The sequence below is a fragment of the Sorangium sp. So ce834 genome, assembly GCF_051521425.1.
In the GTDB taxonomy this organism is placed as follows: domain Bacteria; phylum Myxococcota_A; class Polyangia; order Polyangiales; family Polyangiaceae; genus Sorangium; species Sorangium cellulosum_D.
In genome coordinates this window covers 4,772,058-4,887,400 of record NZ_CP150351.1, presented here as the reverse complement: position 1 = coordinate 4,887,400, position 115,343 = coordinate 4,772,058, and the positions used below count along the sequence as shown (strand labels likewise).

Below are 115,343 nucleotides of genomic sequence, written 5' to 3'. Positions count from 1 at the left end.
GGCCAGCGGCCAGGAGGCAAGCGAGCGCGCAGGCCGCGCCGCGGGCGCGCGGCGCCCCGGCCTCGCGGCGTCGCGCCGCGCTCCTGTCGCGATCCTTCGCGGCGGCGGGCCCCAGCCTGCGGGACCCGGCCCCGAGGCCGCCGGGACATCGGTCAGCCATCGGGGGCGAGCATGGACCGCGAAACGGGCGGCGGCGAGCAGAAAGGGACGATCCGTTCACGCGGCGCCGGGTCGGCGGTCCGCAGGGAAGGACGGTGGCGGCGCGGCGCTCTCCTCGTGACGCGCGCGGCGCGTCCTGCGCTAGCCTGCGGCGCGATGAAGCGCGCCTTCAGCGTCGATGAGCTCAAGCAGACCGCGCCCCGCCTCGCCGTGGAGCGCCGCGCCGTGCGCTTCCAGGACGTCGACGCGGCCGGGATCGTCTTCTACCCGCGGGTCCTCGAATACTTCAGCGACGCGTACATGATCGCGCTGAGGGAGCGGGGGATCGATCTGCCCGCCCTCATCGCCGGCGGCGCGCTCAAGCTGCCGCTGGTCCACGCCGAGGCCGACTACCTGCTGCCGCTCCGGTTCGGCGACGCGATCGAGGTCGAGGTGCTCGCCCCGAAGCTCGGCGACACCTCGTTCACCGTGGGCTACCGCGTGACGACCGCGGGCGGGGTCGCCGCCGTCGGGCAGACGGTGCACGTGTGCATCGACGGCGCGCGCTTCGTCCCGTGCCCGCTCCCGGACGATCTGCGCCGCGCGCTCGGGTGACCACGGCGAGCGCGGCTGCCGGCGCCGCGCGCCCTCGCTACCGCGCCGGGAAGGGCGCGAGCGTGGCCGCGAGCTGCGCCGCCGCGCCGAGGCGATCGAGCTTGCCGGCCGCGGTCAGCGGGAGCGCCGCGACGGCGCAGAGGCGCCGCGGGCGCTTGTGCGGGGCGAGCCGCGCCGCGACGACGGCCGCGAGGTCGTCGAGCAGCGCGGGCGAGAGCGCGGCGCCGCCCGGCGCGGCCTGGTCGGGGACGATCGCCGCCGCGACGACGTGGCCCCACCGCTCGTCCGGCACGCCGAACACCACCGCGCCCGCGACGCCGGCGCAGGACGCGAGGACCTGCTCCACCTCGGCGGGGTAGACGTTCTCGCCGCCGGTCACGATGAGGTCGCTCCGGCGCGCGGCGACGTGCAGCCGCCCGGCGGCGTCGAGCGCGCCGAGGTCGCCGGTGCCGAACCACCCGTCGCCGTCGACCAGGAGCTCCGGCGGGCGCCCCGGGCCGCGGTAGTAGCCGCGGAACAGCACCGGGCCGCGGATCTCGATGCGGCCGACGCCGTCGCCGCCGGCGCCCTCGACGCGCAGCTCGACGCCGGCGATCGGCGCGCCGGAGCCCGGCTCGCAGGCGCGCGGATCGCGCGGGCGCTGCACGGTGACCTGCGAGCACGCCTCGGTGAGGCCGTAGGTGGTGAGCGCCGGGACCCCGCGGCGCGCGCACTCGTCGAGCGCCCGCTCCGGAGCGCCCGCGCCGCCGACGAGCACCGCGCGCAGCCGGGCGAGGACGTTGTCGCGATCGGCCTCGAGGAGCGCGAGCAGCATCGTCGGCACCACGGAGAGCAGCGTCGCGCGGTCGCGGACGATCGAGGTGAGCACCGACGCGGGGTCGAAGCGGGGCGCGAGGATGACGGCGCGCCGCGCGAGCAGGCAGCGCGTCACGATCGAGAGGCCGCCGACGTGGCAGAGCGGCAGGCAGAGCAGCCAGCGATCGTCGTCGCGCACGCCGAGGTTGGCCGCGCTCCCCGCGGCGGCGGCGAGGAACGCGCGGCGCGGCAGCACCGCGCCCTTGGGGCGCCCCGTGGTGCCCGAGGTGTAGACGATCGCGAGATCGCCGGAGGGGTCCGGCGGCAGGACGCCGGCGGCGCGCGGCCCGCGATCGCGGAGCGCGGCGAGCTCCGGCCCGGCGTCGCGGAGCAGCGCGGCGAGCGCGGGCTCGCGCAGCACGAGGTCGGGGCGCGCGTCGTCGACGAGGACGCTCGCCTCGCCGTCCGTGAGCCGCGGGTGGATCGGGACGATGACGGCGCCGAGCGCGAGCAGCGCGTGGAGGACCACGACGGTCCCGATCGCGTTCGGGGCGACGAGCGCCACGCGAGCGCCCTGCCCTACCCCGGCGCGGGCGAGCCGGGAGCACACGGCCGCGACCGCGGGCGCGAGGTCGCCGAAGCGGAGGGCGCCGCCGGGGCCGACGCCGAGATCGGGGACGTCGATCTCGCGCGGCGCGTCCGCCTCGGAGCCGCCGTGGACGAGCGCCGTCCGCGCGGCGACCGCGGGGTCGCGCGCGACCTCGAGGAGGCTCAGGCCGTCCATGGTCCGACGCCGAGCCCCGGCCGATCGCTGGCCGCGACCCGCCCGCCCTCGCGGAGCTGCGGGATCCGGATCGCGGGCCACGCCGCGAGGCCCGCGTGCGCGTCGAGGCCGCACGCGAGCGGCGGGCGCGGCAGCGCGAGCGCGAGCTCGCACGCGGCCGCGAGCGCGACGGGGCCGTCGAAGAGGTGCGTCACCACGGCGCCGAGGCCGCGCTCCTGCGCCCTCCGGCCGAGTTCGTGCGCGCGCAGGAGGCCGAGCATCGCCGGCTTCAGGATGAACGCGGCGCAGCCCTCCGCCTCGAGCAGGCGCTCCGGCATGCCCGGGGCGGCGAGCGACTCGTCGGCCGCCCACGGGACCGCTTGCGCGCCGAGGCGGTGGAGGAGCTCCGGCGCGACCGGCTGCTCCACGAAGCGGGGCTCGAGCGGCGCGAGGAGGGCGAGCCGGCGGGGCGCGTCCTCGAGCGACCAGGCCGCGTTCGCGTCGAGCCGGAGCTCGATCGACGGGTGCTCCCGCCGCAGGGCGCGCAGCGCCTCGAGATCGCGGGCGAACCCCTCGTCTCCGCGCGAGCGGAGCTTCACCTTGATCGCGCGGACGCCGCGCGCGACGAGCGCGCGAGCGCTCCCCAGCATCTCCGGCAGGGCGGCCGACGTCGCGAGCAGCCCGTTCACCTGGACCTCGGCGCGCCGGTGGCCGCCGAGGCACGCCGACGCCGGCAGCCCGAGGCGCTGACCGACCAGGTCGAGCAGCGCCGTCTCCAGGGCGAAGCGCGCCGCCGGCACGCCGCGGAGCCGCGACGACAGCGGCTCGAGCGCGCGCAGGATCGCGGGCGCCGCGGTCGACGTCGCCGCGTCCCCGCCCGGCAGGCCGATCGCGCCGAGCGCCCCGGGCAGCTCGGCGAGCGCGCGCTCGTCGTCGTCGGCCGTATCGGGCGAGAAGCCGGGGAGCGGCGTGGCCTCGCCCAGGCCGACGCGCCCCTCGTCGTCGGTGAGCGACAGCACGAGGCCCCGGCGCGCGCCTTCGAGGGCCCGTGGCGCAAGGCTGGCGGCGGCGACGCGCATCACCCATGCAGCTGGGCCGCGAGGCCCAGCGAGAAGAGCAGCGAGTAGGCGAGCAGCAGCTTCGCCGTCCCGGCGAGGCAATCGTTGAGCGGCCGGCCGTCGGTGGTCGCCAGCACCCGGAGCAGGCGCACGGCGCGCGGGAACGTGGCGAAGACGAGGAGCGTCCACCGCCGGCCCTCGCCGACGGCGAGGGCGACCGGCACCGCGTAGGCGACCGCGAGGAGCATCGCGTACTCGAGGACGCCCGCCCTGCGGCCGAAGCGGACGGCGAGCGTGCGCTTGCCGGCGACGACGTCCGTGTCGCGATCGCGGACGTTGTTGACGACGAGCACGGCGGTGGCGATGGCGCCGACCGGCACGGCGGCCGCCCACGCGAGCGGCGGCACCGAGCCGAGCTGGACGAACGCCGTCCCGCAGACGGCGACGAGGCCGAAGAACACGAACACGAAGACGTCGCCGAGGCCGTGGTAGCCGAGCGGGTACGGGCCCCCGGTGTACGCGATCCCGGAGAGGATCGAGGCGACGCCGATCGCGACGATGGGCCACCCGCCCACGAGCGCGAGGTGCACCCCGAACGGCAACGCGAGGGCGATCGTGACGAGCAGCCCGACGCGCACCTGGCGCGGCGTGAGCAGCCCGGCCTGCACCGCGCGGGTGGGGCCGAGCCGCTCGTGCGTGTCGGCGCCCTTCTCGTGATCGAAGACGTCGTTCGCGAAGTTCGTGGCGATCTGGATCAGCATCGCGCCCGCGAGCGCCGAGAGCGCCGGGCCGATCCGCATGCCGCCGAGCGCGTAGGCGACCGCCGTCCCGACCATCACCGGCGCGAGCGCCGCGGTGAGGGTCGCCGGCCGGCACGCGAGGAGCCACGCCCGGAACGACCCGGGGCGCACGCCGTCCGCGGTCGCCGCGCCGGCCGCCTGCGAGGCCGCCGCCGCGCTCACGCTCCCCTCCCCTGCTCGACGGCGCCGCGCGCGCCGCGCGCGCCCGCCGTGGCGCGATCGCGCGAGCGCGGCGCGCTGTCCTCGCCGGGCGCCTCGCTCGCGCAAGGCTCGGGTGCGGGGCTTCTGTTCGCGTTGATCTGGCTCATGACCGTGGATCCCTCTCGGCAAGCTCGGGGTTCTCGGCGCGCGCGCCGCTCACGAAGGCTCGAGATCGGCCGCCGCCCCTTCCGCCGCCGGCGCGCTGCTCAGGGCGGCGACCTCGCGGCGGACGTCGGACCAGAGCCGCGCGACGCGGGCGGCGCCGTCGTGAGGCGGCACCACCGCCTCGATCAGCGTCGCGCCGGGCCGCTGGTGCGCGGCGGCGAGGGCGGCGGCGAGCCCGCTCGCGGTGCCGGCGCGCTCGTACGCGAGCCCGAACATCGCCGCCGCGGGCGCAAAGTCGAGGTGCTGCGGCATGGTGAAGCACCGATCGAGCAGCGCGGCGCCGCGCCTGGCGACGGGGAGGTGCTCGAAGATGCGGCCGCCGTCGTTCTGGACCACCACGACGACGAGGGGCGCGCCGCCGTCGCCCGCTGCCCGCGCGGCGAGGAGCAGCCCGGTCAGGTCGTGCAGCAGGCTGAGATCCCCGAGCAGCAGCGTGACCGGCGCGTCCGCGACGGCGCGGGCGCCGGCCGCCCCCGACACGAGGCCGTCGATCCCGCTCGCCCCGCGCTGGTGCAGGACGCGCAGCGCGCGCGCCGACGGCGGGCAGTAGGTGTCGAGATCGCGCACCGGCATGCTGTTGCCGATCGCGAGCAGCGAGCCCTCCGGGCACGCGCTCGCCACCGCCCGGGCGACCGCGCCCTCCGTGAGCTCGTCCCCGGCGCACGCGCGCGCCGCCTGCGCCGCCGCGGCCTCGCCGGCGCGCGCGAACGTCGCGGCCCAGCCCCGCCGCCCGCGCCCGAGGTCCAGCGCCGCCCCGGCGAGGCGCGCCGCGAGCGCCTCGCACACGTCCGCGGGCTCGGCCATGACGAGGGCGGCCGCGGCGCTCGTCGGATCGTTCCAGCCGTGCGCGGCCACCACGAACCGGCGGCAGCCCGCGTGCTCGGCGATGTAGGTCGCGTACCCGGACGATGTCGGCGGGGCGCCGAGCTCGAGGATGAGGTCGGGCGCGTTCGCCGCGCGGAACTCGGGCGCGCGGAGGAACGCGTCGAACGAGGCGGGCATCACGACCCCCTCGGCGAGGCCGCCGAAGTAGATCTGGCTCGTGCCCTCGGCGAGCACCGGGAACCCGGTCGCCCGCGACAGCGCGAGCACCGCGCGGCGCGCGCGGGCGTCGTCCTCGCGGCTCGGGGCGGGGCCGCACACGATGAGCCCCCGCTCGGCGCGCGCGCACCGCGCCGCGATCTCCTCGATCGCGCGCGCGTCGACCCCGGCGCGCGCCGGCACGACCCGCGGCCCGGCGCGGCGCATCAGCGCCTCCCACTCGGCCTGCCACGGCTCGGGCCCGGCCACGTCGACCGGCTCGAGCGGCTTGCGGAAGCGCGCGTTGATGTGGACCGGGCCAGGCGTCGGGGCGAGCGCGCGCAGGGCCGCCTGCGCCGCGATGCGCGCCACGGCGCGCAGCGCGAGCGGCGACGGATCCGGCAGCCCGAGCTCGGCGAAGTGGCGCACGTGATCCCCGAAGAGCTTCATCTGATCGATGGTCTGCGAGGCCGCCGCGTCGGCGAGCTCCCACGGGCGGTCGGCCGTGATCGCGATGAGCGGCGTGAAGCTGTGGTGCGCCTCGATGATCGCCGGCAGCGCGTGGGCGCCGGCCGTGCCCGAGGTGCAGACGAAGGCGCTGGGCCGGCCGGTGACGCGCGCCTGCCCCAGCGCGAAGAACGCCGCGGCGCGCTCGTCGACGACGCTGTGGCAGCGCACCTCCTCGCTCTCCGTCGCCGCGATCGCGAGCGGCGTGGAGCGCGATCCCGGGCAGAGGACCACGTCGCGCACCCCGGCCTGCGAGAGCGCGCGGACGAACAGCTGCGCCCAGGCCGAGTGGAGGTTCGAGCCGCTCATCACCGCCTCCGCAGGCCCGCGCGCGCGCGCACCTCAGGCCCCCTCGGGCGTCGCGACGAACAGGCACACGACGCCCATCGTCAGCGGCTCCACGCGCAGCACGCGCAGCCCCGCGCCCCGCATCAGCTCCGCGAACTCGTCCGGCGGCGGGAACCTCGCGATCGAGTCCTGCAGGTACCGGTACTCCTCCCGCCCGGAGATCGCGCCGCCCACGTACGGCACGACCGTGTGGATGTGGAAGCGCGCGAGCTTGCTCATGATCCCACCGCGCGGCTCGCTGAGCTCCAGGATCGCGATGCGCCCGCCGGGCCGCGTGACGCGCGCCATCTCGCGGAGCGCCCGGGCGCGGTCCGGGACGTTGCGGATCCCGAACGCCATCGAGATGGCGTCCAGGCTCGCGTCGCCGAACCGCAGCTGCTCTGCGTCGCCGACCTCGAGCTCGACCCGCCCGGCGAGCCCCGCGGCCTCCACCTTCCGGCGGCCCACGCCGAGCATCCCCTGCGACGGATCGATCCCGACGACCTTCACGTCGTGTGTCCGCGCGATCTCAATCGCGAGATCCGCGGTTCCGGTCGCCAGGTCGAGCACCGTCGCGCCGGGCGCGAGCTCGAGCGAGTGCACCGCGCGCCGCCGCCAGCCCTGGTCGAGCCCCAGCGAGATGATCCGGTTCAAGAGATCGTACCGCTCGGCGATCCCGTCGAACATCTCGCCGGTGCCGAACCGGCGCCCGCCGCGCGGCGCCTCGCCCTGATCCGTATGGCTCATGTCCCGCCCTCCGCCTGCTGCACCGTGCGCTGCGCCTCGGCCCGCTCGGGCGCGAACCGCTTGCCGTCGCCGGGCGGCGGCGCGACCGCCTCGCCGCCCCCCGGCGCCGTGACCGCGAGCGCGCGCTTCCGCTCGTGGAGCCGCATGTGGCCCCGCTGGATGCCCTCGCTCGCCAGCGCGCGCAGGGCCGCGAAGTTCGAGGCGAGCCCGACGGAGGCCAGCACCACGGCGAGCTCGCGCGCGCTCTTCGCGCCCACGAGCTGCAGCGCGGCGCGCACGCCGGCGTGCACCTCGGTCGAACCGCCCACCGTCCCGACGGCGAGCGGCAGCTCCGCGCGGCCCACGAGCCCGCCCGGGACGCGCTCCCACGTGCTGATCGGCCGGTACCGGCCGCTCATCGACGCGTACGCGTGCGCGCCCGCCTCGATCGCCCGGAAGTCCTGCCCGAGCGCGACCGCGGCCGCGTCGAGCCCGTTCATGAAGCCCTTGTTGTGGGTCGCCGCCCGGTACGGATCGAGCTCCGCGAAGCGGCTCGCCCGCGCGATGCCGCTCGCCACGTCCGCGCCGCCGAGCGCGTCGTCGGCGACGGTGGCCGTCACCCGCACGAGGCGGCGGACGGTCAGGTTCGACAAGATCCGGAGGCCGATCGTCCCGCCCGCGATGCGCTGCACGAGCGGCGCCACCGCCTCGGCCACGGTGTCGACCAGGTTGGCGCCCATGGCGTCGCCGACCTCGACGTAGAGGTGCACCACGAGCACGCCGAGCTCCGCCGACAGCACGCGCACCTCGAGGTCGCGGCAGCCGCCGCCGCGCGCCACCATCCTCGGGATCGCCGCGTCGCCGGCGGCGAGCAGGCTCGCGCGCGCCGCCTCCAGCCGGCCCGCGGCCTCCTCCGGGTCGGGCACGTCGTCGAGCTGGACCTGCGCGGTCATGATCGGCGGGTCCGCCTCGCCGGAGAAGCCGCCCGACAGGCGGACCATGCGCGCCGCGTTCGACGCCGCGGCGATGACGCTCGGCTCCTCCACCGCCATCGGCACCAGCACGTCCCGCTGGTTCACGCGGAAGTTCAGCGCGAGGCCCAGCGGGAGCGCGTGCGTCGCGATGACGTTCTCGCACATCCGGTCGGCCACCGCCGTCGGCAGCCCGCCCCCGCTCGCGAGGTGCGCGAGCGCGTCCTCGTCGAGCAGCCCGAGCGCCTGGATCGCGCGGAGCCGGTCCTCCAGGCACCGCTTGTAGAACCCGCTGATCCGGCTGGACACGTTCTGGCTCATCGGCTGCCTCCGCGCGCCGCGCGCGCTCGCGGGAGCGGCGCGCGCCCTCCGCGTTGCATCGGGAAATCCGCCATCGCCGCTCACCGCCTCCGCCGGGGCGTCGACATCGCGACCCCCTCCAGCGCCGCCTTCGCCGGGCTGTCCGGGAGCGGCTCGATGCTCCGCACCGCGTCCCCGCAGAGCCGGGACGCGAGCTCCAGACAGTCGTCCACGACCCGCTTCTCGACCATGATCTGCGCGATGCGCCGGCTGAGCTCCGGCGGGGCCGCCGCCTCCTCCGACGCGCAGTGCGCCTCGAGGGCGGGCGTGAGCTCGCGCTCGCGCTCCATCGCGAGGAGCAGCGGGTACGTCATCTTGCCCTCGCGCAGATCCGTGAGCAGCGCCTTGCCGGTCGTCTCCGGATCGCCCGCGAAGTCGAGCACGTCGTCGACGAGCTGGAACGCGACCCCGAGGCTCGTGCCGAAGCCCTCGAGGGCCTTGCAGAGCGGCTCGCTCACGCCGCCCGCGCGCGCGCCGGCGAACATCGCCCAGCGGAACAGCGAGGCCGTCTTGCCGTCGACGATCTGGAAGTACTCGCTCGTGCTCGTGCGCACGCGGCCGCGCGACGCGAGCTGGAGCGCCTCGGCGACGACCATCTCCTTGACCACCTGGAGCACCCGCTCGAGCACGTCGGGCATGCCCACCGCCTGGATCTTGCAGAGCGCGTCGAGCAGGAGGTAGTCGCCGCCGAAGATCGAGGCGGCGTTGCCGTAGATGACGCGCGCCGCGTCGGCGCCGCGCCGGCGGTCGCCGAGATCGACGACGTCGTCGTGGAGCAGCGTCGCGTTGTGGACGAGCTCGACCGCCACCGCGAAGGTCCGCGCCGCCTCGTTGAAGCCGCCGCCGATGTGGGCGGCCAGCGCGACGCAGATCGGCCGCAGCCGCTTGCCGCTCAGCCCGAGCAGGTGCCGCGCGCTCTGGTGCGCCGGCGTCTCGCCGTCCAGCCCGACCTTCGCGAGCTCGCGCTCCACGTCCGCGAGGTCCCCGTCGAGCAGGCGCCTGAGCTCCGCGAGGCGCGCGGCGAGCACGTCGAGCCCACGCCCAGCGCACATGCCTCCGAGGCTCGAGACGACATCGCTCCGCTGGACCGTCCCAGTAAACGTTGTTGTCGCAGTCATCCCATCTCCACCTGGAAGCACGAGCGCCCGCGCTCCCCGCACCGCGCGGGGCCCACGTGGCGTGCGAGCCCTCCGAAATCACGCGCCCGCTAGGCGCCTCGCCGGGACCGAACGGCCCGGATGGGGAACCGGACCAGGTCCCCGAACCGCGAAAAATCGACGGTCCTGCTCTTGATGAACCCGTCGAGCGCCGTCTGCGCGACGATCACGAACGAGAGGAGCCGCTCCACCCGGTCGAGGCTGAACCGGGTGGCGTCGGTGGGCGGCAGGCTCTCGAGCAACGCCGAGGCGCGCTCGAGGCGTTCCCTCACGGAGTCGGCGATGAGCCGCTCGCGCTCGGCGAACACTTTGGAAATCATCTTCCAGAAGTCCGTCTCGGCCTCGAAGAACTCCTTCCGCTCTCCCGGTTTCCATACCCTTCGTACTACACCCCACCTCTGCAATTCTGTCAGCGACATACTCATCGCGCCGGACGAAACTTGCAGCCGTTCGCCGATCTCCGCGGCGGACAGGGCGCCGCCGGCGATGAACAGGACGGTCCAGATCCGCCCGAGCACGCGGCGGAAGCCCCAGTGCTCGATGACGTCGCCGATCGCTTCCGCCGCGAGCAGCTCTGCCTGGCGCTGGATGTCGTTGGGAGGGCTCATGAAAGTTTCAAAATTCTTTGAAGGAACTGTGTGGGCCAACCTGCGGCGGCGTCAAGACATTCCCGACCGTCCTCGGCACAGAACGGACGAGCCCGGCCGCGCGGCGGCGTGCTCGACGCCGCTCCAGACCTCGCGATGCGTGTGGGGGATGGGGGAACCGCTCGGGGGCGGTCGGCAGGTCGCGGCGCGGTCGCTGTCCGCGCGCTAGCTCACGCCTGCATCCGGGCCACGAGATCCCGGTTCTGCCGGAGCAGCGCCTCAGGGACGCGCGCGCCGAACGACTCCAGGAACGCCTCGCGATCGCGCGCCTCCTCCAGCCACGCGTCGCGGTCGATCGCGAAGAGCTCGCGCATCGCCTCCTCGGTCAGGTCGAGGCCGCTCGTGTCGAGCTCGCCGTCGGCAGGCATGATCCCGACCGGCGTCTCGCGCCCCTGCGCCTTCCCGTTCACGCGCGCGTGGATCCAGCGGAGGACGCGGAGGTTCTCCCCGAAGCCGGGCCAGAGGAACTTGCCCGACGCGCCCTGCCGGAACCAGTTCACGTGGAAGACCTTCGGGAACCCCGGGCGCCCGTGGCCGAGCTCGACCCAGTGCCGGAAGTAATCGCCCATGTTGTATCCGCAGAACGGGCGCATCGCCATCGGGTCGCGGCGGACGACCCCGACCTGGCCCGTGGCCGCGGCGGTCGTCTCCGAGGCCATCGTCGCGCCCAGGTAGACCCCGTGCGCCCAGTCGCGCGCCTCGCAGACGAGCGGCGCGAGCCGCGCGCGCCGGCCGCCGAAGACGATGGCCGAGATCGGCACGCCCGCCGCGGCGTCGAACGCCGGCGAGATGGACGGGCACTGGCGGGCCGGCGACGTGAACCGGCTGTTCGGGTGCGCCGCCGGCTCCTTGCTGTCCGGCGTCCACCGGCGGCCCCTCCAGTCGGTGAGCACCGGCGGCGCCGGGCCGTCGAAGCCCTCCCACCACGGCGTCCCGTCCGGCGTGAGCGCCACGTTCGTGAAGATCGAGTTCCGGGCCAGCGTCGCCAGGGCGTTCGGGTTCGTCCTCGAGCTCGTCCCGGGCGCCACGCCGAAGAAGCCGGCCTCGGGGTTGATCGCCCACAGCCGGCCGTCGGGGCCGATCCGGAGCCAGGCGATGTCGTCGCCGACCGTCCACACCTTCCAGCCCTTCTGCGACGCCGGCGGCACGAGCATGGCGAGGTTCGTCTTCCCGCACGCGCTCGGGAACGCCGCGCAGATGTACGTCACCCGGCCCTCGGGGTCCTCCAGGCCGAGGATGAGCATGTGCTCCGCGAACCAGCCCTCGTCGCGCGCCATCGTGCTCGCGATGCGCAGCGCGAAGCACTTCTTCCCGAGCAGCGCGTTGCCGCCGTACCCGGAGCCGATGCTCCAGATGAGCCGCTCCGCGGGGAAGTGGCACACGAACCGGCGCTCCGGGCTCAGGTCGCCGAGCGAGTGCAGCCCGCGGCAGTAGTCCTCGGAGCCGCCGAGCGCCTCGAGCGCGACCCGGCCCATCCGGGTCATGATCCTCATGTTGGCGACCACGTACGGACTGTCGGTGATCTCGACTCCAACCTTCGCCGACGGCGACCCCACGGGGCCCATCAGGTACGGAACGACGAACATCGTCCGCCCCTTCATCGCCCCGTCGAACAGCCGCCCGACCCGCTGCGATGCCTCCTCGGACGACATCCAGTTGTTCGTCGGGCCCGTATCCTCTCTATCCCGCGTGCAGATGAACGTGAGGTGCTCAGTCCGGGCGACGTCGGTCGGGTCGCTCCGGTGAAGATAGCAGTTGGGGTACTTCTCCTCGTTGAGCGCGATGAGCGTGCCGTCGCTCAGCATCCCCTGGATCAGCGTCCGGTTCTCCGACTCGGAGCCGTCGCATACGACGACGCGATCGGGCCGCGTCTGGCGCGCGACCTCGTCCACCCACGCTGAAAGATTCCGGTTTTGCATACAGCTCGGAGCCTAGCCCGAGCGAGATGCCCCGCCAAGGGACAGTGCCGCTGTAGTATTGCAACGAATCTGGACGATCTGGCGGATTGCAAGTGAATCAGCAACCGGCCGGCGTGGCCCGCCGCTCGCGCTCAGTTCGCGCGAGGCGAAGGCAGGGACGTTCGGCTATGCTGGAGACGTGCAGCGTGTCGTCGACCTCCCTGAGCGGGGCAGACTGATCGTCGCCACCGACTTTCAGGGCAATGTCGCGGATTTCGAGCGGATCGCCGAGATCTTCGAGCAGGTGGCGGCCGGCCCTGACGGCGCGGTGCTCGTCATTACGGGCGACCTGGTCCATGGACCCGAGCTCGACGAGGGTGAATGGCCCGACTACCTGGGTTCATTCTACCGAGGCGATTCCGTGACCTTGTTGAAAAAGGCGCGAAGCCTCGCGGATCGGCACCCGGGCAGGGTCCATTACCTCCTCGGCAACCACGAGCACGCGCACGTGGGGGGCCCGGTGGTGGCGAAGTTCTTTCCAGACGAGGCCCAGCGGCTCGAGGAGCTCCTCGGTCCGGAGGACACGCTGGCGATGCGGAGCTGGTTCCGCGGATGGCCGTTCGTCGCCGTCGCGCGCGCGGCCCGGCTGGTCATGCTCCACGCCGCGCCGCACGCCCGCATCCAGAGCCGCGAGGACCTGGACCGGCTCCCGCTCGACGGGTTCCTCGACGTGCCGCTGTCGGAGATGAGCCTGCAGGGGACGCTCGGCGCGCTGCTCTGGGCGCGGAGCACCTCGAGCGAGCGCGCCCACGCCTTTCTGCGCGCGCTCGACCCGGACGCTCGCGTGGCGGTCTTCGGGCACGACGTCGCGCGCTCCGGGTACGCGATCGAGCGCGAGCCGATGCTCTGCCTGTCGACGAGCTTCGGCTGCTACGACGGCGACAAGCTCTACCTGGAGTGGGATCTCGCCGAGCCCGCGGAGAGCGCGACCGACGTCGCGTGGCGCGGGCTCCGGTCGCTGTACCCCGAGGCGCCGCGCGTCCACAGCGACCCCTGAGCGCCCCGGCGAGGACGCCGCGGCGGCAGGCGACGCCGCCGCCGCGGCGACGGTCAGGCCGCGGGGCCTGGGGCGACCTGAGCAGGCGGGGCGGGAGGCTTCGGCGTGGCGTTCGCGTGGCGGCGGTCCGCGAGGATGCCGACCAGCGCGAGGATCAGCAGCACGAGCTGCGCTCCCAGCGTCTCGACGGTCGGGAAGATGCCGAGGGCGGGCACGCTGCCGAAGGGCAGCGCGTGGACAGGCAGCTTGCCGGCCATCTGGAGCGCGGCCACGCCCTGCCCGGCGAAGATGACCGCGAGCGCGTAGAGGAGGTAGCTGGAGATGCGGAAGAAGACCTGCGGGGGCGCGAACCTGCCGGCGCGCGTGTACGCCGCGACCAGCGCGACGAGCACCACCGCGCCGACCACGGCGCCCGCGACGGCCGCGCTCGCGGACGCGTTCGAGGCGAGCAGGGCCTGGTAGAAGAGCACCGTCTCGAACGCCTCGCGGTACGCGGCGAGCAGCGAGACGCCGAAGAGCGAGAGCGCCGCGCGCCGCGGCGAGATCTGCTGCTTCAGGAACCTCATCCAGCGGGCGACCTCGCGCTTCGCGAGGAGCGAGTAGCTCACGTAAAAGAGCACCGCCGTCGCGAGCAGCGCCGTCACCCCCTCGATGAGCTCGCGCTGCGCCCCGGAGATCGCGACGAGGCGGGCCGAGGCGATCCACGTGAGGAGCCCGAGCCCGATCGCGGTGATCCAGCCGAGGTGCACGAAGCGCCGCTTGTCCGCGAGCCCCGCCTGGGCGGCGAGGCCGAGGAGCGCGGCGATGAGGAGCGCGGCCTCGACCCCCTCGCGCAGGATGATGCCCGCGCTCGAGAGGGCCGTCGACGCGAAGCCCTTCGGCGCCGACGCGGGCGACAGGAGCGACTCGGCGCGGCCGACGTCGCGCAGCAGCGCGTCCATCGCGGCGCCCAGCTCGGCGGGGGACGCGCCCCGCTCGAGGTGGCCGCGGAGCTCCATGCTGCGGGCCTCGAGCGCCGCGGCGAGCGAGGCGTCGGCGGCGCGGAGCGGGGCCTCGATCGGCTCGATCCCCTCGAGGTAGGCGTCGATGAGGTGCCCGCGGGCCGCGTCGCGCTCGCCACGCGCGATCGCCTGCCGCGCGCGCTCGATCTTCACGCGCACGAGGCCCAGCGGGGAGCGGGCGGCGCGATCCTCGTACGGCGCGCGGAGCCGCAGATCCGCGAGCACCGCGGCCTCGGCGTCGGCCGGGACGCCGGCGCCGCGGAGCTCGTCGCGCAGATCGGCGTCCGTGCGCGCCGAGAGCTCGGCGAGCGTGAAGGCCGGCGCGACGCCCTCCGGCGCCGGCGCGACGCCCGCGTGGCGCAGGCCCGTCACGAAGAAGGCGAGATCCCAGCGGTCGGCGTCGGAGAGGAAGTTGAACGGGACCATCGCCGTCCCGTCGACGCCGAACCGGACCGTGCTCACGACGCGGTACGGGGCGATCGCCTCGCCACGCTCGGGGTCGTGGAAGTTCACGGGGCGCGGCGTGAACGTGGCCGCGCGGGCGGTGTCGGCGCGCCCGGTCTCGCCGTGGCACGTCGCGCAGTGCTCCAGGTAGAGGCTCTTGCCGCGCGCCGCGTTCGGCGCGGCGCGCGGCGCCTCCTCGATCTGGAAGGCGCCGACGAGCTCGGCGCGCAGCCCGGCGATCAGGGCGACGACGTCCGAAGGCGGCGCCTTCCGATCGAGCAGCTCGCGGAGCTTCGCGATGCGCGCCGCGAGATCGAACTCGCGCCCGGCCGGGAGCGACGGCTGGATGCGCGCCGCGATCTTGGCGCCGTCCGCGGCGAGGGACAGCTGCTCGGCGTACTCGTCGGGCACCGTGACGACCCCGTTCGCGACGGAGCCGCCGTAGTCGGCGCCGATGTAGCCGAGGATGTGCACGAGCCGCTGCGCCTCGACCTCGGGCGGATCGCCCTGATCCGCGCGGGCGAGCGGCGCGCGCAGCAGCACGGCAGCCAGGCACAGGACGGCGAGCGTCCACCGGCCGCGCGTGAACTTGATAGTCATATTCAGAAAAATACCGCGGCCTGTGCGGCGGGATCAAGGCGCAGGCGGGGCCGATGGGATCGAGCCGAGACGAGCGTCCGTCGGCGGCGGAGCTAGCGGCCGAGCTCCTCGACCAGGGCGGCGACGCCGGCGTCGATCTCGGCGTCGGTGAGGTACGGCGCCGGGCCGATGCGGACCACGTCGCGGCGCGCGTCGACGAGCACACCCCGGGCGCGGAGGCGCTGCACGACGTCGCCCGCCCGAGCGGCGCGGACCGCGACGAAGCCGCCGCGCCGCTCGGGCTCGCGCGGCGAGACGACGTCGCCGCCGCGGCCCGCGGCGTCGAGGTGGCCGAGGATGCGCCCGGTCTGCCGCAGCGAGATCGCGCGCAGCCGCGGGACGGTGAGGCCGAAGCGATCCCAGTGCTCGAGCACGGCGGCGGCGCGGTAGAGCGCGCACGGGTCGAACGTGGAGCCCGCGAAGCGCGCGCCCCCCGGCGCGTACCCGACGCCGCCGCCGCCCGCGAGCGCGCCGAAGTCGGCGAACCAGCCGGTGAAGGCCGGGCGCAGCGCGCAGCCGCGCGGGACGCGCATCCAGCAGAGCCCCTCGCCCATCGCCGCGTACTTGTAGCCGCCCGCGACCGCGAAGACGTGAGGCGCCGCGCTCCCCCACGCGATCGGCACGACGTTGAAGGCGTGGTAGGCGTCCACGAGCGGCACGGCGCCGATCTCGGACGCGCGCGCGACGATCTCGTCGAGGCGCGGCACCACCGTGGCGCTCTCGAAGAGCACGGCCGAGATCGCGAGCATCGAAGTGCCCGGCAAGAGCGCGGCGAGCAGCCGATCGGCGAGCGAACGGCGCGGCTCGACGCTCACCCACGCGACGTCGACGCCGTCCTCGCCGAGGCGCGCGAGCTGGCGCCGGAGCGAGTGGAACTCGCCGTCGGTGGTGACGATCCGCGGACGATCGCGCCGAGGGAGCGACGAGATCAGCCGGTAGACGAGCTCGTGCGTGTTCTGGCCGAAGGCGATGTCGTCGCCGCGATCGAAGCCCATCCGCTCCAGGATCGCCGCCCCGACCGCCGCGCGCTTCGGGAGCACCGCGTCGTCCCACTTGTCGTCGACGAGCCGCGCGGCGTCGTCGAAGCACGCGCCGAGCGCGTCGCGCGCCACGTCGGGCCACGCCTGATGGGAGTGGCCCGTGAGCAGGACGCGCGGCGCCGCGCCCTCGGCGGGCGCGAGGAAGCGCGAGTACGCCGCGCGGAGCGCGCCGAGATCGAACGAGAAGCCCTGCTGTTCCACGTCTCCCTGCATTCCAGCTCTTCGGTGCGGCACCCGCGCGACGGACGCGCAGGGCGGCGGGCTCCGCGCGCGGTCCCGCTTAACCCACTTCGAGGTTCACATCCACCGGTTCGATCCGCGTCGTCCCGCGCGCAGGTGGCGCCGAGCGCGCCCGTTGCGTCCTCGGCGAGCGCGCAGCGCGGGCCGGGCGCGCTGTCGCGCCCGCCAGCGGCCCAGGCGGCCGGGCCCGAGAGGCCGCGGGCCGCCCGCGCGTCGCGCGACGACGGCGAGGGCGCGTCGGCCTCGTCCACAACGTGGTCACCCCGGGCGGCGCAGCGGAAAGCGCGGCGAGGGCGCGCCCCCGGCCGGTCCGATCATCGTAGGGGGAGGTGGCTCAACCGGAGCCGGCGGAGCGCACGCGCTCCGGATCGAGGTGGGAGGTTCCATGACGCGCGAGGATTGCGGCGGCGTGGGAGGGGGGCCGGCGCGCCGTCGCGCTAGACTGCGCCACCTGTCGATGCGACCGCGCGCGGAATACCTCGAAGGGCTCGTCGATCTCACGTCCCACGACGACCCGAACGTCCGGCGCGCGCTCTTCCGGCAGACGATCGCCTCGCTCGCCCTCGTCGACGCGCTCGACGGCTCGACCCCGCTCGACACCCTCAGCCCGGATGGGCTGCTCCGGAGCGTCCAGACCGCCATGGCCGACGGGCTGCTCGACGATCTGAGCTGGCTCGCGCCGGCCGCCGCGAGCGTGGCGCTCTACGAGATCGCCGGAGCGCTCCCGCTCGGGCCCGAGCGGCGGGAGCTCGGCCGGCGCGTGCTCAACCAGCTCTACGCCGGCAACGCGGCGACGTTCGTCGCCCTCGCCACGCGCATGGCGGCCGGCTCGGCCCGCGGCCTCTCCGGGGCGGGCATCCGCGCCCGCGTGATGCTCTCGCTCTGGCTCCCCGCGGGCACGGACATCCCGGTCGATCCGCTCGCGCTGCTGCTCGCCTCGCGGCGCGAGCTGTCGCGCGACTGGATCGCGGCGCCCTCGACCGGCTCCCTGCCGGAGCGGCGCCTCGCCGCGCGCCTCCTCGAGCGCGCCGCCCGCGAGGCGACCCGCCGGGCCATGCAGGGCGACGACCTCCCGCTCCGGCTCTTCCGCAACGTGAGCGATGGGCGCCGGCGCGATCTCGACCGCAGCGCCGACGGGATCGCGCTCGCGTGGCAGACGCTCCTCGCCGATCGCGAGCCGCTCGTGTGGCGCCACGTCGCCGCGGCGCGCGGCCTGCTCGCGGGGGTGCTGCCCGACTTCGCCGAGGAGGTGCGCGCCCTGCTCGCCCACGATCTCTCCCCCACCGAGTGGCGGCGCGGCGCCGCGTCGCTCGCCGCCAGCGTCGCCGTGGATCCGGACGGCGCGCTCGGCCGCGCCGTCGAGCTCCTCCGCGGCCCGCTGCTCGCGCAGGACCCGGGGATCGCCACGGCGATGGTGTGGGGGCTCCCCGTCGCGGCCGACGCGGAGCCCGAGGCCGCCGACGCGCTGCTCGACGAGATCGCGCGCGCGGCCCCGATGGCGACGGCCGAGGCGATCGTCGAGCTCCGGCGCGACCTGCGCGGCGTGACGAGCCGCGGGGAGCCGTTCGGCGCCCGCGCGGCGGCGCGGTGCGCCCGCGCGCTCGAGGACGCGATCGAGGCGCCGCCCAGCGCGCACGTCCGCGACGACGGCCTCGCGGCGCTCGCGCGCGTCGTCCACCGCGATCTCTCGATGGACGGCGCCGGGGTCGCGCTGCTGCGCGGCGCGCTCGACGGCGCCGTCGCGGCGTTCGTCGAGACCGGGCCGCGCGAGGCGCACGGCCGCGCGCTGGAGGCGTACGCCCTCGCGGCCGAGGTCGTGGGCGCGCTCGAGGAGATCGAGCTCTGCGATCTCGACGACGCGCAGAGCGCCGCGGCGCGCAGGGCCGCGGTGGGGCTCGTGCGCGAGCTCGACGCCGAGCTGCTCGGCTCCGGCCTGCTGAAGGGCCTCCTGCTCCTGAGCCGCCGGCCGAGCGAGGACTCGACCGGCGTCGCCTCGCTGGACGACCTCGACGAGCGGCTGGCGCGGTGGCTGCTCCGCGCCGAGGGGTCCGCCGCGCGGCCCGGCGCGAGCGCGTCGCCGCCGCTGCACGTGACCGTGCACCAGCGCAACCTCCGCGCGCTCATCCACCTGATCGACGGCGAGAGCACCGATTTCGGCGGCGAGCCGGAGCTCAAGGCGCGCGTGCTCTCCCGCTGGACCGGCGCCATCGGCGCGCTGCTCGACCGGCTGCGCGCCGACCGCGGCTCGTCGCTCCGCCGCGCCATCGCCGCGTCCGTCGCCCGCGGCCTCGACGCGCTCGTGCGCGAGGGCGCGGCCGACGCGGCCGACATCTTCCTGCACGCCGCGATGCGCGGCGGCGACCCCGACGATCTCGACGTGCTCGGCCAGGCGAGCATGCACCCGGACGTCGCCCAGCTCCTGCGCGCCTACGCGCGGTTCGCGCGCGGGGGGCGCGAGGGAGGCGCGCGCGCGCCGGACGACGAGGGCGCCGCGGTGTCGCTCCGGTCGACGCGGAAGGGGGCGCTCGACGCGGAGCTCGCCGAGGCCGAGCGCGCGCGCGCGACGCTCGAGCGCATCGCCGCCCTCGACGCGCTCGTCACGGCGCTGCCGGCGGGCGCGTCGCAGCGCACCGAGATCGTGCGCGGCGCGCTCGCCCGCCTCGCGCGCGCGCTCGGGGCGCTGAACGCGGCCCGCGCGCTCAGCGCGCTCACCGCGGCGGGCGCCGGCGACGCGGACGCCTCGCCGCTCAGCGCGCTGGAGGACGCCCTGACGCGCCTCGGGCAGCTGACCGCCGGCGCCCGCCGCCGCTGCGGCGACCACCCGCCCTCCCCGCCCTCCGGCGCGACCGAGCCGCTGCGCCTCGCGATCGAGGTCGCGCTGCAGGAGGAAGCGGACGCGGAGCCGAGCGTCGCCGCGCCCGTCGAGGCGCTCGTCTCGGCTGCGCGCGCGAGCATCCCGGGCGCGCTCGCCGACGTGGTCGCCCTCGTCGTGCCGTGCGTCATGCAGCTCCCGGTGCGGCGGCCGAGCGCGCCGGGCGGCGTCGCCCGGCCCGAGCAGCCGCTGCCCGCGTGGCTGCCGAGCCGCCGCACGCTCGGCGGCTTCTACGTGCACCGCCAGCTCGGCGGCGGCTCGCTGGGCACGGTGTTCGTCGTCACCCGCACCGAGGAGCGGCACGATCCGTCGGCCGAGCGCTTCGCCCTCAAGGTGCCCGAGTACGATCACACGGCGGCCCGGAGCGTCTCGGAGGCCGACTTCCTCCGCCTGTTCCGGGAGGAGGCGGGCGCGCTCCTCTCGCTGCCCGATCACCCGAACCTCGCCCGCTTCGTCACGTTCGACGCGGGCGCCCGCCCGAAGCCGATCCTCGTGATGGAGCTCATCGAGGGCATCCGCTGCGACAAGCTGCTCGACGCGCGGGGCCTCACCTCGCGGAGCGCGGTGGCGCTGCTCGACGGCATCCTCGCCGGGCTGGAGGCCATGCATGCGGTCGGCGTCGGGCACCTCGACATCAAGCCGACCAACGTGATCCTGCGCGGGGGGCGGGAGCCGGTGCTCGTCGACTTCGGCCTGGCTGGCCGCCACATCCGGCCCGGCTGCGCCACCGGCTGCTACGGCGCCCCCGAGATCTGGGGCGTCGTTCCGCCCGGGGCCACCGCGACCCCGCTCACGGCCGACATCTACAGCTTCGGCTGCCTCGCCTACGAGATCCTCACCGGCAAGACGCTGTTCGACGCGCCCACCGAGGTCGCCCTCATCACGGCGCACATCACGCACGACGGGCTGCCCGCGCCGGTCAAGCGCCTCGCCGACGACCCGAGGACCGCCGACATCGCGGCGTTCATGTACGCATGTCTACGACATAACCCGCAGGACCGCGCGACCACATCATCCCTGCGCGAGATGCTGCTCCGCATCACGGGCCAGCTCGCCGACATGAGGTGGCCGCTCGACGACGTGCGGGCTCCGCGGCACGGCGCCGGAGGATCCCGGAAAAATCATACGGGAAATTCCTGACATCTTTTTCCTCCGAATCCTGTGGGCGCAAGGGGGGATTTAGGCAGTAGGCTCTCTCTTGGCGGCGCGTTCGGGGGGGCCGCGTATCACAAGGCCGCCATGGCCCCCGGGTCAGCGCTGCTCGATTCTATCGACGTTCCGGCGCACCCCGGCGGCCAACCTATCTCGAGCGCCTCGGATCGCTGGAGTCGCGCCGCGCGATGCTCTAAGGGCGGCGTCGTTGATCCCCGCGCTGGAACCGCCTCGCGACGAAGCCGAGCTCCGATGCCGGGCGTCCGCGCTCGCCGGCCTGACGCTCGCGGATCTGGCGCGCGCGCTCGGGCGCGCGGTGCCCCGCGGCGGCGTGCGCACGAAAGGGGCCGCCGGCGCGCTCGTCGAGCGCGCGCTCGGCGCGACCGCCGGCTCGACGTCGAGGCCCGATTTTCCTCACCTCGGCATCGAGCTCAAGACGATCCCCGTCGACGGGGCCGGGGCACCGCAGGAGTCGACGTTCGTCTGCTCGATCTCGCTCTCGGACGCCGATCGCGCGGAGTGGGAGACGTCGCGCGCCCGCGCGAAGCTGGCCCACGTGCTCTGGGTGCCGATCGTCGCCGCGCCGGGCGTGCCGAGCGAGGAGCGGCGGCTGGGCGCCCCGCGGCTCTGGCGCCCGACGGAGGCGCAGGAGCGCGTCCTGCGCGCGGACTTCGAGGATCTCATGGGGCTCATCGGCATCGGCGCCGTCGAGGGGCTCACCGCGCACGCGGGGCGCTGGCTCCAGGTGCGACCGAAGGCCGCGAGCGGGCGCGCGAGGACGCTCGCGTTCGGTCGCGACGGCGAGCTGATCGCGGCGCTGCCGCGCGGCTTCTACCTGCGCCCGGGCTTCACCGGCGCCATCCTGAGGGATCCGGCCGCGATGCCGGCGTGATCGTCGCGCGGGCGCGCGTCACTTGCAGGGGATGACCTTCTTGGTGCCGTCCGGCATCGTCGCGAAGCACGTCTCCATCGAGAGATCGTTGTTCACGGTCGAGACGGGGCGCGCCGGCTCGGGATCGCTGGCGGGCGCCGAGTCGGTCGACCCTGTCGTGCGCGGGCGCCCTCGCCCGCCCGCGCTCCCGCGCTGCGCTTTGCCCGGCGCAGCGCTCGCCGCCGCCGTGCTCGCCGCGGGCGGCCCGGCCCCGCCGTCCGCCGCCGCCTCGGTCGCGCTGCCGCCCGCGTCGGCGGCGCCCGCGTCCGCTGCGCCCGCGTCGCTCGCGCTCGCCGCGCTCGCGCCCGCGTCGGCGGCCTCCGGATCGCCCGCGGGGACGACGTTCGGGAGCGCGGCGGCGGTGTCCGTCGGCTGGGGCGACGGCGGCGCCAGATCGACGGGCGCGGCGGTGTCACCCGGCGAAGGCGCGGCCGTCGGGGCGACCGCGTCGCCCGCGCCGATGGCGAGCTGGCTGCGCTGGAAATAGAGCGCGCCCCACGCGCCCACGAGCACGGCGACGGCCCCCACCGCCACGTAGAGCAGCGTGCGCCCGCGGCGCGGGGCCTCGTCCTCCGCCGGGGGCGCAGAGCCGGCGGTGCGCGCCGCCTTGTCGGTCACCGACGGGCCGCCGCTGCTCGTGCGCGAGGCGCGCGACATGGTCCGCGACATCGCCGCCCGCGAGGCCGGCGGGGGCAGATCGAGCTCCGCGGCGTGCTGGCGGAGGATCCCCGCGATGGTCGTGCGCGTGCCCGGCGCGGCGTACGGCGCGAGCGCCTGCACGAACTCCGCGATCGTCTGGTAGCGATCTTCCGGCTCGCGCGCGATCGACTTCTCGATCACCTCGACGAGGCCCTCCGGCACCTCGGGGCGGAGATCATGGAGCGGCTCGGGCGGCGACGTGTAGATCTTCGCGCACAGCTCGGGGAAGCTGTCGGCGACGTACGGCGGCCTGCCGCCGATGATCTCGAAGAGGCACACGCCGAGCGCGTAGATGTCGGTGCGCGGATCGACGCTCTTCGACGATCGCATTTGCTCGGGCGACATGTACAGCGCCGACCCGAGGATCGTGGTCGTCTGCGTGAGGGAGACGTTGCCCGTGTCCCCGGTGAGGATCTTCGAGACGCCGAAGTCGAGCACCTTGATGAGCGGGGCGCCGTCGGGGCGCTTCGTGAGGAACAGGTTCGCCGGCTTCAGATCGCGGTGGACGATCCCGAGCGCATGCGCCTCCGCGAGCGCCTCGCACGCCTGGACGATGTGATCGATGCACTCGCCGATCGCGAGCGTGCCCGCCTCGTGCGCGTGGCCGGCGAGGTCCACGCCGTCGAGGAGCTCCATCACCATGTACGGCTCGCCGCTGTCCAGCGCGGCGACGTCGAGCACGCGCACGACGTGGTGCGTCTGCAGCTTGGCGACCGTGCGCGCCTCGCGCATGAACCGCTCCGCCGCCTCGGTGTACGACATGAACTCCGGGAGCAGGAACTTGATCGCGACGCGCGTATCGAGGTCGAGGTGCAGCGCCTCGACCACGAGCCCCATGCCCCCGCGGCCGATCGTCCGCTCGACGCGGTACTTGCGCGCAATGACGGTGCCAGGCGCGATCGTGTAGACGTTGTCGGCCTTGGGTTCCCCCGCGCCGAGCGGAAACGCAGCCGTCTCCGGGCCGACGGAGTCCTCCCCTTCGGTCGAGTCCGGCTCACCAGAGGAGCGCGCCATCGAGCTAAGGTATACACGTCGCGCTTCTCCGAAGCGATTCCCCTCACGCCGCAGGAATGCAAAGCGTTGCGAAAAAATGCCTCCGACGTGGGATGAGCGCGCGAAAGAGGTGGAAGCGAGCGCGCCTCAGGCCCTGCCTGCGCTCATGACGCACCGCGGGCGCACCGCCCCGACCCCCTCCCCTCGGGCGCGCAGCGCCCGCGGCGAGCGAGCGCGCAGCGCCCGCGGCGAGCGGGCTCCGACGCTCCCTGCCGCTGCCGCGGGGCCGGCGTCGGCCCGCGGTCGCGCCAGGTCGATGGCGGTTGACAACGAGCTCAGCGGGTGCGCGCCGGCGGGGTCCGGGAGCGGCGCATGTTCGCCGTCGAGGAGGTCCGGTGCGGCCCCTCGGTGCCCTGCGCCGGCGTCTGCCGCGTGGCCTTGAGGTTGCCGAGATCGGCCTCGATCTCGACGCCGAGCGCGCGGCAGCGCCGGATGAGGCGCTCCAGATCGACCCCCGCCTCGATCAGCAAGCCCGAGGGGGGCGACGGATCGACGAACATCTCGGCCGCTGGCCTCCGCGTACGGAGCAGCTCGCGGATCTCGGGATCCTCGATCCAGAGGAAGCCGGAGGCGCCGACGAAGCTCGCCTTGCCGATGACGACGCTCGCCTGGATGAGCATGCGCGAGATGGTGTCCGGCAGCGGCGCGACCGCCTCGATGCGCGAGCGCAAGGCGTCGCTGTCGAGCCCCACCGACAGCGCGCGCGCGATCGACGGCGGGGTGAGCAGGAGATCGACCTGGTCGCCGACACGCCCGATCTCGGCGAACGCCGAGAGCCCGAGCACGGCCGAGACCTTGGCGCTCGCGCCGACGCGCAGCGCGTGCGCCTCCACGAACTTGCTCTTGCCGTTGTCCGAGCTCGGCGCCGAGCCCGCGAGCAGCGCCCGCCCGCGCGGCGTGAGCCGGAGCGCCAGATCCGCGCTGGCCACGTCCTCGGCCCCGCCGAGGTCGATGATCCCGAGGGCCGGCAGCGACTCCAGCGCGATCCGCCGCGTGATCTCGGGGACCTCCGGCGCCTCGACCGAGGCGCGCTCGGCCCAACGGCGGACGAGCCGCTCGACCCCGGCGATCCGCTCGTCGGCCGCGAGGTAGCCCTGCAGCGACTGCCACGGCACCCAGCGGCCCTCGCCGAGGTCGTGCAGCGCGTCGAGCACCATCTCGCGGAGCGCGCCGATCGGGCTCGCGTCGCGGTTGTCGGACGCGACCCGGAGCACCTCCCGCTCGGCCCGCGCCTCATCCCACGCGCCGCCGCGGCGCCACGTCGTGAACAGGAGCGGCGTCAGCTCCTGCACCTGGAGCGAGCCAGGCGGCGTGGCCGGCGACGCGGCCGAGGCGTCCCAGAGCCCGACCGCCCGCGACAGCGCGGCGACGAGCGCGACGCTCTCGACGTCCCGCCCGAAGCGCTGCGCCAACCGGACGAGCAGCGACCGCGGCGTCCCGACGCCGGGGCGCACGTCGCTCCCCGGCTCGCGCACGCAGTACGCGAGCGCCAGCGAGAGCATCCCCGGATCCGACGCGAAGCGGGCGCGCCGCGGGGCGTGGTCCTCCTCGAGGACGAACGACCGGATCTGCTCCCGCCGCTTCTCGCGCATCCGGCGGCGATCCGCGCCCACGATGGCGGCCACCTCGGTCGGCACGACGTGGCGGTTCGGGTGGATCGGGATGAGGAAGGCGCGGCGCTCGAGCGCGAAGCCAGCGCCGCGCCGGCTCGCCGTCACCCCGCTCGCGCTGCGGAGGCGCATCGGCTCCCGCTCCAGATCGAGCAGCTCCTGCGTGTCGACCTCGCCGCCGACGGACTCGATCGCCTCGAGCAGGCGGCGCTCGACCGGCGCGAGGCGATCGATCTCCTCGCGGAGCCGGTCCGGATCGCTCAGCGTCTCCCAGGCGACCTCGAGGGACAGCGCGATGGGCGGCGTGGCCGGACGGCCGAGGTAGTGCGTCGCGATCGCGCTCATCGTCTCGAACGGCGCCTGCGCGAGCAGCGCCCGGATCGCCCGCGGGTCCTCGCTCTCCCAGCTCTTCAGCTGGACCAGGAACGCCGCGGGGAGCACGAGCTCGATGCCCTCGTCGGTCTTGCGCGCGTAGACCACGCCGCGCGCGATGAGCGGCTCGAGCCCGGCCGGGAGCGAGGGGACGACGAGCACGCCGCCCGCCTCCGCGATGCGGTGGAGCAGCTCCCGGCTGGCGGTCGGGAGCCGCGACGGATCGCGCACGTCGGGGAGGCCGACCAGCGCTCGAGCCGCCTGAGAGGGCGCGTCGATGCGCTTCGCCGCGTCGATGCGGATCCCCATGCGCGTGATGAGGCCCTTGAGCTCCGACTCCGGGAGGGCGCGGAGGATCGCGTCGAGCCGCCTCGGCGACTCGTCGAGCTCAGCCTCATCACTGCTCGCCATGCCTCCCGATTCGCGTGTCACCCGACCTAGCTCCTCATCTGCAGGATTCCCCCGCCCCGACTGTCGTCCGTTGGTCGTGGTCATGCGTTCGACCTATCTCCCGAAGTTCCGATGACCCACGTTAACCAGCGGAATAGCCAGCCTCCTAACGTACACCAGGATGCTCGTCCAGCTTCAAGAAATCGAGCACTTTCCTCCTCCGTTCACAATTTTCTCCGTTCACAATTTCGTCGCGCGCCTCGGCGGCGTTCTCGTTCGCGCCTCGCTCGCGCATCGTTCGAGCATCGTTCGCGCACGGTTCGCGCATGGTCCGGTTCTCGTTCGCTCGTTCGCAGCGCCGTGCAGCGCCATCGCCGGATTCCGGTGCAGGATTCCTGATGCTCACCGCCGCTTCGCTCTCCGCCTGAGCCGTCTCGAGGTCTTGTGTCGTACGGCGGAGCCGCACGCAATCGCACGACCTCGCACGCACGCGCATGCGCCGGTGCGTTCGCGTGCCGCGTCGCGCGCCGCGGCACGACACGTCTCTACGCTACGCTCGACGTCGACCGCGATATTCCGCGCCGGCGTGCGTGCCCCCCCGCCGCAAAGATTCCGTCGCGCGCCGCGCGCGCGCCATGGTCGCCGGGGGAAACGACCAGGTCGCCCCATCGCCTGCGCCGACCAGGTCGCCCCATCGCCTGCGCCGACCAGGTCGCCTCATCGCCCGCGAGGAACGCTCCCCGACGAGCCGCGCTTGCCTTCCCGTAGGCTCGCGTGGGAACGTCGCGCACCTCCTTGATTTCCCGCCCCTGTCCGATACGCATCATGCTGTGCTCCACGCCGCACGCCCGGAGCGGCGCGGCCTCCCCTCCGCGCACACACCCGCAGCGGGGCGCCATCAGGCAGCTCCTGAGTGACCTGCCGCCCTTCGCGCCCATGGGGTCGCGTGGAGAACCATCGTGATCCTGCGCGACCCCGTCCACGGCCTGATCGAGTTCGAGAGCGGCGAGGCGGCGATCGTCCCGCGCCTGCTCGGCGCCCGCGAGGTGCAGCGGCTGCGACGGATCCGGCAGCTCGGGCTGACCTCGCTGGCGTACCCGGGCGCCGAGCACACCCGCTTCGCGCACGCGCTCGGGGCCGCCCACGTGATGCGCCTCCTGATCGCGAGGTTCCGCCAGATCGACCGCGACCTCCCGTTCTGGCAAAGGGTGACCAGCGATCGCGCGCGCGACGCGATCGCCGCAGCGTTCCTGCACGATCTCGGCCATGGCCCGCTCTCGCACCTCTTCGAGGAAGCCATGCCGGGCGCGCTCCACCATGAGCGCTGGACCGAGCGCATCCTGCTCGACCCGGCCTCGGACGTGCACCAGGTGCTCGTGCGCCAGGATCCGTACCTGCCCCAGCGGGTGGCCGACCTCATCGGCGGGCGACACGAGCTGCCGTACCTCGCCAAAGCGGTGAGCGGGACCTTCGACGTCGATCGCTGCGACTACCTCCTGCGCGACGCGCACGCGACGGGCGTGAGGTACGGCGAGTACGATCTGCCGTGGCTGCTGCGCAGCCTCAGGTTCAGCGACGTCCAGGTGGAGATGCCCGGCGGCGGCGCCGCGTCTGCCCCGCCCGCTCCCGCGCTCGCCATCGACGGGACGAAGGGGATGCGCGCCATCGAGTCGTTCCTCCTCGCCCGCTACTTCATGTTCCAACAGGTCTATTTCCACAAGACCACGCGGAGCGCGGAGTGGATGATCGGCGCCATCCTCCGGCGCGTCGTCGCCCGCCTCGCCGCCGGCGACCGGATCCCCGAGGTCCCCGCCGCCGTCGCGGCGATGGCCGTCGGCGAGATGCCCACGCTGGAGCAGTACCTGGAGCTCGACGATCAGGTCCTGCTCGGGGCCATCCACGCGTGGGAGAACGCGTCCGATCCCGTGCTGTCCGATCTCGCCCGCCGCCTGCGCGCGCGCTCGCTCTTCAAATCGGTCGAGCTGTTCCCCGAGCCCGGCGAGACGCCGGCCGGACGCGACGCGCGGCGCGCGACGGCGCTCTCGACCGTGCGCGAGATCGCGCAGGGCGCCGGGCTCGACCCCGATGTGTACGTCGGCGTCGACGTCGCCGAGGACACGCCCTACGCCGAGGACGAGTCGCTCCTGGTCGTCTACCCGAGAGGACGCCCGCGGCGCCCCGCCGAGGTGTCGTTCTTGCTGGAGCGGCTGCGCAACGAGACGATGACGCGCACCCGGATCCTCTTCGCGCCCGAGCTGCGAGACACGGTGCGGGAGGCGCTGGTACGCTGATGACGACCACGAACAAGGCAGCACGGGGATCCGTCGAGCCCGCGCGGGCGCTCCGCACGGCGCGCGAGCGCCGCGGCGCCGCCAGGGCGCTCGCCGGCGCCGTGGCGCTCGCGGCGCTCGCGGGGGCGTCCACGGCGCGCGCGGACGGCGACGGCGCGGCGCGCGCGGACGGCGACGGCGCGTACGGCCGCCTGGACGGAGACCTCGATCTGCGCGCGGGCGCGGGCGCCTCGTTCGCGAGCGGGGGCCCGGCGCTCTGCGCGCACGGCGCCGCGGCCTACCTCTCGACCGCAGGCCTGTATGCGCATTACACCGACGCCCTCGGCGCGCGGGGCGCGACCGTCGCGCGCTCGATCGCGGGCGGCGTCTTCATTCAACCGCTGTTCCTCGGCCGGTACGCGAGCGACCTCGAGCTCGGCGCGCCGTGGCTCGACCTGCTCATCGACTCGGTCGCGCTCGGCGTGGGCTCGTTCTGGGAGGCGCCGCCCGGAGGCGGGCTCGCGTCGGAGCCCGGGCTCGAGCTCTCGCTGTCGCTCGACGTGCCGCTCCTGGGCCGCGCCACGGGCCCGTTCCTCGGCGTGCGGGGCGCGCTCCGCTGGGGCGGACCGGCGCTCGCGGGCGACGCGAGCCCGCGCGACGAGCAACGGGCGCTCGTGTCGATCGCGCTGAGCTGGCACCACGTCGCCTCGGCGCACATCGTCGACGCCGGCGACCGCGCCCCCGCCCGGGTAGCGGCGAGGCGCAGCGAGGCCGGCGCGGGGGGCCGTTGAGCGCCGCGCTCGACGCGCTGCGCACGGCGCTCGTGTCCGCGTTCCGCGCCGGGCTGGCGGAGCTCGATCCCGCGGGGCTCGTCGAGCGCACGCTCGACGCGGAGGCCGGCGCGCGCCGCGGCCGCGTGGTCGTGATCGCGGCCGGCAAGGCGGCGCTCGGCATGGCCCGGGGCGCGCTCCGCAGCTGGGGAGACGGCATCGCCGGGGGGCTCGCGGTCACCGTCGCGGCGCCGGCGACCTCCGCGCGCGATCGGCACGTCGCGCCGGCCGATCCCGAGGAGGCCGCGCTGCGCCCGCTGCGCGTGATGCGCGCGGCGCACCCGATCCCCGACGCGCGCAGCGTGGAGGCGGCCGAGGCGGCGCTCGCCGCGGCGGCCGCGCTCGGGCCCGGCGATCTCCTGCTGGCGCTCATCTCCGGCGGCGCCTCGGCGCTGCTCGCGGCGCCGCCCGAGGGCGTGTCCCTCGCGGACAAGCAGGCCCTCGTGGCGGCGCTCCTGGAAGGGGGCGCCCCGATCCAGGAGGTCAACCTCGTTCGCCGCCACCTCTCGCGGATCAAGGGTGGGCGGCTCGCCTCGGCGGCGGCGCCGGCGCGCGTGCTGACCCTGCTCCTGAGCGACGTCGTGGGCGGGCTCCCGCACGACATCAGCTCGGGCCCCACCGTCCCGGACCCGACGCGCGTGGAGGACGCGCTCGCCGCGCTCCACCGCCGGGCCCCTCGACTCGCGCGGCTCGCGCCCGCGCTGAGCGAGTCGCTGAAGCCGGCGGACGCGCGCCGCGTGGAGGCGCGCCTGCTCGCCAATCCGGACAGGCTCGCCGAGCGCGTGGCCGCCGCCCTCGCCGACAGCGCGGGGCTGCGCGCGGTCGCCGCCCCGGCCGAGGACGGCGACGCGCGCGCGATCGTCGAGCGCCGCCTCGCGCTCGCGCGCGCGCTCGCCCCGGGCGAAGCGGTCGTGATCCCGTGCGAGCCGACGCTCGCGCTGCCGGCCCGGCGCGGCGCCGGCGGCCGCGCGGGGTGGATCGCGCTCGCGGCCGTGCGCGATCTGCCGCCGGACGTGGCGCTCCTCTGCGCGGCGTCCGACGGCGCCGACGGCAGCTCCGGCGCGGCGGGCGCGGTCGTCGTCCGGCCTGCGGCCGCCGCGATGGACGACCGCGCGATCGACGCGGCGCTCGCGGGCTTCGACGACGCCGCCGCGCACCGGGCCCTCGGTACGCGCGTCGAGACCGGCCCGACAGGCCACAACCTCACCGATCTGCACATCGTCGCGCGCGCGAGCTGATCGTCGGCGCGCACGGCCCGCGACACGCGCGCGAGCCGACGCTGCTGCGCGGACGCGGCTGTGCGCCGTTCCCCCCGCGCGCCGCTCCCGCCGGCGCTCCGCTCCCTCCGGCGCGCCGCTCACCGCGCTGCCCGGCGCGCCGCTCACCGCGCTGCCCGGCGCGCCGCTCACCGCGCTGCCCGGCGCGCCGCTCACCGCGCTACCCGGCGCGCTCCGCTCACCGCGCTGCCCGGCGCGGCCTCACGGCGGCTCGGCGACGGCCGCGGTCGTGTCGCCCATCGCCTCGCGCACCGCGAGGGCGAGCGCGCAGCTGTTCGCCTGCCGCTGCCGCGCCTCGAGCACGCTCCCCTCGACGGACGGCGTTCCGCCGATGAGGTGTCCGCTCGCCTCGCGGCGCACCCGCAGGACCGGCTTGCCGTCCGACAGCCGCCACACCCCGACCCGCGCCATGTGCGGCACCCCGAGCAACGCCTCGGTGCTCGTCGCGCCCTCGGCCGGCTCATCGAGGACGAGGAGGTAGTACTGCGCCCGCGTCAGCAGCTCCGCCGCGAGCGGCACGTCGTCGCGCATCGTGTCCTCGAAGCTCGACTCCAGGAGCCGCAGGCGCAGCTCGGCCGAGGCGTCCTGCGCGTCGCGCACCCACTCGTCGGAGAGGACGTGCATCGTCCGGTAGGCGACGCGCAGGTTGAACGGCTGCGCGGGCCGCGAGCAGCGCTCGGCCTCGTTGCAGTACTCGCCCGCAGGGCAGTCCCGCGTGCGCTTGCACTCCGCGCCCGCCAGCGGGTTCGGGTTCGGCACCCGCAGGAGGCACGCGGTGAACGCGTCGCGCAGCGACTGCTGCGCGTTCTTGCGGACGGCGTCGACGCTCGCCGCCTCGTCCACCCGGAGGCGCAGGTAAATGCCCGCGAGCTCCCGGAAATTCCACGCCTTGAGCGCCTCCCGATCCACCAGCTCGGCGCCCGCGCTCCGCGCCAGATCGAGCGTCCAGCCCTCGACGCGGTCGCGCATCGGGAACCAACGCGGGCCGAGCTCGACGGCGACCGCGCGCTGGCGCGCCATCAGCTTCTGGCGTGCGCTCTCGATCTGCCCCTGGGACCACTTCCAGTGGAGGATCGCCGAGACCGCGAGGACGAGCGCCGTGTAACCCCAGAACTTCCCCCGGGGCCAGCGCATCTTCGAGCGCGCTTCCCGCGCCCTGTAGACCGAAGGCAAGCCGCGTTCGCGGGGCGGCTGTTCAGACGACATACGAGAGGCTCCACGCAGGAGGGACCGGAACGATCACGCGCGCAGGGCGGCCTCCTCCACACGGGCAGCGCGGAGGGGAACGCCGCGCCGAGCGCGCCGCTGTTGCCACCACGTCCGATGGTGACCGGGGCCGCCGGACATCGCCCAGCGCGCCCCTTCCTTCTGTGCTCGATAGGTCAAGAAGCGAGGATCACTGCGACTTCGGGAGCTTGCTGACCATGAAGCTGACGTTCGGGTAACCGGCGAACGCCGCGGTCTGGAACACGCTCTTCACGACCAGCGCGGGCACGTTCTGATCGACCTGGAGGATGCACACGCCCGGGAACGGCTTGTTCGGCTGCACCTGCTTCCACAGCTCGCGCTTGTTCTTGAGCAGGTTGAAGAGCTCGTCGATCTTCTGGAGGCGCCCGAGCTCCTCGATCGCGCGCGTCGACCCGGCCAGGGCGCCGTCGACGAGGATCTGGTTGCCGTTCACCGCCACCATCGGCGCGTCGATGACGTCTTCGACGTTCTCCGCCTTCGGGAGCTTGACGTTCTTGTCGACGGCGATCTCGCCCGACGCCGAGAAGGACATCAGGAGGAAGATCACGGTCACGACGAGGAAGTCGATGAAGCTCACGAGGTTGAGCCCGGCGTTCGGGCTGCGAGCGCCGTGCCCCGACACCTTGTTCCACACGAACCGCAGCGGCACGCCCTTCATCAGCCGGCGGCCCGGTTGATGGATCACGTGAGCGTGGGGGTTCTTGTGGTGATTCGGATTGAACCTATCCATGTGCGCGCTCCTGCCTCAGCGGACCGAGAACGTCATGTTGAACACGGGGACCTGCTTGTTCCCATCCGGCAGCCTCATCTCGCGCTTCGGCGCGTAGAGCGCGTCGAGCACCGCGACGATCTCCTTGAAGGGCGTGCGGTTGTCGGTGTGGAGGATCGCCTGGTCGAGCTTCTTGTCGCTCGGATCCCGGTGGCCGCCGTGCGTCTTCCACTCCTCCTCGATCCGCTTCGCCAGCTCCGGGTAGCGGATGATCTTGGAGCTCGCGTCGCCGAGCTCGACGGGCGCCTTGTTCACCTTGACCTCGTTGACCACCGTCGCGCCCTGCTTCCACACGAGCCCGAACTCGCTCTCGCCGATGTGCAGGTTCAGCACCTTCTCCGGCGTCTGCGGGGTGAGCTCCTTGTTCGGATCGGGCGGGCCAGGGACCTGGGCGTCCGCGTTCATCCGTGAGTTGGTGACCCAGACCGCCGTGATCAACAGGAATGCAATCGTGACCATCAGCAGGTCGATGAACGGGATCATGTTGATATCGCTGTTCGTCGACCGCTTTTTGCCGCCACCGTCGCCGACGTCTACGCCGCCCATATTGCCTTCCCAACGTGAGCCGGAGCTCACTCATCCAAGTTGTTGCGGGAACACCCTGCTCGCAGCTCGCGCAGGGCCACCATGCTGGGTCTGACTTCGTCGCTCTGCTGAAGTTCCCGGGGCCCCGGCGGCGCGAGCCGCACGGGGCTTCGAGGCGCGAGAGCGGGCCCAGGCGGAAGCGCGCGGGACGCGCTCGACGACCTGGGCCCGCCGAGGACCATCAGGCAGCCGCCTGACCGACCGCTGCGACATTCACCTTCTGGCGGTTCGCGACGACGAGGTTGAGGATCTGCACCGATGCCTCGTTGATGTCGTCCTCGATGTGCTGCGTCTTGCCGTTCAGCACGGCGAAGCCGATGAGGCCGATGATCGCCACGCCGAGGCCGAAGGCGGTGCAGTTCATGGCCTCGGAGATGCCGAGGGCGAGCACGCGAGCCTTCTGGCTCGGGTCGACCGACTCGCCGGCGACGGAGCCGAAGGACTTGATGAGACCCGTCACGGTCCCGAGCAGGCCGGAGAGCATCGCGAGGTTCGCGAGCAGCGCGAGGTACGAGGTGCGCGCGCTGATCTTCGGCAGCTCGCGGAGAGCCGCCTCGTCCATCGCCGCCTGGACCTCCTCGTCCGGGCGGTTCACCTTGACGAGACCGGCCTGGACGATGCGGGCCAGCGGGGCGTTCGCCGCGGAACACATCTTCACAGCCTTGGCGACATCGCCCGCGAGGATGCACTTCTGCATCGTCGCGAGGAAGACGTCCTTGTTGATGGACGAGCCGAACAGGTAGAGGGCGCGCTCGACGATGATGCCGATCGTCAGGATCGACCAGAACAGGATGGGCCACATGCCCCACCCACCCTCTTTGAAAGCTTCATACGCTCCGTGCATTGCTTCTGTCCTCCAGTTCGCCTCGCGTCCCCGGGATGAGGTTTCGCGCAACTCGATCGGTTCCCTATGTCAGACTCGTGTTGCCGAGGGGCGGCAGTCTTTCACTCACACGTAAGAACGGATGAGAGGCCTATTTTGCTTGGCGGCGCTGGCCGTGGACGGCTTGCTCCTGTCGCTCTCTGGCGAGATGCCCACGGGACGCTAGCCGAGCGGCGCTGACCTCTGCAAGAGTCCTGATCGTCTCTTCTGGTCCCGGCGCCCGGCGCCGTCCCAGCTCTCTCACCTGTCGTCCAAGACTGACTTCGCGTCGTCACGCCAGGGGCCCGTGATGGCTCTGGGCGCGGCTCCCCGTTCACCGCAGAGCGTGCCGCCATCCGGCAAAGCTTCGCCGATGCACCCGGGGGACTCGCGCATCTTCGCGATTGAGACCCGGCGCCGTCAAGAGAGATTTGGCCACACGTGAGCGCTCTGATGCGGGCAAAACTTTACAACAATCGCAGGGTTATGTCACCATCTGCCGGGCGCGCCGCGCGCAGGCCCGCAGCGGGTCCCGCGAAACCTGGGGAAACGCGGCGCCGGGTCCGACGGCCGACGGCCGACGGCCGACCGCGCGACAGCGCACCGCGGCAGTGCGAGCGGCATCACCCCGAGAGGATGCGCAGTGACTCAGCGAGCGAGCGAGCGCTGGAGCGGTAGAGCACGGCCGCCTGGCGGGGCGCGGCGGCGGGGGCGATTCAGGGAGCTCCGTACCCCTCCGGCCTCCAGCGACCCGCGCCGCCTCGCCGCGGCCGGCGCGCTCGCCGCGAGAGGCACCGCTGGTTCTGCGGGGATTTGCGGAGATCCCGGCCTCTCGCCGCCCGCCGCGGCCGCATCGCCGAGCTTGCGCACGGGATCGGGCGGCAGTTATAGTCGCCGCGCCTAGAGATTGTCGGGCTTCTGACGACGCTGAGAAAGGGACTTCGAGGATGCGTCATCTGCTGATGTTGGCGGCCGAGGGTGGTGGCGAAGGCGGGATGTGGGAGGCCATCAAGCACAATCCGACCTTCCTGATCGCGAACCTGGTCGTCTCGGCGGTCGTGGTGACGATCATCATCGAGCGGACCGCGTTCCAGCTGGGACGCTACCGCGTGAACTCCAAGGAGTTCTTCGCGCAGGTCAAGAAGCTGGTGGCGGCCGGCAACATCGATCGCGCCATCAAGCTCTGCGACGCCAGCGACTACCCGATCCTGCAGCTCGTGAAGGCCGGCCTGACCCACGCGAACAAGGGCGCGGACGAGATCGACGCCGCCCTCAGCGAGAAGCTCTCCGAGCTCAAGCCCGCCGTGGAGAAGCGCATCGGCGCGCTCTGGTCGCTCGCGAACATCGCGACGTTGATCGGCCTCATCGGGACGGTCTCCGGCCTGATCAACACCTTCGCCTCCATCGCCGCCCAGGGCCTCTCGCAGGCCGACAAGCAGCGGATGCTCTCGAACGGCATCGCGGAGGCCATGTACAACACGGCGTTCGGCCTCGCCATCGCCGTCGTGTGCATGATCGCGCACGTCATCCTCCACACCCGCTCCAAGAACATCCAGCACGATCTGGAGGCGACCACGGAGCGCGTCTTCAACCTGCTCACGATCAGCAGCAAGCCTGGCTACTAGCCCATGGCGGACCCGCAAGACGTCCCGCTCAGCTCGGCGCAGCGATCGAAGATCCGGCGCCTCTCGCAGCCCAAGGAGCCCGAAGCCGGGGAGGAGGCCGGCGAGCTCAACGTCGTTCCGTATCTCGACATCATCACGAACATCCTCATCTTCGTGCTCGCCAGCGTCTCGGTGACATTCGTGTCGTCGATCGACACGACGCCGCCCTCCATCGGCGGGGGCAAGGTGCGCAGCGAGCTCTCCAGCAAGGCGTTGAACCTGTCCGCGTTCATCACCAGCCAGGGGATCTCGCTGAAGACTTCGAGCGGCAACATCGCGACCGGCTGCCAGGACGTGGGCAGCGGGGTCACGGTGCCGAAGACGACGAGCGACAGCTATGATTTTCCCGCCCTCACGGCGTGCGCGAAGCGCCTCAAGAACGCCCGCCCCGAGTTCAAAGAGGAGACGCAGGTGACGATCACGGCGAACCCGGGCATCGACTACAAGACGATCATCGACGTGATGGACGCGCTGCGGAGCGACGCGGGGGAGGAGCTGTTCCCGGAGGTCCACTTCGGAGTCGCCCGATGAGCGCCGAGCAGCCCCCTCCGCCTCCGCCCCGGCCGAAGGCGAGCATCGTCCGCTACAAGGCGGCCCTCCGGAAGGCGATCCGCCGGAACCGGCGGGAGCCCGAGATCGACTTCCTGAACATCACGGCGATGCTCGACCTGATGACGATCATCCTCGTCTTCTTGCTGAAGAGCGTGGGGTCGTCGGCGGCATCCATCCCGCAGTCGAAGGACCTCACCCTGCCGAAGTCGGTGATGCAGTCCGAGCCCTCCCAGGAGGGCGTGGTGGTCATCGTCTCGAAGTCGCAGATCCTGGTCGGCGAGGATTCGACCCCGATCGTCCTCCTGCCCAACCGCGAGCAGCTCGCCCAGTCCGGCGTCGACGCGAAGTACAAGCGCAGCGGACCGAACGATCTCTACATCGTGCCGCTCGCGAACGCCCTGTCCCACGCGCGCGAGACGGACAAGGCCATCCGCGCCGCGAAGGGACTCGACCCTTCGTCGTCCGAGGCGATCATCGTGGCCGACGCCACCACGCCGTACCGCCTGCTGATCGAGGTCATGTTCACCCTCGGGCAGAGCGAGTTCGGCAAGTACCACCTGATGGTCCTGAGCGGCAACAAGCAGTAAGCCGCCCCCTGCCCTTCCGGTAAGCCCGCCGCCGCCGATTCTCCGACGCTCGCGCGCTCGCGAGCGGCGCTCCCCCCCGGGCGCGCCGCGGTCCGCTCAGTCCACCGCGAACAGCTCTTCCAGGTCGGCCTTGGTGAGCTTCTTGGCGCCGCCCGCGTCCTCGCTGAGGACGGAGGCCACGAGCTGGCGCTTCTTGTCCTTGAGCAGCAGGATCTTCTCCTCGATCGTGCCCGCGGCGATGAGCCGGTAGGCGGTGACCACCTTCGTCTGCCCGATGCGGTGGGCGCGGTCGGTGGCCTGCTGCTCGACGGCCGGGTTCCACCACGGATCGAAGTGGATCACCGTGTCCGCCGCGGTGAGGTTCAGGCCGGTGCCGCCCGCCTTGAGGCTGATGAGGAAGACCGGCACGCTCGGGTCGTTCTGGAAGCGCTCGACGCGCTCCGGCCGATCCTTCGTGGAGCCGTCGAGGTACTCGTAGGCGACGCCGTCCTCCTTCATCGCCTTCTCGATCAGCTTCAGCATCATCACGAACTGGCTGAAGACGAGGACCTTGTGCCCGCCCTCGACCGCGTTCGCGATCAGCTCGCGGACCGCGACGAGCTTGCCCGAGTCGTCGTCGCCGAACTCGCGCGGCAACCCGAGCAGCCGCGGATCGCAGGCCGCCTGCCGCAGGCGGGTGAGGCCGGCGAGGATCTGCAGCTGGCTCTTCGCGAGGCCGACGCGCTCGACCTCGCCGAGGACCTGCGCCCGCACCTCGCGCGCGACCTGCAGGTAGAGCGCCCGCTGCTCGCCGGTGAGATCGCAGATCTGATCCATCTCGATCTTCTCCGGCAGATCCTTCGCCACCTCCTGCTTCGTGCGGCGCAGGATGAACGGGTGGATCGCGGCGCGGAGCCGCTGCGCGGTCTTGTAGTCGCCCGCCTCGATCGGCCGCGAGAAGCGGGCCTCGAACTTGTCGAGCGAGCCGAGCAGGCCCGGCGAGACGAAGTCGAAGATCGACCAGATCTCCGACAGCCGGTTCTCGATGGGCGTGCCCGTCAGGGCGAGCCGGCGCTTCGCGCGGAGCCGCTTGGCGGCGGCGGCGGTGGCGCTCATCGGGTTCTTGATGTGCTGCGCCTCGTCGAGGATGGCGTAGCTCAGGTCGAGCTGCGCGAGGAAGTCCTCGTCGCGCCGGAGGAGCGCGTAGCTCGTGATCACCACCTCGGCGGCCTTGACCTCGTCGATCTGGTCCTTGCGATCGGCGCCGTGCCAGAGGGCGACCGAGAGCGACGGCGCGAACCGGGCGAGCTCGCGCTCCCAGTTCGTCACGACGCTCGTCGGGGCGACGATCAGCGCGCGCATGTGCTTCTCCTCCTGCTTGACGGCGAGCAGGAGGGCGATCGTCTGGACCGTCTTGCCGAGGCCCATGTCGTCGGCGAGCACGCCGCCAGAGCCGATGTCATGGATGAACTTGAGCCATGACAGGCCGGCCTCCTGGTAGGGACGGAGCGTCGCCTTCAGGTTCCGGGGCCGCTTGGTGCTGCCGATTTCGTCGATGTTGCTGAGCTTGTGGAAGAGCTCGCGCGCCGAAGCGGTCACGTTCGAGCCGCTCGCGTGCTGGAGCAGCTCGTGCACCCGGCCGGCCTGCGCGAGCGGCAGCCGGCCGTTCTTGCCGGCCGCCATCATCAGCTCGACCTCGCGATCGAGCATCGCGCGCACGGCGTCCGGATCGAACGCGGCGAACGACCCGTCCTCGAGGCGGACGTACCGCTTGCCCTCGGCGAGGCAACGGCGCAGCTCGTCGCGATCGACGCCGACGCCCTCGCTCTCGAAGCTGAGCCTGACGTTCAGCCAGTCCATCCCCGAGGTGACCTTGGCGAAGACGCCGATCGGCCGGCTGCGCACCTGCGTGTCGACGAGATCCTCGGGGACGAAGAGGTCCCAGTCGTCGGGGAGCTCGGCGAGCCCCTCGGTCCAGAACGTGAGCGCCTGATCGCCGTTCGCGATGAAGCCCTGGCCGGTCTCGTCCGGCTTGAGCCCGAGGGCGAGCAGCTTGCTCGCCGCCTCCTGCTGCGCGGCGATGTCCACGCGGATGCAGCGGGCGCGCTTCATCCCCTCCTCGGGCGGCTGCACCAGCACCGGCGGCGATATGCCGTCGGCGCGCACGGCGACCTCCGCGTCGCCGTACGCGGCGAACAGCGTGACGCGCGCCTCGATCAGCGAGCCGCCGGCGCGCATGCGGAACGTGGGCACGAGGTCGACGACCTCGGCGATCTGGTTCAGGTCGGGCAGCTCGGCGCCGACCTCGAGGGCGATCTTGGGCAGCCCCTGCATGATGATGCGGGGCAGCTCGCTCATCGGCTCGCCGATGGTCGGCGAGCGGAGCAGGCGGCGCATCGCCGCGGGGGAGACGCGCTTGTCGATGCGGCGCGCGAGCCCCTCCTGCGTGTCGATGTGCCAGCCCGGCCAGCCCTCGAACCACCCGCCTTGCAGGAGCGAGAAGCGGCGCTTGTCGTTCACCCGCTCGAAGCTCGCCTTCACGATGATGGTGTCGCCGCCGACGGTCTCGAGATCGAAGCGCGGCCGCAGGCTGTCCTCGCCGAAGCGGAGCTGCATCAGCGCGGGCTCGAGGAGCACGCGCTGGCCTTCCAGCACCGGGAGCAGCTCGGCCACGTCCTCGCCGCGGATGTCGACGGCCGGGTGGCGCGGGTTGCCGCTCTCGAACCGCGCGAGCAGCCGGAGCGCGTCGCGATCGGGCGTCGGGTAAAGCGCCTGCCAGGCGAGCGCCGCGGACGGCAGCACCGGGACGCGCGCCTCGGCGTCGAGGACGGTGACGGTCAGCGCCCCCTGGCGCACGTGGAGGCGGAACTCCACGCGGCGGGCCCCGGTGACCCCCTCGGGCGGGAGCCAGGCGCCGATCCCGGTCTGCTTGGCCGTGGCGTCGAGGACCGGCGCCGTGAGGTTGACGGCGGAGCCCGGCGGCCCGTGGGTGCCGACGACGGTCGGGACGGGCACCGGCGGCGTGATTGCCAGCCGCCCGCGGCGGTCGCGCCTGCGCACGCGCTTCAGGGCGTCCCCGCCTGCGTGGGCGGTCTGCGGGACGAGCGCCGGGATCGGCGGCTCGCGCCGGGGCTGCGCGCCGCGGGCCTGGTCGCGGATGCTGATGAGCAGCGCCGCGACGTGCTTGCAATGCTGTCCGGCCTTCTGGAATGCCGGACAGGAGCACTGGGACTGGATTCCATCGGGTGAGAGCTCGACCTTGACCGGATACGGCTCGGAGTCGGCGGCGCGGACGGTGCCGCTCGCCATCGTCTCGTTGATGGAGATGTCCTCGACGACGCGGCGGCGGAAGTACTCCAGCCCGCGGAGGAAGGTGCGGGCGCCAAGGAGCCTTCGCAGGCCACGATCGCTGAGGGTGGAGAGTGCGTCGGAGATCGGAGGCGGCACGTCGTGGGCTCGGGATACATGCGGCGGCAATTCGCCGGGATGGGTCGGGTGGACGGGACCCCTGGCGGATCCCGCTGGATGAAGAACCGTCATCAGATGAAGAACGGCAAGAACACGATGATCACGGCGGGGAGCATCTTGATGAGCACGTGGATCGCAGGACCGGCCGCATCCTTGAGCGGATCGCCGATCGTGTCGCCCACGACGGCGGCGCCGTAGGTGGGGTTGTCCGCCCGCGCCCCCGTCTCATCGACGAGGTAGCGCCCACCGTGCGCGCCGGTCGCGATGTACTGCCTCGCATTGTCCCAGATCGCCCCGGTATTCCCTAAGAAGAGCGACCCGAGGACGCCTGCGACCGTCCCGGCCATGATCAGGGCCGCGACTGAATCCGCCGCGACCAGAGGATTATCTTCCGTCCTTGCAAAGCGCAAGGCAAGTCCCACGACGACGGGCGCCACCGCCGCGACGAGGGCCGGCGCGATCATATGGCGCAACGCCGCCCGGGAGACCATCTCGACGCACGGCTCGTGGTCGCCGACGAAGCCCGGCGGCCGGGCCCGGGCCTGGCGCTTCACCTCGTCGAGGACGCGGCGGCCGGCCTGAAGCACATTCCGGATACAGCGGCCGGCCAGCCAGAAGACCAGGAGGATCCCGACCAGCGCGCCGAGGTAGACCTCGGGCTGGTCGAGGCGCACGACCATCGCGGCCGTCTCGCCGCTGCTCGGCGCGCTCGACGTCAGCGCGCGCCGCCGGGACTCGTCGAGGTAGCCGGCGACGAGCAGCAGCGAGGCGAGCGCGGCCACCCCTGCCGTGTACGCCTTCGTGAGCGCCTTGGTCGTGTTGCCCACCGCGTCGAGCACGAGCGTCCGCCCGCGCACGTCCGGCCGCTCGCGGGCGACCGTCACGGCGACGATGCCGCCCGCGTTGTCCACGATGGGGCCGAACGCATCCATGGCGAGGACGTAGCCCGCGGTGCCGAGCATCCCCATCGTGGCGACCGCGGTCCCGAACAGGCCCCCGCCGGCGAGCCCGGAGCGGGCGCCGAGCTGGTACGAGCCGAAGGTCGCGCCGACGACGACGAGGAGCGGGAGCACCGAGCTCTCGAGGCCGATGGCGAGCCCGCGCAGCACCGCCATCGCGGAGCCGCTGCGGGCGGCCTCGGCGAGCTCGCGCACCGGGCGGTGCCGCTGCTCGGTGTAGTACTGCGTCACGTGCAGCACGCCGATGCCGGTGGCGATGCCGAGGACGCCGCACGCGAAGAAGACGACCCAGTGGGCGCCGAGCAGCCACTTGGCAGCCCCGGCGATGCCGACGGCGTGCAGGATGGCCGTGACGTAGAGCCCCCGCAGCAGGGCGTTGAAGGCGTCCTCGCGGTCGTCGGTCTTGACGACCATGACGCCGAAGAGCGTGGCGATGAGGCCGAACGCGCGGCTGACCAGCGGGAAGAGCACGACGGCGAGGGCGCTCGGGAGCCCGGCGTTGTTGCGGAAGAGCATGGCGCCGACCACCATGGCGCCCGCGTTCTCGGCGACGGTCGAGGCGAAGACGCCGGCCGCGCGCCCGGCGCAGTCTCCGACGGTATCGCCGGCCAGGTCGACGATCGTGGCCGGGTTCTGGAGGTCGTCCTCGTCGAGGCCGACCTCGGCGCCCGCGAGGTCGGCCCCGAGGTCGGCCGCCTTGGAGAAGGTGCCGCCGCCGAGCTGCGCCATCAGGGCGGCGAAGGAGGCGCCGAGCGGATAACCGGCGATGACCCAGGGGATGGTCGGCGCGAGCGCGAGCGCCTCGGCCGGCTCGGCCCCGAAGCCGCCGCGGAACGCGAGGACCGCGGCGAACAGGCCGCCGAGGCCGAGCAGGCTCATGCCGACGACGAAGAGCCCCGACACGGCCCCGCCGCGCAGGGCGATCTGCAGGGCGAGGTCGAGGGAGCGGCGGGCGCCGCTCGCCGCGCGCACGCTGGTGCGGGGCGCGATCCAGGTGGCGACCCGGCCCGTGGCGACGGCGCTGGCGGCGCCGACCGCGAACGAGAGCGTCAGCCAGACCCCGAGCTCCAGCGCCGGGACCGGGTTCTTCTCCCCGGCGCTCCGGAGCAGGCCGTACGCGAGGAAGATGGCGCCGCCGAGCATCGCGGAGACCGCGGCGATCACGCTGCTCTGGCGGCGAAAATACGCCTCGGCGACACCCTGGATGATCGCGGCCACCCGCTGCATCTCGGGCTCGACCGCGGGGCGCGCGACGACCCAGCGAGCGAGGTAGACCGCAAAGGCGAGCCCGATCAGGCCGCCGCTGAGGATGAGCGCAAGCTCCGTCATGACGGGCGGACCGGGCGCGCACCGTGGACGCGCTACCTCGGCCGGTGAGGGAGAGTGCGGGCGGTGCCCGCGGAAGCGCCGCAGGAACCCGCGCTGCAGCGGCGCACGCCTTCCCTACTCCGGCCGGGTGGGCCGCGCAAGCGAAGACGACGCGCGCGGTCCGGTCATTTCACGACGTTCGCGTCGCGCCCGAGGGCGTGGTCCAGCCGGGTCTTCGCGACCAGCGCCCCGACGCGCGCGTTGAGCTGCAGCAGCCGCGCCGTCGTGACCTCTCGCTCCGAGTCCACGAGGTCGGTGCTCGTCGCGCGACCGGCCCGGAACAGCTCCGATTTGACGCGCATCGCCTCCACGGCCGCCGCGAGCTGCCGCTCCGCGGTCTCGATGCTGCGCGCGGCCTTGCTCACGTCGGTGTAGGCCTGGGCCACTTCCATCCGGAGCCCGTCGCGCAGCAGGGCCTTTTGCTCCGCGACCTGCGCGGTCCGGGCGCTCGCCTCGGCGGAGGCCGCCGCGGTCGTCGCGATGTCGTTGAGGACCCACGTGGCGCGGGCGCCGGCGGCCCACGTCAGGTCGAACTCCTCCCGCGCCGGGAAGATGCGCTGGTTGGGGTTCGCGTACGTGACGTCGGCGACCGCATCCAGGCGCGGGAAGTACCCGGCCCGCGTGAGCTGCTCCGACTTCTTGAGCGAGTACAGCGTCTCGTCCAGGGCGCGGATCTCGAGCCGCTTCGAGAACGCTTCCTCCTGCAACGTGGGGAGCGGCTGGGCCGGCGGCTGCGCGGCGACGCTGCCGGTCATGACGTCGACCCCGACCGTGAGCGGCCTGCCCTGCGCCGCCGCTCCGAGCGCGATCCGGATCTGCTCGTCGGCGACGAGGAGCGTCGCCTGGGCTTCGCTGAGCAGCTGCTCTGCGTTCGCCACCTGCGCCTCGAGGCGGAGCACGTCTGCCCGCGAGAGCAGCCCCACCTCGAACGTGCGCTGCGCGTCCACGAGGTGCGCCTTCGCCTGGGACACGGCCTCGTCCCGGACGACGACCAGCCCCTTCAGCCCAACCCAGTTGAAGAAGGAGATCTTCGCGTCGGCCGCGATCTTCAAGGCCTCGGCCTGCACCTCGAGCTTCTTCGCGGTCTCGGAGTGGGACGCCGCCGCGTATCCCTGGGAGATGCGGAGCACGTAGTCCGAGATGGGCACCGCCAGGCTCGCCGACAGCGAATACTGGTTGAGGATCTGCGCGCCCAGACCGAACTGCGCCAGCCGCGCGTCCTGCTCCACCTCGGACAGGCGCATGTAGCTGCCTGTGAGGGTGATGCGCGGAAAGAAGTTCACCGCCGCCTGGTCGACCCGGGCGGACGCGGCCCTCAGCTCGGCCTGCTTGGCGCGGAGCGACGCGTGCGTCTGCAGGGCTATCTTCGAGAACTCGTCCGGCGTCAGCCCTCCCGGCTGGGGGGCGAGCGCGGTGGCGAGCGGATCGGCCTTCGGCGCCGGCAGCTGCGCCGCAGCGACGGGAGCCTGGGGGGGCTGCGGCTGACCGGCAGCGGGAGGCGCGGGCGCGGGCTGCGGGGCGGCGGGGGGCGGGGCGGCCGGCTGCGCCGCGGCGGGCGGTGCGATGAGCCCGAGGGCGACCAGCCCGGCGAGCGTCGAGGCCAGCGAGATGCTGCGTCGAAACGAGGGTGCGGTGCTTTTCATGACCGGTGGGTCACTTATGGGCGGTGAAAGCACCCGTCAAGATCGCAGGCGATCGCGCGCATCGCGCCTCGGCGATCGCTCGCCTCGCCCTCGCGCAAACGTGACCGGGCGGCCGGCGCGCTCGGCGCACGGCGCGTGTCGCCGCGCAGGCGCGCCTGAACCCGAGGAGGCGCCCGCGCGGTCCAAGGCCGCGCTGGCGCCGTGGTCTGACGTGTTCGTCATGCCGTGCCGCAATGGGCCAGGACAGCCGGGACATGATGACCGGCTCCAGGGAGGGAGCCCCACGTCCCAAAGACGGTTCGTACCGTCCGCGCGCGCTCTGTGGATGGCAGAAATCCGTCGCTTCCCCGGAGGCAACGCTTATTGCGGCGCACAATCGAATGGAAGAACATCTCACCAAGTGGCCGCCATCTTGCTTGGCGGCGACCGGAGGGCCTCACATGCATAGACTGCTTGCATCGCGCCGCAGCTTCTCCCCGATGCTCGCCATCCTCGCGACCGCATCATCGTTTGCCGCCTGCGCACCATGGGAGCTCGGTGAGGACGAGCCCCCCCAGGTCGATGACCCCAGCAGCGTTGCGATCGCGGCGGAGCCGCCGCCCGCCATCAGCGGCGGGACGCTCGCCGTGAGCAAGAGCGCTGCGCGGGCGGTCGCCGCGGACCCGGATCGCGACCGGGTGTGGATCGTCGATCTCGAGGGGCAGCGGTTGACCGCCGAAATCGCCCTGGAAAAGGGGGACGAGCCAGGCCGGGTCGTGGAGGACGCCGCGGGGCGGTTCCACGTCGCGCTCCGCCGCGGCGGCGCGGTCGTCACGATCGACGCGGACAGCGGGAAGATCGTCGGCCGGCGCGCGGTCTGCGCGGCCCCGAGGGGGATCGCGTACGACGCGAGGACCGACGCGCTCCACGTCGCGTGCCTCGGCGGCGAGCTGATGACGCTCCCGGCGGCCCGCGGAGCCGCGACGCGCCACCTGCAGCTCGACCGCGACCTGCGCGACGTGGTCGTGGACGGGGATCGCCTCCTGGTCAGCAAGTTTCGCTCGACGGAGCTGCTCACCGTCAGCGCGGACGGCAGCGTCGCGGAGCGGCAGAAGCTCCCGCATTTCAACCTGTTCGGGCAGGAGTTCGCGCCGACCGTCGCCTGGCGTACGGTCGGCCTGCCGTCCGGCGGCGTCGCGGTCGTGCATCAGCGCGCCCTCGTCGCGCCCGTCGAGGTCGTCGAGGGGGGCTACAGCTCCGGCGGGTGCGACGGGAGCATCGTGCACAGCACGGTGACCGAGGTCGGGGCCGCCGGCTCCACCGAGCGCCCGAGGATCTCCCCTGCCTTCCCGTCCGCGACCCTCCCGGTCGATCTCGCGGTGTCGGCCGACGGCATGTCGTACGCCGTCGTCGCGGCAGGCAGGAGCGAGGTCCTCATCACCACCTCGACGATGTTGAACGCGAACGCGATCATGGACTTCGGGGACGGGGCGGGCTTCAACAACGGCGAGGGGACCTGCATCGATGCGGAGCAGCGGGTGGCGGTGGACGGCGAGCCCACCGCCGTCGCGTTCGCCGGCAAGGCGGTGATCGTGCAGACGCGCGAGCCCGCGGCCATCCACGTGCTCGGGACCCCTGGCATCTCCAGCAACCGCGTCATCACGCTCCCCGGCGAGAGCCGGAGAGACACCGGTCACGAGATGTTCCACAGGAACGCGTCCGGCCCGATGGCCTGCGCGTCGTGCCATCCGGAAGGCGGCGAGGACGGCCACACGTGGGTCTTCAACCCGATCGGTCCTCGGCGCACCCAGTTCATGAGCGGCGGGATCCTCAACACCGCGCCGTTCCACTGGGACGGCGACATGTCGGGCATCGAGGCCATCATGGACGAGGTGTTCGAGCGGCGCATGGGCGGCATGCACCAGGGGCCGCGCCGGGTGAACCTCTTCGCCCGGTGGATCGACAGCCTCCCCGCGCCGCCGGTGTCGCTGGTGCCCGACCAGAACGCCGTGGCGCGCGGCGAAGCCCTCTTCCACGACAAGACCGTGGACTGCGCGCGCTGCCACGCGGGCGCCCAGCTCACGAACAACCAGTCGTTCGAGGTCGGCACGGGCAAGGCCTTCCAGGTGCCGTCGCTGGTCCGCATCGGCGCGCGCGCGCCCTTCATGCACAACGGGTGCGCCCCGACGCTGCGGGACCGGTTCACCGACCCCGCCTGCGGCGGCGGCGACCTGCACGGCAAGACGTCCCACCTCCGCGCGGACCAGATCGACGATCTGATCGCCTACCTCGAGACCCTCTGACCCCCTCCCCCGGGCTCCCCGGCTGGATTTCCGCCGGGGAGCCCGCCCGGATCGCGCCCCCCTCACCGCGAATGATGTAACCCGCGCCGAGCCGCGATATGCTGGCGCGGCGTGAACGTCGCAGAGAAAGTCGCCACCCTCGAAGCGCTCCTCCAGCGGGTGCAGCGGAACGCCGCTGCGCCTCGAACCCGGTCGCAGCTCCCGGTCTCCGCCGAGCTCGTCCCGCACCGCGGCGAGGCGCCCGGCGCCATCGCCACGGCGGGCGCGGCCTTGCCCGACGCCAGGTTGACCGCGGCGGAAACGTCGCCGGCGAACGAAGCACGGTCGGCAGCCGCGGCCAGCGCGGTCGCCGCAGGCGGGCCGTCGGCATCGCGCGCCGCAGAGCCGGCCCTGGACGACGTCGGCAGCCTCGACGGCCCCGCCGGCGATGCGCGCCAGGTCGCCGCGCAGGCGCCGCAGACCGCGGCCGCCGGCGCAGCGAGGCAGCCGGCCGCGGCCGCCAAGGCATCGCCGCAGCCCACCGCGAAGACGCCGCCGCAGCCGGCGGTGAAGACGCCGGCTGCGGCCACGCCCGCCGCGAGCGGAGCCAGGGCGCCGGCCGGCAAGCCGGCGGCCGCGACGCCGGCGCGCGTCCCCGCGCCGCCTCCCAGCTCCCCCGGAAGGCAGGCCGCGAGGCCCGGCGCTCCCCTCGATCTTCCGCGGGCCGAGGCCCGCGACGCCGGCCCGCAGGAGACCTATCGCCCGCCCGCGGAACCGGCGGAGCCGAGGCCGAGGGACGCGGCCAGGCCCGCGGCCAAGGTCGCCACGCCGGTCGCCAGGCCAGCCGCGCTGGGCAAGGACGTGGCCGCTGCCGGTCCGGCAGTGCCCCCCGCGCGCGGCTCCAGCCCGCGCGCAGAAGGGAAGCCGTTCTTCCCGCACGAGGACCCTGCGGCGAGGGCGAAGGTCGCGGAGAGCGACAGCGAGCTCTCGTTCGCGGGGCTCCTCCCCGACGAGCCGGAGCCCGCGCAGAGGCCGGCTGCAGCGCTGAAGCTCCCCGCCGAGCGCAGGCCGGAGGCCGCCGCGCCCGAGGCGCGCGCCGAGCGCAGATCGTTGCTCGATCGCGCCGAGGCGCCCGTCGCGGCGCACGCCACGACCACGCCCGTCGGCAGGGAGGGCGCCTCGGCGCTGGACGCGGCCACGGGCCACGCGCCGTCGATCGGCGAGCCGGTCACCCCCAAGGCGCCGGAGCAGGTCGCCGCCGCCACGCGGCGCGCGATCGGGGAGCCTGCCAGCGAACGCGAGTTCAGCCGCGAGATGGTCGACGACGAGCCGACCGTGATCCGCGGCATGCTCGAGGACGAGCCCACGGTCATCCGCTCTCGCCCCGAGGGCCTCGAAGACGAGGAGACGGCCGTGCGCTCCGCGCGGTCCGAGGCCCAGGCGCTCGCGCGGTCGGTCCAGGACCAAGAGACCGTCGAGGCGCCGCCGGGCGTGTTGCCCAAGCTGGCGAGCGAGGAGGCAGACGCCAGGCCCAGGCCGAAGCCGGTCGATCGCGATCTCCTGCCGAAGGTCATCACCAAGGACCCGCCCATCCTCGCGGAGAAGGAGCTCAAGCCGTCCGAGCGCGTCACCACGCGACCGCCCGCGGACACCAGCGTCACCGATCGCCCGTCGCCGCGCCCGCGGTCCCGCGTGGGCCTCGTCATCGCGGCGGTGGTGCTCCTCGTGGGCGGCGCGGCGGTCGCGCATCGGCTCGGGTTGTTCGGCTCCGAGCCTGCGCCCCTCCCGAACGTCGCCCCCGACACCTCCCCGGGCGCGACGCAGGACGTGACCGCGCAGCCGCAGGCCACGGAGCAGGCGCCGACCGCCGCGCCCGCCGCCGAGACCGCGCCCGCGCCGTCGGCGGCCCAGACCGCGGCGCCCGCCGAGACCGCGGCGCCCGCCGAGACCGCGGCGCCCGCCGCGAGCTCGGCACCGGCCGCGGGCAGCGCGGAGGATCTGCCGTCGAACCGCGGGCACCTGCTGGTCAACTCGTCCCAGCAAGCGTCGGTGTACGTGAACGGCTCGCTGGCCGGAAACACGGGCGAGACGCTCGATGTGCCCTGCGGGACGCGATACGTGCGGCTCGGCAAGCTGACGACCGAGAAGGCGTCGACGCCCGCGTGGCTCTCCGCTGGCCAGGCGGTCATCGTCGGCTGCCGCAAGCAGACCGTCGTCGCGATCGAGCCCACCGCGGCGAGCCCGTCGCCGGAGCGGCCGACCAAGCGCAAAGCCAACCCCGCAGCTGACAACGAGGGCTCCGCCCCCGCCCCCGCCGAAGAGACCACGTCTCCCGCCCCGGCGGCCGACCCCGCTCCGTAGCCACCCCATCCCGCGCTGGTCCGGTCGCCTCCCGCGCCATCGAGGGCGGCTGCACGCTCTGCAGGGGGGGCGGAGGTGCAGTGCTAGGCTCGGCGCTCCATGGACTCCAAGACGGCTGCCCATCCCGACGCGGCAGGCACGGCGGCCAGTGAAGCCGCGGCCTCGCCGGCGCCCGCCACGGCGAGCGCCGGACCTTTCCCGATGCGCAACCCGGCAGGCGGCGAGCTCCTCGACGACGTCACGGCGACAGCGCCGAGCGCCATCGCGGCGATGGTCGCGAGCGCGCGGGCGGCGCAGGCCGCCTGGGCCGCGGTCCCGATCCGGGAGCGGGCGGAGCGCATCGCGAAGGTCAAGAAGCGCCTGCTCGCGCGGGCCGAAGAGATCGCGGCGCTCCTGCACCACGAGTGCGGCAAGCCGATCGAGGAAGCCGCGCTGGCCGAGGTGCTGCCGAACGCCGATCTCGTCGACTACTGGACCGTGTCCATCGAGGAGCTCCTCGACGAGTCCCCCGTCGATCTCGACGCGCTCGCCTATCCCGGCAAGGTCGGGCGCATCCGGAGGGACCCGCGCGGCGTCGTCGCGCTCATCACACCCTGGAACTACCCCGTCGCGATCCCGCTGCGCACGATCGTGCCGGCGCTGCTCGCGGGCAACGCCGTGGTGTTCAAGCCGAGCGAGGTCACGCCGCGCGCCGGCGCGCTCGTGGCGTCGCTGTTCGACGGGCTTCTCCCGGAGGGCGTCCTCACCGTCGCGCAGGGCGGCGGCGACGTCGGCGCCGCGCTCATCGAGGCCGGCGTGGATCTCGTCGTCTTCACCGGCAGCGTCGCCACCGGCAAGAAGATCGCCGTCGCGTGCGCCGAGCGCCTCATCCCGACGTCGCTGGAGCTCGGCGGCAAGGACAGCGCCGTCGTGCTGAGCGACTGCGACCTGGAGCGCGCCGCGCGCGGCGTCGTCTGGGGGGCCTTCACGAACGCCGGACAGAACTGCGCCTCGATCGAGCGCGTCTACGTCGAGCAGGCGATCGCGGATCGCTTCATCGCGCGCGTCGTCGCGCTCACCGGACAGCTGCGAGCTGGCGTCGACGTCGGGGCGATGACCACCGCGCGGCAGGCCGAGATCGTGCGGCGCCAGCTCGACGCAGCCGTCGAGCGCGGGGCGGAGATCCTCGCCGGCGGCGCGCCGGAAGCGGGATCGCTCGCCTTCCCGCCGACGGTGGTCATGATCGAGCGCGAGGACACGCCGCTGCTCCAGGACGAGACCTTCGGCCCCATCCTCCCCGTGATCGTCGTGGAGAGCGCCGAGGAGGCGATCGCGCGCACCAACGCGTCCCGCTTCGCGCTCACGACCAGCCTCTGGACGCGCGGCTACGAGCGAGCCCACGCCCTCGCTCGGCGGCTGCGCTCGGGCGTGGTGACGATCAACAACCACGGCTTCACGGGCGCGCTCCCGGCCGCTCCGTGGACGGGGACCGGCGACAGCGGCCACGGCGTCACGAGCAGCCCGCACGCGCTCGCGGAGCTGACGCGGCCGCGCTTCGTCCTCGAGGATCGGAGCAGAGCGAAGAGCGAGCTGTGGTGGTACCCTTATACGCCGTCGCTCCGGACCGTCGCCTTCGCGATGGCGCGGGCGCGAGGTGGAGCCGGCTTCTTCGGCCGCATCGGCGCCCTGGTCGAGCTCGTCGCCGCATTCGCGAGGCGCCTGCTCGGCCGCTGATCCGGAGGCATCGAGCGAACGCATGCGCCCTCTGATCCTCCTCTCCAACGACGACGGCTACTCGGCCCCGGGCCTCATCGCGGTGCGCGACGAGCTCGCCCAGCACGCCGACGTGGTGGTGTGCGCCCCCGCGGTCAACCAGAGCGCGACGAGCCACTCCCTGAGCCTGCACCGCGTCCTCCGGCTGCTGGAGGCCGCGCCCGGCGTGTTCGCGGTCGACGGGACGCCCGCCGATTGCATCTACGTGGCCCTCCACGCGGGCACGCGCGTGCTGCCGCGCCGCCCGGATCTGGTCGTGTCCGGCATGAACCACGGTCTCAACCTGGGCTCGGACATCTTCTACTCGGGCACCGTGGCCGCGGCGCGCGAAGGAGCGCTCCGCGGCATCCCCTCGATCGCGCTCTCCGCCGACGCGGGCGCGTCGCGGCCAGCCGCGGCGGCGCTCGGCGTGCAGCTCGCCCTCGCCCTCCACCGGGCCGCCGGGCAGGAGGCGCGTCGGCCGGCGCCGCTGCTCAACGTCAACATCCCCGCGGGCAGCAGCTGGCCCGTGCGCGCCACGCGCATCGGCGCGCGCCTCTACACCGAGGAGGTGATCTTTCGCCAGGATCCGCGCGGGCACGAGTACCTCTGGATCGGCGGCGCGGGCGTGCGCCATGACCTCGTCCCCGGCTCGGACACGGAGGCCTACGACGACGGCGCCGTCAGCGTCACCCCGCTGACCCTCGACCTGTTCGCGGCGCAGCACGAGGGCGTCGCGCGGACGATCGCCGCGGAGCTCAACGACGGCCGCGCCGCCTGACGGCGCGCGCCGCCCTCGAGCGCTTTCCGGCTCGGGTGCGCTCGCCTACGCTCGGCGCCATGTTCGACCACGACGCCCTGCCCTCCGAGCACGCGCTCCGTTACCTCAAGGCCCACCTCCGCAACGTCCCGGATTTTCCGAAGCCCGGCATCCTCTTCAAGGACATCACGCCGCTCCTCGCCGACCCGCGGGCGTTCCACATCGCGCTGGATCTCCTGGCCCAGCGCTACATCGGGGAGCACGTCGACGTCGTGGTCGGCGTCGAGTCTCGCGGCTTCATCTTCGGCGGCGCGCTGTCGGCCCGGCTGAACGCGAGCTTCGTGCCCGTGCGCAAGCCCGGCAAGCTCCCGGCCGCGGCCGATCGGGTGGCATACGCGCTCGAGTACGGCACGGCGGAGCTGGAGATGCACAAGGGATCGATCCAGCCGGGGGCCAGGGTCCTCGTCGTGGACGACCTGCTCGCGACCGGCGGCACGGCCTCGGCCGCCGCGGAGCTCGCGCGCAAGCAGGGCGGCGAGATCGCCGGCTTCGCCTTCGTCGTCGAGCTCGACTTCCTGGGCGGCCGGACGCTCCTCGCGCAGCGGGCCGGCGACGCGGCCCGCGTCTACTCGATCGTGCGCTTCGCCGCGGGCGAGTGATCGTTCAGTCCTGCCCCACGCCCACCTGCAGCTTGCGCGCGACGATGCGGCTCGCGCTGGTCGCCCGGGTCGGCCCGCCGACGGGAAACGTGATCACGACGGCGTCCGCCCCGCCCTTGGTGATGCCGCCGCCGTGCGCCCCGACCAGCTTGCCGAGGGCCGCGGCGTCGAGCGAGGCGCCGGCGCTCCGCAGCGCGTCGACCTGCCCCGCCCCGCGCAGCGCCGCCAGCGCGCCTCGATCGACCGCCGGCATCTCGGCGAAGAGGCCGGACGCATAGACGAGCGCCGTCGCGGCAGCCGCCGGATCCGGGCCGCGGAACCAGGCGCCCGCGTCGTGGTACGGCAGGTGCGCGCAGCGCGCGTACAGGGCGCCAAGCTCAGCGCTCGTCGCGTCGGCCATGCGATCGGCGAGCGCGACGAAGCGCGCCCGGAGCGCGGGATCGAAGTACGCCCGCGCGTATCCGCCGGAGAACCGGGCGATGACGGCGCGCCACGACGGCGAGCGCCCCGCCTCCGCCTCGTCGAACCCGGGGACGATCTCGACGAGCCCGTCGGCGATCGCCGCGAGCTCTGCGTCGGCGGCCCCGGTCAGCTTGCCCTGAGCGACGAGCGCCCCCACCCCCACCGACGCGGCGGAGAGGGCTTCCTGCCCCGCCGCGCCGGCGGCGGCCTGCGCCGCGCCGAAGCCGCGCGGCGTCGCCAGCCAGAGCTCGGCGACCCAGCCCGCGAGCTCGAACGGACCCATCGACGCCCCCGAGTAGATCCGCTTGCGCGCCGCCTCGCAGGTGCGCGCGTTCCGCGCCGCGTCCTCGCCGGCGGTCGTCTCCGGCGCGGCCGGCAAGGCGGCCGGCGCCTCGCGCGATCGGAGCAGGCGCACCGCGACGAGCACGCCGACGATCGCGAGCACCAGGGCCCCGATGGGGATCACGACGTGCCGCGCCGGCCGCACCGGCGCGGTCGGTGCGGGCGGCGCGAGCGAGCTCACCGCGCGGTGCGCCTGCGCGAGCCGCCGCGCGAGGTCGGACGCCTTGCGCGTGCGCAGGTCCTGCGGCAGGAGCGGCCACTGCTCGACCAGCTGCTCCAGATCGATCACGACCGGCGCCCCGCGACCGTGCAGCGCGATCTGCCTCCCCTGGACGCTCACCGCGCCCGATGTTCCGAACAGGCCCAAGGCCTCCTGGACAGCTGCCTCGATTTCCCGCGCGCTGGAGTCGTCCACGATCGCAGAGTACCCGGATTTCCAGGCGGCATGCCGTCGCAACTTTGCGGAGCGCCCGAGGCTTTCGGGCGCCGGCGCGGGCGGCGCCGGGGCGGCGCGGGAAATGCCGCGGAAGGGCGATGGAAATGGCACATTCCCGCGCGTGCAGAAGACGCGCGTCTACCTATCGCCAGGCATGTTCGGGTTCGCGACCCTCGGCTCCCTCGAGTACTTCGAGCATTTCATCCGCGCGATCGAGGAGCGGTTCCGCGATCGCGGCCGCGCCGCCGAGATCCACGTCTGCGAGGTGCACCCGACGGCATCCATCCTCCGCCGGGCCGCGAAGCTCGCCCGCCTCGTGGACGAGAGCGCCGGGGACGACGATGGCCCGATCCACATCGTCGGCCACTCGACCGGGGGCCTCGACGCCCGCCTCGTCGCCTCGCCCTCGGTGCGCCTGCCCGGCAACGCGCACCGCCGGCTCGGCTGGACGAGCCGGCTGCGGTCCGTCACCACGATCAACACGCCCCACTTCGGCACGCCGCTCGCCGCGTTCTTCGCCACGGTGAGCGGCCAGCGCCTGCTCTACGCGGTCACGGCGCTCACGGTGGCCGGCCTCAAGCTCGGCGCGCCGCCGCTCGCGGCCGCGTCTGCGCTCGTCGCCGCGCTCGGCCGGGCGCAGCTCGGCTTCTTCGAGATCGAGCTCGTCGATCGCTCGGTCGAGAGCTTCATCCGCGTGCTCGACGACGCGTCGAGCCGCGAGCTGCGCGCCTGGCTCAAGCTCCTGCGCGACGACCAGGGCGCCATCGTCCAGCTCATGCCCGAGGCGATGGATCTGCTCCACGCCGGCCTGGAGGACCGCGCGGGCCTGCGCTACCAGAGCGTCGCGACGTACGCGCCGCGCAACGCCGTCCGCGACTGGGTGTCGGCGCTGCGATCGCCGTGGGGCGCCATGTCGGCCGCCATCTTCACCGCGCTCTCGAACATCACGGCCCGCCTGGACGAGCACTACCCCTGTCGCTCGCACGACGGCTCGATCGAGCAGAAGCTCGCGCGCGTCCTCGGCGAGCTGCCGCCGCCGGACGCCAACGACGGCGTGGTCCCGCTCGCCTCGCAGGTCTGGGGGGATCTCATCTGGGCCGGCAAGGCCGACCACCTGGACATCGTCGGCCACTTCCCCGGCAAGGGCGGGCACATCGACTGGCTGGCGAGCGGCGCGCGCTTCAACCGCCTGCGCTTCGACGCGGTGCTCGACCGCATCGTCACCGGGATGGTGGCCGGCGAACAGAGCAGCGCGGCGGAGCGCGCCGCGCCGCCGCCGCGCCCGGTCGTGGAGACGCGCGTGCTGGAGCGCGATCTCGACATGGCGCAGGGCAGCGTCCTCGACGCCGCGCAGGGCGGCGCCTCGACCGGATCGAGCGGAGAGCCCGCGTGAGCGGCGCGGCGCGCGCGCTCCAGGAGATCGCGGCGGAGCTCGTCGAGTGCCGCCGCTGCCCGCGGCTCGTGGCGTGGCGCGAGGACATCGCGCGGGAGAAGCGGCGCGCTTACCGGGACCAGGCGTACTGGGGCCGCCCCGTGCCCGGCTTCGGCGATCCGGAGGCGCCGCTCGTGATCGTCGGGCTCGCGCCGGCCGCGCACGGCGCGAACCGCACCGGCCGGATGTTCACGGGCGATCGCTCGGGCGACTTCCTCTACGCGGCGCTCTTTCGAGCGGGGCTCGCCTCGCAGCCGACGAGCGTATCGCGCGACGATGGGCTCTCGCTCCGGGGCGTGTTCATCACCGCCCCCTGCCATTGCGCTCCCCCGGACAACAAGCCCGCGCCCGACGAGCTCGCGGCGTGCCGCGGCTGGATCGAGCGCGAGCTCGCGGCCCTGCACCGCGCGCGCGTCTACCTCGCGCTCGGCAAGATCGGCTACGACGCCGTCGGCGCGCTCGCCCGTTCGCGCGGCGCGCCCGTCGGCGACCGCGCGCACCGCCGCGCCGAGGCCGACGTGCGCCTGCCGCCCTTCGCGCACGGCGTGGAGGCGACCCTCCCCGACCCGCGCGGCGGCGCCGGGGAGGTGCGGCTCTTCGGCAGCTACCACGTCAGCCAGCAGAACACCCAGACCGGGCGGCTCACCGGCGACATGTTCGACGAGGTCCTGCGCCGCGCCCTGGAGGCAGCGGGGCTTCGCGCCCTGGGGCGATAAGCTAGCCCTGCTTCGACAGGAGCTTCTGCAGATCGCCCGACTGGAACATCTCCATCAGGATGTCGGAGCCGCCGATGAACTTCCCGTCCACGTAGACCTGCGGGATCGTCGGCCACTGCGAGTAATCCTTGATTCCCTGGCGCAGCGAGGGGTCGGTCAGCACGTTGACGTCTTTGAAATCCACGCCGCACTTCTTCAGGATATCGACGGCCCGCGCCGAAAAACCGCACTGCGGGAAGGTCTTGGTGCCCTTCATGAAGAGGACGACGCGGTTGCTCTCGACGGTATCCTTGATCGTCTGGTGGGTGTCGCTCATGGCTTGTTCCTGATTTCCCGCCGCCAGCGGGATCGCCCGTTGTTCAATCTCCACGGAAGCGGCGCGTGACTGGCGGACCGCATCCGGTGCCGGCCGGCGGAGCTCGCAACGGGATCGCCCTTGGATCGCCAGGCGGACCACGTGACCGCCGCGTGCCAGACGCGCAGCTATAGACGGGGTTTTTGGGGTCGTCCTTCGCCCGCGTCAACTGGGGGAGCGCGCTCCCACGGGTCCGATGCGGGAAGCAGGGAGCCCATGCGCCCACGGGCGGATGCAACGGCGGCCCGGCGCCTCCTCGACGTCGACGCAACGGGAGGCTGGCCACATCGGCCGGGCTCAGCGCACCCGCCGATGGATCGGACGACCGCTGCCTGGCACGCCGCGGCGCTCGGCGCGACGCCGTGCGCTCCTCTCCCCGTGGGCACGGGCGTCGCATGCCTGTCGACAGCGCGCTCCTCGGAGCCGAGGCGCAGCCGCGGCGACCTCCGCTTTTCGCGGGCTCTGCACGCTTCAGCTCGCCGGAAGCTCAGCGTCTGGCCTCGCGCCGCCAAGTCGTTGTAGAACACGCCCCCACCTCAGCCGTCTTACCGACCGTGACCAGCGGCCGTGAGCCGCCGCGGGTGCGGCGAGCGTCCCAATGTCGTGGCCTCACCCCGCACAACCCTGAAGGAGCCTCGTATGCGCTTGTACGTCCTCATCCCTGCGGCCCTGCTCGGCCTCGCGCCCCTCGCTTGCGGCGGCAGCGACCCGGAGCCGAACAACCCGTCGCAGATGCAGAACCAGTACGGGGCGTCTACCTACCCGCCCGGCCAGTACCCCCCCGGGCAGTATGGTCAGCCCGCCCAGCCGGGCCAGTACGGTCAGCCGACCACCCAGCCGGGATACACGCCGCCGGCCACCACGCCCCCCACCACGACCCCCACCACGCCGCAGACCGGCACGAGCACCGGGCAGGCGACCCCGATCGCGCCGGCGGCCGTGAGCGCCGCGACCCCCGTGCTCACCGCCATGGCCGCCTCCGAGGTCCAGGGCATGCAGCCGGAAGGCGGCGCCTTCGCCGGGCAGTTCCAGGACGGCCAGACGCTCGAGCAGCCGTTCAACATCCAGCCGGGCAAGTGTTACTCGATCATCGGCGTGGGCCTCGGCGTCCAGGAGCTCAACCTGCAGATCGTCGCGCAGCCCGCGCCGATGCTGCCTCCGGTGGTGCTCTCGCAGGACAACACCACCGGACCGAACGCCACGCTCGGCGGCAAGGGCCAGTGCTTCAAGAACCCGCTCCCCGTCGGCGGCCCGGCGAAGGCCGTCATGACCGTCCGGGGCAGCGGCCTCGCCGTCGCCCAGATCTACGTGAAGTAGCCGCCTCCCTCCGCGGCTCTGCGCCGCCTTCCACGCATCCCGCGGCCCCGCGCGGCGCCGCAGCTCGCGCCTCATGGGGCCGCGGCGTCGCGGCGCTGCTCGCGGGCGCGCCCGCGCTTGCGCCAGCGGGCCGATCGTCAGCGTCGCTGGCCACGGCTCGCCGGGAAGCGGCTATGCGCTCGGCCCTCGGCTTTTCGCCCGTGGAGGTGCGAGGTACACTCCACGGGTGAACTTGCCTTCGACGCGCTGGGCGCTCCGGGTCGCCATGGTCGGACTGGCGTCCTGCTCGTTTCGCCTGACCGATGGGGCCGCGGAGGGCGCCGATGTTCCCCCGGATGTCTCTCGGCCGGTGACGCTCGTGTTCGACGAGCCAGGGACGCTTCAGCTCGCGCCGGGGGAGCTGCGCACGGTGTGGGTCACGGGCCAGCCGCCCGCCCCCTACGAGGTGAGCTTCACCCTGCTCGGTGAGGCTGCGGGCGCGTGGGTCGACCGCACCACGGCGATCGCGGACGACAGCGGCAGGGCCTCGGTCCAGCTCCACGCCTCGAACCTGGGGAGCACGTTCCGGCTCCGCGCTGCCATGAAGGAGGGACCGTCCGCTGAGCTCGGTGTGTCGGTGAGCGCCGAGGGCTTCGGCACGCTGCGCGTCATTCCGGTCTACCAGGGCACGCGCGTCGCGAAGAGATGGACGGCGAGCGTCGTCGCAGAGGCGACCTGCGAGGAGCTCTCCACCGCAGCGCCCCAGGCGCCGGTCGGCGCGCTCGTGGCGCACGGCGGTCCGGACGAGCCGGTCGTCATCGATGGCGCCCCCGTGGGTCCGAGCCTCACCGTCGCGCTCCACAGCGGTCGGATCATGTGGGGCTGCGTGGGCGAGCGGGAGCTGCAGGCCGGCTCCGCCCGCGATGTGTACGTCCCGGTCAAGGATCTACCGATCCATCTGGCGGCGACGCGCCTCGACGCGAAGCTGACGTTCGCGACGAACGATGGCCTGAACGCGATGCTCGAGGCGGCGGCCGAGCGGCTGATCGACGACTTCTTGCCGGCCAGCGCGGAGGCCGCGTCCCTGCTCGACGCCATGCAGCGCGCGGCGCCGCCCGCGCAGGCGGCCGCGTTCGCAGCGCAGCGCCTCGAGCGCGACTGGGACACGGCGGCGCAGGCGCACCTCGCCGCGCTCCCGGTCTCCCTGCGCAACCGGTGTCGTGAATGGGCCAGCGCCGGGCTCACGGGTACGCCGCTCGCGCTCGACGGCCACCTGAGCGGGCTGGACGACAAGCCGGGAAGCGCGCTCTTCGAGGCGAGCTGGCTCGGCAGCGTGACCGCTGACAGCGCGGGCGTACCAGCGGAGCAGCTCATGTCGTGGACAGCGGATCCAGGCGACGTGCTCCGCCTCGCCGGGACGCTCTCGTGGGATCCGAGCGGTTACGTCGGCGGCGCGGCTGGGCTCGGGGCCGCAGCGGAGACGACGGCGGAGTCCGTCCCCGCGGCGCTCGCCGCCGCAGCGGAGTGCGCGGCGCTCGGCGAGCGGCTCGGCGGCTACGCCGGCTGTGACAGCGACTGCATGGCGACGCTGTGCGCGGGCGGGCTCAAGCTCCTCTGGCGCGAGGGCGTGGAGGCGTCGAAGAGCGCCGGGATCGTCGGCGAGATCATCGTGAACGCCTCGGGACCGGCGCAGGTGAACAGCGCCGCGGCGCCGATCACCTGGACGGCAGACTGGCTCGGAACGATCCGCGACGGCGCGGGCCAGGAGGTGAGCGTCGAGGGACAGGTGAACGCGGTGTCCGCCGACGTCACCTCCAACTAGGGCTCACCTCGCCGCGTCCTTCGGCTCGCAGCGCAGGCGCCACCTCCGGCCCGTCGCTCGCTCGGTCGCCGCGAGCGGGATCGCGTTCGCGGCGATGTCGAGCTGCTTCTCGGGCGCCTTCGAGAAGGTGCCCTGGAGCCTCACCGACATCGCCTCGACGCACGCGCTGCCGGGATCCAGTCGAAGCCGGAACTCGGCGCCATCGACGGACGGAGAGCTGCCGCCGAGATCGAAGCTCGGCGAGCCCTCCAGGCTGGTGTCGAGGAGCCAGCCGTCCTGACCCGGGAGACAGCGGTCGAGCGGCGTGTCCGCGAGATCTTTGCGGCCGAGCGGCACCGCCTCGCCCAGCGCGCCCGTGTCGCGATCGATCGGGAGCACGTACCAGGAGCCGGCGCGCACGCCGGGGTCCGGGGCCGTCGAGATGAGCAGGCCGACACCGCCGCCCAGCGCGCGCCGGACGAGGCGCGGCGGATCGACGCCGTAGCTCGTGCGCCCCGGGCGAGAGTAGGTCGCCAGCTGCCGCGCGATCCCGAGATCCGCGCGCCACAGCGCCACGGCGTCGTACGAGCCGCCGGGCGTCGCGAAGAACCAGGTCTCGCCGAGCCGCACGGCGCCGTTCGGGAACGGCCGGAGGAAATTGCCGGCGCGGCCGGCGCTGTCGCGCAACGGAAGGACCGGGAGCCCCTCGGAGACCGCGAACAGGTTGCATCCGGCGCCCCGGCACACGTGGGTCAACGCAGCCCGCCCGCCGGGATCGAGGTACGCCCCCCAGGACGCAGCCCCGTGGGGCGCGACGCCGAGCGCCTCGGCGGCCGACGCCTCATCCGACCAGGGTGAGGCGCTCACGCCGCTGGAGCGCACCCCGCCCTCCGGATCGAAGCGGTCGTCGAAGCGGATGAGCCAGCGCCCAGCGCGCGCCCAGTCCGCGCCGCGCTTGCCCCACGCGTAGGCGCGCATCGTCACGATGTCGTACGGCGCTCCGTTGTCGAAGCCGATCTCGTCCGCGCCGAGCGCGGGCGGCGGGGTGTTGCGGAACGGAGCCCACGCGGAGGTCGGCGTCTCCTTGGCCTGCGGGCGCGCGGCCGACCGCGCCGGCCGCGCGGTGGGCGCGGCGCGCGCGGCCGGCGGCCTGTCCGACAGCGGCGGCGTCGAGGAGCCGAGCGCCTCGCAGCGCATCCCGATCGGGCTCCCCGCGCGCAGCGGCGTCTGGAGCACCGGCGGCGGCTTCGCTTCGGCGAGATCGTCCGGAAGCGCCGTCTTCCCCCAGCCGACCCGGATCCAGCCCTTGAAGACGCAGCCGACAGGGCCGCATGCGCGCGTCCGCGACGCCGCCGTGTCGTCGTCGCGCTCCGGCACCTCGATCGAGCGCCAGGTCATGCCGCCGTCCGTCGACTCCGCGGCCTGCTCGCCCTCTCCGAGGGAGAGCGCGAACCGCCCCGAGAGGATCGCGCCCGTCGCGTCCTGGCGCGGCGCGCCCGCGCTCACGGCGCCGCTCTTCACGTCGATCCGGACGCCAACGATCGGGCCGCCGGCCTCGACCCAGCCGCCGAGCACGCCGGGCTCGCGCTCCTCGAACCCCTCGAGCCACATCCCGCGCTGGAGCTCGCGAGCCGTGCTGCGAGGCTTGCTCGGAAGGATCAACGGGACGGCGGTGACGTCGCTCCCCTTGAGGAGCGTCACTTGCCCCGACGCGCCGGGGCGAGGCGGCGAGAGGACGGCGACCCGACCGTCCGCGAGCGCGACGACGCGCTCGACGCCGACGTCCCTCGCGGGCGCGCGCACGTGGATCTCGCGGGTGCCTCCGTCGGCGGCGACGACGCAGTACGCGCGGCCGTCGCGCACATCGCCGTCCTCCTCGCACGAGCCGCGGATCACCAGGGCGCCGTTGCCGATCGAGGACACGAAGCGGGGCTTGTCGAAGCGCATCAGGCGGCGCATGCCGAGCGGCGGCTGGAACGCGTAGAGCGTCGTCGGGCCCTCGCGCTCGCCGCAGACGAAGCCGAACGACGCGCCCGTGCGGAGCGCATGGCACGTCGCCTCGCGCTCGGGGTAGGCGTCGGTCGCGACGTCGACGACCGCCCCGTCGCGCAGCGAGACGCGAGCCAGAGCGCCGCCGCGAGCCACGACCGCGGTGGTGCTCGAGTCGGGCCAACCGTCCTCGACCGCGGCGCGCAGCGGGCGCCGCCCGAACGGCCCCTGGACGCGCGCCGGGAGCTCCTGCACATCGTCGGAGGCCTCGAGGGTCCGGTACGTCACGCTGCCGCGGGCGTCGACCGAGTAGAACCCGTTCGCCGTCATCACCGCCGGGTCGCCGCCGATGATGCCCACGGAGGTCGGCCGCGCGTCGATCTCGATCGCGCGCCACGTGGCGCCTGCGTCGAAGGTGACGAGCAGCCCGCGCAGATCGGCCTCGACAACGGCGCGCCAGCCGTCGGCGAACGCGAGCTGTCCGTAAGAGCTCGCCGGTGGAAGCGGCCCGAGGGGCATCGCCGCGCCCGTCTGCGCGTCGATCGCGAAGAGCCGCTGGCTGTGCGAGAGCCGCGCGTAGAGGCGATCGAAGCCCGCGATGATCTCGTTCGCCTCCGACGGCAGCTGGACGAGCGGATCGAGCGGGGCGAGCCACGCGGGCGCCCGCCAGAGCTGCGCGCTGCCGCGGCTCGACGCGTAGAACAGGTAACCGCCGCCGAGCCGCGTCGGGAGCTTGAGCGCGGTGACCTGGCCCGACGGCAGCAGATCGGCGGCGCGCTCGATCGATCCGTCGTCGTGCGCGATGGCGCGCATGCGATCGATGAGCACCCGCTTGGCCCCTGCCTCGCTGGCCACCACGCCGCGCTCTCCGACGAGATCCGGCAGCAGCAGCGACGGCGTCACCATCGTCACGAGCGCCCCCTGCGCGGATCGACCGCCCGGCCCCGTGCGCGACGCCTGCGCAGCGTCGCCGCCGTCGCGCGACGCCGGCCCTCCTCCGGGCGGCGCCATCGCCGCCCGTCCGCCGCACGCCGCAGCGCTCGCGCCGAGGAGCAGCGCCGCGGCGAGGAGCGGCGGAGCGCCCGGTGTCCACCGAGGAATCGGCGCGTACAGCCGCCCGTCGGGCTCGGTCATGACGGACGATGCTAGCGCGCGCCCCGGGGCGCCGCACCGTTCTTGCTACCGTCCGCTCGACGGAGGCAGAGCCGGATCCCTCCGTGCGTGGTCGCGCCCGTCGGTCCGCGGCGAGCGCGTATCGCGCGGCCTGCGCTGGAGCCCGCCGCAAGAGCACGGCTCATGCGGCGAACCTCGCCGGCTTCACCGCCGGGGCCTGATCGACGGCCCCCGCGCGCTCACTTGCCCTTGGCGGAGCACTGCATGGCGCACATCAGATCGCCCGCCGCGCACCCGCAGCCGCCGCGCTTCGGGGCCGGAGCGGGCGCCGGGGATGCCGCGGCGGGCTCCTTCTTGCCCGCGGTGCTGCCGCCGCCGCTGGCCGGACGCGACGGCCTCGACGTCGTCGCGCGCCCGCCCGCGGCCGCCGGGGCGGCGGTCGGCGCCGCGGACGCGGCCGCCTCCGCCGTGGCGCTCGCGGTCGCCGTCGCGGTGGGCACCGGCGCCGGCTCGGGCTCCGGGGGAGCCGTCGTCGCCGGGGCCGCCGCCGCGGGCGGCGTGGTCTCGGCCACCGTGGGCGCCGGCGTCTCGCCGCCGCCCTTCATCAGCAGGAAGACGCCCGCGATCGCGATGCCCGCGATCGCGATGCCGGCGCCGATGATGAGCGGCGCCCGGTTCTTGGGGGCCGCCTCGACGGCCGGCGGCGCGACGGACGGCGCCCGCGCCGTGGTCACGATGGGCGCGCTGAGCTGGAACAGGCCGCCGTCGTTGGCGACGATGCTCGCGACCGGCGACGGCGATCGGACGCCCGTCCCCGCGGCGAGGGCCTTCAGATCGATGAGGCCGGAGTCCTCCGAGGCGCTGGCGCTCGACCGCGCCGGAGCCGGGGCGGCCTTCGCCGTGAGGGCGCTCAGCGAGAACAGCATCGAGTTCTCGTCGCGCTGGCCGGGAGCGGCGCCGCTCTTGAAGAGCGGGGCGCTCGTGGCCACGTCGTCGGAGCTGGGGCGGTGCGCCTCGGGCCCCGCGCTGCCGCCGAAGAGGTCCTGCGTCGGGCGCGCCGGATCGCGGCGCACCGCCGCCGCGCGAGGAGCGGCCGCCGCGACCGCCTCGACCCCGGAGGACGTCGGACCGACCGGCGCGGCGGGGCTGGGCACGGACTGCGGCTGCACGGGCGCCGGCTCCTGCGCGGCCACGGAGGCCGGCGCGCTGCCGGCGTGCAGCGCCGCGACGATCGTGTCGACCTGGCCGAGCGGCTGCCAGTCGGCCATCCCGTCCGCCCAGACGTACGTCTCGGCGTTGATCACCCCCGCCTGATAGCTGGCGACGATCTCCGCTATCGTCAGCGAGCGTTGATCGCCGTCCGCCACGTTGACCAGGTACGTGGTCCCGTCGTTCGGAACGCTCGTGCCGGAGACCGGATCGGCGGGCCCGCCGTTGGTCGTCACGCCCGAGCTGTTCACGAGGATCGTCGCGCCGCATTTGCGGCACTTGATCTTGACGGTTCTGCCTTGGACCTTCTCGTCCGAGACGGTGTATTTCGACTGACAGGACTGGCAGGTGATCTTCATTGGGGGCTGGCCCGCAGGGGTGTAGTGCCGGCGAGGCGTCGCGTAGAGTTTACCTTGATACCGCGCCGGTGGCCCGCTCTCTGACGTGCCAGTCGCGCGTCTGATCTCGCAGCTCCGCTTTACGATAGCCGAGGTCGTCGTCCCTTCGTAAAGCACAAAGGGACGGGCCGCCGCTGGGACCGTTGTCGGGACACATCGCAGGAGCCCCCAGGCCGGCTCCCCCGTGGGACCGGCCGCCTGCGCGGCGCCCCCCGGCGGCGCGCCTCGATGGGCTGCGGCTCACAACCCGGGCGGGGCCGGGCGGCGCTGAGATGCGGCGGTACTGGAGTGCTGCCGTGCGGCGGGACGAGGGCTCTCCGGTCAGGCGTCGCCGCGCGCGGAGCCGAGCTCTTCGAGGCCGGGCTCGTCGGTCACGACCGGCACGTCGTCGACCGGGTCCTGCGGCTCGGCGCTCTCGTTCTGCCCCTGGGCCTCGTGGCTGCCCACGTGCTCCCCGTACGCCTGCAGCTTCGAGTACAGACCGCGTCGGCTGATCCCGAGCACGCGGGCCGCGCGCTGCTTGTTGCCGCGCACGGCCTCGAGGGTCAGGAGGATGAGCTTGCGCTCCGCGTCCGCGAGGCGCGTGCCGACGGGGAGGCGCAGCACGAGCGGGTGCTCCGCCGCCTCGCCGGCGTCCCGCGCCGGCTCGACCTCGTGCGCGCCCGCTTCCCCCGGCGGCCTCCGCGCGAGCGACGCGAGCGACGCGGGGCCCACGGAAGCCGGCGCAGGCGGCGCGACGACGGCGTGCGACGGCACCGGCTCGGAGGGGACCGCCATGTCCGACGGGTGGACGATCGGCACCGACAGCGGCTCGGCCGGCTCGGGGTGGGCGACCGGCGCCGCGACCTTCGCCGCCGGGAGGCTGTCGTACGAGCGCCGGGAAGACCGCCGCTCGATCCTGCCCTGGCCGAGCTGGACGTCGTTCGCCGAGACGAGCTCGTTCGAGGCGAAGAGCGCGGTCTGCTCGATGACGTTGCGCAGCTCGCGCACATTGCCCGGCCAGTCGTGCTCCGTCAGCCGCTCGACGGCGGCGTCCGAGAGGCGGCGGGCCGGGGTGCCGTAGCGCTTGGCGAACTTGAGCAGGAAGCGCTCGGCGATGGGCAGGATGTCCTCCTTGCGCTCGCGCAGCGGGGGCAGCGTCACCGTGAACACGTTGAGCCGGTAGTACAGGTCCTCGCGGAAGACGCAGTCGTCGACGAGGTCGAGCAGATCCTTGTTCGTCGCCGCGACGACGCGGACGTCGGCCTCGATCTCCTTGCGGCCGCCGACCCGGGTGAACCGGTACGTCTCGAGCACGCGGAGCAGGCTGACCTGCACGGCAGCGTCCATCGTGCCCACCTCGTCGAGGAAGACGGTGCCGCCGGCCGCCGCCTCGAACTTGCCCTCCGCGGCCGCGAACGCGCCGGTGAACGAGCCCTTCTCGTGGCCGAAGAGCTCGCTGCCGATGAGCTCGCGCGGGATCGCGCCGGTGTGCACCGGGACGAACGGACCGGCGCGGCGGCGGCTCCGGTTGTGGATGGCGCGCGCGACGAGCTCCTTGCCCGTGCCGCTCTCGCCGACGATCAGCACGGGCGCCATCGTCGCGGCGACGCGCTCGATGCGGGTGAAGACCTCCCGCATCCGCGGCGAGCCGCCGATCATCCCCTCGAACACGAGCTGCCCGTGGAGGGAATCGTCGTCGTCGAACTCGGTCGGCGGCGACCAGAGCAGCTCGCGCACGAGCAGCACGAGGCGCGCAGGATCGAGCGGCTTCTGGAGGTAGTCGGCCGCCCCGAGCTTGAGCGCGTCGACGGCGCTCGAGATCGACGCGGCGCCGGTGACCATCACCACGTGGGGCGGCGGCGCCTTCGGCTCGGGGCCGTCGAGCTGACCCGGGGAGAGCCGGCGCATGAGATCGACCCCCGTCATCCCGGGCAGGTTGAGGTCCGTGACGAGCACGTCAGCCGGCGTCCGCTGGTGGATCTCGAGCGCCTGCTCGCCGCTCGATGCGACGACCACGTCGAGCCCCTCGTGGCGCAGCACCGCCTCGAGGATGGCCGCCTGATCGGGCTCGTCCTCGACGAGGAGCACCCGGCCGTGGTGGCTGTGGCCTCGATGCGGCGAGCGCGCCTGTCCGCGCGGAATTGCAGCTGAAACTGCGTTCGGTCCCAAAGCTTCCCTCCCAGCTCGGCGGACGGACGGCTCGGCCCCGTGCGATATGAAACGTGCCGTTAAACTTGTAGCTCGCGGGGGCCTCTCATCAACTCGGGAGTTGCCTCCTTATCGGGTGCAAGGCCCCCCTCACATGCCGTCCGTGACATGTCGTTCTGCGCAACGGATGCGACGCCCCGGATCGCTGGCTCCTGTGGTGACACGCCGTCGCGCGCATCACCAGCGCTCGATGATGCCGCACGCGATGCGATCGGCCAGCGCCATGCACGTGAGCATCGGGTTCACGGCGGGACTTCCAGGAAAGACGCTCGTGTCGGCGACGTAAACGTTGTCGAGATCGTGGCAGCGCCCCTCCTCATCGACGACCCCGTCCCGCGGCCTCCGCGACATCCGCGCCGTACCGAACGCGTGGTTCGCCGCGGTGATCGTGTCGCGCCCGTCGAGCCGCTTGCTCTTCAGGATCTCGGCCTCTTCCGGCGACGTCAGCTCGTCGGGGACGCCGTGCAACCCGGGCAGGATCGACGCGGCGCCCGCCGCCCAGCAGATGTCGGACAGGATGCCCAGACCGCGCTGGATCTTCTCGACGTCGCGCGGCGCGTAGTCGAACCGCACCTCGGGGTCCCAGCTGCCCCGCTTCGGACGGACGCTCCCGCGCGACTGCTCCGCGGCGATGATCACGTCGAACGGGGCCATCCGGTTGTAGGTCCGGAGGTGACGCTGGTAGTCGTGCCCGAAGCCGGGGAACCGCGCCGCGAGCACGGCGGGGGGCGACCAGAGGACCTCCAGCTTGATGCCCTGCTCGAGGAAGTGGAGCGAGTGATACCCCTGGGTCGCGCCCTCCCACGGGTCGATCGGATCGGGGAACACCGCCATGATGGCGAGCCCCGGGTGGAGCTGCAGCTCGTCGCCCACGTAGCCGCTCGAGTTCGCGGCGCCGCTGCGGAGCAGGATCAGCGGCGTGGCCATGCAGCCCGCGGCGAGCACGACGAGCTTCGCCCGGATCTCGACGGGCGCGCCCTCGCGCCACGTGAACGGCTCGATCGTGCGCCCGCGCATCCCGGCGGCCCGCCTGCCGGACACGAGCAGGTGCTCGGCGCGCACGCTTGTGAACACGCGCGCGCCCGCCCGGATGGCGGCCGGGACGTATGAGACGTCGGTCGACATCTTGGCGCGGTTGCGGCACCCGGTGAAGCACTCGCCCGAGCCGCGGCAGCCGCGGACGTTGCGGTGCGTCGGCTCGCTCGACAGCCCCAGCGCATCGCAGCCGCGCTTGAAGCGCAGGTTGCGCTCGCCCTGCACCTCCATCGGCGTGGGCGCGACGCCGAGCAGGCGCTCGACGCGCTCGTAGTGGGGCAGCAGCGCTTCGAGGGTGATCGCCTCGGTGCCCGTCCGCGCCGCCCACTTGTCGAACACCCAGGCGGGCGAGCGCGCGCAGATCGCCGAGTTGACGACCGAGCCGCCGCCGAGCGCGATCGCCTGCATGGTCGGGATGAGCATGCGCCCGCGGGCGGCGCGCATCCCGCCCTCGCGCAGCGTGCGCGCCAGCGACTCGCCCGCCTCCTGCCGGAAATCCTCCACCCCGAGCGGCGGGCCCTCCTCCACGAGGATCACGTCGCGCCCCGCCTCGGCGAGCTCCTTCGCGACGACCGCCCCGCCCGGCCCCGATCCGACGACGAGCACCTCGCACGAGGCCCGCACCTCGCCGTCGTAGTCGGCGAACACCTTCACCTGCGGGCGCGGCTCGGCGGGCGGGAGCGGCTCCACCTCGGCCCGCGAGCGGAGCGCGGACAGGGGGAGCGAGCGCCGATCGCCGCGAGCGGGGTGCGCGGAGCTCGGCGGCTCCTCCAGGCCGGGGAGCTTCACGCCGTCACCCCCGGCGCGAGCGACGGGGGCTTCACGGCGACCGGCTCTCCCGGAGCGCGCGCGGCCCTGCGCCGCTCGAAGGGCGTGGGGCAGCAGGCGACGCCGATCGCGCGGGCGACCTTCTCGTTCGCGAGGTAGCCCATCGAGAGCATCGTCCGGAGCGAGAGGAACGTGACCCGCCGGAGGTAGATGCAGCTCTGCGACATCGAGGCAAGCACCGCGATGCGGTCGGCCTGCGGGAGGCGCGTGAAGCGGGCGCGGCGCGGCCCGAAGACGCAGGGCGAGAGCTCGACGAAGTGGAGGAGCAGCCGCATGTACGGCCGCAGCGGCCGCGGCGTGCGCGCGACGTAGCGCTCCATGTACTCGACCAGCCCCGCCTCGGTGCCGGAGACCGGGATCGGGCCGCCGGCGGGGAAGAGCGCGTCGGCGGCGGCAGCCACGATGGCCCGCTCCCTCACGGAGAGCGCGCGGGCGGGGGCGCCGGGGGCCGAGGCCCTGCGGGCGAGGCCGACGGCGGCGGCGGCGGCGGCGAGCGCCGCAAGGGCAATGACGAGACAGACCACGGGCAGGTGCGCAACGAGCTCGCTCATCACTCGACTCCTTCCTTCCCAGCGCGGGAAGCCATCGCCTGGCTACCTCGACAGCGTAGTGCGACGCCCAGAGTGCGCAATTTCGTTCGCACTGCGTCGGGATGTTCGCACACCATTCCGTGCTGATTTACGCAGCCCGAGGTTGCGGGTGTGACAATCGCGGTATCGTCCGCGCCCGATGAGCGACGAGCCCAGGAGCGCGGTGGACACGGACGAAGCGGTGGGAGGCGACGAGTCGACGGAAGACGAGGAGGCGCTGGAAGAGGAGCGCCCGACGCCGCCGGCGCGCGATCTTCGGACGTGGTTCGCCGGCGCTCCCCTCCCCGACTGGCTGCACATCGCGCTCGGGCTGGCCGTGCCGATGCTGGTCACGCTCGCGGCGGCGGCGCGCGTCTCCAGCTTCACGATCGACGACGCGTACATCTCGTTCCGGTACGCGGAGAACCTCGCGAACGGAAATGGGCTCGTCTACAACGTGGGCGAGCGCGTCGAGGGCTACACGAACTTCCTCTGGACGGTGCTCCTCGCCGCGGCGATGAAGCTCGGCGCGACGCCGGAGGCGGGGTCGAAGGTGCTCGGCGCCGCCTGCGCCGCCCTCGCGCTCGTCCCCACCTACCTCCTCTCGCGGCGGCTGCGCCCGTTCTCGAACGTCCCCTGCCTCGCGACGTGGTTCCTCGCGACGAGCATCCTCTTCTCCGGCTACGCGGTGTTCGGGCTGGAGACGCCGCTCTTCCTCCTGCTCACGCTCGCCGGGACCGAGCTCTTCTTCCGCGAAGAGGACGCCGCCGCCTCGGGCGACGCGCCCCGGGGCGCGCGCGCCTTCCCCTGGTCCGGCGCGGTGTTCGCGCTCGCCGCGCTCACCCGCCCGGAGGCGCCGCTGTTCCTCGGGCTGCTCGTCATCTGGCACGCGGAGCAGGCGTTCACGCGGCGGAACGCGCTCCGCCTGGCCACGTTCGCGCTCCCCGTCGCCGCGCACCTGCTCTGGCGGCACAGCTACTACGGCGCGTGGCTCCCGAACACGCTCGCCGCGAAGACCGGCAACTTCTCGCAGCAGCTCCAGGGCGGCAGCGACTACGTCCGCAAGTACGCGCAGCACGCCGGCGCTTTCCTCTGGCTCGGGCTCTTCTCGGTCGCCTCGTCCCTCGTCCACCGGCGGCGGAGCGGCCTCGCGATCGCGTCGATCGCGCTGCTCTTCGGCGTGTACGTCGTCTTCGTGGGCGGCGACTGGATGCCCTATTTCCGGTTCCTGGCCCCCGCGGAGCCGTTCGCGTTCCTGCTCGCCGACCACGCCGTCCGCGCGATCGCCGCGCGCCGCGAGCGGGCAGCGTCGCTCGCGATCGCCGCGTTCGGCGCGATCACGCTCGCGACCCGCACCGGAGAGCTGGTGCGGGCCCAGCGGAACATCCTCGTCAACGACAAGGGCTTCTGGGACGACGCGGCCGGGCGCACGGCCGACTGGCTCGTCCAGAACGCGGAGCCCGGCCCCATCGCGATCGCCGACATCGGCTACGTCGGCTACCGCACGGGCTTCCCGGTGGTCGACATGCTGGGGCTGCTCAGCCCCGAGGTCTCGAGCCTCCCGGGCGGGTACACGAACAAGGTGGGGACCGGCTACACCGACGCGCTCTTCGCCAAGAACCCGCGCTACTTCCTGATCATCTCCTCCGGGACCGACTGCAAGAGCCCGACGGTGCCGTCCTCGCGCGCCTCGTACGGCGATCCCAGGTTCAAGAAGGACTTCAAGCTCCGCCAGGCCATCGGCCTGAAGAAGGGCGGCGCCTGGTGCATCTACGGGAAGGCGTCGTACCCGTGACGATCGACCGGGCGCGCGCTCGCGCCGCGTGCGCGCGCCTCCCAGGACCGCGCGCACGCGGCGCGCGTCAGGGCGCCTCGTCCGGCCGGCGCTCCTCCGCTTCCGCGCGCTCGGCCCCGGCGCCTGCCGCCGCGGCGGCCCAGAACGCGCGCACGTCCTCGATGCGCTCGGTCCGGCGCGCGTCGGGCAGGCTGTCGAGCAACACGCGCCCGTAGCCGCGCGTGCGGACCCGCCGGTCCAGGATCGCGACGATGCCGCGGTCGGTCCGCGTGCGGATCAGCCGGCCGAACCCCTGCTTCAAGGTGATCGCGGCCTGCGGGACGCTGTAGGCGATGAACGGGTTGCCGCCGCTCTGCTCGATCGCCGCGCACCGGGCCGCGACGACGGGATCGGTCGGCACCGCGAACGGGAGCTTCTCGATGATCACGAGGCGCAGCGCCTCGCCAGGGACGTCCACGCCCTCCCAGAAGCTCATCGTCGCGACCAGCACGGCGTGCCGCTCGGCGCGGAAGCGGCGGAGCAGCGTGCCCTTGGGCGCGTCCCCCTGCACGAGCAGCGGCGCCTGCTGCCGCGGCGCGCCCCCGCCCGCCCGGGCCTCGGCCGAGGCGCGCGCGAGCCGGACGCGGAGCGCGGCGGCGAGCGCGTTCATCGCGCGGATCGAGGTGCAGAGGACGAACGCGCCGCCGCCCGTGATGCCGATGAGCTCGGCCATGCGATCGGCCGCGCGCTCGACGAACGCCGCGTCGGTCGCCTCGGGCAGATCGCGCGGCGTGTAGAGCAGCGCGGCGTTCGGGTAGTCGAAGGGCGACGGGACCGTGAGCTCGTCGATCGGCACGGGCACGTCCTCGTCGAGCCCCATCCGCGAGCGGAGGAAGCGGAACCCCGACCCGCCGGAGCCGCCCGTGGTCAGCGTGGCGCTCGTCAGCACGACGGCGCCGATCCGCTCGAACACGTGCTCGCGCAGCATGCTCCCGAGATCGACCGGCGACGCGCCGAACGAGACGCCGCGGCCGCGCACCTCGACCCACGTAACCTGGTTCGTCGCGGGGTCGACGATCCGCGCGGCGTCCTCCCGCAGCTGGGCCGCGCGGTTGCCGACGAGCTGCACCGCCTCGGCGATCGCGTTCGCGCTCGCGTACCCGGCGAGCGCCTCGAGGTGGTTGTCGAGCCGGTGGTAGGCCTCGAGCAGCTCGCCGGACCAGGCGTCCCTGGGGAGCGGGACGCGGGCGTCGCCGCGCTCCCCGCTGCCCGCCGCGGGGCCGCCGAGCGCCGCGAGCCGATCGAAGAGGGCGTCCGCGGACTCGCGCACGACGGCCGTGATCGCCGTCCCCTCGCCCCGGCCGAGGATGCGGTCGGCGAGGCCCGACGCGATGAAGGCGCGGTCCGCGTCGCGCAGCATCGAGTCGACCCGCGCCCGCGAGACCCGGACGCCGAAGAAGCTCGTCGCGATGTCCTCGAGCTGGTGCGCCTCGTCGAAGATGACCGCATCGTACGGCGGGAGCGCGCCCGCGCCGGCGAAGCCGCGGCGCGCTCCGGCGATCTTCAGCGCGAGGTCCGCGAAGAAGAGGTGGTGGTTGACGATGAGGAGGCGCGCCGCCTCGCTGTCGCGCTTCATCCGCGTGACGAAGCAGTCCTCGTAGTAGTCGCACGACGCGCCCAGCCGCGTCTCGCTGGACGACGCCACCTCCCGCCAGACCGGATCCCCCTCGGCGAGGTACGCGAGCTCCGCGACGTCGCCCATCTCGGTCTCCTGCGCCCACGCCTCGATGAGCGGCAGCGAGCGCCCCGCCGCCCCGGCGCCCGCGCCCGGGCTGTGGCGGAGCTCGTTGAAGCGGCGCAGGCAGAGGTAGTTGCCGAGCCCCTTCACCAGCGCCGCGCGCGGATCCAGCCGGAGGTGCTCGGCGACGAGCGGCAGGTCCTTCGTGTAGATCTGGTCCTCGAGCGCCTTCGTCGCGGTCGAGACCACGACCTTGCGGCCGCTCAGGATCGCGGGGACGAGGTAGGCGAGCGTCTTGCCGGTCCCGGTGCCGGCCTCGCAGAGGAGGATGCGGTCCTCGGCGATCGCCCGCTCCACGGCGCTCGCCATCGCGAGCTGCCCCTCCCGGTCCTCGTACCCGGGGAGCCCGCGCGCGAACGGCCCGGAGGGCCCGAGCAGGCTCGCGGCTCGGTCGAAGGGCATCGTCTACCGCTTACCGCGGCAGGGCAGTCTTCTCCAGCGAGAGGGCGAACCCCACCTCGCTGACGGCGAGCTCGAGCGACGCCACGGGCTTCTCGAACAGGACCTCGCACCAGGTGTCGAGCGTCCGCTCGGCGTCGCCGGGGTCGCGGACGTGGCGGAGGGCGGCCTCGCCCTCGGTGTAGCCGCGCGCCACGGCGGGCTCGGCCATGCCGCGCGCCCACTCGAAGAGGTGCTCGTCCGTCGCGCCCGGGAAATCGTTGCGCTGGGCGCGCACGACGAACCCGACTCGCAGCGGCTCGGCGCCCACGACGATGCCCGAATCCATCAGCAGGTTCTCCCGCACCCGCTCCGCGACCTGCACGGCGTCGCCCCGGGTACGGTAAACCTCGAATCCGGCTTGGAGCAGGGCCTTCTTTATCTCCGCGGGTGTCGGCATCTTCCGCTGGTTTCCGGCTACCCCCAGCTGTCAGCAGGAACATCCATCGCAAAATTGCGGGTGCCTCGTCAAGCCGACAGCGTTCACCAGGGGTGTGGCGCTTTGGCGCGCCGGCGCGCTCGTGCCGATCACGAGCGCGACCGTGACGACCGCGACGCCCCGGCGTCCAGCCCGCCGCCGCCCTCGGCGCCGTCGGGGCCATCCAGGAAGCACACCCCGACGATGGAGCCGTCCGGCTCGTCCTGCACCCACATGATCCGGCCGGGGCGCGGGGACCTGCCGTCGAGCCAGACCGTTAGCTCCGTACCGGGGTCGAGTGAATTTTCTATCACCACCCGGAGCCCGCCGACGCTCGCGTTGAGCGTCCAGCCGGAGACGGCGCGATCGCCGGTCTCGAGGCGGACCCGCTCGCTCAGCTCGCGGCGGGCGCTCCTGCGGCGGTTGGCCAGGAGCTCAGGGGGAATCTGGAGCGACGGGGGAGTGAGGGTTCTGCGTCGAATCACAGAAGAAATTTACAAGCACACGCCGTGCCCGAGGACAGAAAAGTCGGCCGAGGCTGATATTCAGTGTGGACGTGAGCGCGGGCTCACTCAGTGAGCGTCGGCGTGGTCGGGCTTGTGCCCGGATCCGTCGCTCGGCTCCTCGAAGACGGAGACGGGCTCGAGCAGGGACAGCTGGTCGCGCTTGATGCCCACGCCCTTGTCGGAGAAGAAGAGGTCGTTCTCCTGGAGCCGCGAGCGCACGCGGGCGATGAACAGGATAGGCATGCCGGCCTGCGTGTAACCGAGCTGCACCAGCGTGCCCTTCGGCCAGCTGCCGCCGTCGAACGAGAGCTCCTTCCGCAGCGTGTAGAACCCCTCGGTGGGGAGGCGCTGCAGCGTGTCCGCCCACGTCGTTCCGCGGAACGGGACCGCGGGGCCGTGGAAGTGCCAGCGGTTGTGCACGTTGTGATCGGGCGTCGTGACCGTCGGCAGACCGTTGTCCGAGTGGTTGTGGAAGGAGACGAGGATGCCGGCAGGCACCTTGTCCTCGTGTCCGGGGAGCGGCTTTGTCGTCAGGTAGAGGCCGCAATCAGGGAGGTGTGACTTCGAGCTTGCCATGGCAGGAGCCCCTAGCCCCGCTCTCGACCGCCGTCAAAGACACGCCGTCGACGCCGTGCTATGCCGCGCCTGGCCAAGGCGGGAGGCCGCTCGAGGAGCGAGCGGCGCACGCCCCGGGAGCGAGCCCTTCGTGAACAGACTGAGCCAAATCTTCGGCGCCGCCATCGTCATCGCGATCGCCGTCGTCTTCATCGTCCAGTTCCGCCCGAACACGGGCCCCGTGCAGTCGACCGCGAGCACCTGCGCCGTCGAGGTCCGAGGCAGCTGCATCTCCTCGGTCGAGTTCAACGCCTCGAGGAACCTGCTCGCGATGCGCAGCGTCGACGAAAACCGCCTCCGGGCGATGGGCTACCGGCGGCTCACGGCGGAGGGGCTCTACGAGCGGTGGCTGCTCAACGAGGACGCGAAGCGCCTCGGGATCACCGTCTCGGACGACGAGCTGACGTCCGAGCTCGTGGCCGGCAGGGTGCGTGTCTCGCTGCCTGCGGACAAGATCCGCCAGGTCGGTTATGCCCTCAATCTCCGGGAAGACCTCATTCGCTACCTGGACGTCCGCAACCGCCAGTCCAAGAAGTTCGACAGCAAGCAGTACGAGAAGCAGATCCGGGCGATCACGAAGATGAGCCCGACCGATTTCCGCGAGTACCAGCGGAAGGAGCTCGTCGCCGCGCGGATGCGCGATCTCGTCCGCGCGCGCGTCCGGGTCGGCGAGAGCGAGGCGTTCGAGCAGTTCTCGCGCGAGAAGTCGACCCGGACGCTCAGCTACGTGCGCTTCGATCGGCGCTTCTACAGCGACCTCGTCGTCGACAAGTCGGAGAAGGCGGTCCAGGCCTGGGCGGACGCCAACAAGGAAGAGCTCGACAAGGCCTGGGAGGGGCGCAAGGCGCAATATCTGCCGGAGTGCCGGGTCGCGCGAGACCTGATGGTCGAGGTGAAGCCCGCGGAGGCCGAGCAGGGGCCGGAGGCCGGCAAGGCGGCCGCGAAGGCGCGGATCGAGGCGGCGGTCCAGCGCCTCAAGAAGGGCGAGAGCTTCGCCGACGTGGCGCGCAGCGCGAGCGACGATCCGAGCGCGGCGCGCGGCGGCGAGCTCGGCTGCGTGACCAAGGGCCGGCTCAGCAAGCCCGTCGAGGACAAGCTCTTCGCGATGAAGGCCGGCGAAGTGTCGGACATCATCGAGACCGAGGACGGCTTCCACGTGATCAAGCTCGAGCAGATCGCGAAGGACGCCGAGGCCGAGAAGATCGGCCGGCTGGAGACGGCGCGCGACCTCTACACGGCCCACGAGTCGGAGCGGCTCGCGGCCGAGGCCGCGAAGCAGGTGCTCGCCGCCGCCGCGGGCGGGAAGTCGCTGGACGACGCGCTCGCCGCGCACCTGGCCCAGCTCGCGCCCGCGAAGGACAAGGCCGGCGCCGGGGCGAAGGCGGGCGAGCAGCCCGCCGCCGCGAAGCAGGACGGTGGCAAGGACGAGGGCGCCAAGGACGGCGGCGAGGCCGCGCCTGGAGAGGCGCGGCCGCCCTACACGATGGCGAACCACCCGAACCGGCCCACCGTCGAGGCGAGCCTGCCGTTCAACGTGTCGGGCTCGCCCATCTCGGACGCGAGGGACAGCACCGAGGCCGCGCGCATCGCCTTCCAGCTCGACAAGCCGGGCGACCTGCCCAAGGACGTCGTGGCGCTGGAGAACGGCTACGCCGTGATCCAGCTCAAGGAGAAGACGTCCGCGAGCCAGGAGCAATGGGACAAGGATCGCGAGTTCTACACCGCCGCGATGCGCGCCGCGAAGCAGAACGACGCGCTCGTCGGGTACATCCGCCGGCTGAAGTCGACGATCGGCAGCGAGGTGAAGTACGACCAGAACCTCCTCAAGGAGTCCAAGCCGGCCGACGACGGCTCCGGCGAGCCGCTCCCGATCGAGGACGAGGGGGAATGACGCCGCTCCCGCCGCGTGACGCGCGCGACGTCGTCCTCTCGAACGGCCTCAAGGTCGTCCTCGTCCCGCAGCCGCACGTGCACCGGGCGGTCGCCTCGCTCTACCTGCGCGTCGGCTCGCGGTTCGAGACGCCGCAGAACAACGGGATCTCCCATTTCCTGGAGCACATGGTGTTCCGGGGGACGCCGACGCTGCCGTCGGCGCACGCGCAGGCGCTCGCCTTCGAGCGGCTCGGCGGGACGCTCTACGCGGCGACCCACGTCGACCACGGCGTGATGAGCATCTCGGTGCCGCCGGCGAACCTGGAGCCGGTGCTCGCCCTGCTCGGCGAGGTCGCCACCTCGCCGCGCTTCACCGCGATCGAGGTCGAGCGCGGCATCGTGCGCGAGGAGATCCTCGAGGACCTCGACGACGAGGGGCGCGACATCGACGCGGACAACAACGCGCGCGCCCTCATGTACGAGCGGCACCCGCTCGGCTTCACCATCACCGGCGGCATCGACGCGCTCGATCGCTTCGACGAGCCGATGCTGCGCGCCCACCACGCCCGGCACTACACGACGGCGAACGCGGTGCTCTGCCTCGCGGGGCGGCTCGATCCCGACGCGTGCGCGCGGGCCGTCGAGCGGCACTTCGGCGCCATGCCGCGCGGCGAGCTGGTGCCGGCCTCGGCGCCGCCGAACGGCCAGAAGAAGCCGAGGTTCCGCTTCATCGAGAACCAGTCGAGCCAGACCGAGCTGCGGGTGGCGTTCCGGGGCGTGAGCGAGCGCGATCCGCGCGAGCCCGCCGTGGAGATGCTGCTCCGCGTCCTCGACGACGGCATGTCGACGCGGCTCTACGAGCGGATCTGCGACCGGCTCGGCCTCTGCTACGACGTGTCGGGGATGTTCGAGGCCTACGAGGACGACGGGGTCGTCGACATCGCCGCGGGCGTGCAGCACGACCGCGCGACCGTGGTGGTCCGGGAGATCTTCGCGCTGCTCCGCGAGCTCTCCGAGGTCGGCCCGCGCGAGGACGAGCTCGCCAAGGCGCGCGACCGCCACCTCTGGTCGGTGGAGGCGATGCTCGACGACGCCGAGGCGACCGCCGGCTTCCACGGGCTCGCCGCGCTCGCCGACATCACCCGCACCCCGGAGGCGCGGCACGAGGAGCTCGCCCGCGTCACGGTCGAGGACGTGCGCGACGCCGCGCGCGCGCTGTTCCGGCCGGAGCGCCTCACCGTGGTGGCCGTGGGCCTGCTCCGCGCCGCGGAAGAGGCGAAGCTGGAGAAGGCCGTCCGTTCGTTCGGCTGATCTCGCCAGAGCGCGAGCCCTTCGGCACACGAGCCCGTCGGCACGCGAGCCCGCCAGCGGCGACGGCGACCTGCCGAGAAAGCTGGAAATCAGAGAGCAAACGGACGAGCTCGGTGGACGAGCATGCCCATGGAAGAGCTCTCCTGTGTGGTCCCGCTGACGGCTGCTCGCTGAGCCAGGCCAGCGCCGCCGCCCGCGCCTGCGCGGCCGCGCGCCGCGCGCCGCTGCGGCGGCCTGCGTCGCCGCGGGCGCGCTCACGCCCGCGAACATAGTATTTGCATCTATGCGCATCGACGCATATACAGGATCCGTGGTGACGGCGACAGAGCTCCCTGCCCAGCCGATGGAGGCGGTCGCGCGCTGCGAGCTGTACCGGCTCCTCTCGGATCCGGTGCGGCTGCGGCTCCTCGGCCTGGCCGCGGCGGAGGAGCTGGCGGTCGGCGAGCTGGCCGAGCTGCTCCGCGAGGGCCAGCCGAAGATCTCGCGCCACGCGGCCGCGCTCCGCGAGGCGGGGATCCTGCTGGCCCGCCGTCAGGGGACGTGGACGCTGCTCCGCCTCGACCCGCGCGCCACGAGCGACCCCGTCGTCGACGACGCCGTGCGCGCGGGGCAGCGCGCGTGCGCGGCCGACGGGACGCTCGCGCGCGTCGAGGAGGTGCTCGCCGCGCGCGACGCCGAGACGCGCGAGTTCTTCGCGCGCGGCGGGCGCCCGTCGCGGTCGGGGCCGCCGTCCGAGCTCGCCGCCTACCTCGCCGCGCTCGCGCCGCTCCTGCCCCACCGCCGCCTGGCGATCGACGCGGGCACCGGCGACGGGGCGCTGCTCGAGGTGCTGTCCCCCGTCTTCGACCGCGTCGTCGCGCTCGACCGCGCGAGCGCCCAGCTGCAGCTCGCGGGCGAGCGCCTGCGGCGGCGCAGCCTCGAGAACGTCGAGCTCGTGTGCGGCGAGCTCGACGGGCCCGAGGTGCGCCGCGCCGTGGCCCGCGCGCTCGGCGTCGATCCGGCGGAGGCGGGCGAGGCCTTCGCCTGCGGCGCGGACGTGGTCTTCGCGGCCCGCGTGCTGCACCACGCGCCCCAGCCGGCGAGGGCGATGCGCGCCCTCGTCGAGCTCGCGCGGCCGGCCGCGTCCGGCCGCGGCGAGGACGGCGCGCACGCCCGCGGCGAGGACGGCGCGCACGCCCGCGGCGGCGCGGTGTGCGTGCTCGATTACGAGGCGCACCACGATCAGGCCCTGCGAGAGCAGGAGGCGGACATCTGGCTCGGCTTCTCGCCGGACGACCTCCGGCGCCTGGCCGAGGAGGCCGGGCTCTCCGGCGTCGAGATCCGGCGGCTGCCGTCCGCCTGGCAGGGCGAAGGTCCGGATCGACACCTCATTTGGCAGCTGCTCGTCGGCTGGCGCGACGCGCGCTCGAGCGCATTCACCGGAAAAGGCAAAGGGACACCATGACTGCTGAGAAGAAGCTCTCCTACAAGGTCGCCGACATCACGCTTGCAGACTGGGGTCGCAAGGAGATCCGCATCGCCGAGAAGGAGATGCCGGGCCTCATGGCGCTCCGGGCCGAGTACGGCCCCTCGCAGCCGCTCAAGGGCGCGCGCATCGCCGGCTGCCTCCACATGACGATCCAGACCGCCGTGCTGATCGAGACGCTGATCGCCCTCGGCGCCGAGGTCACCTGGACGAGCTGCAACATCTACTCGACGCAGGACCACGCGGCGGCGGCGATCGCGGCGGCCGGCATCCCGGTCTTCGCCTGGAAGGGCGAGACCCTCGAGGAGTACGACTGGTGCATCGAGCAGCAGCTCTACGCCTTCAAGGGCGGCAAGGGCCCCAACATGATCCTCGATGACGGGGGCGATCTCACGATCATCGCCCACGAGAAGCACCCGGAGCTCTTCACCGGCAACGACCCGATCCGCGGGCTCTCGGAGGAGACGACGACGGGCGTGCATCGGCTCTACGAGATGCACCGCGCCGGCAAGCTGAAGGTGCCCGCGATCAACGTCAACGACTCGGTGACGAAGAGCAAGTTCGACAACCTCTACGGTTGCCGCGAGTCGCTGGGCGACGGGATCAAGCGGGCCACGGACGTGATGTTCGCCGGCAAGGTCGCCGTCGTCTGCGGCTACGGCGACGTCGGCAAGGGGTGCGCGCAGTCGCTGCGCGGCCTCGGGGCGCGCGTGATCATCACCGAGATCGACCCGATCTGCGCGCTGCAGGCGGCGATGGAGGGCTACGAGGTGAAGCGCCTCGAGACCGTCGCCCCGATCGGCGACATCTTCGTCACGGCGACCGGCTGCTCCGACGTCGTGCGCGCCGAGCACATGCTCGCGATGAAGGACGAGGCGATCCTCTGCAACATCGGCCACTTCGACTCGGAGATCCAGATCTCGTGGCTCGAGAAGAACCCCGAGATCAAGGAGGAGAACATCAAGCCGCAGGTCGACCACTTCATCTTCCCGGACGGCAAGCGGCTCATCGTCCTCGCGCGCGGCCGGCTCGTGAACCTCGGTTGCGCCACGGGCCACCCGTCGTTCGTGATGTCGACCTCGTTCTCCAACCAGGTCCTCGCGCAGATCGCCCTCTGGACGGAGAAGTACACGGTCGGCGTCCACCTCCTGCCGAAGCGGCTCGACGAGAAGGTCGCCGCGCTGCACCTGCCGAAGCTCGGGGTCGAGCTGACGCAGCTCTCGCCGGACCAGGCGAAATACCTGGGCATCCCCGTCGAGGGCCCGTTCAAGGCCGAGAACTACCGCTACTGATCGGCGGGCTTCCGGCGCCTCCGTCGCTGGGGTAGGCGGCCGGTCGATGGATCCTCGCCATAGCAAGGACGAAGCCCAGCGTTACCTCGACACCTACGCCGCGTCCTGCGGCGAGGATCTCGCCCTCCGCGTCTACACCTCGCGCCTGCTCGGCGCCGATCCGTCCCTCGTGCTCCACGGCGGCGGGAACACGAGCGTCAAGAGCACGGCCGTCGACCTGCTCGGCGATCGCGTCGACGTGCTCTACATCAAGGGCAGCGGGTGGGATCTCGCGACGATCGAGCCGCGCGGCTTCCCGGCGTGCCGCCTCGCGCCGCTCCAGCGCGCTTGCGCGCTCGAGGCGATGACCGACGAGCAGATGGTGGCGCTCCTGCGCGGCCAGATGCTGGATCCGTCGAGCCCCACGCCCTCGGTCGAGGCGCTGCTGCACGCGATCATCCCCGCGAAGTTCGTCGATCACACGCACGCGGACGCCGCGCTCTCGGTCATCGATCAGCCCGGCTCGGCCGAGATCGTGCGGGCGATCTACGGGGATGAGGCGCTGTTCGTGCCGTACGTCATGCCCGGGTTCGCGCTCGCCCGCCGCGTCGCCGAGCTCGTCCGGGGGCGCCTCGCGCAGGGCGGGCTCCCGTCGGTGATGATCCTCGACAAGCACGGCGTCTTCACGTGGGGCGAGACGGCCGAGGAGAGCTACACGCGCATGATCGACGCGGTGACGCGCGCCGAGCGCTACATCGCCCAGCGCAGCGCGATCGTCTCGCACCCGACGGTCGCGGCGCCGGACCCGGACATCCGGGCCGCCATCGGGCCGGTGGTGCGGGGCGCGCTCGCCCGCGCCTCGGGCCGCCCCTGGGTCTCCACGCTCCGCACGAGCCTGCAGCTCATCGCGTTCTGCGAGCGCGACGACGTCGCCCGGGTCTCGCAGATCGGCTGCGCGACCCCGGACCACGTCATCCGCACCAAGGCGCGGCCGCTCCTCGTGAGCGGCTGCGACGTGACCGACACGGCGCGCCTCCGCGCGGCCGTCGAGCAGGGCATCGCGAAGTACGCGGCCGAGTACCACGAGTACTTCCGCCGCTCCTGCGCGGCGCGGGGCGTCGTCCGCGATGAGCTCGATCCGTTCCCGCGGGTGCTGCTCTTCCCCGGGGTGGGCGCGCTGTGCGTCGGCGGATCGCACGCCGAGGCGGAGATCGTCGCGGACGTCTACGATCACACCGTCTCCGTGATCGAGGCCGCCGAGGCGCTCGGCGGGTACCAGCCGGTCCCGGAGCTCGACCTCTTCGACATGGAGTACTGGAGCCTCGAGCAGGCGAAGCTGAAGCTCGGGGCCGGGCAGAGGGGCCCGCTCGATCGGCGGATCGCGCTCGTGACGGGCGCCGCCTCGGGGATCGGCCACGCGACCGCGGCGGCGTTCCTCGCGGCCGGGGCGCACGTGGTGCTGGCCGATCGCGACGAGGAGCCGCTCGAGAAGGCCGCCGCCGAGCTCGGGGCGCGCCACCGCGGCCGGTGCCTGAAGATCGCCTGCGACGTGCGCAGCGAGGCGAGCGTGAACCGGGCGTTCGCGCAGGCCGCGGCGCACTTCGGCGGCGTCGACGTCGTCGTGTCGAACGCCGGCCGCGCGTTCTCCGGGCCGATCCACACGTCGGAGGGGCACGAGGCGCTGTGCGCCTCGCTCGAGCTGAACCTGCTCGGCCACCAGAACGTCGCCCGCGCGGCGGCGCGGGTCCTCCTCGCCCAGGACTCGGGCGGCGCGCTCCTGTTCAACGCGTCGAAGAGCGCGTTCAACCAGGGGGGCGACTTCGGCCCGTACGCCGTCGCCAAGGCGGCGCTCGTCTCGCTCATGCGCCAGTACGCCGTCGATCTCGGCCGCCACGGCGTCCGGGCCAACGCCGTCAACGCCGACCGCATCCGGACCGCGCTGTTCGGCGCGGGCCTGCTGGAGGCGCGCGCCCGCGCCCGCAACGTCTCGGTCGACGACTACTTCCGCGACAACCTGCTCCGGCGCGAGACCACCGCGGCCGACGTGGCGCAGGCCTTCCTGTACCTCGCCACCGCCGAAGCCACGACGGGCTGCGTCGTGACCGTCGACGGCGGGAACGCCGCGGCGTTCCCCCGCTGAGCGCGGGTCAGAGCCCTCGTTACGGGTCGCCCGGGCCGCCGCCCGCGCCGAGCGCGGCCTTGTCGGGCCCGTGATGAGGGTCGAGCGGGATCTTCTTCCAGTCCCCCGAGCGGAACTTCCACACCATCGTCGCGGCGAGGAGGACGACGTAGGCGACGCCGGCCCCCCAGATGCCCATCAGGCCGAAGCCGAACGTGATGCCGAGCAGCCACGCGAGCGGGACGAGGCAGGTGAAGTGCAGGATGAGCTCCACCACCATCACGAACACCGTGTTGCCCGCGCCGAAGAGCGCCTGCGTCAGGATCATGCCGACCGCGACGAGCGGCGTGCAGATGCCCATCACCTGGAGCGGCCGGAGCGCCGCGGCCTGGACGAGCTCGCTGCTGCTGACGAACGCGAGGATCTGCCGGGCGAAGATCGCCTCAAGCAGGCCCACGACCCCGAAGATCGCGAGCCCCAGCCGGACGCTCACCCAGCCGAAGCGCGCGGCCTTGTCGCCGTCCCGCTCGCCGAGCGACTGCGCCACCAGGGTCGCCGTCGACGTGCCGAAGGCCAGGCAGGCGGTGAACGTGAGCTTCAGGATCCCCACGATCACCGTGGTCGCCGCGCCGTAGACCGGCTCCGCGCGGCCGCCCGGGCAGAGCGGCGAGACCACGCCCGCCGGCGCGACCTGATCGAGCTTGCTGGCGATCGCGTAAAACAGGCCGAAGCCGGTCATGATGGCGACGGTGGCGACGGCGCTCGGGATCGACAGCTTGAGGATGGACCAGGTGAGCGGGGCCGAGAGCTTGCTCGTGGCGAACGGCCGGTAGAGGCCCCGGTACTGCGGCAGGAGGGCGTACGCGAGCATGATCGCGAGGCCGACGTAGGTCGAGATGAAGCCCGCGATGCCCGCCCCGACGATGCCGTACTTCGGGATGCCGAGCGAGGCGTTGCCGAAGATGAGCAGGAGGCAGAGCACGATGTTGAGCGCGTTCATCGCGACGGCCGAGACGAGGTGGATGTGCGTCTTGCCGATCCCGTCGAAGAACGCCTTCAGGGCGAACGTCGCCGCCATCGACGTCACCCCGAGCAAGCGCCAGCCGAGGTAATCGAGCGCCGCCTGCCGCGCGTCCGGCACCTTGATGATGACCGACAGGATGTACGGCATCGTCAGGTACCCGAGCGCGGAGAACGCGACACCGGCGACGAGCGCGAAGAACAGGGCGTTTGCGAGGACCGCGCCCGCGTCCTCGGGGCGCCGCTCGGCGAAGCGGCGCGCGGTGAACGCCTGCGTGCCGACCGAGATCGCGCTGAGCGAGCCGCCGAACAGCCAGAGCACGATCAGCGACGGCAGGAGCGCCGCTTGCGCGTTCGACGACTCGGGGCACGGCAGGTGCGCGAAAAAGACGATGTCGACCTCGTTGACGATGCTCTGGGTGAGCATCGCCGCCACGGTCGGCAGCGCGAGCCGCAGGATGGCGCGATGGGGTGGGCCCGAGGTAACGGCGTTCGAACCCGGCGCGGACAGGGAAATCTGAGCCATCGCAGGCTGCGCGGTATACAACGCGGCAGCGTGCGCGCGAGAGAAATGCGCCGCGGGCGGCGCAGCTTACTCGGCCTTGGCAACCCGGGACCGCCGCTTGTGACGGCGCCGCTTCGCCTCGGTGTGATCCTCGTGCCCGTTGCCCTCTTTCTCTGCCGTACCGGCGTCGCCGCGGGCGGGCGTCGACGCCGCCGGCTCGCGGGCCGAGGACGAGGACGATCGCTCGCGCGCCTTCGTCTCGCGCGTCGCGACCTCGCGCGACGCGCGCTCCGCCGGGCCGCGCGCCGCGGGCTTGTCGGCCTTCGACGCCGCGCCGCGCGCCGCCACCACCGGGCTGCGCGGGGCGGCCTCGCTCCTCGCGGGCGGCTTCGCCGCGTCGGCCTTCGCGACGGCGGGCTGCGCCGTCGGCGCGGCGGCCGTCGCGGGCGCCGCGGCCCCTGCGCGGGGCAGGGCCGCGAGGGCTCGCGGGGCATCGCTCCCCTGCCCCGCTGCGGCGGGCGCGAGCGCACCGGCCGCAGCGGCGGCGACCGCGGGCGCGCCGGCGGCCTGCGCCGTCGCCGCGGCCGCGAGGGCCTGCGCCGCTGCGGCGCTGGGCGGCGCCGCAGCACCGGTGGACGGCGCCTCCGCGGCCCCGGACGGCGCCTCCGCGGCCCCGGACGGCGCGTCGGCGGCCTCGGCGCCGGGCGCAGCGGCCTCGGCGCCGGGCGCAGCGGCCTGAGCCGCCTCCCCCGGCGGCGCGGCCGCCTCGCCCTCGACGTCGAGCAGCGCAGCGGCGGCGGGGACGCGCGCCGCGATCTCGCGCCCCTTGCCCACCACGACCGCGCCCGCGAGCGCCATCACGGCGGCCACGGCCGCGAACCCGACCGCGCGGCGCCGGGCGCGCGCGCGCCCGGGCGCGCCGAGCGCCCTCAGGATGGCCTGACGCATCTCGGCGGCGCTCTGGAAGCGGACGCTCGGGTGGCGCGCCAGCGCGCGCATCACCAGCTCGTCGACGAACGGCGGGATCTGCCGCGCCGGGGCGCGCTCGCCCAGGCGCTCGGGGCTGCCCTTGATCTTCGCGTCGAGCAGCGCGACGAGGCTCGGCTCGACGAACGGCAGGCGCCCCGTGAGCATCTCGTAGAGGACGCAGCCGAGCGCGTACAGATCCGCCCGCCCGTCGATGCGCCCCGACGCGGCCTGCTCGGGCGCCATGTACTCGGGCGTCCCCACGATCGCGACCGCGGCCCGGGCCGGCCCCTCCCCCGCGCCGGTCGCGTCCGCGACGCCGTCGCCCTCGCCGCGGTCGTCGGCGAGGCATTTCGCGAGCCCGAAATCGAGCAGCTTCAGGCCGGCCTCGGCGATGGAGGGCGAGGCCTCGGCGCCGCTCGGGCGCGTCAAGAACAGGTTCTCGGGCTTGATGTCCCGGTGCACGAGGCCCTCGGCGTGCGTGAGCTCGAGCGCGCTCAGCACCTTGACCGCCATGGCGAGCGCGTCCCTCCAGTCGATCGCGGCCCCGCGGGCGAGCACGGCGTCGAGCGTCTCGCCCTCGAGCAGGTCCATGCCGCAGAACAGGCGGCCATCGGCGGCCATGCCGAAGTCGTGGACCTTCACGAGGTGCTCGTGGGAGAGGCGCGAGAGCACGCGCGCCTCGCGGCGGAAGCGGCTCGCGACCGCGTCCGCCGCGGAGTGCTCGGCGGAGACGACCTTGAGCGCCACGCGGCGCCCGAGGTCGACGTGCTCCGCCTCGTAGACGGTGCTGCTCGCGCCGGTGCCGATCTCGCGCAGCAGCCGGTAGCGCGTGCCGGGCAGCATGCCCTCGTCGCCGCGCTCGGCCGAGGCCATCGCCTCGGCGCGGGGGCTCACCGGCGTGACGGCCGCGGCGCGGTGCGCCTTCGCGGCGGCGACGAGGGCCGCGAACTCGCCGCGCGAGCGCCCCGGCTCGCCCGGGAAGAGCCGCTGCATCAGGTGCGCGGCCCGCGCGCGCACGCCGCGCTCGCCGCCCGGCAGCGCGGCCGCCCCGCCGAGGAGCGCGGCGAGGTCGCGCGCGGCGGCGCGGCTCGACGGGTACCGGGCTTCCCGATCGAAGGCCGTGAGCCGCGCGATCGCGGCGTCGAGCGTCGGCGGCGCCCCGTGCGAGAGGGCGATCGGCGGCGGATCGTTCTGGTTGCGCGCGACCGCGGCCATGTGCGTCTGCGCGTCGCCCTGGAGGAAGCGGCGCCCCGCGCAGAGCTCCCAGAGCATGATCCCGAGCGCGTAGAGATCGACCCGCGCGTCGCCCGGGTCGCCGTTCGCCACCTCCGGCGCGACGTAGCCCGGCTTCGCGAACACGACGCCCGCGACCGTGTGGCAGCGCCGGTTCTGTCCGCGGGCGGTCCCGAAGTCGATGATCTTCACGTCGCCGGAGAAGCCGAGCATCACGTTCTGGGGCGACAGGTCGCGGTGGACGATGCCGAGCGCAGCGCCCGACGGGTCCTTGCGCTCGTGCACGTGGGCGAGCGCCTCGGCGATCATCGTCGCGATCGCGACCGCCTCCGCCCAGTCGAAGCGGTGCCCGAGCTGCACCGCGCGCGCCCGGACCTCGCCGAGGCTCCGGCCCTCGACGTGCTCGACGACCGCGTACGGCTCCCCCGTCGCCGGGTCGACGTCCGCCTCGATGACCTGCGCGACGCCGGAATGCTGGAGCTGCGCCTGCACCCGCGCCTCGTCGAGGAAGCGGGCGATGTAGCTCGGATCCGACGCGTGCTCGCGGCGGATGATCTTCACGACGACGGGGCGCTCGGCCCCCTCGAGGCCGGTCGTGGAGGCGAGGAACACCTCGCCCATGCCTCCCCGAGCGATGCGCCGCAGGAGCACGTAGCGGCCGAGCGGTCGGGGAACATCGTCCGCAGCGAAGCCGCTCTTGTTGGGCTCATGCGAGGGCGGAAGAACCGGGCGGGGCACGGTCGCGGAGGAGTTCGCCATGAACCGAACCTATCGGATGTAGGACAAGGTGGGCCAACTTCGCGCTGGCGCGGCGAAACGGGCCGCGCTCCCGCGGCGCCGCCGCCGCGCCACACCGTTTCGACACAGGGGCTCTCCAGGTTATCCACAGGGTTATCCACACCCTGTCGACAAGTCGCGGCTCCGGGCGGTCGTCCTGAGCGGCGCATGGATCCGTCCAGGGTGACGACAAACCGTCGCGTTCTGCTGGAGTTCGGCCCATTGCTCTCCTCTCGGGCCTCGGCTACTCCTTGGCAGGGATGTCGCGACACGCCGTCCAGCGCCTGATGACCTTGCTGACGTTCGCGTTGGCGCTGGTCCTGCCGCTGCGAGCGCGCGCTGCGATCGTTCCGGTCTGCGACGACGACCGGATGACGATCGTCGCGCCGCCGGACGAGCCGTCGTGCACCGTCCTGACGAGCGTCGACGACGAGACGGGCGAGACGAGGGCCGCGCCGATCTGCGATCCGCGCGGCGCTTCCTCGGTCGCGCCGCCGCGCACGCTGCCGATGACCGACGACCGGATCGACGCGGCCCCTGGATGCGACGGGGGCGACCTCTGGCCGAGGGTCGGGCCGAACTCGGGTCGCCCCGGCCCTGTGAGCGAGCTCTCCAGCCCGCCGCAGCAGGCGGTGCTCGTTCCGGAGCTCGTCCTGCCTGCCCCGTGCGCGTCCGTGGAGGTCTTCTCGTTCCTCGCGGTCTCCGGCGGGCCGCGCGCCGGCGTGGCGCAGGGCGTCTACCACCCGCCTCGATGAGGCGAGCTCGCCGGCCAGGCCGCCCCCGATCGCGCCGCGTGGTCTCTCGGAGCCCGCTGCGGGCGATCCGCGCCGGTCTTGCCGCGAGATCCGGAGCGTTTGCCGGTCTGAACCGAGCCCGCTAGGCGCTCGTCCGGGCCCACGTCGCGCAGGCTCGCCCTCTCGAGGGCGGCGCGCCTCGCGCGACGGAGGCCGGACGCTGGCGCTGGCGTGACCGGTCCAGAGCGGTCCCGACGCTCCGCCGGGGGCTGCAGCCGCGCCGCGCGGCGGCGGCTCCTTCGGCCCAGGGTGGCTCGCCGCCCTGGGAGCTCACGAATGGCGATCTTGTCGCGAGCGCGCACCTGGTGTCGCGCCCGCGTTGAAGGAGGGGCCCGCCTGGCGGCGCTCCACCACCGTTGAGAGAGGAAACATCATGAATAAGGGAACAGCCATCGTCGGCTTTCTTCTCTGCTTCATCGCAGGGATGGGGCTGATGTGGAGTATCGATCGGAGCGCCGGCTCGCGCGGGCATGAGATCTCGGCGGCCGTCGACGACGGCCAGCCGTGGAGCGACGAGGACGCGGCGGTGCCCGTGTCGTCGAAGGACCCGGTGTGGGGCGCGCGGACGGCGCCGGTGACGATGGTCGTCTTCAGCGACTTCGAGTGTCCGTTCTGCAGCAGGGTCGAGACCACGATCAACCAGCTCAAGGACAAGTACGGTTCCGAGAAGCTGCGCATCGTCTGGAAGAACAACCCGCTCCCGTTCCACAAGAACGCGCGTCCGGCGGCGCTCGCGGCCGAGACCGTGTTCCGCCTCGGCGGCTCGAAGGCGTTCTGGAAGTTCCACGAGCTCGCCTTCCAGAACCAGAAGAGCCTCACGCCCGACAACTTCGAGAAGTGGGCCGTCGAGGCCGGCGTCGACAAGGCGAAGTTCAAGGCGGCGTACGATCGGCAGGAGTACATGGCCAAGATCGACGCCGACATGGCGGTCGGCAAGACGTCCGGCGTCACCGGCACGCCCGCCTCGATCATCAACGGCGTGTTCCTGAGCGGCGCGCAGCCGGTCGACAAGTTCACCGCCGTGATCGACGAGCAGCTCAAGGCCGCGCAGGCCGCGATCGCCGCGGGGACGAAGCCCGACAAGGTGTACGCCAAGCTCGCCGCGGAGAACAAGGCGAAGGCGCCGCCCCAGAAGGACCGCGAGCGCCCGCAGGAGGACGACAAGACGGTGTGGAAGGTGCCCGTCGGCGACGCGCCCGCGAAGGGCCCGGCCACCGCGCTGGTCACCATCGTCGAGTGGTCCGACTTCCAGTGCCCCTTCTGCAGCAAGGTCGTCCCCACGCTCGACGAGATCGTCAAGACCTACGGGGACAAGGTCCGGTTCGTCTGGAAGAACAACCCGCTCCCGTTCCATCAGCGCGCCGAGCCCGCGGCCGAGCTCGCCATGGAGGCCCGCGCTCAGAAGGGCGAGAAGGGCTTCTGGGATGCGTATGAGCTGCTCTGGAAGAACCAGCAGAAGCTCAACGACGAGGACCTGCTCGGCTACGCCAAGGAGCTCGGGCTCGACGTCGAGAAGGTGAAGGCCGCGATCGCCACCAAGAAGCACGGCGCATCGATCTCCGCGGATCAGGAGCTCGCGGACGACCTGCAGGCGTCCGGGACCCCGCACTTCTTCATCAACGGCCGCCGGCTCGTCGGCGCGCAGCCGATCGACAAGTTCAAGGCGATCATCGACGAGGAGATCAAGAAGGCCGAGGGGCTGCTCGCGAAGGGCGTCGCCGCCAAGGACCTCTACGCCGAGATCATCAAGGACGGCAAGGAGCCGCCGCCGCCCGAGCGCAAGGAGGTCGCCCCGCCGGCACCGAACAGCCCGTGGAAGGGCGGCGAGCGCGCGAAGGTCGTGATGCAGGTCTTCTCGGACTTCGAGTGCCCGTTCTGCAAGCGCGTCGAGGACACGGTCTCGCAGATCTCGAAGACCTACGGCGACAAGCTGAAGATCGTGTGGCGCCACCGGCCGCTGCCGATGCACAAGAACGCGCCGCTCGCGGCCGAGGCCGCGCAGGAGGCCTACGCGCAGAAGGGCAACGCCGGGTTCTGGGCGTACCACGAGGTGCTCTTCAAGAACCAGGGTCAGCCGGACGCCTTCTCGCGCGCCTCGCTCGAGAAGTACGCCGAGGAGCAGGGCCTCGACATGACGAAGTTCAAGAAGGCCCTCGACGCGAACACCCACAAGGCGTTCGTGGACTCCGAGAACTCCGTGGCCGACAAGGCGGGCATCAGCGGGACGCCGGCGTTCGTCGTGAACGGCTACTTCATCAGCGGCGCGCAGCCGTTCTCGAAGTTCAAGAAGCTGATCGACAAGGCCATGAAGGAGGCCGGCGAGACCGCGCCTGCCGCCGTCACCAAGAGGCCGGCGCCCGCCGTGCAGCCGGCCGCCGCCCCCGCCGCCCCCAAGTGAACCGCCCGAGCGCGGTCTGATCTCCCGCCGAACCTGACCCACCCGCCCGAGGGGCGGCTCCCGATGACCGGATGAGCCGCCCGCCTCCCTGCCCTCCGCGGGCCCGACGAGGCGTCAGCCCGTGGTGCGGAACCGCGAGCGCCCCTCGGAGATCCACCACGCGCGGTAGCGCTCCTGGGCGGCCTCCCGCTCCTGTCGCGGCAGGTCCTCGTAGTAGCCGAAGTACTCCCGGGTGATGCCCTTCAGCTCGTCGATAGCGGCGCGGCGGATGGCGGGCTTCTCGTGCGTGAGCGCGTCGATGATCCACTCGATGCGATGGCGCTCGCCGTTCCTCGACCACCACGCCATCCACTTGCGCGCGTCGCGGCCGAGATCTTCCCGCGTGATGGCGGTCAGCGCGCGGGCCGCCGCCTCGACGATCGCGTCGTGCGGATCGGAGAGCGCGCTGACGAGCGCCGGCACGCTGGAGCCGGAGCGGATCTCGGACATGGTGTCGATGGCGGTCAGCCGCCGCGCGGGCGACTCCTCCCGGTCGCGCGCGATGTGATCGAGCCCCTGCAGGATCGGGCCGCCCGCGGGCGGCGCCGCGATCAACAAGGCGGCCGAGCGGACCGCGATCCGCCGGACGGCGACGTTGTCGTCGAAGAGCCGCGGGAGCAGCGCGTTGGCGGCTTCCGGGTACGGCAGCTCGCCGAGCACGTGCGTGGCCCAGAAGCGCACCTCGGGGTCGGGCGAGGCGCTCCGCACCGTCATGAAGGGGAGCGCCGGGCGCCGGATCGCGACGATGAGCTCGAGCAGCGGCCCGCACTGGGAGGCAGGCGGCGCGGCGGCGACGCTCGCGGCGCCGTCCGGGCCGGCGAGCTGCTCGCGGAAGCGCTGGCGATCGACCCGGAGCGGACCGGGGAAGCGCGCGGCGACGATCGAGATCGCCGTCTCTCCGTTGCGCACGAGCTCGGCGAACGCCCGCGAGCCCGCCTCGCCGCCCGCGAGGACGTGCTGCACGAGCGAGCTGTACTCCGCGCGCAGCTCGCTGGCCGGAGACGGCGAGACCGCGGCGCGCCGCTCGGACGGGGGCCGCGGATACACCGCGGCGGCCTCGAGGGCGACGGGCGTGCGGCGCCAGTGGGGGCGCGCGGCGACCGACGACGGCGCCGGCGCATGATCCCGCTGCTCCTCGGCGCCGGGCTTGATCGAGCTGTCGAGCATCCACGGCGGCCGGGAGTACCGCTTCGTCCGCGCCTCTTCAGGCTCGCCGAGATCGAAGTCCTCGGACCGCGCGTGGGTCGGCGCCGCGGGGATCTCGAGATCGGGGATCTCGTCGATGGCTGGCGGCGAAGGCGGCGCCGTGATGACCGGCGACGCCGGCGCCGGGACCGCCTGCATGAGCGGCTGTGTGACCGCCGGCATCATCGGCGCGGTGACGGCCGTGCCCGACACGACGTCCGCGCCCGCCTCGAGGCCGAGCCGGAACTGCGGCTCGGCGCCCGGGCTCGGCGCGTGCGGCGTCGCGGCCGGCGGGATGGTCGAGCTGAACGCCATCGCGTGCGCGACGCCCTCGTCCGGCCGCACGGGATCGGCCTCCACGCCCGTGCCGCGGAGCCCGAACGCCCGCGCGACGGCATCGATCCCGGAGCCGCCGTTCTCGGTGGACCAGCCGCCCTGGGGTCGCGGGCCGTTCGGCTCGACGTCCGCGCCGTCGGCTCGCTGTGGCTCGCCCGCGCCGAGGGGCTCATGCGCGGCGGGCGGCGAGGATGCGTCGTCGGCCGCGGCCGGCCCGTGCGCCTCCGCGCGGACCATGCTGCTCAGCTCCATCAGCGCGGCGCGGGTGCGCATGGAGAGCGGGCCCTCCTTGGCGTGCTCGTCGCCGTCCTCGTCCTGCGGCGCGGCGGCCTCGTGCGGCGGCGCGGACGACCTCCGCGCAGGCGCGGCGGCCTCGTGCGGCGGCGCGGACGACCTCTGTGGAGACGCGGCGGCCTCGCGCGGCGGCGCGGACGACCGCTGCGGAGATGCGGCGGCCTCGCGCGGCGGCGCGGACGACCGCTGCGGAGATGCGGCGGTATCCTGGGCTCCGCCGCTCCGGTTCAGCTTCTTTCGCAGGATGAGCCGCTCCAGCACCGTCGTCGCGACCCCGGCGAGCGCGATGAGATCGCCGATGCTGGAGAGCTCGACCGAGGCGGCGCCGTCGTCACCGTAGACGAGCGCCACGACGCGGCCGCGCACGACGATCGGGACGACCGCCACCGCGGCCGCGTGGACCTTCCTGCCGAGCTCGCGCTGGAGCTCCGCGTCAGGGGCGCTGCCCGCGAGCGCGGCGACGAGCGGCGCTCGGAGCGCGCGCGCCCTGGCGAGGGCGGTGGGACGATCGAACGGCACGGCGATCTTCGTGACGCGATCGCGCTCGGCGCCAGGGCCTGCGGCGTTGCGGCCCTCCGCGCGCTCGCCGTGGACCGTGAACAGGACCGTGTACTCGAAGTACTGCTGCGCGAAGTCGAAGAGGACCGCGAGCACCGCCTCGCTCGAGTCGACCGAGGCGAGCTCCTGCTCGGCCATGGCCAGCGTGAACGGGCCCTTGCGCCGCTGCGCCGTCGGCGCAGACCGGCCCGCCTCGCGCATCGAACCCTTCGCCGCCGGTGCGCTCGCCGAGATCGCGGGCGCGGGCGCCGCAGGTGCGGCGACGACAGGCGCGAGCGCCACGGGCGCGGAGACCGCAGGAGCAGACGCCGCAGGTGCGAGCGCAGCGGGCGCCACGGGCGTGGTCTCCGCCGGCGCTGTCGCTGCAGGCCCCACGGGCGCGGAGGCCGCAGGGACGGGCGCCGCTGGCGCAGAGCCGCCGGGCAGGCGCGGCTGCGCCGCTGCAGCTTGCGGCACCGTGTCTTGCGGAGCGCGGTGCGCGGCCGACGCCCGCTTCAACCAGCCGGTCAACAGGTGCGTGCCCGGCGCCCGCGAACGCGCGCCGGACGGCGCCGGCGGCGCCACCGGCCTCACGGGCGGCGCCGTTGACTTCAGGGGCGGCGCCGGCGTTGCCACGGCCGGCGCTGGCGTTTCCACGGCCGGCGCCCTCGCCTCCACCGCAGGCGCCGCGGGCACGTCGTCCGCTGCCGCGAACGCCGCGAGGCGCGGCGCGAGCTGCTCGGAGCGCGGCGTCGGCTCTGCCGGCTCGATCGCGGGCTCTTCCTGCGGCGCAGCCAGGTGGCCGGCAGGCGCGGTCTCCTCGCCCTGAGCCGCCGCGGCGACCTCGCGCTCCGCCGGCGCCGCAGCGCCCGCTTGGCCGCGCCGCGGAGCGAGCTTGGAGAGGCGCGAGGCCAGCGCCTCTGCCCCAGGCGTGTGCGCCTCGAGGTAGCGGAACGAGGGCAGATCGATCGGGTACTCCGCGACGACGGTCGGCTCGTCGTCCAGCTCGTGCAGCGGCGGCTTCCTCGGCGTGGGGACGGCTTCATTGAGCGAGACCTCCGCGACGACGGTGTCCTCGTCGTGGATCGAGGTCAGCGCCTCGACCGTCGGAGCATCGTCGATGCTCGCTCGCTTCTTCTGCTGCGCTTCCGCCGTCTCCTCGCGAGCGTGCGCTCCCGCGGCCTCCTCGCGCGCCATCGAGGCCGGCGCCTCGACCGTCGGAGCATCGTCGATGCTCGCTCGCTTTTTCTGCCGCGCTTTCGCCGTCTCCTCGCGCGGATGGATGCCGTCGGGCAACGTCGCGTCGGCGTCGACATCGGCAGGCGCGACCGCGTCCGCTCCCGCAGGCGACGCCGCGTCGGCCGCTGCAGCCGGAGCCGCCGCTGCCGCCGCGAGCGAAGGCGCGTCGACCGGCGCAGGCGCGACCGGGTCGGCTCCTGCGGGTGGAGCCACATCCGCGCCGGCGGGCGACGCCGGCGGCGGAGGCGCTCCCGGCGGGAGCGCAGCGGCGGCTGCGGAGGCGGGCTCGACCGGCGCCGCCGGGCTCGGCTCGGCGCGCGCGTCGAGCTGCTTCACGAGCCGCGACAGGCGCCGCTCGAGGGCGATGCCGTAGTGCTCCGCGAGCGCCTGGCGGATGCGCACCAGCGGCGCGGCGAGCTGCCGCAGGTTGACCCCCAGCGAGAAGCTCAGCTGCTCCGCGACGGCCGGCGCGAGCGGCTCGGCCGTCGCGATGACCAGCGTCGGCTCCGGCTGCGAGGCCCCCGCCGCCGCGCTGTCGACGCCCGTGCGCACGTCGAGCGGGAACACGCGGTGCTGGACCGCGAGCTCAGCCGGGATGGTCCGGAGCACGTCGGGCGACGCGGGCCGGAGCCGGCCGACGGCGGGCGGGAGCCCGAGGCTCTCCGCGAGCAGCGCCGTGAGCTCGCGCTCGCTTACCGCGCCGAGCTCCAGCACGTTCGTGGCGAGGTCGCCGCCATGGAGGACTTGGCGGGCGATCGCCTCCTCGACCACCCGCATCGAGGTAACCCCATGCTGCACGAGGAGAGAGCTCAGCGTCGGCATCGAGGCGCATTCATCGTTGTGCGGTGGAAGTTGGAGCACGCTCGCGACGTGCGACCCGGTTCATCCTAGACGAAGTCTCTATCGGACACGATCCGCGCGTTGGAGCCCTCGGAAGGGTCTCCTCCGTCACCGGCCGCTCGCCGCGTCGCAGCGACCTTCCGTCTCCGGCAATCGGGTGGGAGGATCCCTCCCAACGCCGCCGAGGAAGCAGGTGAAGCGCAGCCCGGTCGCGGAGAGGTCCGCGGCCGATGCCGGCGCGCCGCCGTCCGCGCGCTCGGACGACGGCTCCACGGTCAGCCCGCCCCCGTGCGCGCCGAGGATTCCGTGCGCGATCGCGAGCCCGAGGCCGAGCCGCTCGCGGCGGCGCGGCGCGACCGGGTCGGCGGGGATCGCCGCCCGCTCGCCGAACGGCTCGAGCAGCCGGGCGAGCGGCTCCGGCGGGACGGGGCCCGCCTCGTCGACGACGGTCACCACGGGCGCGCCGTCGGCGCTCGAGACGCGGACCTGCACCGGCCGATCGCGCGATCGCAGGATGGCGAAGCCGAGCACGTACTCCAGCGCCACCCGGAGGAGCTCCGGATCGCCCTCCACGGTCGCGGCACCGTCGGGCCCGGCCTCGAACGAGATCTGCACGCCGCGCGCGGCGGCCATCGCCTCGAGCTGCGCCGCGGCGCGCCGGACGAGCTCGGCCGCGTCGCAGCGGGCGATCGACATCGGCCGGCTCGCGTCCGCGCGGAGCCAGATGGAGTTGTCGAACTCGTCGAGCAGCCGCTTCAGCCGCTCGCCGGCGCCGCGCACGCGCTCCAGCATGTCGCGCGGCGCTGGTCCGAGATCCTTCTGGTAGCGCAGAAGGTAGTGCACCCCGGCCAGCATGGTCGCCAGCTCGCCGCGTAGGTCGTGGCCCACTCGCGCGAAAAACTCGTCATCCATCCACATAGACGCCTGCTCCGAATATGCAGCAGCGCGGACCTCGAGCATCAGACGAGCAAGCCAACTGTCGTCGGGACCGCCCCGAAACAGCCGTCGCCAGGCGCTGAGGGCGAACCGCGCAGAGCCCCCATCTGCGCTGGACAGTTGATGGTTGCGGATAAGCGACCTGGGCACAAGGTGTACCCGGGGCTCAGGTTTCGCCTCCACCAACGCAGGGGGACCTTTCCAGGAACGCCGGCGGGAGGTCGTCGCCCTGATGCCTCGCATCGAAGCCCGAGCACCTGGGGAGCGCCGTCAGCCGAGCCGCGAGCGGGGGAGCATGTCCGAGGCAGAGCGCAGAGAGTCCGCCGAGCAACACGACGAGGAGGGCGACGAGGATACCCTCGTGGTCGAGCGACGCCGCCGGGTCCTCATCGTGGACGATGATCCCGATTTCCTCGTCATGGCGGAGGCGGCGCTCGCCGCGCACGGCTTCCTGGTCGAGCGGGCGGCGGGTGGGCTGCGCGGCGTGTTCCTCGCCACACAGGACGTGCCGGATGTGATCCTGTGCGACCTGAGGATGCCCGGCATCGACGGGTTCGTCGTCGCCGAGGCGCTGCGCGCCGACCCGGCGACCCAGCACGTCGCCATCTTCGCGTGCACCGGCCGCCGCGATCTCGAGGCCCGCGCCGCCCTCAACGCCTCGGCCTTCGACGGCGTGCTCGTGAAGCCCGTCGACTGGGACAGCGCCGCTCGTTTGCTCCACGAGATCATCGGCGCCCGCCGGCCCTACGGGCCCACCTAGGGTACGTAAGGAACAACCTTAGACCCCTTCAGGCCAAGTGCAGGGCGACCCCTGCGCGGGAGGGGAAATGCCCGGCGTCCGGCCGGCAATAAGGTATACAAACATCGCGTGACCCGAGCGGATCGCCTCCCTACATCACCTGCGTGAGAGACCGGCCGCACGATGTCGGGCTCGTTCGCGCTCGATCGGGCGGCGCGCCGAGGAATGGAAAGGTTCACTGGGATGGAAGTGAAGTGTGACGACAACACGTTCTCGCCGCTCGTCCTGGTCGTGGACGACTTCCAGGACAACCGGGAGATGTTCGCGGAATACCTGTCCTTCTCCGGGTTCCGCGTGGCCGAGGCGGCGACCGGTCGGGAGGCGCTCGATCGCGCCTTCGAGCTGATCCCGGACCTCATCCTGATGGATCTGTCGCTCCCCGAGATCGACGGCTGGGAGGCGACGCGCCACCTCAAGAGCGACCCGCGCACGAAGCGGATCCCCATCGTCGCCCTCACCGGCCACACGCTCGCGGGGCACTCGCGCGAGGCGAAGGACGCGGGGTGCGACGCCTTCCTCACCAAGCCGTGCCTGCCGGACACGCTCGTGCTCGAGATTCGCCGCCTCCTGTCGCGCGAAGACGACGCGCGGGGCCCGTCGCCGCAGCCGGAAAGAACGACCTGACGCGCCGCGAATCTGCTCTCCAGCCATCCCGCGAGACCGGCGCGGCGCACGGCGCACGGCCCCCGCGACCCGCGCCCGCGACCCGCGACCCGCGACCCGCGAGAGGAACAGCGCACCTGCGCTCCCGCGCTGCCATGACTTGGCTGAGGCACCACCTGACTATCCCGAGCACGGTCTTTCTGGCTAACTGATCGCTTGAGAGCCAAGAGGGAGCGAGGATGGCGGGGGTGACGAGGAAAAAAGCCGGAAAAGACGCGGCGGACAGCGCGGATGGAGCGCCCGGCCGCCCGCTCCGCGGGCGCGCCACGGCGGTGCCCCTGCGCTCGCCGAAGAGGGGAGCGGCGTCGGCTGCGGCGGCTGGGCCTCGCTCCGCGGGGCCGGCGACCCTGCGCGCCAGGGCGCCCAGGCGATCGAAGGCGGACGCGGACCGGCACGCCCCGCGCGGCGACGCGGCCGAGCGCGAGCGGCTCGAGGAGCAATGCCAGCGGCTGGAGCGCCGCGCGGAGACGGCCGAGCGCATGCTCCGCGAGACGGTGTCCACCATCTCGCACGATCTCAGGAACTCGCTGAGCGTGATCGTGGTCAGCGCCCGCATGCTGATGCGCTCGATCCCTCAAGAGGGCCCGGGGCGGCGGCAGCTCGAGGCGATCACCCGCGCGGCGGACGACATCAACCAGCTCGCGCAGGACCTGGTCGACGCCATGAGCATCGAGAACGGCTCGCTGAAGGTCGGCAAGGGCGCACACGAGGTCGAGCCGATCCTCGACCGGGCGATCGAGCTCATCGCCCCGACCGTCGCGCTGAAGCCGCTCGAGATCGCGAAGGAGCTGCCGCACGACGTGCCGCCCATCGCGTGCGACCGGGAGCGCATCGTCCAGGTCATCGCGAACCTGCTCGGCAACGCGATGCGCTTCACGCCCAAGGGCGGACGCATCACCGTGCGCGCGGAGCCCTCGGGCAACGACGCGCGGTTCTCCATCTCCGACACCGGCCCCGGCATCGCGCCGGACCAGCAGCCGCTGCTCTTCGCCCGCCACGCGCCCGCTCGCCGGCCCCTCGGGCAGGGGATGGGGCTCGCGGCGTTCGTCACCAAGGGCATCGTGGAGGCCCACGGCGGCACGATCTGGGTCGAGAGCTCGCCCGGCCAGGGCAGCACGTTCTTCTTCACCATCCCGGCCGCCGGGCTCTCGGTGCGCGCAGCGCCCTGACCGAGAGCCCGCGCACGCGGAAGAGCGCGGCGCGCGCCCTCGACAGCGGAGCGCGCGCCGCGGGCACGCTCGCGGTGCGCGCTCAGCAGGCGCGCGGCCGTCAGGCCGGTCCGAGCGCCGAGAGCCAGCGGCGGAGGATCGCGCGGCCGTCGGACAGCTTGCGCAGCGACGCCCACTCGTTGCGCTGGTGCGCCTGGGCGTTCTCGCCGGGGCCGAAGTTCACCGCGGGCACGCCGAGCTCTGCGAAGCGGGCCACGTCGGTCCACGCCTGCTTCGGCTCGACCGCGGCGACGCCGGCCTCGCGCAACGCCACGACGAGCGGGTGCGACGCGTGCGGCAGCGCCGACGGGCTGAGATCGCGCCACTCGATCTCGGCGCGGCCGCCCACGAGCGCCTCGACGGTCCGCTGCGCCTCCTGGATCGAGGTCCCCGGCGGGAAGCGGTGGTTCAGGTTCATCGTGAACTCGTCGGGCACGACGTTCCGCCCGCGCCCGCCCTGCGCCATCGTCGCCGTCGTCACGGCCCGGTAGACGAACCCGTCGATCTCGACCTCGCGCGGCGCGAGGGCGGCGAGCTCGACCAGGAGCGGGCCCGCCTTGTAGATGGCGTTCTCCCCCTGCCACGGCCGCGCGCTGTGCGCCGTCCGCCCGCGGAACGTCAGCCCCGCGTGCAGCGAGCCGCTCGCGCCGAGGCTCAGCTTGTTGTCGCTCGGCTCCAGGCACACCGCGAGATCGAGCGCGCGGAGGCCCGGCTCGCGCTCGATGACCAGCGCGAGCTCGTTCTCGAGGTACGGGCCCTCCTCCCGGGCGTAGAACACGAGCGTCAGATCGACCCCCGCGATGTCCTCCCGCGCGCCCTCGGCGAGGTCGAGCATCAGCGCGAGGCCCGACTTCATGTCGCTCGCGCCGGGGCCGTAGAGGCGATCCCCCTCGATCCGCGGCGGCCCGTCGTGCGAGGTGCGCACCACGTCGAGGTGCCCGGCCAGCGCGATCTTCGGGCCGCCCGTGCCCTGCGTCACCTGCGCGACCAGCGAGTCGCCGTGACGGCGCACCGGCGCGGCGAGCTGCGCCCGACCGAGCCGCTCGGCCACCGCGGCGCACAGCTCCTGCTCTTCCCCGATGGGCGACGGGACCGAGCACAACCAGAGCAGCGTGTCCGCGAGGGCGGCCGCGGCCGCCGCGTCCCGATCGGGCCGCGCGCTCACACCGGCACCGCGAAGTCGCGCAGCGCCGCGTTGAGCGACACCTTGCGGTCGGTCGCCTCGCTCCGCTTGCCGATGATCAGCGCGCACGGGATCGAGAACTCCCCCGCGGGGAAGCGCTTCGGCCGCGTGCCCGGGATGACCACGCTGCGCGCCGGCACCCGGCCGCGGTGCTCGACGACCTCCGGCCCCGTGACGTCGAGGATCGCCGTCGACGCGGTGAGCACCACGCCGGCGCCGAGCACCGCCTCCTCCTCGACGACGACGCCCTCCACCACGATGACGCGCGAGCCCACGAAGACGCCGTCCTCGATGATCACCGGCCGCGCCCCCGGCGGCTCGAGCACCCCGCCGATGCCGACGCCCCCGGCGAGGTGCACGCCTCGCCCGATCTGCGCGCAGCTCCCGACGGTCGCCCACGTGTCGACCATCGACCCGGCGCCGACCCACGCGCCGATGTTCACGTAGCCGGGCATGACGATCGCGCCCTGCTCGAGGAACGCGCCGTAGCGCACCGTCCCCGGCGGGACGACGCGGACGCCCGCCTTGTCGAGCCCGCGCTTGAGCGGGATCTTGTCGTGGAACTCGAAGGGGCCGACCTCCATCACGCTCATGCCGCGGAGCGCGAAGTAGAGCAGGATCGCCTCCTTGATCCACGCGTGCGTCACCCACCGGTGCGGGGCGCCCTCGCCGCCGGACGCCGCGCCTTCGCCGCCCGCCTGCGGGGTCTTGTCGGGCTCAGCGACGCGGAGCAGGCCTTGGTCGAGCTGCTCGATCGTGCGGAGGACCGCGGCCTCGTGCGCGGGCGAGCGCAGGAGCTCGCGGTCGCGGAACGCCGCCTCAACAAGGGACTTCAGGGATTCGTCGGTGGCCATGGCGCCGCCTTTAGCACGGCCGCGACAGCACCGGCAGCGGCGTCAGAACGTCATGGTGACGACGCGGCCGCCGGGCCCCTCGACGAGGTCGACGCCCGCGCGGCGCGCGACGACGCGGGCCACGGCGGCGGCCCGCTCGCCGCCGTCGCGCAGCACCACGTCGAGGGCGACCGCCGGCGCCGCCTCGCGCGGGCCGCGCTCCGCGATGCGCACCGTCGAGCGCCCGTCCGGCAGGCGGGACACGGCGAGGTGGGGGCTCGCGACGCCCGCGGCGCTGACCATGCCGACGGCGAGCTCCATGAGCCCGCTCACGGCGCGCACGTCGCCCTCCACCTCGTTGGCGCGGCCGTCCGAGGAGGCGACCGAGATGCCGACGACGGGCCGCCCCTCGACCGCTGCGGCGCTCCAGTTGCGGAGCACGTCGATGAGATCGAGCGGCGTCGGGCGCAGCTCGAGCGTCGCGATCACGAGCTCGGACAGGCGCAGCGCGCCGCTCAGCTCCCGGGCCGTCCTGCGCACCGACGCCTCGAGCGCGAGGCGCTGCCGGGCGTCGATGCCGCGCTCGGCGCCGGCGCGCTCCCCGCGGCCGCGCCCGGGGCCGCGCCCCGCCGGGGCGCCCGCGGCGGCGCGCGACAGCTCGTCCGTGAGGCGCGCGACGTCGACGCCCGCGTGCTCGAGCACCGCGCACGCGGCGTCGGCCGCCGCGGCGTCGTCGGTCTCGACGAAGCCGTCGCGGACCGCCGCGGAGAGGCTGTCGAGGGCGGCGACCAGCGCCGCGCACCCCTCGCACACCTCCGGCAGCGCGAGGGCGACCCCGCGCGGCCCGACGCGGCGCGAGCCGAGCAGGTGGGCGAAGCTCTCGATGCCTGCAGCGCCGTCCCGCGCCGCGCCGAGCGCAGCGGCGAGCCGCTCGCCCAGCATCAGTTGGTCGCGCTCGGAGCGACCTCGTAGCCTGCGAAGAAGTAGGCGATCTCGCGCGCGGCGGTCGCCGTCTTGTCGGAGCCGTGGACCGCGTTCTCGCCCACGCTCGCCCCGTGCAGCTTGCGGATCGTCCCCTCCGCCGCCTTCGCCGGGTCGGTCGCGCCGATCACCTCGCGGTACTTCGCGACCGCGTCCTCGCGCTCGAGGGCCATCACCAGGATGGGGCTGCGCGACATGAACGTCACGAGCTCGTCAAAGAAGCCGCGCCCCCGGTGCTCGGCGTAGAAGCCTTCCGCCTCCGCGCGGCTGAGGTGGATGCGCTTCATCGCTTTGATCGTGAAGCCCTCCTGCTCCAGGCGAGCGATGATCGCGCCTGCCTTGTTCTTTTCCATTGCGTCGGGCTTGATGATTGAGAGGGTTCGCTCGAGGGCCATGGGCGGGCCAGTTAGGCGAAAACTCCGAGCGTTGCAAGCGCCACGCATTCCGTCCTCAAGGTCCGCGACCGGTCTCGCTGCGCGTGGCCTGCGCGCCTCCGCGCTCCCGCCGTTCCCGCCCGCCTGCGCCTCGCCGCTCCCGGCCGGTCTCCCGGCGGCGCCCAGGGCCGCCTCCGATCGGGCCGTCCGCCGCCCGGCGCGCGCCGCGGCGCTCCCGTCGACCTCGCGCTCCACCGCCTGCTCGCAGCCGCTCCGCCTCGTGGGATGGACGACGCGCGGCACGCGCGATCGCCATGAAGCTGTCACAATGCGCTGCTACACCCATCGGCCATGCCGAGCCACGTGCTCATCGTCGAGGACGAGCGCGACCTCCAGCGCGTCCTCACGTACAACTTCCGTCAAGCTGGCTTCGATGTGGTCTCCGCCGGGAGCGGAGAGACAGCGCTCCGCGCGGTCAAGGAGGAGCGGTTCGATCTCGTCCTGCTCGACCTGATGCTCCCGGACATGTCGGGCACGGAGATCTGCCGCCGCCTGAAGCAGAACCCGCAGACCTCCGCGGTCCCCGTCATCATGGTCACGGCCAAGGGGGAAGAGATCGATCGGATCGTCGGCTTCGAGCTCGGGGCCGACGACTACGTCGTCAAGCCGTTCAGCGTGCGAGAGCTCATCCTGCGCGCGCGGGCGATCCTCAAGCGCTCCGAGAGCCCCACGTCGGCCCCGGAGAAGTTCGATTTCGGCATCCTCCGCGTCGACCGCGCCGCGCACAGGGCGTGGGTGCAGGAGAACGAGATCGCGCTGACGGCGCTCGAGTTCCGCCTGCTCATGATGCTCTACGATCGCCGCGGGCGCGTGCTATCGCGCGACCTGTTGCTCGACGAGGTGTGGGGCTCGCACGTCGACGTCACCGCGCGCAACGTCGACACCCACGTGAAGCGCGTCCGCGAGAAGCTCGGGGCGGCCGGCGACTACATCGAGACCGTGCGCGGCGTCGGCTACCGGTTCCGCGCCGAGCCCGAGGCCGCCTAGGGGCGCTCATGCTCGTGTTGAGGCGGCTCGGCATCGGCGCGAAGCTCGTAGCGGCGACGGTGCTCGTCCTCCTCGTCGCGGGCGTGCCGATCGAGCGCCTCGCCGCGCGCGACATGGAGGCGGCGCTGCTCGCGGAGCACAGCCCGCGCGCCGCCGTCGACGCGGCCCTCTCGCGCTCGCGGCGGGCCATGCTGTTCGGCATGGGCGCCGTGATCGTCGTCGCCATCTCGGTCGGCGCCGCCACAACCTTCTTCATCACGCGCCCCATCCGGAGGCTGACCCGCTTCGCGCTGGCGATGTCCGAGGGCGACCTGTCGACGCGCGCGCCCCTGCGCGGCTCGGGCGAGCTCCGCCAGCTCGCGCGCGCGCTCAACCACCTGACGAGCGAGCTCTCCCGCTCCATCGCCGAGGTCCGGACCGAGCGCGATCTGCTCGCCGGCATCCTCGACGGCATGAGCGAGGGCGTGCTCGTGCTCGATCGCGACGGGCGGATCCTCCTCGCCAACCGGGCGCTGCGCGCGATGGCGTCCCTCGGCGAGGACGCGCTCGGCCGATCGGTCATCGAGTCGATCCGCAACGCGCGCCTCACCGAGGCGATCCAGCTCGCCGGCCAGCGGGACGAGCCGGTCGACGTCGAGGTCGAGCTCGGGCGGACGCTGCCGCGGCGGCTGCTCGTGCGGGTGTCGCGCCGGAAGGCCCCGGCGCACGACGCGCTCGACGCGCGCGCGGAGCACGACGGCGCGCCCACGGAGCCCGGGCTCATCGCGGTGTTCCACGACGTCACGGATCTCCGCCGGCTGGAGACGATCCGGACCGACTTCGTCGCCAACGTGTCCCACGAGCTCAGGACGCCGGTCACCGCGATCAGCACCGCCGCCGAGACGCTGCAGCTCGGCGCGCTGCAGGATCCGCACGAGGCCGCCGAGTTCGTCGACGTGATCGATCGGCACGCGAAGCGGCTCCGCCAGCTCGTCGACGACCTGCTCGACCTGTCGAAGATCGAGGCGAAGAACTTCCGCCTCGCGCTCGCCGATCTCGACATCGCCCCCGCCATCGAGCACGTGACGCAGCTGCTCGACGAGGCGGCGCGCCGCCGCAGGGTCACGCTGACGGTCGACGCCGCCGCGCTCCCGCCCGCGCGGTGCGACCGCCGCGCGCTCGAGCAGGTGCTCATGAACCTGCTCGACAACGCCATCAAGTACGCGGGCGAGGGCGCGCACGTCACGGTGCAGGCCGGCTCGGTCGATCAGCAGGTGACGATCGCCGTCGCCGACGACGGCCCCGGCATCCCTCCCCACCACCTGGGCCGCATCTTCGAGCGGTTCTACCGCGTCGACGCGGGCCGCTCGCGCGACCTGGGCGGCACGGGGCTCGGCCTCGCCATCGTGAAGCACCTGGTCGAGCTGATGAACGGCTCGATCGAGGTCGAGAGCGCCATCGGCCGCGGCACCAAGTTCACCGTCCGCCTCGCGCGCGCCGCGTGAGCCCCGCAATGTCGGGAAAATCCGGTATTCGCTGTTCCACCCTGCCGTCACACGGTTGTCACAAAGCTCGACTACGCCTGACGGTGCATGGCTCGAATTCTGCTCACCCTGGCGATGTTCCTCCTGGCCGCTGGATGCGGTCGCTCCGACGGTCCCCAAGAGACCGGCTCGCTGCCCGGCTCGAAGCCGAACGCGGCGCCTCAGCCGGCCGCCGATGGGGAGGTCCCCCTGACGGGCGCGGGTGCCACGTTCCCGTATCCGCTTTATACGAAGTGGATCTCCGAGTTCCAAAAAGCCAACTCCAAGGTCAAGATCAACTACCAGTCGATCGGCTCCGGCGGCGGGATCCGGCAGATCACCGAGCGGACCGTCGACTTCGGCGCCACCGACGCGCCGATGACCGAGGAGCAGCTCGCCAAGGCGGCGGGCATCCTGCACCTGCCGACCTGCCTCGGCGCCGTCGTGCTGACCTACAACCTCGAGGGCGTGCCCTCGGGGCTGAAGCTGACGCCGGACGCGGCCGCGCAGATCTTCCTCGGCAAGATCAAGAAGTGGAACGACCAGGCCATCCAGCAGGAGAACCCGGACGTGAAGCTCCCCGACAAGGAGATCGCGACGGTTCATCGCTCGGACGGCAGCGGGACCACCAAGATCTTCGTCGACTACCTGAGCGCGGTGAGCCCGGAGTGGAAGAGCGGCCCCGGGACCGGGACCAGCGTCAACTGGCCGGGCGGCCTCGGCGCCAAGGGCAACGACGGCGTCTCCGCCCTCATCACGAGCACGCCCGCCTCGATCGGCTACATCGAGCTCGCGTACGCGATGCAGAACAAGCTCACCTTCGCCTCGCTCAAGAACAAGAGCGGCAAGTTCGTCGCCCCGTCGCTCGAGAGCACGACCGCCGCGGGCGCCGGCGCCGCCGCCAACATGCCCGACGACCTCCGCATGTCGATCGTCGACGCCGAGGGCGAGGACGCGTACCCCATCGCCGGCTTCACCTACCTCCTCGTCTACCAGGAGCAGAAGGAGCTCGCGAAGGGCAAGGTGCTCGCCAACTTCGTGAAGTGGGCGATGCAAGACGGCCAGAAGTTCACCAACGACCTCCACTATGCGCCGCTGCCGACGGCGGTCGTCGAGAAGGTCAACAAGAAGCTCGCCACGCTGGTGGGCCCTGACGGCAAGCCCCTGCTCACCCCGACACCATGAAGGACGGCGCGTCAGCGGTGCGCACGGCGCTCCGCCGCGCGCCGCCGGCGCGCGCGCAGGATAGGTCCATGAGCACGGTAGAAGTCCCCATGCAACAAGCCGCCTCGACAGCGTCGGGGGGCGACGTGGCGCGCGGCACGCGCGGCGCGGATCGAGCGTTCCGCGTCATCCTGACGGTGTTCGGCCTGACGGTGCTCGCGGTGCCCACGCTGATGGTGCTGGAGCTCGTCCGGTCGTCCCGGCTGGCCATGGACAAATTCGGCCTGGCGTTCCTCACCGGCACCGTGTGGGACCCCGCGCGCGAGGAGTTCGGCGCGCTGCCGTTCATCTACGGCACGGTCGTCAGCGCGGTGATCGCCATCGCGCTCGCGGTCCCCGTCTCGCTGGGCCTCGCGATCTTCCTCTCGGACCTCGCCCCCCACCGGATCCGCAAGCCGCTCGGCTTCATGGTCGAGCTCCTCGCGGCGATCCCGAGCGTGGTCTACGGGTTCTGGGGCATCGCCGTGCTCCGCCCCTGGCTCCAGGAGACGATCGAGCCGTTCCTGATCGAGCACCTCGGCTTCCTGCCGCTCTTCGAGGGCCCGCCGCTCGGCGTCGGCATGTTCGCCGCGGGCGTCATCCTCGCGATCATGATCGTCCCCACGATCACCTCGGTCTCGCGCGAGGTGATGCAGGCGGTCCCGCAGCTGCACCGCGAGGCGGCGGTCGGGCTCGGCGCCTCCGCGTGGGACACCATCCGCTACGCGGTCCTCCCGTCGGCGCGCTCGGGCATCATCGGGGCGATCATCCTCGGGCTGAACCGGGCGCTCGGCGAGACCATGGCGGTCACCATGATGATCGGCAACTCGCCGAAGATCAGCGCGTCGATCTTCCACCCCGGGTATTCGATGGCGAGCGTCATCGCCAACGAGTTCGTCGAGGCGACGAGCGACATGTACGTGTCGGCGCTCTCCAACGTCGCGCTGCTCCTCTTCGGGGTCGCCCTCATCCTCAACCTCTTCGCCCGGTGGCTCGTGAGCTCGACCAAGAGCAAGCTGGAGAGACGCGCATGAGCAACGACGCCCCTGCCCCCGCGGCGCGCCCCTCCGCCGCCGCTCGACGCACGCTGCTCGAGCCGGCGCCCGGCGAGCGCCTGCGCCGCGCCCGCAGCTACTTCTTCGAAGGCCTCTGCGTCTCGAGCGCCGTCGTCGTCCTGGTCCCGCTGTTTCTGATCTTCATCTACGTGGTCAGCAAGGGCCTGAGCGGGCTGTCCCTCGACTTCTTCACCCAGCTCCCGAAGCCGCCGCTCGGCGACGAGCGGAGCGGCATGGGCAACGCGGTCGTCGGCACGCTCATCCTCGTCGCGATCGGCTGCTGCATCGGGCTGCCGACAGGCATCCTCGCCGGCATCTACCTCGCCGAGATCGGGCGGGGCAAGCTCGCGAGCGCGATCCGGTTCATCGCCGACGTGCTCGGCGGCGTGCCCTCGATCACCATCGGCGTGTTCGTCTACGCCCTCGTCGTGGTCCCGATGAAGCGCTTCTCGGCGCTCGCCGGCGGCGTCGCGCTCGCCATCGTGATGCTCCCGACGGTGACCCGCACGACGGAGGAGCTGCTCAAGCTCGTGCCCGCGCACCTCCGCGAGGCGTCGCTCGCCCTCGGCGTCCCGGAGTGGCGCACGAGCCTCCTCGTCGTGCTCCGGACGGCCTCGCCGGGCATCGGCACCGGCGTGATGCTCGCCGTGGCCCGCATCGCCGGCGAGACCGCGCCGGTGCTCCTCACCGCGCTCGGCTTCCAGTACTGGAGCGTCGCCGTCGACCGACCCATCGCCTCGCTGCCGGTGCAGATCTGGAGGAACGCGACCTCCCCCTACCCGAGGTGGCAGCAGGAGGCCTGGACCGGCGCGCTCGTGCTGATCGCCCTCGTCTTCTTCCTCAATCTGCTCGCCCGAATCGTCACGTCCCGGAGCGTCAAGGCGCGTTAAAGGCACCCGATGAGCTCGTTTGACTCACCGCACGATGGACAGGCCGGACAACGCCGCGGCGGGCTCGACGCAGAGGGCGACCGCCGCTCTGCGGAGCCCGAATCCGAGGCGCCGCCGGCCAAGATCAGCGTCACCCGGCTGAACGCGTACTTCAACAAGTTCCACGCCATCCACGACATCACGCTGGACATCCCCGACGGCCAGGTCACCGCGGTCATCGGCCCGTCCGGATGTGGCAAGTCGACGTTCCTGCGCTGTCTCAACCGGATGCACGAGCAAGTGCCCGGGGCCACGGCGAAGGGCTCCGTCATGATCGACGGCGTGAACATCTATGATAAAGCGGTCGACCCGGTGCGATTGCGCCGCCGCGTCGGCATGGTGTTCCAGAAGCCCAACCCTTTTCCCACCATGTCGATCCGGGAGAACGTCCTCGCCGGACACAAGCTCAACGGCGTCTCCGTCAAGGATGCGACCGGCCTCGTGGAGAAGTGCCTTCGCCAGGTCGCGCTCTGGGACGAGGTGAAGGACAAGCTCGATCAGTCCGGGCTCTCGCTCTCCGGCGGCCAGCAGCAGCGGCTCTGCATCGCCCGCGTGCTCGCCGTGGAGCCCGAGGTGATCCTGCTCGACGAGCCGTGCTCTGCGCTCGATCCCATCGCCACCGCGCGCATCGAGGAGCTCATCGATGAGCTCAAGCAGCGGTATACTTGCGTGCTCGTCACGCACAACATGCAACAGGCCGCGCGGTGCTCTGATTACACGGCTTTCTTCTACATGGGGGATTTGGTGGAGTTCGACAGAACCCAGACAATCTTCACCAACCCGAAGGAAAGCAAGACGGAAGACTACGTCACCGGTAAGTTCGGCTGAGGGGAGTGGGGATTTCATGCCGACGTCGCACACGAGCAAGGTCTACGAGCACGAGCTGCGCACGCTGCGCGAGAAGCTGCTGCTGATGGGCAGCCTGGTCGAGGAGATGATCCAGAAAGGCTCGACGGCGCTCGCGACGCGCGACACGGGCCTCGCCAAGGCGACGATACGGCTCGATCGCCGGATCAACCGCCTGGAGTGCGAGGTCGACGAGCTTTGCATGAGGATCCTCGCGACGCGCCAGCCCGTCGCCTCGGACCTGCGCTTCGTCACGACCGCGCTCAAGATCGTCACCGATCTCGAGCGGATCGGCGACCTCGTGGTGAACGTCTGCGAGCGGGTGCAGGAGCTCAACGAGGAGCCGCCGCTCGCGCCGGCGGCGGAGCTGCAAGGCCTCTCGGACGAGGCGATCGAGGTGGTGCACGAGGCGCTCGACGCGCTGGTCGCCCGCGACTGCGACCGGGCGCAGCGGCTGCTCACGCGCGACGACGTGATCGACGAGCACTACGCCCGCATCTTCCAGGAGGTGCTCCTCATGATGAGCCGCGATCCGAGCACCGTGTACAGGGCCACGCGCATCCAGTCGATCGCGAAGTACCTGGAGCGCATCGCCGATCACGCGATGAACATCGCCGAGTCGGTCGTGTTCCTCGTCAAGGGCACGGACATCCGGCACAACAACCGCCTGCAGGAGAACGACCCGCTCTCCGCCCCGCCGCCGCTCGGGCTGCGCCTGCGCTAGGCGGCGCCCCTCGGCGCGAGCGGAGGGCGCCGCCACGGCCGTCGCGTGGCGGCGCTAGCCGCCGCCGGCGCCGCCCGGAGGCGCCGCGCCGCCGTGGCCGTGCGCGTGCCCGTGGTGCTCCTCGGGGCCGTGCTCGCCGCCGCAGCGGGCGTCCTCCCAGCCGACCCAGTACGGGCCGTCCGGCCCGTGCTCGCGCTTCCAGATCGGCAGGCGCGCCTTGATGCGGTCGATGAGCAGGCGGCACCCGCGGAACGCCTCGCCCCGGTGCGGCGCGCTCGCGGCGCAGGCCACGGCGACGTCGCCGATCTGGAGCGCGCCCACCCGGTGCGTCGCGGCGACGCGCACGCCGGGGATCTCCGCGGCGATCTCCGCGAGGATCCGCGCGAGCTCGGCCTCGGCCATCGTCCCGTACGCCTCGTACTCGAGCAGCGTGACCGCGCGGCCGTCGTTGACGTCGCGGACAACGCCGAGGAACGTGGCGATGCCGCCCGCGCCAGGATGGGACACGGCGGCGATGAGCTCGTCGAGGCGGAGCGGCTCGGCGCGGATCCGGCTCACGGCGCGCTCCTCTGGAAGTGGCCGGAGCGACCCCCGCTCTTCTCGAGGAGCTTGATGTCCGAGATCACCATCTCGCGATCGATCCCCTTGAGCATGTCGTAGATCGTCAGGCACGCGGCGCTCACCGCGACCATGGCCTCCATCTCGACGCCGGTGCGATCCAGCGCCTCCGCGGCCGCGGTCACCCGGATCGCCGCGGAGGGCTCGTCCACGTCGAGCTCGACCGCGACGTGGGTGAGCGCGATCCCGTGGCAGAGCGGGATGAGCTCCGGCGTGCGCTTCGCCGCCATGATCCCGGCGATCCGCGCCGCGGCGAGCACGTCGCCCTTCGGCGCGTCGGCGCGCGCGACCCGGGCGATCGTCTCGGGCCGCATCAGGACGGCGCCCGACGCGACCGCGCGGCGGTGCGTGACGGGCTTGCCTTCGACAGGCACCATGCGGGCCTCGCCGCTCGGGGACAGGTGGGTCGAGAGCGCTCCGCCCTCGCCGGATCGATCAGGGGTCTGCGACATCGCTCCGGAATCTGACACGGCAGCCCGCAGGACCGGAAGCCGATCCGTAAGCCAGGGCCCGCGCCGGCCAGCCGCGGGCGTCAGCCGCCGATCGCGCGGATCGACACCGCGGAGGCCGTCTCTTCGGTGCAGCCCTTCCAGACCTTGCCGTCGGGCTTGAGGCGCCACGCCTCGTCCAGGCGCGCCCGGATCGCCGCCGGATCGCCGGCCCTCGCCTCGCGCGAGGCGTCGACGCCGTCGTCCGTGGCGAGGCACGGCCGGAGCACGCCGGTCGACGAGACGCGCAGGCGATCGCAGCTCTCGCAGAACGTGTCGCTCGTGCCCGTGATGAACCCCACGCGGAGCGACGGGTCGCGGCGCGCGCGGACGTACCTCGCCGGCCCCAGGCCGGGATCCGAGATCGCCTCCTCCGGGAGGAGGTGCTCGGCGAGGCGCGCCCTCATCTCGGCCGCGGTGACGAGGTGCTCGCCCACGAGCCGCGCGCCCTCGGCGATCGGCATCACCTCGAGGAAGCGCGGGACCATCCGCCGCTCCCAGGCCCACAGCGCGAGCCGCTCGATCTCGTCGTCGTTCACGCCGCGGAGGACCACCGTGTTCAGCTTGATCGACGAGAAGCCCGCCGCGATCGCGGCGTCGATGCCCTCGAGCACCCGGGCGAGCTCGCCGCCGCGGGTCACCTCGCGGAAGCGCAGGGGGTCGAGCGTGTCGATCGAGACGTTCAGGCGGTGCAGCCCGGCGCCGCGCAGCGGCGCGGCGAGCCGCGCGAGCTGCGAGGCGTTCGTCGTGAGCGCCAGATCCTCGAAGCCGAGGGCGGCGAGGGACGCGACGATCGAGACGATCTCGGGGTGGAGCAGCGGCTCGCCGCCGGTCAGGCGGACCCGCCGGATGCCGGCGTCGCGCAGGGCCTCGAACATGGTGCGCCAGGCCGGCGTCATCAGCCGGCCGTCGGTGTAGCCGTCGTGGCGCGACGGGCGGCAGTAGGTGCACGCGAAATCGCACCGATCCGTGACCGAGATGCGCACGCTGCGCGGCGCGGGCCCGGCGTGCGCGGAGGGCGCGCCGCTGGCGCCGTCGCGGTACGGGATCACGGCGGCGCGGCGGCCGGCCTCCCCGCCGCCGACGAGCGGCAGCGACCGCCGCCGCTGGGCCGGCGCGTCGCCCCCCACGCGCGCAGAATCGAGGCCGGTCGAAGAAGACATGACGCGTCCCCCGCAGGCCCCTAGCCGCCCGCCACCGGTGGGATGAGCGCCACCTCGTCTCCGAAACCTACAGGATCGCTCGGCGTCGCATAAACACCGTTCACCGCCACCCGGATAGAGCCCTTGTAGGGGATCAGCCCCGGGTAGCGCGCGCAGACCCGATCGAGGAGCTCCGCCGCGGTGCAGGGGCCAGGCAGCGGCAACGCCACTTCTCCCGCGCCGAGAACGTCCCTCGCGCCGGCGAAAGCGAGCACGCGAACCGCTGCATCCATGGCCGGAACCTAGCATCGCTCCGCGGAGGCGACACGACGAACTGGGAGCGAGCGACCTCGGGCCGCCTGGGCGAGATCGAGTCTACCGGGCCCGGCCGGCACGGCTATCATCGGACCGCTCACCGCCATGGCCGAAGAAGGGTTCTTACCGGGCACGATCCTGGCCGGTCGTTACCAGGTCCGCCGCGAGCTGGGTCGCGGCGGCATGGGCGTCGTCTATCTGTGCCGCGATCTCGTGCTCGACGAGCGCGTCGCCGTGAAGCTGCTCGACCGGCCGGGCGCGGCCGCGCGCCCCGAGGACGCCTGGTGGTTCCAGGAGGAAGCCCGGGCGCTCGCCGGCCTCTCGCACCCGGCGCTCGTGAAGGCCCGCGACTTCGGGGCGCTCAGCAACGGGACGCCTTACCTCGTGATGGACGCGGTCCCGGGGAGGTCGCTCCACGAGTGGCTCTACCTCGCCCGGCTCGAGGACCCGCTGCCCTGGCCGATCATCTGGAGCGTCATCGACCAGGTCCTCGGCGCGCTGGCCCACGCGCACGCGCGCGGGGTGGTCCACGGGGACCTGAAGCCGTCCAACGTCCTCGTCGACCTCCAGCACGGCGGGGAGCCGCCCCTCGTGCACGTGCTCGACCTCGGGCTCGCGTGGCTCATCCAGGACCGGATCGATCACCGGCTCGACGGCTCCCGCGAGAGCGAGCCGACCGTGCGCTGGGGCGCGGGCACGCCGGGCTGGATGGCGCCGGAGCAGATCCGCTTCGCGGCGCCCCACGTGGGGCCCCCGACGGACCTCTACGCCCTCGGCTGCATCCTCTACGCCCTGCTCGCCGGCGGCGAGGTCTACGACGGCACGAACGAGGAGCTCCTCCAGCAGCACCGGAGCGCGCCGGTCCCGGACCTGCCGCTGCCCCCCGAGGTGCCGAGCGACGTCGCGAAGTTCGCGAAGCGGCTGCTCGCGAAGCGGCCGTGGCACCGCTTCGATTTCGCGGGCGACGCGCGGCGCGTCTGGAAGCGGTTCGAGCCGCGGAGCGACGTGAACGTGACCGCAACGCCGCTGCCGCTCGCGCTGCTGACGACCGGCCGGCTGCCGCCGAGCCGCAAGGAGCTGCTCACCCCCGAGCTGATCGAGCCTCCAGACGACGACCCGCCGCCGTCGGTGACGACCACCGGCCTGCTCGCGCTGCGGCCGAGCCCGTTCGTCGCCCGGACCGGCGAGCGGGCGCGCCTCATGGAGGTCGTCGCCGAGATGGTCGACGCGCCGAAGGCGATGCACCGCTTCGTGCTGCTCGCGGGCGAGGCGGGCGTCGGCAAGAGCCGGCTGGCCGAGTGGCTCTGCGAGGAGGTGCACGAGCGGGCGCTCATGGTGCCGCTCCGCGCGCGCTACCGGCGGATCGCGGCGCCGCTCGACGGCGTCCTCGGCGCGGTGACCCAGCACTACCGGCTGGAGCGGGCCGAGCGCGAGATCGTCGAGAAGGTGCTGATGAACCTCTGGGAGGTGCCGCCCGAGGACGAGGTCGGCAAGACGTGGGTCGCGGCGACCGCCGAGTGGATCAAGCCGTCGCCCCCCGGCAGCGAGGCGGTCGGTCCGACGGGGAAGCGCTTCCGCCTGGACCGGCCGGAGCTGCGCTGGCTGATCATCCGCAAGACCCTGGAGCGGATCGGCCGCGATCGGCCGGTGCTGCTCTGGCTCGACGACCTGCACTACGCGTCCTCGACGACGTTCGAGGGGCTCCTCACGCTGCACCGAGACGCGCCGAACCTCGGCCTCTTGGTCGTGGCGACGGTCCGGAGCGAGGCGGTCGAGTGCGATCCGGTCGCGGCGAAGCGGCTGGAGGGGGCGCTCGCGGCCTACGGCGGGGAGCGGCTCGACGTGGCCCCGCTGAACCCCGCGCAGACGCACGCGCTGCTCCGGGAGACGCTGCCGCTCGACGACGCGGCGGCCGAGGCGGCGACGGCCCGCAGCAAGGGCAACCCGCTGTTCGCGCTGCAGCTCCTGCACGCGTGGGCGGGCGGCGGCCACCTCCAGCTCCGCGCGGGCAAGTACTTCGTGCCGAAGGCGTCGATGGCCGTGCAGGCGGCGACCACGGCCGACCTGTGGGAGGAGCGGCTCGCGGCGCTGCCCGAGGAGCTCCGGACCGGCGCGCGCGCCGCCGCCGCGCTCGGCGGCGACATCCGACGCGAGATCCTGCGCGCGCTGCTCGCGTCGCTCGACATCGCCGCGGACCGCGCGATCGCGGCCATGCAGCGCGCCCAGATCCTCCTCGCCGTGGGCGATCGCCTCCGCTGGCCGCACGCGCTGCTCCAGGAGCACCTCCTCTCGCAGCTGTTCCTCGAGCCCGACGCGGCCCGCGTCTTCCGCGCCGCCGCCGACGCGCTCGGCGCGCACCCGTTCGCGTCGAGCCGCCGCATCCTCCGGCACCGGGTGGTGAGCCTGCTGCGCGCCGGCGACACCGACGAGGCGGCCGCGCTCATGCACGCGCACGTGGCGGCGCACTGGCAGAGCTCGCGCGACATCGCCGCGACGCTGCGCGATCTCGCCGTGCTCGACGGCAAGCTGCCCGGCGGGAGCGACTCGCGCCCGGGCCTCCGGGGCGCGGAGACGCGGCCCGTGCTGACCGGGACGCGGCTCGGGACGCAGCTGCGCTTCCGGGCCGAGGCGCTGCGGCTGGCGGGGCGGCTCGACGAGGCGCGGCGCGACGCGGAGGACGCGCGTCGCATCTTCGAGCACGCCGGCGACCGGGAGAACCAGGCGCACTGCCTGCGCCTGCTCGGGCACATCGCGTCGGACGTCGGCGCGGAGGCGCAGGGCCGGCGGCTCGTGGCGCGCGCGCACGCGATCTTCGACGAGATCGGCCACCGCCACGGGCAGGCGCAGTGCGAGGTGCTGCTCGGGGAGATCGACTACCAGCTCGGGGAGCACGCGCGGGCGCGGGCGGTGCTCGCGTCGGGGGAGGCGCGGTTCCTGGAGGTCGGCGATCGGCTGGGGAGGGCGCAGTGCCTGCTGCTCCAGAGCATGGTCGAGCAGGCCGGGGCGCTCTCCGAGGCGGCGCGGTCGCTGCTCACGACCGCGCGTGCCGACTTCGACGCGATCGGCTACCGGCTCGGGCTCGCGCAGTGCGACCTCACGCTCTCGCACGTGGATCACCGCCTCGGCGACTTCGAGGCCGCGCGCGCGGGCGCGCTCGCGGCGCGGCAGAGCTTCCGCGATCTCGCGAACCCGCGCGGCGAGGCCGGGTGCGAGCGGCTGCTCTCGATGGTCGCGCTCGACGCGGGCGCGCCCGAGCTCGCGGAGGAGCACGCGCTCGCTGCCGGCCGGCTCTACGAGACGCTGGCGGACCCGTGGGGGCTGGTCGAGGCGCGGCTCCTGTTCGCGCAGATCGCGCTCCACCGTGGGGACGCGGAGCAGGCGCGCGAGCACCTCGTCGCGTGCGAGGCGGTGGCGCTCGCGGAGGCGGAGCCGCGGCAGCACCGGCACCTGACGCTGGCGTGGCTCGCGTACCACGAGGGGCGGTTCCACGAGGCGGCGCGGGAGCTCGACGCGGCGCGGGCGTCGTTCAAGGACAGCCGGACCGGGGACCACACGCCGCAGCTCCTGGAGCGGTTCGCGCGGATGGGGTGGCCCAAGCCGGCGGGGACGCGGATCAGCGGGTGGATGCGGACGCTCGCGCTTGCCTGACGCGCGCGTGGGCCCCCGGCGCGTGCCCCCGCCTTGGAACTAAAGCGGGAGCCAGAAATCCGGGCCGAAGAGGCGGCGCGCGGCCTCGATCGTGCGCAGGGCGCGCGGGAGGTCGAGCTTCGCCTGGTGCTCGGCCAGCTGCACCACGTACGGGATCCAGAGCGGCCGGCACACGACGAGCGCCGCGAAGTGGAACTCCGCCTCGTCGGTCTGGCCGAGATCCACCGCGACCCGCGCGAGGATCGTGTGCACCGGGACCGGCGACCCGAGCGGCGCGATCGCCGTCGCGCAGCGACGCACGCTCTCCGCCGCCTCCTCGCTGGGATGCCGCCGGAACTCCTGGAACGCCTCCTCGAGCTCGTGCTCGTCGCTCACCTGCTCCGGCAAGTGCTCCGCGACGAGCCGCTTCCAGTGCTCGACGAACGGCAGATCCGCGAGCGCGCTCGACCTGTCGGCGTGAGCGAGGAGCAGATCGGCCTCCTTCCAGTCGCCCGCCTCGCGCGCGAACTCGAGCCCGGAGACGACCCGGGCCTCCTCATGCAGCCCAGGCTCCTTCGTCATGAGCCAGCGCTGCCAGTAGAGCGCGCCGCGGAACGCCACGCGCGCCAGCGGCTCCTTGCCCTCGGCGCGCTGCGCGAGCGCCGCATCCATGAGCGCGCTCTTGTGCCGCCGCACGTCGTCGACCTCGAGGCTCGCCGGCCAGGCGCAGAGCCCGCACGCCTCGGAGATCATCGCGCCCACCTCGCGCCGCACGAGCACCGCCCGCCCGCGGGTCGCGCTGAAGGAAACCTCCCCGACACAGAGCAACGCTACCACGACGCGCGCGGCACGCGAGAGGTCGTCGGCGGCAAGTGGCAGGCAGACAACACGCGCGGAGCGAGCGGGCTCATGGTTCTCGATCTCCACCGAGGCTTCCTGCACAATGAGCCGTTGGCGGCAGCGACGGAGGGGGGGCGCAGGCGGCCGCTCGAGGTGCTGATTGGCGATCGAGCTCGAGAGGACAACCCGGCGCGACGGCGCTCCCAGCGCCAGGCGGCGCCGACGATGAGCCATCCTGATCTTTACCGCGCCGCGTTCGAGGCGGCCGAGGACGCGCTCCTCCTCCTCGAGAGCGGGCGCGTGATCGACGCCAACCCGAGCGCGGTGCGGCTGCTCGCCGGGCCCGACGAGGGCCTGCTCGGGCGCGAGCTCACCGGGCTCTCGCCGCTCCTGCAGCCCGACGGACAGGCCTCCGCGGCGGGCCTGAAGCAGCGGATCGAGGCGGCGAGCCGCGGCGAGCCGCAGCGGTTTCGATGGCTCTACCGGCGGCCGAACGGGGGCTTCATCCAGGCCGACACGCAGCTCGCGAAGCTCGCGTTCGCGGGCGGCTCGGGGCCGATCCTGCGCGCGGTGGTGCGCGAGGAGGACAAGGAGCAACGCCGCCTCTACGCGCTCGCCGTCGACA

General features: G+C 73.4%; 86 protein-coding genes (2 of these 86 cut by a window edge). 39 read left to right on the top strand and 47 right to left on the bottom strand.

Annotation, left to right across the window (positions count from 1 at the left end; all coding sequences use genetic code 11):
* On the bottom strand, window positions 1-160 hold the beginning of the coding sequence (locus WMF20_RS17725; protein ID WP_437615121.1) for a hypothetical protein. 902 nt of this gene lie to the left of the window's left edge; the window shows 160 of its 1,062 coding nt (coding positions 1-160); it begins with the start codon at window positions 158-160; its stop codon lies off the left edge, out of view.
* Window positions 161-315: 155 nt separating this feature from the next.
* Between WMF20_RS17725 and WMF20_RS17720 the strand changes: the two genes are divergently transcribed.
* Window positions 316-753 (top strand): acyl-CoA thioesterase, encoded by a 438-nt coding sequence (locus tag WMF20_RS17720; protein WP_437615119.1) that lies wholly within the window; start codon window positions 316-318, stop codon window positions 751-753.
* Between the two features lie 37 nt (window positions 754-790).
* Here WMF20_RS17720 and WMF20_RS17715 read toward each other — a convergent pair whose 3' ends face one another.
* The 10 genes from WMF20_RS17715 to WMF20_RS17670 form a co-directional block, all read right to left on the bottom strand.
* Window positions 791-2,332 (bottom strand): AMP-binding protein, encoded by a 1,542-nt coding sequence (locus tag WMF20_RS17715; protein ID WP_437615117.1) that lies wholly within the window; start codon window positions 2,330-2,332, stop codon window positions 791-793.
* A complete protein-coding gene (locus WMF20_RS17710) occupies window positions 2,320-3,330 on the bottom strand; it encodes a mandelate racemase/muconate lactonizing enzyme family protein (RefSeq protein WP_437615115.1) in 1,011 nt (336 codons plus the stop codon). The genes WMF20_RS17715 and WMF20_RS17710 overlap by 13 nt, the downstream gene beginning before the upstream one ends.
* A gap of 59 nt (window positions 3,331-3,389) precedes the next feature.
* On the bottom strand, window positions 3,390-4,331 hold the full coding sequence (locus WMF20_RS17705; RefSeq protein ID WP_437615113.1) for a 1,4-dihydroxy-2-naphthoate polyprenyltransferase: 942 nt from the start codon (window positions 4,329-4,331) through the stop codon (window positions 3,390-3,392).
* A 195-nt stretch (window positions 4,332-4,526) separates the two neighbouring features.
* Window positions 4,527-6,371, bottom strand: coding sequence for a 2-succinyl-5-enolpyruvyl-6-hydroxy-3-cyclohexene-1-carboxylic-acid synthase (menD, locus tag WMF20_RS17700; protein ID WP_437615111.1), 1,845 nt, complete (start codon window positions 6,369-6,371; stop codon window positions 4,527-4,529).
* A 33-nt stretch (window positions 6,372-6,404) separates the two neighbouring features.
* Complete coding sequence (gene ubiE / locus WMF20_RS17695) at window positions 6,405-7,136, bottom strand: bifunctional demethylmenaquinone methyltransferase/2-methoxy-6-polyprenyl-1,4-benzoquinol methylase UbiE (RefSeq protein ID WP_437615109.1); 732 nt, start codon at window positions 7,134-7,136, stop codon at window positions 6,405-6,407.
* Window positions 7,133-8,407 (bottom strand): hydroxymethylglutaryl-CoA reductase, degradative, encoded by a 1,275-nt coding sequence (locus WMF20_RS17690; RefSeq protein ID WP_437615107.1) that lies wholly within the window; start codon window positions 8,405-8,407, stop codon window positions 7,133-7,135. Before WMF20_RS17690 ends, ubiE begins: the two co-directional genes overlap by 4 nt.
* An 80-nt stretch (window positions 8,408-8,487) precedes the next feature.
* Entirely contained in the window at window positions 8,488-9,498 is a 1,011-nt protein-coding gene (locus tag WMF20_RS17685; RefSeq protein WP_129581439.1) for a polyprenyl synthetase family protein, read from the bottom strand.
* A 155-nt stretch (window positions 9,499-9,653) separates the two neighbouring features.
* Window positions 9,654-10,211, bottom strand: coding sequence for a GbsR/MarR family transcriptional regulator (locus WMF20_RS17680; protein ID WP_129575463.1), 558 nt, complete (start codon window positions 10,209-10,211; stop codon window positions 9,654-9,656).
* Window positions 10,212-10,420: 209 nt separating this feature from the next.
* Window positions 10,421-12,169: a phosphoenolpyruvate carboxykinase (GTP) gene (locus WMF20_RS17675; protein ID WP_129575462.1), complete on the bottom strand. Its 1,749-nt coding sequence runs from the start codon at window positions 12,167-12,169 to the stop codon at window positions 10,421-10,423.
* Between the two features lie 97 nt (window positions 12,170-12,266).
* Entirely contained in the window at window positions 12,267-12,506 is a 240-nt protein-coding gene (locus tag WMF20_RS17670; RefSeq protein ID WP_437617275.1) for a hypothetical protein, read from the bottom strand.
* Here WMF20_RS17670 and WMF20_RS17665 point away from each other — a divergent pair.
* Complete coding sequence (locus WMF20_RS17665) at window positions 12,432-13,205, top strand: metallophosphoesterase (RefSeq protein WP_437617136.1); 774 nt, start codon at window positions 12,432-12,434, stop codon at window positions 13,203-13,205. The genes WMF20_RS17670 and WMF20_RS17665 overlap by 75 nt on opposite strands.
* A gap of 53 nt (window positions 13,206-13,258) precedes the next feature.
* On the opposite strand, the gene WMF20_RS17660 is transcribed toward WMF20_RS17665, so the two are convergent.
* Entirely contained in the window at window positions 13,259-15,250 is a 1,992-nt protein-coding gene (locus WMF20_RS17660) for an FTR1 family protein (RefSeq protein WP_437615104.1), read from the bottom strand.
* Window positions 15,251-15,342: 92 nt separating this feature from the next.
* Window positions 15,343-16,530 (bottom strand): aminotransferase class V-fold PLP-dependent enzyme, encoded by a 1,188-nt coding sequence (locus WMF20_RS17655; protein ID WP_437615102.1) that lies wholly within the window; start codon window positions 16,528-16,530, stop codon window positions 15,343-15,345.
* 496 nt (window positions 16,531-17,026) lie between these two features.
* Here WMF20_RS17655 and WMF20_RS17650 point away from each other — a divergent pair, with 496 nt between their 5' ends.
* Together WMF20_RS17650 and mutH are read left to right on the top strand one after the other, a co-directional pair.
* Window positions 17,027-20,581: a protein kinase domain-containing protein gene (locus WMF20_RS17650; protein WP_437615100.1), complete on the top strand. Its 3,555-nt coding sequence runs from the start codon at window positions 17,027-17,029 to the stop codon at window positions 20,579-20,581.
* 220 nt (window positions 20,582-20,801) lie between these two features.
* On the top strand, window positions 20,802-21,485 hold the full coding sequence (gene mutH / locus WMF20_RS17645; protein WP_129575458.1) for a DNA mismatch repair endonuclease MutH: 684 nt from the start codon (window positions 20,802-20,804) through the stop codon (window positions 21,483-21,485).
* Window positions 21,486-21,503: 18 nt separating this feature from the next.
* Here mutH and WMF20_RS17640 read toward each other — a convergent pair whose 3' ends face one another.
* From WMF20_RS17640 to WMF20_RS17630, 3 genes are all read right to left on the bottom strand, one after another.
* A complete protein-coding gene (locus WMF20_RS17640; RefSeq protein ID WP_437615098.1) occupies window positions 21,504-23,237 on the bottom strand; it encodes a serine/threonine protein kinase in 1,734 nt (577 codons plus the stop codon).
* Window positions 23,238-23,551: 314 nt separating this feature from the next.
* Window positions 23,552-25,669, bottom strand: a complete 2,118-nt coding sequence (locus WMF20_RS17635; RefSeq protein WP_437615096.1) for a hypothetical protein — start codon at window positions 25,667-25,669, stop codon at window positions 23,552-23,554.
* 145 nt (window positions 25,670-25,814) lie between these two features.
* Window positions 25,815-26,054, bottom strand: a complete 240-nt coding sequence (locus WMF20_RS17630) for a hypothetical protein (RefSeq protein WP_437615094.1) — start codon at window positions 26,052-26,054, stop codon at window positions 25,815-25,817.
* A gap of 553 nt (window positions 26,055-26,607) precedes the next feature.
* On the opposite strand from WMF20_RS17630, the gene WMF20_RS17625 reads away from it, so the two are divergent.
* The 3 genes from WMF20_RS17625 to WMF20_RS17615 are packed head-to-tail and all read left to right on the top strand — an operon-like array spanning window position 26,608 to window position 29,986.
* Window positions 26,608-27,939: an HD domain-containing protein gene (locus WMF20_RS17625; protein WP_437615092.1), complete on the top strand. Its 1,332-nt coding sequence runs from the start codon at window positions 26,608-26,610 to the stop codon at window positions 27,937-27,939.
* Complete coding sequence (locus WMF20_RS17620; protein WP_437615090.1) at window positions 27,939-28,709, top strand: hypothetical protein; 771 nt, start codon at window positions 27,939-27,941, stop codon at window positions 28,707-28,709. The genes WMF20_RS17625 and WMF20_RS17620 overlap by 1 nt, the downstream gene beginning before the upstream one ends.
* Window positions 28,706-29,986, top strand: coding sequence for a DUF4147 domain-containing protein (locus tag WMF20_RS17615; protein WP_437615088.1), 1,281 nt, complete (start codon window positions 28,706-28,708; stop codon window positions 29,984-29,986). The genes WMF20_RS17620 and WMF20_RS17615 overlap by 4 nt, the downstream gene beginning before the upstream one ends.
* 240 nt (window positions 29,987-30,226) lie before the next feature.
* Here the strand turns inward: WMF20_RS17615 and WMF20_RS17610 are convergent, their stop codons facing one another.
* From WMF20_RS17610 to WMF20_RS17595, 4 genes are all read right to left on the bottom strand, one after another.
* Entirely contained in the window at window positions 30,227-31,159 is a 933-nt protein-coding gene (locus WMF20_RS17610; protein WP_437615086.1) for a hypothetical protein, read from the bottom strand.
* Between the two features lie 262 nt (window positions 31,160-31,421).
* Window positions 31,422-32,003 (bottom strand): ExbD/TolR family protein, encoded by a 582-nt coding sequence (locus tag WMF20_RS17605; RefSeq protein ID WP_061624316.1) that lies wholly within the window; start codon window positions 32,001-32,003, stop codon window positions 31,422-31,424.
* A 15-nt stretch (window positions 32,004-32,018) separates the two neighbouring features.
* On the bottom strand, window positions 32,019-32,588 hold the full coding sequence (locus WMF20_RS17600; protein ID WP_129575450.1) for a biopolymer transporter ExbD: 570 nt from the start codon (window positions 32,586-32,588) through the stop codon (window positions 32,019-32,021).
* A gap of 220 nt (window positions 32,589-32,808) precedes the next feature.
* The gene (locus WMF20_RS17595) at window positions 32,809-33,429 is read right to left on the bottom strand and encodes a MotA/TolQ/ExbB proton channel family protein (protein WP_231864858.1); all 621 of its coding nucleotides are present in this window, start codon (window positions 33,427-33,429) and stop codon (window positions 32,809-32,811) included.
* Between the two features lie 1,022 nt (window positions 33,430-34,451).
* Here WMF20_RS17595 and WMF20_RS17590 point away from each other — a divergent pair.
* Genes WMF20_RS17590 through WMF20_RS17580 form a run of 3 tightly spaced genes read left to right on the top strand, consistent with a single transcriptional unit; the run spans window position 34,452 to window position 36,292 of the window.
* Window positions 34,452-35,114, top strand: a complete 663-nt coding sequence (locus WMF20_RS17590; RefSeq protein WP_236644648.1) for a MotA/TolQ/ExbB proton channel family protein — start codon at window positions 34,452-34,454, stop codon at window positions 35,112-35,114.
* A 3-nt stretch (window positions 35,115-35,117) separates the two neighbouring features.
* Window positions 35,118-35,684 carry an ExbD/TolR family protein gene (locus WMF20_RS17585; protein ID WP_437615083.1) on the top strand — a complete coding sequence of 189 codons (567 nt, stop codon included), beginning with the start codon at window positions 35,118-35,120 and terminating at the stop codon, window positions 35,682-35,684.
* Window positions 35,681-36,292, top strand: a complete 612-nt coding sequence (locus tag WMF20_RS17580) for an ExbD/TolR family protein (RefSeq protein ID WP_129575448.1) — start codon at window positions 35,681-35,683, stop codon at window positions 36,290-36,292. The genes WMF20_RS17585 and WMF20_RS17580 overlap by 4 nt, the downstream gene beginning before the upstream one ends.
* Window positions 36,293-36,388: 96 nt before the next feature.
* Here the strand turns inward: WMF20_RS17580 and WMF20_RS17575 are convergent, their stop codons facing one another.
* The 3 genes from WMF20_RS17575 to WMF20_RS17565 form a co-directional block, all read right to left on the bottom strand.
* Window positions 36,389-39,718, bottom strand: coding sequence for an SNF2-related protein (locus WMF20_RS17575; RefSeq protein ID WP_437615080.1), 3,330 nt, complete (start codon window positions 39,716-39,718; stop codon window positions 36,389-36,391).
* A gap of 92 nt (window positions 39,719-39,810) precedes the next feature.
* A complete protein-coding gene (locus WMF20_RS17570) occupies window positions 39,811-42,027 on the bottom strand; it encodes a sodium-translocating pyrophosphatase (RefSeq protein ID WP_129575446.1) in 2,217 nt (738 codons plus the stop codon).
* A gap of 164 nt (window positions 42,028-42,191) precedes the next feature.
* Window positions 42,192-43,709, bottom strand: coding sequence for a TolC family protein (locus WMF20_RS17565; RefSeq protein WP_437615078.1), 1,518 nt, complete (start codon window positions 43,707-43,709; stop codon window positions 42,192-42,194).
* A gap of 440 nt (window positions 43,710-44,149) precedes the next feature.
* Here WMF20_RS17565 and WMF20_RS17560 point away from each other — a divergent pair, with 440 nt between their 5' ends.
* From WMF20_RS17560 to WMF20_RS17540, 5 genes are all read left to right on the top strand, one after another.
* Window positions 44,150-45,991, top strand: a complete 1,842-nt coding sequence (locus tag WMF20_RS17560) for a cytochrome-c peroxidase (protein ID WP_437615076.1) — start codon at window positions 44,150-44,152, stop codon at window positions 45,989-45,991.
* 111 nt (window positions 45,992-46,102) lie between these two features.
* Window positions 46,103-48,331 (top strand): hypothetical protein, encoded by a 2,229-nt coding sequence (locus tag WMF20_RS17555; protein ID WP_437615075.1) that lies wholly within the window; start codon window positions 46,103-46,105, stop codon window positions 48,329-48,331.
* A gap of 99 nt (window positions 48,332-48,430) precedes the next feature.
* Window positions 48,431-50,044, top strand: a complete 1,614-nt coding sequence (locus WMF20_RS17550) for an aldehyde dehydrogenase family protein (RefSeq protein WP_437615073.1) — start codon at window positions 48,431-48,433, stop codon at window positions 50,042-50,044.
* A 22-nt stretch (window positions 50,045-50,066) separates the two neighbouring features.
* Entirely contained in the window at window positions 50,067-50,843 is a 777-nt protein-coding gene (gene surE, locus WMF20_RS17545) for a 5'/3'-nucleotidase SurE (RefSeq protein ID WP_129575444.1), read from the top strand.
* 35 nt (window positions 50,844-50,878) lie between these two features.
* On the top strand, window positions 50,879-51,481 hold the full coding sequence (locus WMF20_RS17540) for an adenine phosphoribosyltransferase (RefSeq protein ID WP_129575443.1): 603 nt from the start codon (window positions 50,879-50,881) through the stop codon (window positions 51,479-51,481).
* Between the two features lie 4 nt (window positions 51,482-51,485).
* On the opposite strand, the gene WMF20_RS17535 is transcribed toward WMF20_RS17540, so the two are convergent.
* Window positions 51,486-52,652, bottom strand: a complete 1,167-nt coding sequence (locus tag WMF20_RS17535; protein ID WP_437615070.1) for a hypothetical protein — start codon at window positions 52,650-52,652, stop codon at window positions 51,486-51,488.
* 190 nt (window positions 52,653-52,842) lie between these two features.
* Between WMF20_RS17535 and WMF20_RS17530 the strand changes: the two genes are divergently transcribed.
* Complete coding sequence (locus WMF20_RS17530) at window positions 52,843-54,114, top strand: esterase/lipase family protein (RefSeq protein WP_129575442.1); 1,272 nt, start codon at window positions 52,843-52,845, stop codon at window positions 54,112-54,114.
* Window positions 54,111-54,869, top strand: coding sequence for a uracil-DNA glycosylase (locus WMF20_RS17525; RefSeq protein WP_437615068.1), 759 nt, complete (start codon window positions 54,111-54,113; stop codon window positions 54,867-54,869). The genes WMF20_RS17530 and WMF20_RS17525 overlap by 4 nt, the downstream gene beginning before the upstream one ends.
* Before the next feature lies 1 nt (window position 54,870).
* Here WMF20_RS17525 and grxD read toward each other — a convergent pair whose 3' ends face one another.
* A complete protein-coding gene (grxD, locus tag WMF20_RS17520) occupies window positions 54,871-55,185 on the bottom strand; it encodes a Grx4 family monothiol glutaredoxin (protein WP_129575440.1) in 315 nt (104 codons plus the stop codon).
* 678 nt (window positions 55,186-55,863) lie between these two features.
* On the opposite strand from grxD, the gene WMF20_RS17515 reads away from it, so the two are divergent.
* Together WMF20_RS17515 and WMF20_RS17510 are read left to right on the top strand one after the other, a co-directional pair.
* Window positions 55,864-56,541, top strand: coding sequence for a hypothetical protein (locus tag WMF20_RS17515; protein WP_437615066.1), 678 nt, complete (start codon window positions 55,864-55,866; stop codon window positions 56,539-56,541).
* Window positions 56,542-56,767: 226 nt separating this feature from the next.
* Window positions 56,768-58,342 (top strand): hypothetical protein, encoded by a 1,575-nt coding sequence (locus tag WMF20_RS17510; RefSeq protein WP_437615064.1) that lies wholly within the window; start codon window positions 56,768-56,770, stop codon window positions 58,340-58,342.
* A gap of 3 nt (window positions 58,343-58,345) precedes the next feature.
* Here the strand turns inward: WMF20_RS17510 and WMF20_RS17505 are convergent, their stop codons facing one another.
* The 5 genes from WMF20_RS17505 to WMF20_RS17485 all read right to left on the bottom strand — a co-directional run bounded on the left by WMF20_RS17505 (window position 58,346) and on the right by WMF20_RS17485 (window position 67,634).
* Window positions 58,346-61,444, bottom strand: coding sequence for a hypothetical protein (locus WMF20_RS17505; protein WP_437615062.1), 3,099 nt, complete (start codon window positions 61,442-61,444; stop codon window positions 58,346-58,348).
* A 218-nt stretch (window positions 61,445-61,662) separates the two neighbouring features.
* Entirely contained in the window at window positions 61,663-62,991 is a 1,329-nt protein-coding gene (locus tag WMF20_RS17500; RefSeq protein WP_437615061.1) for a zinc-ribbon domain-containing protein, read from the bottom strand.
* A gap of 360 nt (window positions 62,992-63,351) precedes the next feature.
* On the bottom strand, window positions 63,352-65,100 hold the full coding sequence (locus WMF20_RS17495; RefSeq protein WP_437615059.1) for a sigma 54-interacting transcriptional regulator: 1,749 nt from the start codon (window positions 65,098-65,100) through the stop codon (window positions 63,352-63,354).
* A 297-nt stretch (window positions 65,101-65,397) separates the two neighbouring features.
* Window positions 65,398-67,044: a GMC family oxidoreductase N-terminal domain-containing protein gene (locus WMF20_RS17490; RefSeq protein WP_437615057.1), complete on the bottom strand. Its 1,647-nt coding sequence runs from the start codon at window positions 67,042-67,044 to the stop codon at window positions 65,398-65,400.
* Window positions 67,041-67,634, bottom strand: a complete 594-nt coding sequence (locus WMF20_RS17485) for a gluconate 2-dehydrogenase subunit 3 family protein (RefSeq protein WP_437615055.1) — start codon at window positions 67,632-67,634, stop codon at window positions 67,041-67,043. Before WMF20_RS17485 ends, WMF20_RS17490 begins: the two co-directional genes overlap by 4 nt.
* A gap of 178 nt (window positions 67,635-67,812) precedes the next feature.
* Between WMF20_RS17485 and WMF20_RS17480 the strand changes: the two genes are divergently transcribed.
* Window positions 67,813-69,447 carry a hypothetical protein gene (locus tag WMF20_RS17480; protein ID WP_437615053.1) on the top strand — a complete coding sequence of 545 codons (1,635 nt, stop codon included), beginning with the start codon at window positions 67,813-67,815 and terminating at the stop codon, window positions 69,445-69,447.
* 67 nt (window positions 69,448-69,514) lie between these two features.
* On the opposite strand, the gene WMF20_RS17475 is transcribed toward WMF20_RS17480, so the two are convergent.
* The 4 genes from WMF20_RS17475 to WMF20_RS17460 all read right to left on the bottom strand — a co-directional run bounded on the left by WMF20_RS17475 (window position 69,515) and on the right by WMF20_RS17460 (window position 73,162).
* Window positions 69,515-71,626 carry an ATP-dependent DNA helicase gene (locus WMF20_RS17475; RefSeq protein ID WP_437615051.1) on the bottom strand — a complete coding sequence of 704 codons (2,112 nt, stop codon included), beginning with the start codon at window positions 71,624-71,626 and terminating at the stop codon, window positions 69,515-69,517.
* Window positions 71,627-71,636: 10 nt separating this feature from the next.
* Window positions 71,637-72,062 carry a hypothetical protein gene (locus WMF20_RS17470; protein ID WP_437615049.1) on the bottom strand — a complete coding sequence of 142 codons (426 nt, stop codon included), beginning with the start codon at window positions 72,060-72,062 and terminating at the stop codon, window positions 71,637-71,639.
* A gap of 128 nt (window positions 72,063-72,190) precedes the next feature.
* Window positions 72,191-72,565 carry a PilZ domain-containing protein gene (locus WMF20_RS17465; protein ID WP_437338223.1) on the bottom strand — a complete coding sequence of 125 codons (375 nt, stop codon included), beginning with the start codon at window positions 72,563-72,565 and terminating at the stop codon, window positions 72,191-72,193.
* A gap of 87 nt (window positions 72,566-72,652) precedes the next feature.
* Entirely contained in the window at window positions 72,653-73,162 is a 510-nt protein-coding gene (locus WMF20_RS17460; RefSeq protein WP_129575429.1) for a hypothetical protein, read from the bottom strand.
* 130 nt (window positions 73,163-73,292) lie between these two features.
* Here WMF20_RS17460 and WMF20_RS17455 point away from each other — a divergent pair, with 130 nt between their 5' ends.
* The 5 genes from WMF20_RS17455 (at window position 73,293) to WMF20_RS17435 (ending at window position 81,260) form a co-directional block, all read left to right on the top strand.
* Window positions 73,293-75,092 carry a peptidylprolyl isomerase gene (locus WMF20_RS17455; protein ID WP_129575428.1) on the top strand — a complete coding sequence of 600 codons (1,800 nt, stop codon included), beginning with the start codon at window positions 73,293-73,295 and terminating at the stop codon, window positions 75,090-75,092.
* Window positions 75,089-76,384, top strand: coding sequence for a M16 family metallopeptidase (locus tag WMF20_RS17450; RefSeq protein ID WP_129575427.1), 1,296 nt, complete (start codon window positions 75,089-75,091; stop codon window positions 76,382-76,384). The genes WMF20_RS17455 and WMF20_RS17450 overlap by 4 nt, the downstream gene beginning before the upstream one ends.
* 313 nt (window positions 76,385-76,697) lie before the next feature.
* Window positions 76,698-77,828 carry a metalloregulator ArsR/SmtB family transcription factor gene (locus WMF20_RS17445; protein ID WP_437615046.1) on the top strand — a complete coding sequence of 377 codons (1,131 nt, stop codon included), beginning with the start codon at window positions 76,698-76,700 and terminating at the stop codon, window positions 77,826-77,828.
* The gene (ahcY, locus tag WMF20_RS17440; RefSeq protein WP_437615044.1) at window positions 77,825-79,141 is read left to right on the top strand and encodes an adenosylhomocysteinase; all 1,317 of its coding nucleotides are present in this window, start codon (window positions 77,825-77,827) and stop codon (window positions 79,139-79,141) included. The genes WMF20_RS17445 and ahcY overlap by 4 nt, the downstream gene beginning before the upstream one ends.
* Window positions 79,142-79,187: 46 nt before the next feature.
* On the top strand, window positions 79,188-81,260 hold the full coding sequence (locus WMF20_RS17435; RefSeq protein ID WP_437615042.1) for a bifunctional aldolase/short-chain dehydrogenase: 2,073 nt from the start codon (window positions 79,188-79,190) through the stop codon (window positions 81,258-81,260).
* Window positions 81,261-81,279: 19 nt separating this feature from the next.
* On the opposite strand, the gene WMF20_RS17430 is transcribed toward WMF20_RS17435, so the two are convergent.
* Both WMF20_RS17430 and WMF20_RS17425 read right to left on the bottom strand, forming a co-directional pair.
* The gene (locus tag WMF20_RS17430) at window positions 81,280-82,785 is read right to left on the bottom strand and encodes an MATE family efflux transporter (protein ID WP_437615040.1); all 1,506 of its coding nucleotides are present in this window, start codon (window positions 82,783-82,785) and stop codon (window positions 81,280-81,282) included.
* A 66-nt stretch (window positions 82,786-82,851) separates the two neighbouring features.
* Window positions 82,852-85,725 carry a serine/threonine-protein kinase gene (locus WMF20_RS17425; RefSeq protein WP_437615038.1) on the bottom strand — a complete coding sequence of 958 codons (2,874 nt, stop codon included), beginning with the start codon at window positions 85,723-85,725 and terminating at the stop codon, window positions 82,852-82,854.
* Between the two features lie 305 nt (window positions 85,726-86,030).
* Here WMF20_RS17425 and WMF20_RS17420 point away from each other — a divergent pair, with 305 nt between their 5' ends.
* Window positions 86,031-86,498: a hypothetical protein gene (locus WMF20_RS17420; protein ID WP_237245418.1), complete on the top strand. Its 468-nt coding sequence runs from the start codon at window positions 86,031-86,033 to the stop codon at window positions 86,496-86,498.
* A gap of 412 nt (window positions 86,499-86,910) precedes the next feature.
* Entirely contained in the window at window positions 86,911-88,935 is a 2,025-nt protein-coding gene (locus WMF20_RS17415) for a DsbA family protein (RefSeq protein WP_437615036.1), read from the top strand.
* 114 nt (window positions 88,936-89,049) lie between these two features.
* Here WMF20_RS17415 and WMF20_RS17410 read toward each other — a convergent pair whose 3' ends face one another.
* On the bottom strand, window positions 89,050-93,387 hold the full coding sequence (locus WMF20_RS17410; RefSeq protein WP_437615033.1) for a hypothetical protein: 4,338 nt from the start codon (window positions 93,385-93,387) through the stop codon (window positions 89,050-89,052).
* 126 nt (window positions 93,388-93,513) lie between these two features.
* Window positions 93,514-94,293 carry a sensor histidine kinase gene (locus WMF20_RS17405; protein WP_437615031.1) on the bottom strand — a complete coding sequence of 260 codons (780 nt, stop codon included), beginning with the start codon at window positions 94,291-94,293 and terminating at the stop codon, window positions 93,514-93,516.
* A gap of 343 nt (window positions 94,294-94,636) precedes the next feature.
* On the opposite strand from WMF20_RS17405, the gene WMF20_RS17400 reads away from it, so the two are divergent.
* The 3 genes from WMF20_RS17400 (at window position 94,637) to WMF20_RS17390 (ending at window position 96,972) form a co-directional block, all read left to right on the top strand.
* Window positions 94,637-95,101: a response regulator gene (locus WMF20_RS17400; RefSeq protein WP_437615029.1), complete on the top strand. Its 465-nt coding sequence runs from the start codon at window positions 94,637-94,639 to the stop codon at window positions 95,099-95,101.
* A gap of 222 nt (window positions 95,102-95,323) precedes the next feature.
* Entirely contained in the window at window positions 95,324-95,764 is a 441-nt protein-coding gene (locus tag WMF20_RS17395; RefSeq protein ID WP_437615027.1) for a response regulator, read from the top strand.
* Window positions 95,765-95,982: 218 nt separating this feature from the next.
* A complete protein-coding gene (locus WMF20_RS17390) occupies window positions 95,983-96,972 on the top strand; it encodes a sensor histidine kinase (protein ID WP_129575415.1) in 990 nt (329 codons plus the stop codon).
* 100 nt (window positions 96,973-97,072) lie between these two features.
* On the opposite strand, the gene dapE is transcribed toward WMF20_RS17390, so the two are convergent.
* The 4 genes from dapE to ndk are packed head-to-tail and all read right to left on the bottom strand — an operon-like array spanning window position 97,073 to window position 100,403.
* Entirely contained in the window at window positions 97,073-98,176 is a 1,104-nt protein-coding gene (gene dapE / locus WMF20_RS17385) for a succinyl-diaminopimelate desuccinylase (RefSeq protein WP_437615025.1), read from the bottom strand.
* Complete coding sequence (locus WMF20_RS17380) at window positions 98,173-99,048, bottom strand: 2,3,4,5-tetrahydropyridine-2,6-dicarboxylate N-succinyltransferase (protein ID WP_437615023.1); 876 nt, start codon at window positions 99,046-99,048, stop codon at window positions 98,173-98,175. The genes dapE and WMF20_RS17380 overlap by 4 nt, the downstream gene beginning before the upstream one ends.
* A gap of 42 nt (window positions 99,049-99,090) precedes the next feature.
* A complete protein-coding gene (locus tag WMF20_RS17375) occupies window positions 99,091-99,969 on the bottom strand; it encodes a hypothetical protein (RefSeq protein ID WP_437615021.1) in 879 nt (292 codons plus the stop codon).
* Entirely contained in the window at window positions 99,969-100,403 is a 435-nt protein-coding gene (gene ndk, locus WMF20_RS17370; RefSeq protein WP_061629540.1) for a nucleoside-diphosphate kinase, read from the bottom strand. Before ndk ends, WMF20_RS17375 begins: the two co-directional genes overlap by 1 nt.
* Window positions 100,404-100,733: 330 nt before the next feature.
* On the opposite strand from ndk, the gene WMF20_RS17365 reads away from it, so the two are divergent.
* The 7 genes from WMF20_RS17365 (at window position 100,734) to phoU (ending at window position 107,688) form a co-directional block, all read left to right on the top strand.
* Window positions 100,734-101,429, top strand: a complete 696-nt coding sequence (locus tag WMF20_RS17365; RefSeq protein ID WP_020735531.1) for a response regulator — start codon at window positions 100,734-100,736, stop codon at window positions 101,427-101,429.
* 8 nt (window positions 101,430-101,437) lie between these two features.
* The gene (locus WMF20_RS17360; RefSeq protein ID WP_437615019.1) at window positions 101,438-102,913 is read left to right on the top strand and encodes an ATP-binding protein; all 1,476 of its coding nucleotides are present in this window, start codon (window positions 101,438-101,440) and stop codon (window positions 102,911-102,913) included.
* Window positions 102,914-103,000: 87 nt separating this feature from the next.
* Entirely contained in the window at window positions 103,001-104,116 is a 1,116-nt protein-coding gene (gene pstS, locus WMF20_RS17355) for a phosphate ABC transporter substrate-binding protein PstS (protein ID WP_437615017.1), read from the top strand.
* A 68-nt stretch (window positions 104,117-104,184) separates the two neighbouring features.
* Window positions 104,185-105,168: a phosphate ABC transporter permease subunit PstC gene (gene pstC / locus WMF20_RS17350; RefSeq protein ID WP_437615015.1), complete on the top strand. Its 984-nt coding sequence runs from the start codon at window positions 104,185-104,187 to the stop codon at window positions 105,166-105,168.
* Window positions 105,165-106,079 (top strand): phosphate ABC transporter permease PstA, encoded by a 915-nt coding sequence (gene pstA, locus WMF20_RS17345; RefSeq protein WP_129575410.1) that lies wholly within the window; start codon window positions 105,165-105,167, stop codon window positions 106,077-106,079. The genes pstC and pstA overlap by 4 nt, the downstream gene beginning before the upstream one ends.
* A 9-nt stretch (window positions 106,080-106,088) precedes the next feature.
* Window positions 106,089-106,946: a phosphate ABC transporter ATP-binding protein PstB gene (gene pstB / locus WMF20_RS17340; RefSeq protein WP_237245414.1), complete on the top strand. Its 858-nt coding sequence runs from the start codon at window positions 106,089-106,091 to the stop codon at window positions 106,944-106,946.
* Window positions 106,947-106,962: 16 nt separating this feature from the next.
* A complete protein-coding gene (gene phoU, locus WMF20_RS17335; RefSeq protein ID WP_437615012.1) occupies window positions 106,963-107,688 on the top strand; it encodes a phosphate signaling complex protein PhoU in 726 nt (241 codons plus the stop codon).
* A 54-nt stretch (window positions 107,689-107,742) separates the two neighbouring features.
* Here the strand turns inward: phoU and WMF20_RS17330 are convergent, their stop codons facing one another.
* From WMF20_RS17330 to WMF20_RS17315, 4 genes are all read right to left on the bottom strand, one after another.
* Window positions 107,743-108,246: a molybdenum cofactor biosynthesis protein MoaE gene (locus WMF20_RS17330; RefSeq protein WP_129575408.1), complete on the bottom strand. Its 504-nt coding sequence runs from the start codon at window positions 108,244-108,246 to the stop codon at window positions 107,743-107,745.
* Window positions 108,243-108,758: a cyclic pyranopterin monophosphate synthase MoaC gene (moaC, locus tag WMF20_RS17325; RefSeq protein WP_129575407.1), complete on the bottom strand. Its 516-nt coding sequence runs from the start codon at window positions 108,756-108,758 to the stop codon at window positions 108,243-108,245. The genes WMF20_RS17330 and moaC overlap by 4 nt, the downstream gene beginning before the upstream one ends.
* An 80-nt stretch (window positions 108,759-108,838) precedes the next feature.
* Entirely contained in the window at window positions 108,839-109,957 is a 1,119-nt protein-coding gene (moaA, locus tag WMF20_RS17320) for a GTP 3',8-cyclase MoaA (RefSeq protein ID WP_437615010.1), read from the bottom strand.
* 20 nt (window positions 109,958-109,977) lie between these two features.
* Window positions 109,978-110,229 (bottom strand): MoaD/ThiS family protein, encoded by a 252-nt coding sequence (locus WMF20_RS17315; protein WP_063823977.1) that lies wholly within the window; start codon window positions 110,227-110,229, stop codon window positions 109,978-109,980.
* 127 nt (window positions 110,230-110,356) lie between these two features.
* On the opposite strand from WMF20_RS17315, the gene WMF20_RS17310 reads away from it, so the two are divergent.
* Window positions 110,357-113,899, top strand: a complete 3,543-nt coding sequence (locus WMF20_RS17310; protein WP_129575406.1) for a serine/threonine-protein kinase — start codon at window positions 110,357-110,359, stop codon at window positions 113,897-113,899.
* 39 nt (window positions 113,900-113,938) lie between these two features.
* Here WMF20_RS17310 and WMF20_RS17305 read toward each other — a convergent pair whose 3' ends face one another.
* The gene (locus WMF20_RS17305) at window positions 113,939-114,631 is read right to left on the bottom strand and encodes a hypothetical protein (RefSeq protein WP_129575405.1); all 693 of its coding nucleotides are present in this window, start codon (window positions 114,629-114,631) and stop codon (window positions 113,939-113,941) included.
* Window positions 114,632-114,943: 312 nt separating this feature from the next.
* On the opposite strand from WMF20_RS17305, the gene WMF20_RS17300 reads away from it, so the two are divergent.
* Window positions 114,944-115,343, top strand: partial view of a PAS domain S-box protein gene (locus tag WMF20_RS17300; RefSeq protein WP_437615007.1) — the beginning only. The gene runs 1,604 nt beyond the window's last position; the window shows 400 of its 2,004 coding nt (coding positions 1-400); it begins with the start codon at window positions 114,944-114,946; its stop codon lies off the right edge, out of view.

Coding starts and splice junctions, on each gene's coding strand:
- WMF20_RS17485 (WP_437615055.1), bottom strand. CDS start 67,634: ATGAGCGAGCTCGTTGCGCACCTGCCCGTGGTCTGTCTCGTCATTGCC.
- WMF20_RS17395 (WP_437615027.1), top strand. CDS start 95,324: ATGGAAGTGAAGTGTGACGACAACACGTTCTCGCCGCTCGTCCTGGTC.
- WMF20_RS17550 (WP_437615073.1), top strand. CDS start 48,431: ATGGACTCCAAGACGGCTGCCCATCCCGACGCGGCAGGCACGGCGGCC.
- WMF20_RS17720 (WP_437615119.1), top strand. CDS start 316: ATGAAGCGCGCCTTCAGCGTCGATGAGCTCAAGCAGACCGCGCCCCGC.
- WMF20_RS17425 (WP_437615038.1), bottom strand. CDS start 85,725: ATGGCGAACTCCTCCGCGACCGTGCCCCGCCCGGTTCTTCCGCCCTCG.
- WMF20_RS17565 (WP_437615078.1), bottom strand. CDS start 43,709: ATGAAAAGCACCGCACCCTCGTTTCGACGCAGCATCTCGCTGGCCTCG.
- WMF20_RS17670 (WP_437617275.1), bottom strand. CDS start 12,506: ATGGACCAGGTCGCCCGTAATGACGAGCACCGCGCCGTCAGGGCCGGC.
- WMF20_RS17450 (WP_129575427.1), top strand. CDS start 75,089: ATGACGCCGCTCCCGCCGCGTGACGCGCGCGACGTCGTCCTCTCGAAC.
- ubiE (WP_437615109.1), bottom strand. CDS start 7,136: ATGAGCCATACGGATCAGGGCGAGGCGCCGCGCGGCGGGCGCCGGTTC.
- WMF20_RS17410 (WP_437615033.1), bottom strand. CDS start 93,387: ATGCCGACGCTGAGCTCTCTCCTCGTGCAGCATGGGGTTACCTCGATG.
- WMF20_RS17515 (WP_437615066.1), top strand. CDS start 55,864: ATGCGCTTGTACGTCCTCATCCCTGCGGCCCTGCTCGGCCTCGCGCCC.
- WMF20_RS17435 (WP_437615042.1), top strand. CDS start 79,188: ATGGATCCTCGCCATAGCAAGGACGAAGCCCAGCGTTACCTCGACACC.
- WMF20_RS17690 (WP_437615107.1), bottom strand. CDS start 8,407: ATGAGCCAGAACGTGTCCAGCCGGATCAGCGGGTTCTACAAGCGGTGC.
- WMF20_RS17600 (WP_129575450.1), bottom strand. CDS start 32,588: ATGGGCGGCGTAGACGTCGGCGACGGTGGCGGCAAAAAGCGGTCGACG.
- WMF20_RS17595 (WP_231864858.1), bottom strand. CDS start 33,429: ATGTGGCCCATCCTGTTCTGGTCGATCCTGACGATCGGCATCATCGTC.
- WMF20_RS17660 (WP_437615104.1), bottom strand. CDS start 15,250: ATGACTATCAAGTTCACGCGCGGCCGGTGGACGCTCGCCGTCCTGTGC.
- moaC (WP_129575407.1), bottom strand. CDS start 108,758: ATGTCGCAGACCCCTGATCGATCCGGCGAGGGCGGAGCGCTCTCGACC.
- WMF20_RS17360 (WP_437615019.1), top strand. CDS start 101,438: ATGCTCGTGTTGAGGCGGCTCGGCATCGGCGCGAAGCTCGTAGCGGCG.
- WMF20_RS17430 (WP_437615040.1), bottom strand. CDS start 82,785: ATGGCTCAGATTTCCCTGTCCGCGCCGGGTTCGAACGCCGTTACCTCG.
- WMF20_RS17635 (WP_437615096.1), bottom strand. CDS start 25,669: ATGGCGAGCAGTGATGAGGCTGAGCTCGACGAGTCGCCGAGGCGGCTC.
- WMF20_RS17375 (WP_437615021.1), bottom strand. CDS start 99,969: ATGCTGGGCGAGCGGCTCGCCGCTGCGCTCGGCGCGGCGCGGGACGGC.
- WMF20_RS17560 (WP_437615076.1), top strand. CDS start 44,150: ATGCATAGACTGCTTGCATCGCGCCGCAGCTTCTCCCCGATGCTCGCC.
- WMF20_RS17675 (WP_129575462.1), bottom strand. CDS start 12,169: ATGCAAAACCGGAATCTTTCAGCGTGGGTGGACGAGGTCGCGCGCCAG.
- WMF20_RS17315 (WP_063823977.1), bottom strand. CDS start 110,229: ATGGATGCAGCGGTTCGCGTGCTCGCTTTCGCCGGCGCGAGGGACGTT.
- WMF20_RS17400 (WP_437615029.1), top strand. CDS start 94,637: ATGTCCGAGGCAGAGCGCAGAGAGTCCGCCGAGCAACACGACGAGGAG.
- pstC (WP_437615015.1), top strand. CDS start 104,185: ATGAGCACGGTAGAAGTCCCCATGCAACAAGCCGCCTCGACAGCGTCG.
- WMF20_RS17305 (WP_129575405.1), bottom strand. CDS start 114,631: ATGATCTCCGAGGCGTGCGGGCTCTGCGCCTGGCCGGCGAGCCTCGAG.
- WMF20_RS17605 (WP_061624316.1), bottom strand. CDS start 32,003: ATGGATAGGTTCAATCCGAATCACCACAAGAACCCCCACGCTCACGTG.
- WMF20_RS17610 (WP_437615086.1), bottom strand. CDS start 31,159: ATGCGCTGGCCCCGGGGGAAGTTCTGGGGTTACACGGCGCTCGTCCTC.
- WMF20_RS17680 (WP_129575463.1), bottom strand. CDS start 10,211: ATGAGCCCTCCCAACGACATCCAGCGCCAGGCAGAGCTGCTCGCGGCG.
- WMF20_RS17580 (WP_129575448.1), top strand. CDS start 35,681: ATGAGCGCCGAGCAGCCCCCTCCGCCTCCGCCCCGGCCGAAGGCGAGC.
- WMF20_RS17475 (WP_437615051.1), bottom strand. CDS start 71,626: ATGCCCTTCGACCGAGCCGCGAGCCTGCTCGGGCCCTCCGGGCCGTTC.
- moaA (WP_437615010.1), bottom strand. CDS start 109,957: ATGTCTTCTTCGACCGGCCTCGATTCTGCGCGCGTGGGGGGCGACGCG.
- ahcY (WP_437615044.1), top strand. CDS start 77,825: ATGACTGCTGAGAAGAAGCTCTCCTACAAGGTCGCCGACATCACGCTT.
- WMF20_RS17480 (WP_437615053.1), top strand. CDS start 67,813: ATGAGCGACGAGCCCAGGAGCGCGGTGGACACGGACGAAGCGGTGGGA.
- WMF20_RS17650 (WP_437615100.1), top strand. CDS start 17,027: ATGCGACCGCGCGCGGAATACCTCGAAGGGCTCGTCGATCTCACGTCC.
- WMF20_RS17380 (WP_437615023.1), bottom strand. CDS start 99,048: ATGGCCACCGACGAATCCCTGAAGTCCCTTGTTGAGGCGGCGTTCCGC.
- WMF20_RS17570 (WP_129575446.1), bottom strand. CDS start 42,027: ATGACGGAGCTTGCGCTCATCCTCAGCGGCGGCCTGATCGGGCTCGCC.
- WMF20_RS17460 (WP_129575429.1), bottom strand. CDS start 73,162: ATGGCAAGCTCGAAGTCACACCTCCCTGATTGCGGCCTCTACCTGACG.
- WMF20_RS17585 (WP_437615083.1), top strand. CDS start 35,118: ATGGCGGACCCGCAAGACGTCCCGCTCAGCTCGGCGCAGCGATCGAAG.
- pstB (WP_237245414.1), top strand. CDS start 106,089: ATGAGCTCGTTTGACTCACCGCACGATGGACAGGCCGGACAACGCCGC.
- WMF20_RS17390 (WP_129575415.1), top strand. CDS start 95,983: ATGGCGGGGGTGACGAGGAAAAAAGCCGGAAAAGACGCGGCGGACAGC.
- WMF20_RS17640 (WP_437615098.1), bottom strand. CDS start 23,237: ATGGCGCGCTCCTCTGGTGAGCCGGACTCGACCGAAGGGGAGGACTCC.
- menD (WP_437615111.1), bottom strand. CDS start 6,371: ATGAGCGGCTCGAACCTCCACTCGGCCTGGGCGCAGCTGTTCGTCCGC.
- surE (WP_129575444.1), top strand. CDS start 50,067: ATGCGCCCTCTGATCCTCCTCTCCAACGACGACGGCTACTCGGCCCCG.
- WMF20_RS17685 (WP_129581439.1), bottom strand. CDS start 9,498: ATGTGCGCTGGGCGTGGGCTCGACGTGCTCGCCGCGCGCCTCGCGGAG.
- WMF20_RS17620 (WP_437615090.1), top strand. CDS start 27,939: ATGACGACCACGAACAAGGCAGCACGGGGATCCGTCGAGCCCGCGCGG.
- WMF20_RS17470 (WP_437615049.1), bottom strand. CDS start 72,062: ATGCCGACACCCGCGGAGATAAAGAAGGCCCTGCTCCAAGCCGGATTC.
- grxD (WP_129575440.1), bottom strand. CDS start 55,185: ATGAGCGACACCCACCAGACGATCAAGGATACCGTCGAGAGCAACCGC.
- phoU (WP_437615012.1), top strand. CDS start 106,963: ATGCCGACGTCGCACACGAGCAAGGTCTACGAGCACGAGCTGCGCACG.
- WMF20_RS17505 (WP_437615062.1), bottom strand. CDS start 61,444: ATGACCGAGCCCGACGGGCGGCTGTACGCGCCGATTCCTCGGTGGACA.
- WMF20_RS17590 (WP_236644648.1), top strand. CDS start 34,452: ATGTTGGCGGCCGAGGGTGGTGGCGAAGGCGGGATGTGGGAGGCCATC.
- WMF20_RS17365 (WP_020735531.1), top strand. CDS start 100,734: ATGCCGAGCCACGTGCTCATCGTCGAGGACGAGCGCGACCTCCAGCGC.
- pstA (WP_129575410.1), top strand. CDS start 105,165: ATGAGCAACGACGCCCCTGCCCCCGCGGCGCGCCCCTCCGCCGCCGCT.
- WMF20_RS17715 (WP_437615117.1), bottom strand. CDS start 2,332: ATGGACGGCCTGAGCCTCCTCGAGGTCGCGCGCGACCCCGCGGTCGCC.
- WMF20_RS17420 (WP_237245418.1), top strand. CDS start 86,031: ATGACCTTGCTGACGTTCGCGTTGGCGCTGGTCCTGCCGCTGCGAGCG.
- WMF20_RS17415 (WP_437615036.1), top strand. CDS start 86,911: ATGAATAAGGGAACAGCCATCGTCGGCTTTCTTCTCTGCTTCATCGCA.
- ndk (WP_061629540.1), bottom strand. CDS start 100,403: ATGGCCCTCGAGCGAACCCTCTCAATCATCAAGCCCGACGCAATGGAA.
- pstS (WP_437615017.1), top strand. CDS start 103,001: ATGGCTCGAATTCTGCTCACCCTGGCGATGTTCCTCCTGGCCGCTGGA.
- WMF20_RS17500 (WP_437615061.1), bottom strand. CDS start 62,991: ATGAAGATCACCTGCCAGTCCTGTCAGTCGAAATACACCGTCTCGGAC.
- WMF20_RS17310 (WP_129575406.1), top strand. CDS start 110,357: ATGGCCGAAGAAGGGTTCTTACCGGGCACGATCCTGGCCGGTCGTTAC.